At 60.1% G+C, this 115,343-nt stretch carries 99 protein-coding genes, 1 other RNA gene and 1 pseudogene (2 of these 101 only partly in view); 49 read left to right on the forward strand and 52 right to left on the reverse strand.

The features are described 5' to 3' along the window. On the forward strand, nucleotides 1-9 hold the 3' portion of the coding sequence (locus E4O97_RS05295; RefSeq protein ID WP_078820304.1) for a LuxR C-terminal-related transcriptional regulator. It extends 2,724 nt beyond the left edge of the window; only the last 9 of its 2,733 coding nucleotides appear in the window; its start codon lies beyond the left edge, outside the window; the stop codon is at nucleotides 7-9. Between the two features lie 12 nt (nucleotides 10-21). Here the strand turns inward: E4O97_RS05295 and E4O97_RS05300 are convergent, their stop codons facing one another. Genes E4O97_RS05300 through E4O97_RS05315 form a run of 4 tightly spaced genes read right to left on the reverse strand, consistent with a single transcriptional unit; the run spans nucleotide 22 to nucleotide 3,455 of the window. Beyond that, nucleotides 22-579 (reverse strand): PqiC family protein, encoded by a 558-nt coding sequence (locus tag E4O97_RS05300; protein WP_078820305.1) that lies wholly within the window; start codon nucleotides 577-579, stop codon nucleotides 22-24. A 14-nt stretch (nucleotides 580-593) separates the two neighbouring features. Then, a complete protein-coding gene (locus E4O97_RS05305; RefSeq protein ID WP_248160921.1) occupies nucleotides 594-2,243 on the reverse strand; it encodes an MlaD family protein in 1,650 nt (549 codons plus the stop codon). Next, nucleotides 2,224-2,868 carry a paraquat-inducible protein A gene (locus tag E4O97_RS05310; RefSeq protein ID WP_032877734.1) on the reverse strand — a complete coding sequence of 215 codons (645 nt, stop codon included), beginning with the start codon at nucleotides 2,866-2,868 and terminating at the stop codon, nucleotides 2,224-2,226. Before E4O97_RS05310 ends, E4O97_RS05305 begins: the two co-directional genes overlap by 20 nt. After that, nucleotides 2,865-3,455 carry a paraquat-inducible protein A gene (locus E4O97_RS05315; RefSeq protein WP_005784917.1) on the reverse strand — a complete coding sequence of 197 codons (591 nt, stop codon included), beginning with the start codon at nucleotides 3,453-3,455 and terminating at the stop codon, nucleotides 2,865-2,867. Before E4O97_RS05315 ends, E4O97_RS05310 begins: the two co-directional genes overlap by 4 nt. Nucleotides 3,456-3,604: 149 nt before the next feature. Between E4O97_RS05315 and E4O97_RS05320 the strand changes: the two genes are divergently transcribed. Further along, complete coding sequence (locus tag E4O97_RS05320; RefSeq protein WP_248160922.1) at nucleotides 3,605-4,249, forward strand: MBL fold metallo-hydrolase; 645 nt, start codon at nucleotides 3,605-3,607, stop codon at nucleotides 4,247-4,249. 174 nt (nucleotides 4,250-4,423) lie between these two features. Continuing rightward, nucleotides 4,424-5,194: an OmpA family protein gene (locus tag E4O97_RS05325; protein WP_005784920.1), complete on the forward strand. Its 771-nt coding sequence runs from the start codon at nucleotides 4,424-4,426 to the stop codon at nucleotides 5,192-5,194. Nucleotides 5,195-5,263: 69 nt separating this feature from the next. Here the strand turns inward: E4O97_RS05325 and E4O97_RS05330 are convergent, their stop codons facing one another. The 4 genes from E4O97_RS05330 to E4O97_RS05345 form a co-directional block, all read right to left on the reverse strand. After that, entirely contained in the window at nucleotides 5,264-5,845 is a 582-nt protein-coding gene (locus E4O97_RS05330; protein ID WP_005784922.1) for a BON domain-containing protein, read from the reverse strand. Then, nucleotides 5,842-6,435 carry a phosphoheptose isomerase gene (locus E4O97_RS05335; protein WP_007904374.1) on the reverse strand — a complete coding sequence of 198 codons (594 nt, stop codon included), beginning with the start codon at nucleotides 6,433-6,435 and terminating at the stop codon, nucleotides 5,842-5,844. The genes E4O97_RS05330 and E4O97_RS05335 overlap by 4 nt, the downstream gene beginning before the upstream one ends. Nucleotides 6,436-6,528: 93 nt before the next feature. Further along, nucleotides 6,529-6,900, reverse strand: a complete 372-nt coding sequence (locus E4O97_RS05340; protein ID WP_078820308.1) for a YraN family protein — start codon at nucleotides 6,898-6,900, stop codon at nucleotides 6,529-6,531. Continuing rightward, nucleotides 6,900-8,711, reverse strand: a complete 1,812-nt coding sequence (locus E4O97_RS05345; protein WP_078820309.1) for a penicillin-binding protein activator — start codon at nucleotides 8,709-8,711, stop codon at nucleotides 6,900-6,902. The genes E4O97_RS05340 and E4O97_RS05345 overlap by 1 nt, the downstream gene beginning before the upstream one ends. A gap of 176 nt (nucleotides 8,712-8,887) precedes the next feature. Here E4O97_RS05345 and rsmI point away from each other — a divergent pair, with 176 nt between their 5' ends. The 18 genes from rsmI to lpxC all read left to right on the forward strand — a co-directional run bounded on the left by rsmI (nucleotide 8,888) and on the right by lpxC (nucleotide 28,420). After that, entirely contained in the window at nucleotides 8,888-9,793 is a 906-nt protein-coding gene (gene rsmI, locus E4O97_RS05350; protein ID WP_164699512.1) for a 16S rRNA (cytidine(1402)-2'-O)-methyltransferase, read from the forward strand. Between the two features lie 95 nt (nucleotides 9,794-9,888). Further along, an RNA gene (gene rnpB, locus E4O97_RS05355) (RNase P RNA component class A) lies at nucleotides 9,889-10,242 on the forward strand. Between the two features lie 355 nt (nucleotides 10,243-10,597). After that, nucleotides 10,598-11,053, forward strand: a complete 456-nt coding sequence (gene mraZ / locus E4O97_RS05360) for a division/cell wall cluster transcriptional repressor MraZ (RefSeq protein WP_003171868.1) — start codon at nucleotides 10,598-10,600, stop codon at nucleotides 11,051-11,053. A gap of 2 nt (nucleotides 11,054-11,055) precedes the next feature. Then, nucleotides 11,056-11,997, forward strand: a complete 942-nt coding sequence (rsmH, locus tag E4O97_RS05365) for a 16S rRNA (cytosine(1402)-N(4))-methyltransferase RsmH (protein WP_216092223.1) — start codon at nucleotides 11,056-11,058, stop codon at nucleotides 11,995-11,997. Further along, the gene (gene ftsL / locus E4O97_RS05370; RefSeq protein ID WP_003188663.1) at nucleotides 11,994-12,287 is read left to right on the forward strand and encodes a cell division protein FtsL; all 294 of its coding nucleotides are present in this window, start codon (nucleotides 11,994-11,996) and stop codon (nucleotides 12,285-12,287) included. The genes rsmH and ftsL overlap by 4 nt, the downstream gene beginning before the upstream one ends. Then, complete coding sequence (locus E4O97_RS05375; RefSeq protein WP_164699553.1) at nucleotides 12,287-14,029, forward strand: penicillin-binding protein 2; 1,743 nt, start codon at nucleotides 12,287-12,289, stop codon at nucleotides 14,027-14,029. Before ftsL ends, E4O97_RS05375 begins: the two co-directional genes overlap by 1 nt. Then, nucleotides 14,029-15,492, forward strand: coding sequence for a UDP-N-acetylmuramoyl-L-alanyl-D-glutamate--2,6-diaminopimelate ligase (locus tag E4O97_RS05380; RefSeq protein WP_248160923.1), 1,464 nt, complete (start codon nucleotides 14,029-14,031; stop codon nucleotides 15,490-15,492). Before E4O97_RS05375 ends, E4O97_RS05380 begins: the two co-directional genes overlap by 1 nt. Further along, nucleotides 15,485-16,855, forward strand: coding sequence for a UDP-N-acetylmuramoyl-tripeptide--D-alanyl-D-alanine ligase (gene murF / locus E4O97_RS05385; protein ID WP_078820310.1), 1,371 nt, complete (start codon nucleotides 15,485-15,487; stop codon nucleotides 16,853-16,855). The genes E4O97_RS05380 and murF overlap by 8 nt, the downstream gene beginning before the upstream one ends. Continuing rightward, nucleotides 16,855-17,937, forward strand: coding sequence for a phospho-N-acetylmuramoyl-pentapeptide-transferase (gene mraY, locus E4O97_RS05390; protein WP_005784939.1), 1,083 nt, complete (start codon nucleotides 16,855-16,857; stop codon nucleotides 17,935-17,937). Before murF ends, mraY begins: the two co-directional genes overlap by 1 nt. Nucleotides 17,938-17,943: 6 nt before the next feature. Beyond that, nucleotides 17,944-19,290 (forward strand): UDP-N-acetylmuramoyl-L-alanine--D-glutamate ligase, encoded by a 1,347-nt coding sequence (gene murD / locus E4O97_RS05395; RefSeq protein ID WP_005784940.1) that lies wholly within the window; start codon nucleotides 17,944-17,946, stop codon nucleotides 19,288-19,290. Nucleotides 19,291-19,298: 8 nt separating this feature from the next. Then, on the forward strand, nucleotides 19,299-20,510 hold the full coding sequence (ftsW, locus tag E4O97_RS05400) for a putative lipid II flippase FtsW (protein WP_164365925.1): 1,212 nt from the start codon (nucleotides 19,299-19,301) through the stop codon (nucleotides 20,508-20,510). Next, nucleotides 20,500-21,570: an undecaprenyldiphospho-muramoylpentapeptide beta-N-acetylglucosaminyltransferase gene (gene murG / locus E4O97_RS05405; RefSeq protein WP_248131783.1), complete on the forward strand. Its 1,071-nt coding sequence runs from the start codon at nucleotides 20,500-20,502 to the stop codon at nucleotides 21,568-21,570. Before ftsW ends, murG begins: the two co-directional genes overlap by 11 nt. Beyond that, the gene (gene murC / locus E4O97_RS05410) at nucleotides 21,563-23,011 is read left to right on the forward strand and encodes a UDP-N-acetylmuramate--L-alanine ligase (RefSeq protein ID WP_005784945.1); all 1,449 of its coding nucleotides are present in this window, start codon (nucleotides 21,563-21,565) and stop codon (nucleotides 23,009-23,011) included. Before murG ends, murC begins: the two co-directional genes overlap by 8 nt. Then, nucleotides 23,008-23,964, forward strand: a complete 957-nt coding sequence (locus E4O97_RS05415; protein WP_248160924.1) for a D-alanine--D-alanine ligase — start codon at nucleotides 23,008-23,010, stop codon at nucleotides 23,962-23,964. Before murC ends, E4O97_RS05415 begins: the two co-directional genes overlap by 4 nt. Before the next feature lie 3 nt (nucleotides 23,965-23,967). Further along, entirely contained in the window at nucleotides 23,968-24,837 is an 870-nt protein-coding gene (locus E4O97_RS05420) for a cell division protein FtsQ/DivIB (protein ID WP_032803262.1), read from the forward strand. A gap of 15 nt (nucleotides 24,838-24,852) precedes the next feature. Next, nucleotides 24,853-26,115, forward strand: a complete 1,263-nt coding sequence (ftsA, locus tag E4O97_RS05425; protein WP_003188682.1) for a cell division protein FtsA — start codon at nucleotides 24,853-24,855, stop codon at nucleotides 26,113-26,115. A 75-nt stretch (nucleotides 26,116-26,190) separates the two neighbouring features. Further along, nucleotides 26,191-27,396 (forward strand): cell division protein FtsZ, encoded by a 1,206-nt coding sequence (gene ftsZ / locus E4O97_RS05430; RefSeq protein WP_005784951.1) that lies wholly within the window; start codon nucleotides 26,191-26,193, stop codon nucleotides 27,394-27,396. 112 nt (nucleotides 27,397-27,508) lie between these two features. Further along, the gene (gene lpxC, locus E4O97_RS05435; RefSeq protein WP_003171886.1) at nucleotides 27,509-28,420 is read left to right on the forward strand and encodes a UDP-3-O-acyl-N-acetylglucosamine deacetylase; all 912 of its coding nucleotides are present in this window, start codon (nucleotides 27,509-27,511) and stop codon (nucleotides 28,418-28,420) included. 62 nt (nucleotides 28,421-28,482) lie between these two features. On the opposite strand, the gene E4O97_RS05440 is transcribed toward lpxC, so the two are convergent. From E4O97_RS05440 to E4O97_RS05465, 6 genes are all read right to left on the reverse strand, one after another. Further along, a complete protein-coding gene (locus tag E4O97_RS05440; RefSeq protein WP_103734617.1) occupies nucleotides 28,483-29,967 on the reverse strand; it encodes a diguanylate cyclase in 1,485 nt (494 codons plus the stop codon). 169 nt (nucleotides 29,968-30,136) lie between these two features. After that, nucleotides 30,137-31,459, reverse strand: coding sequence for an OprD family porin (locus E4O97_RS05445; RefSeq protein WP_032877718.1), 1,323 nt, complete (start codon nucleotides 31,457-31,459; stop codon nucleotides 30,137-30,139). Between the two features lie 382 nt (nucleotides 31,460-31,841). Next, nucleotides 31,842-33,206: a heavy metal sensor histidine kinase gene (locus E4O97_RS05450; RefSeq protein WP_248160925.1), complete on the reverse strand. Its 1,365-nt coding sequence runs from the start codon at nucleotides 33,204-33,206 to the stop codon at nucleotides 31,842-31,844. Next, nucleotides 33,196-33,873 (reverse strand): heavy metal response regulator transcription factor, encoded by a 678-nt coding sequence (locus E4O97_RS05455; protein WP_005784958.1) that lies wholly within the window; start codon nucleotides 33,871-33,873, stop codon nucleotides 33,196-33,198. The genes E4O97_RS05450 and E4O97_RS05455 overlap by 11 nt, the downstream gene beginning before the upstream one ends. Nucleotides 33,874-33,880: 7 nt before the next feature. Further along, nucleotides 33,881-36,976, reverse strand: coding sequence for a multidrug efflux RND transporter permease subunit (locus E4O97_RS05460; RefSeq protein WP_216090759.1), 3,096 nt, complete (start codon nucleotides 36,974-36,976; stop codon nucleotides 33,881-33,883). Continuing rightward, on the reverse strand, nucleotides 36,973-38,139 hold the full coding sequence (locus E4O97_RS05465; protein WP_248160926.1) for an efflux RND transporter periplasmic adaptor subunit: 1,167 nt from the start codon (nucleotides 38,137-38,139) through the stop codon (nucleotides 36,973-36,975). The genes E4O97_RS05460 and E4O97_RS05465 overlap by 4 nt, the downstream gene beginning before the upstream one ends. Before the next feature lie 193 nt (nucleotides 38,140-38,332). On the opposite strand from E4O97_RS05465, the gene E4O97_RS05470 reads away from it, so the two are divergent. Continuing rightward, a complete protein-coding gene (locus E4O97_RS05470) occupies nucleotides 38,333-38,566 on the forward strand; it encodes a hypothetical protein (protein ID WP_005784964.1) in 234 nt (77 codons plus the stop codon). 163 nt (nucleotides 38,567-38,729) lie between these two features. Next, nucleotides 38,730-39,512, forward strand: coding sequence for a transporter substrate-binding domain-containing protein (locus tag E4O97_RS05475; RefSeq protein ID WP_078820316.1), 783 nt, complete (start codon nucleotides 38,730-38,732; stop codon nucleotides 39,510-39,512). A 51-nt stretch (nucleotides 39,513-39,563) separates the two neighbouring features. Here the strand turns inward: E4O97_RS05475 and E4O97_RS05480 are convergent, their stop codons facing one another. The 4 genes from E4O97_RS05480 to E4O97_RS05495 form a co-directional block, all read right to left on the reverse strand. Next, a complete protein-coding gene (locus tag E4O97_RS05480) occupies nucleotides 39,564-40,307 on the reverse strand; it encodes a YkgJ family cysteine cluster protein (protein WP_216090761.1) in 744 nt (247 codons plus the stop codon). A 108-nt stretch (nucleotides 40,308-40,415) separates the two neighbouring features. After that, complete coding sequence (locus tag E4O97_RS05485) at nucleotides 40,416-40,898, reverse strand: GNAT family N-acetyltransferase (protein ID WP_032877712.1); 483 nt, start codon at nucleotides 40,896-40,898, stop codon at nucleotides 40,416-40,418. Nucleotides 40,899-40,901: 3 nt separating this feature from the next. Beyond that, nucleotides 40,902-41,804 (reverse strand): chemotaxis protein, encoded by a 903-nt coding sequence (locus E4O97_RS05490; RefSeq protein ID WP_005784972.1) that lies wholly within the window; start codon nucleotides 41,802-41,804, stop codon nucleotides 40,902-40,904. Nucleotides 41,805-42,002: 198 nt separating this feature from the next. Further along, complete coding sequence (locus E4O97_RS05495) at nucleotides 42,003-42,977, reverse strand: D-glycerate dehydrogenase (protein ID WP_216090763.1); 975 nt, start codon at nucleotides 42,975-42,977, stop codon at nucleotides 42,003-42,005. A gap of 210 nt (nucleotides 42,978-43,187) precedes the next feature. On the opposite strand from E4O97_RS05495, the gene E4O97_RS05500 reads away from it, so the two are divergent. After that, entirely contained in the window at nucleotides 43,188-43,580 is a 393-nt protein-coding gene (locus tag E4O97_RS05500) for a hypothetical protein (protein ID WP_248128062.1), read from the forward strand. Nucleotides 43,581-43,636: 56 nt separating this feature from the next. Here E4O97_RS05500 and E4O97_RS05505 read toward each other — a convergent pair whose 3' ends face one another. Beyond that, complete coding sequence (locus tag E4O97_RS05505) at nucleotides 43,637-44,605, reverse strand: LysR family transcriptional regulator (RefSeq protein WP_032877708.1); 969 nt, start codon at nucleotides 44,603-44,605, stop codon at nucleotides 43,637-43,639. Between the two features lie 181 nt (nucleotides 44,606-44,786). On the opposite strand from E4O97_RS05505, the gene E4O97_RS05510 reads away from it, so the two are divergent. The 4 genes from E4O97_RS05510 to E4O97_RS05525 are packed head-to-tail and all read left to right on the forward strand — an operon-like array spanning nucleotide 44,787 to nucleotide 49,547. Next, the gene (locus E4O97_RS05510; protein WP_248160927.1) at nucleotides 44,787-46,298 is read left to right on the forward strand and encodes an efflux transporter outer membrane subunit; all 1,512 of its coding nucleotides are present in this window, start codon (nucleotides 44,787-44,789) and stop codon (nucleotides 46,296-46,298) included. A gap of 10 nt (nucleotides 46,299-46,308) precedes the next feature. Then, complete coding sequence (locus tag E4O97_RS05515) at nucleotides 46,309-48,486, forward strand: FUSC family protein (protein WP_248128063.1); 2,178 nt, start codon at nucleotides 46,309-46,311, stop codon at nucleotides 48,484-48,486. Beyond that, nucleotides 48,476-48,676, forward strand: a complete 201-nt coding sequence (locus E4O97_RS05520; protein ID WP_046070983.1) for a DUF1656 domain-containing protein — start codon at nucleotides 48,476-48,478, stop codon at nucleotides 48,674-48,676. The genes E4O97_RS05515 and E4O97_RS05520 overlap by 11 nt, the downstream gene beginning before the upstream one ends. 10 nt (nucleotides 48,677-48,686) lie before the next feature. Beyond that, nucleotides 48,687-49,547 (forward strand): HlyD family secretion protein, encoded by an 861-nt coding sequence (locus E4O97_RS05525; RefSeq protein ID WP_032877703.1) that lies wholly within the window; start codon nucleotides 48,687-48,689, stop codon nucleotides 49,545-49,547. A gap of 29 nt (nucleotides 49,548-49,576) precedes the next feature. Here E4O97_RS05525 and E4O97_RS05530 read toward each other — a convergent pair whose 3' ends face one another. The 5 genes from E4O97_RS05530 to E4O97_RS05550 all read right to left on the reverse strand — a co-directional run bounded on the left by E4O97_RS05530 (nucleotide 49,577) and on the right by E4O97_RS05550 (nucleotide 52,635). Next, nucleotides 49,577-50,032: a hypothetical protein gene (locus E4O97_RS05530; protein ID WP_248160928.1), complete on the reverse strand. Its 456-nt coding sequence runs from the start codon at nucleotides 50,030-50,032 to the stop codon at nucleotides 49,577-49,579. Further along, complete coding sequence (locus E4O97_RS05535) at nucleotides 50,022-50,609, reverse strand: hypothetical protein (RefSeq protein WP_248160929.1); 588 nt, start codon at nucleotides 50,607-50,609, stop codon at nucleotides 50,022-50,024. The genes E4O97_RS05530 and E4O97_RS05535 overlap by 11 nt, the downstream gene beginning before the upstream one ends. A 39-nt stretch (nucleotides 50,610-50,648) precedes the next feature. After that, nucleotides 50,649-50,948: a hypothetical protein gene (locus tag E4O97_RS05540; RefSeq protein WP_248160930.1), complete on the reverse strand. Its 300-nt coding sequence runs from the start codon at nucleotides 50,946-50,948 to the stop codon at nucleotides 50,649-50,651. A 105-nt stretch (nucleotides 50,949-51,053) separates the two neighbouring features. Then, nucleotides 51,054-51,455, reverse strand: coding sequence for a nuclear transport factor 2 family protein (locus tag E4O97_RS05545; RefSeq protein ID WP_078820323.1), 402 nt, complete (start codon nucleotides 51,453-51,455; stop codon nucleotides 51,054-51,056). Further along, on the reverse strand, nucleotides 51,448-52,635 hold the full coding sequence (locus E4O97_RS05550; RefSeq protein ID WP_248160931.1) for an MFS transporter: 1,188 nt from the start codon (nucleotides 52,633-52,635) through the stop codon (nucleotides 51,448-51,450). The genes E4O97_RS05545 and E4O97_RS05550 overlap by 8 nt, the downstream gene beginning before the upstream one ends. A 111-nt stretch (nucleotides 52,636-52,746) precedes the next feature. Between E4O97_RS05550 and E4O97_RS05555 the strand changes: the two genes are divergently transcribed. After that, nucleotides 52,747-53,604, forward strand: coding sequence for a LysR family transcriptional regulator (locus E4O97_RS05555; RefSeq protein WP_078820325.1), 858 nt, complete (start codon nucleotides 52,747-52,749; stop codon nucleotides 53,602-53,604). Nucleotides 53,605-53,606: 2 nt separating this feature from the next. Here the strand turns inward: E4O97_RS05555 and E4O97_RS05560 are convergent, their stop codons facing one another. The 4 genes from E4O97_RS05560 to E4O97_RS05575 form a co-directional block, all read right to left on the reverse strand. Beyond that, complete coding sequence (locus E4O97_RS05560; protein WP_248160932.1) at nucleotides 53,607-54,236, reverse strand: retron system putative HNH endonuclease; 630 nt, start codon at nucleotides 54,234-54,236, stop codon at nucleotides 53,607-53,609. After that, nucleotides 54,229-55,560 carry an AAA family ATPase gene (locus tag E4O97_RS05565; protein ID WP_248160933.1) on the reverse strand — a complete coding sequence of 444 codons (1,332 nt, stop codon included), beginning with the start codon at nucleotides 55,558-55,560 and terminating at the stop codon, nucleotides 54,229-54,231. Before E4O97_RS05565 ends, E4O97_RS05560 begins: the two co-directional genes overlap by 8 nt. Nucleotides 55,561-55,651: 91 nt before the next feature. Further along, on the reverse strand, nucleotides 55,652-56,464 hold the full coding sequence (locus tag E4O97_RS05570; protein ID WP_248160934.1) for an SDR family oxidoreductase: 813 nt from the start codon (nucleotides 56,462-56,464) through the stop codon (nucleotides 55,652-55,654). 14 nt (nucleotides 56,465-56,478) lie between these two features. Continuing rightward, entirely contained in the window at nucleotides 56,479-56,943 is a 465-nt protein-coding gene (locus E4O97_RS05575) for a multidrug transporter (RefSeq protein ID WP_248160935.1), read from the reverse strand. Between the two features lie 356 nt (nucleotides 56,944-57,299). Here E4O97_RS05575 and E4O97_RS05580 point away from each other — a divergent pair, with 356 nt between their 5' ends. Beyond that, complete coding sequence (locus E4O97_RS05580) at nucleotides 57,300-61,022, forward strand: DUF6543 domain-containing protein (RefSeq protein ID WP_248160936.1); 3,723 nt, start codon at nucleotides 57,300-57,302, stop codon at nucleotides 61,020-61,022. A gap of 157 nt (nucleotides 61,023-61,179) precedes the next feature. Here the strand turns inward: E4O97_RS05580 and E4O97_RS05585 are convergent, their stop codons facing one another. The 13 genes from E4O97_RS05585 to yaaA all read right to left on the reverse strand — a co-directional run bounded on the left by E4O97_RS05585 (nucleotide 61,180) and on the right by yaaA (nucleotide 79,340). Beyond that, entirely contained in the window at nucleotides 61,180-62,631 is a 1,452-nt protein-coding gene (locus E4O97_RS05585) for a mannose-1-phosphate guanylyltransferase/mannose-6-phosphate isomerase (RefSeq protein WP_216090768.1), read from the reverse strand. A gap of 187 nt (nucleotides 62,632-62,818) precedes the next feature. Continuing rightward, a complete protein-coding gene (locus tag E4O97_RS05590; RefSeq protein WP_016978194.1) occupies nucleotides 62,819-63,475 on the reverse strand; it encodes an alginate O-acetyltransferase AlgF in 657 nt (218 codons plus the stop codon). A 16-nt stretch (nucleotides 63,476-63,491) separates the two neighbouring features. Then, nucleotides 63,492-64,664 carry an alginate O-acetyltransferase gene (locus E4O97_RS05595; RefSeq protein WP_032877694.1) on the reverse strand — a complete coding sequence of 391 codons (1,173 nt, stop codon included), beginning with the start codon at nucleotides 64,662-64,664 and terminating at the stop codon, nucleotides 63,492-63,494. An 11-nt stretch (nucleotides 64,665-64,675) separates the two neighbouring features. After that, nucleotides 64,676-66,208 (reverse strand): MBOAT family protein, encoded by a 1,533-nt coding sequence (locus E4O97_RS05600; protein WP_032877692.1) that lies wholly within the window; start codon nucleotides 66,206-66,208, stop codon nucleotides 64,676-64,678. 228 nt (nucleotides 66,209-66,436) lie between these two features. Beyond that, nucleotides 66,437-67,546: a mannuronate-specific alginate lyase gene (locus tag E4O97_RS05605; protein ID WP_103733353.1), complete on the reverse strand. Its 1,110-nt coding sequence runs from the start codon at nucleotides 67,544-67,546 to the stop codon at nucleotides 66,437-66,439. Between the two features lie 8 nt (nucleotides 67,547-67,554). Continuing rightward, entirely contained in the window at nucleotides 67,555-69,003 is a 1,449-nt protein-coding gene (locus E4O97_RS05610) for an alginate O-acetyltransferase (RefSeq protein WP_248160937.1), read from the reverse strand. Between the two features lie 11 nt (nucleotides 69,004-69,014). Continuing rightward, nucleotides 69,015-70,583, reverse strand: coding sequence for a mannuronan 5-epimerase AlgG (algG, locus tag E4O97_RS05615; protein WP_216090770.1), 1,569 nt, complete (start codon nucleotides 70,581-70,583; stop codon nucleotides 69,015-69,017). Beyond that, nucleotides 70,583-72,070: an alginate export family protein gene (locus E4O97_RS05620; protein WP_032877688.1), complete on the reverse strand. Its 1,488-nt coding sequence runs from the start codon at nucleotides 72,068-72,070 to the stop codon at nucleotides 70,583-70,585. The genes algG and E4O97_RS05620 overlap by 1 nt, the downstream gene beginning before the upstream one ends. Then, nucleotides 72,067-73,488, reverse strand: coding sequence for an alginate biosynthesis TPR repeat lipoprotein AlgK (algK, locus tag E4O97_RS05625; RefSeq protein ID WP_216092225.1), 1,422 nt, complete (start codon nucleotides 73,486-73,488; stop codon nucleotides 72,067-72,069). The genes E4O97_RS05620 and algK overlap by 4 nt, the downstream gene beginning before the upstream one ends. 110 nt (nucleotides 73,489-73,598) lie before the next feature. Then, on the reverse strand, nucleotides 73,599-74,765 hold the full coding sequence (locus tag E4O97_RS05630; RefSeq protein ID WP_005785015.1) for an alginate biosynthesis protein Alg44: 1,167 nt from the start codon (nucleotides 74,763-74,765) through the stop codon (nucleotides 73,599-73,601). A gap of 37 nt (nucleotides 74,766-74,802) precedes the next feature. Beyond that, nucleotides 74,803-76,284 carry a mannuronan synthase gene (gene alg8 / locus E4O97_RS05635; RefSeq protein WP_167346924.1) on the reverse strand — a complete coding sequence of 494 codons (1,482 nt, stop codon included), beginning with the start codon at nucleotides 76,282-76,284 and terminating at the stop codon, nucleotides 74,803-74,805. Between the two features lie 81 nt (nucleotides 76,285-76,365). Beyond that, entirely contained in the window at nucleotides 76,366-77,682 is a 1,317-nt protein-coding gene (locus tag E4O97_RS05640; RefSeq protein ID WP_248160938.1) for a nucleotide sugar dehydrogenase, read from the reverse strand. A gap of 878 nt (nucleotides 77,683-78,560) precedes the next feature. Continuing rightward, nucleotides 78,561-79,340 (reverse strand): peroxide stress protein YaaA, encoded by a 780-nt coding sequence (gene yaaA, locus E4O97_RS05645; RefSeq protein ID WP_005785021.1) that lies wholly within the window; start codon nucleotides 79,338-79,340, stop codon nucleotides 78,561-78,563. Nucleotides 79,341-79,460: 120 nt separating this feature from the next. On the opposite strand from yaaA, the gene E4O97_RS05650 reads away from it, so the two are divergent. The 8 genes from E4O97_RS05650 to E4O97_RS05685 all read left to right on the forward strand — a co-directional run bounded on the left by E4O97_RS05650 (nucleotide 79,461) and on the right by E4O97_RS05685 (nucleotide 94,567). Beyond that, entirely contained in the window at nucleotides 79,461-80,585 is a 1,125-nt protein-coding gene (locus E4O97_RS05650) for a polysaccharide deacetylase family protein (protein ID WP_078820329.1), read from the forward strand. A 340-nt stretch (nucleotides 80,586-80,925) separates the two neighbouring features. Beyond that, nucleotides 80,926-82,320, forward strand: a complete 1,395-nt coding sequence (locus E4O97_RS05655) for a PhoH family protein (protein ID WP_032877681.1) — start codon at nucleotides 80,926-80,928, stop codon at nucleotides 82,318-82,320. Nucleotides 82,321-82,610: 290 nt separating this feature from the next. Further along, complete coding sequence (locus tag E4O97_RS05660) at nucleotides 82,611-86,339, forward strand: autotransporter serine protease (protein ID WP_248160939.1); 3,729 nt, start codon at nucleotides 82,611-82,613, stop codon at nucleotides 86,337-86,339. Between the two features lie 124 nt (nucleotides 86,340-86,463). Next, entirely contained in the window at nucleotides 86,464-86,937 is a 474-nt protein-coding gene (gene moaC, locus E4O97_RS05665) for a cyclic pyranopterin monophosphate synthase MoaC (RefSeq protein WP_248160941.1), read from the forward strand. Further along, nucleotides 86,934-87,176 (forward strand): molybdopterin converting factor subunit 1, encoded by a 243-nt coding sequence (moaD, locus tag E4O97_RS05670; protein ID WP_248160942.1) that lies wholly within the window; start codon nucleotides 86,934-86,936, stop codon nucleotides 87,174-87,176. The genes moaC and moaD overlap by 4 nt, the downstream gene beginning before the upstream one ends. Before the next feature lie 2 nt (nucleotides 87,177-87,178). After that, nucleotides 87,179-87,631 carry a molybdopterin synthase catalytic subunit MoaE gene (gene moaE / locus E4O97_RS05675; protein WP_032877675.1) on the forward strand — a complete coding sequence of 151 codons (453 nt, stop codon included), beginning with the start codon at nucleotides 87,179-87,181 and terminating at the stop codon, nucleotides 87,629-87,631. Between the two features lie 129 nt (nucleotides 87,632-87,760). Beyond that, nucleotides 87,761-89,776, forward strand: coding sequence for a hypothetical protein (locus E4O97_RS05680; RefSeq protein WP_248160944.1), 2,016 nt, complete (start codon nucleotides 87,761-87,763; stop codon nucleotides 89,774-89,776). 60 nt (nucleotides 89,777-89,836) lie between these two features. Next, nucleotides 89,837-94,567, forward strand: coding sequence for an RHS repeat-associated core domain-containing protein (locus tag E4O97_RS05685; RefSeq protein WP_248160946.1), 4,731 nt, complete (start codon nucleotides 89,837-89,839; stop codon nucleotides 94,565-94,567). A 65-nt stretch (nucleotides 94,568-94,632) separates the two neighbouring features. On the opposite strand, the gene rhlB is transcribed toward E4O97_RS05685, so the two are convergent. Both rhlB and E4O97_RS05695 read right to left on the reverse strand, forming a co-directional pair. Beyond that, nucleotides 94,633-96,099: an ATP-dependent RNA helicase RhlB gene (rhlB, locus tag E4O97_RS05690; protein ID WP_248160948.1), complete on the reverse strand. Its 1,467-nt coding sequence runs from the start codon at nucleotides 96,097-96,099 to the stop codon at nucleotides 94,633-94,635. A 95-nt stretch (nucleotides 96,100-96,194) separates the two neighbouring features. Then, on the reverse strand, nucleotides 96,195-96,851 hold the full coding sequence (locus tag E4O97_RS05695) for an alpha/beta hydrolase (protein ID WP_078820336.1): 657 nt from the start codon (nucleotides 96,849-96,851) through the stop codon (nucleotides 96,195-96,197). Between the two features lie 346 nt (nucleotides 96,852-97,197). Here E4O97_RS05695 and E4O97_RS05700 point away from each other — a divergent pair, with 346 nt between their 5' ends. The 6 genes and pseudogenes from E4O97_RS05700 (at nucleotide 97,198) to E4O97_RS05725 (ending at nucleotide 102,963) form a co-directional block, all read left to right on the forward strand. Continuing rightward, nucleotides 97,198-98,229 (forward strand): amino acid ABC transporter substrate-binding protein, encoded by a 1,032-nt coding sequence (locus E4O97_RS05700; protein WP_032877669.1) that lies wholly within the window; start codon nucleotides 97,198-97,200, stop codon nucleotides 98,227-98,229. A gap of 72 nt (nucleotides 98,230-98,301) precedes the next feature. Further along, nucleotides 98,302-99,483 (forward strand): amino acid ABC transporter permease, encoded by a 1,182-nt coding sequence (locus E4O97_RS05705; protein ID WP_005785047.1) that lies wholly within the window; start codon nucleotides 98,302-98,304, stop codon nucleotides 99,481-99,483. Between the two features lie 10 nt (nucleotides 99,484-99,493). Continuing rightward, a complete protein-coding gene (locus E4O97_RS05710) occupies nucleotides 99,494-100,591 on the forward strand; it encodes an amino acid ABC transporter permease (protein WP_032877666.1) in 1,098 nt (365 codons plus the stop codon). Between the two features lie 11 nt (nucleotides 100,592-100,602). Next, on the forward strand, nucleotides 100,603-101,367 hold the full coding sequence (locus E4O97_RS05715; RefSeq protein ID WP_005785051.1) for an amino acid ABC transporter ATP-binding protein: 765 nt from the start codon (nucleotides 100,603-100,605) through the stop codon (nucleotides 101,365-101,367). 185 nt (nucleotides 101,368-101,552) lie between these two features. Next, nucleotides 101,553-101,708: pseudogene (locus E4O97_RS05720) on the forward strand (GntR family transcriptional regulator); the annotation flags it as partial. Continuing rightward, the gene (locus tag E4O97_RS05725) at nucleotides 101,698-102,963 is read left to right on the forward strand and encodes a CynX/NimT family MFS transporter (protein WP_148853487.1); all 1,266 of its coding nucleotides are present in this window, start codon (nucleotides 101,698-101,700) and stop codon (nucleotides 102,961-102,963) included. The pseudogene E4O97_RS05720 and the gene E4O97_RS05725, both read left to right, overlap by 11 nt. Here the strand turns inward: E4O97_RS05725 and E4O97_RS05730 are convergent. From E4O97_RS05730 to E4O97_RS05770, 9 genes are all read right to left on the reverse strand, one after another. Continuing rightward, nucleotides 102,960-103,604: a DUF1120 domain-containing protein gene (locus E4O97_RS05730; RefSeq protein WP_032877663.1), complete on the reverse strand. Its 645-nt coding sequence runs from the start codon at nucleotides 103,602-103,604 to the stop codon at nucleotides 102,960-102,962. The two genes, E4O97_RS05725 and E4O97_RS05730, sit on opposite strands and share 4 nt — an antisense overlap. 25 nt (nucleotides 103,605-103,629) lie before the next feature. Then, nucleotides 103,630-104,769, reverse strand: coding sequence for a DUF1120 domain-containing protein (locus tag E4O97_RS05735; RefSeq protein ID WP_248160949.1), 1,140 nt, complete (start codon nucleotides 104,767-104,769; stop codon nucleotides 103,630-103,632). 11 nt (nucleotides 104,770-104,780) lie between these two features. After that, entirely contained in the window at nucleotides 104,781-107,216 is a 2,436-nt protein-coding gene (locus E4O97_RS05740) for a fimbria/pilus outer membrane usher protein (RefSeq protein ID WP_248160950.1), read from the reverse strand. A gap of 120 nt (nucleotides 107,217-107,336) precedes the next feature. Further along, on the reverse strand, nucleotides 107,337-108,041 hold the full coding sequence (locus tag E4O97_RS05745) for a fimbria/pilus chaperone family protein (protein ID WP_032877660.1): 705 nt from the start codon (nucleotides 108,039-108,041) through the stop codon (nucleotides 107,337-107,339). Between the two features lie 32 nt (nucleotides 108,042-108,073). Beyond that, entirely contained in the window at nucleotides 108,074-108,757 is a 684-nt protein-coding gene (locus E4O97_RS05750) for a DUF1120 domain-containing protein (protein ID WP_248160951.1), read from the reverse strand. 3 nt (nucleotides 108,758-108,760) lie between these two features. Continuing rightward, nucleotides 108,761-109,381, reverse strand: a complete 621-nt coding sequence (locus E4O97_RS05755) for a DUF1120 domain-containing protein (RefSeq protein WP_216090778.1) — start codon at nucleotides 109,379-109,381, stop codon at nucleotides 108,761-108,763. Between the two features lie 15 nt (nucleotides 109,382-109,396). Continuing rightward, nucleotides 109,397-110,017, reverse strand: coding sequence for a DUF1120 domain-containing protein (locus E4O97_RS05760; RefSeq protein WP_078820341.1), 621 nt, complete (start codon nucleotides 110,015-110,017; stop codon nucleotides 109,397-109,399). Nucleotides 110,018-110,045: 28 nt separating this feature from the next. Continuing rightward, nucleotides 110,046-110,669 (reverse strand): DUF1120 domain-containing protein, encoded by a 624-nt coding sequence (locus tag E4O97_RS05765; protein WP_248160952.1) that lies wholly within the window; start codon nucleotides 110,667-110,669, stop codon nucleotides 110,046-110,048. Nucleotides 110,670-110,684: 15 nt separating this feature from the next. Further along, nucleotides 110,685-111,308 (reverse strand): DUF1120 domain-containing protein, encoded by a 624-nt coding sequence (locus E4O97_RS05770; RefSeq protein ID WP_078820343.1) that lies wholly within the window; start codon nucleotides 111,306-111,308, stop codon nucleotides 110,685-110,687. A 382-nt stretch (nucleotides 111,309-111,690) separates the two neighbouring features. On the opposite strand from E4O97_RS05770, the gene E4O97_RS05775 reads away from it, so the two are divergent. The 5 genes from E4O97_RS05775 to E4O97_RS05795 form a co-directional block, all read left to right on the forward strand. Then, nucleotides 111,691-112,509 (forward strand): response regulator, encoded by an 819-nt coding sequence (locus tag E4O97_RS05775; RefSeq protein WP_248131727.1) that lies wholly within the window; start codon nucleotides 111,691-111,693, stop codon nucleotides 112,507-112,509. Between the two features lie 200 nt (nucleotides 112,510-112,709). Then, nucleotides 112,710-113,345 (forward strand): response regulator transcription factor, encoded by a 636-nt coding sequence (locus E4O97_RS05780; RefSeq protein WP_032877653.1) that lies wholly within the window; start codon nucleotides 112,710-112,712, stop codon nucleotides 113,343-113,345. A 91-nt stretch (nucleotides 113,346-113,436) separates the two neighbouring features. Then, nucleotides 113,437-113,907: a nuclear transport factor 2 family protein gene (locus tag E4O97_RS05785; protein ID WP_032877651.1), complete on the forward strand. Its 471-nt coding sequence runs from the start codon at nucleotides 113,437-113,439 to the stop codon at nucleotides 113,905-113,907. Between the two features lie 37 nt (nucleotides 113,908-113,944). Next, nucleotides 113,945-114,217 carry a GIY-YIG nuclease family protein gene (locus tag E4O97_RS05790; protein WP_032877650.1) on the forward strand — a complete coding sequence of 91 codons (273 nt, stop codon included), beginning with the start codon at nucleotides 113,945-113,947 and terminating at the stop codon, nucleotides 114,215-114,217. A 109-nt stretch (nucleotides 114,218-114,326) separates the two neighbouring features. Continuing rightward, nucleotides 114,327-115,343, forward strand: partial view of a TonB-dependent receptor gene (locus E4O97_RS05795; RefSeq protein WP_103733366.1) — the 5' end (the start) only. 1,398 nt of this gene lie beyond the right edge of the window; 1,017 of the gene's 2,415 nt are visible here — the first part of the coding sequence; the start codon lies at nucleotides 114,327-114,329; its stop codon lies off the right edge, out of view.

Raw genomic sequence — 115,343 nt, forward strand, 5'->3', positions numbered from 1 at the left:
CTGGTCTGAGCCCAGCGCGGTTTATGGCGTGGCAGGGCAGCCTTTGAGTGACGTGCCGATGGTTTGATTGATCAGTGCCGCGAACCGCTTGAGGTTGTTCTGATGCGCCACCACCAGATCGTCGATGCCTGGCCCCGCGGGTGACTGCAAGGTGCTGCGACAAGTCAGGGCTGGGCGGTCGCCATTGATCTGGCGCAGGCGCCAGCGCACGTCGAGCAGCGCGTACTGCCCGGGGACCGAGTCAAAGCGTTGCACTTCAAGGCGCAGGGCCACAGCGTGGCGTGGATCGCTATTGGCCAATTGATCCACCAACGCGCTCCTGAGTTCGTCAGCGAGGCTGGCGGCCCACCACTGGGTTTCAAGAATCGCCAACCCACTGTCACCCTGGCGCACCACTATCTGCGCGCGGTCGACCTGGGGCGGCACGCTGAGGCTTTCAATCCGTACACCACCGGCATCTGCGCGTGAGCTGTTGCTCGCATGTGCCGGGGTCAGGGTGTGGAAGGCGATGGGGTCACTGCGACAGGCCGCGAGCAACAGCATCGTGGTCAGCAGTGTGATCTTCAACGGCGACGTCATGGCGGCTCCAATGGTCATTTGCGGGGTGGCCCTTGCAGGTCGTTCGGCGCGGCGTTATCAGGACGACCGCGAATCAGCGACTCCGGATGCCGGCCCAGGTAATCGGACAGCTCGCGCAAGGAGCGCGACATGCGTGCCAGTTCATCCAGGGTCTGGGTCAGTTGTTCACGCTGGGGTGAGTCTTCTGCCAGGGTTGAGCTGGCCGATTGCAGGGTCTTGCTCACGTCGGCCAGTGTCGTCTGCACACTCGGCAGTGTCTTGGCGTTGAATTGCGCCAGGCCCTTGCGCAGTTCGACCAGGCTGGCGTCGAGGTTGCCGGCAATCCGCTCGACCGGCAGTTGGCTGAGCTTGTTGACGATACCTTCGAACTTCTCCTGCAGTTGTTCCAGGTTGCCCGGGATGGTGGGAATGCCCACGGGGCGCTGGTTCGGATCGAACGCCACTTTCTCGGCCTTGGGGTAGAAGTCCAGGGCGATGTACAACTGGCCGGTCAGCAGGTTACCGCTGCGGGCCTGAGCGCGCAGGCCGTTTTCAATGAAGCTGCCGATCAGGCGCACGCCGGCCGCCTCATCGTCAGGGTTGTTGTTCATGGCCTTGAGCAGCTTGGTATGGGCCGCGCCGAGCAGTTGCGGGTAGATCACGATGCCGACATTGACCGGGAAGCTGCGTTTCTTCGCATCGAAATCCAGATTGATCGACACCACCTTGCCGAACTCGACGCCGAGGAACTCCACCGGTGCGTCGACTTTCAGCCCACGCAGGGCCTGATCAAAGCGCAGGACCATGTATTGCCCCTTGCCATTGGGCGGGGCGAGGGCGCTTTGCTGGTCTTCGAACAATTCAAAGCCGCGATTTTCCTCAGCCGGCTTGTCGTTGGGGTTGTAGGGTGGGGCCTGGAAGGAGATCCCGCCCATCAGCATGGACGACACCGATTCGGTCTTCAGCGCAAAGCCATTGGCACCGACGCTCAGATCGACACCGCTGGCATTCCAGAACCGCGTGTTCTCGGTGACATACCCATCATTGGGCGCGTGTATGAAGACTTCGACGTTCACGCCCTTGCCTTCGCTGTCCAACTCATAAGCCACCACCTGGCCTACCGGGATTTTGCGGTAATAGACCGGCGAGCCGATGTCCAGAGAACCCAGCGTCTGCGTGTGCAGGGTGAAACGCTTGCCAGGCTCGCCATAGGTGATGGGGGGCGGGTTTTCCAGGCCGGTGAAATGTTTGGCGCGGGTTTCGGACTGGCCGATATCCGCGCCGATGTAGTCGCCGGACAGCAGCGTGTCGATACCGGATACGCCGCCTGCGCCGATACGTGGGCGCACCACCCAGAATTTAGAGTCCTCGCGGGTGAAGCTTTCGGCCTGTTTGGATAGCTCGATGGTGGCGTTGACACTTTTCTGGTCACCACTCAAGGCCACGGCGGTCACTTGGCCGATCACCACGTTGCGGTATTTGACCTCGGTCTTGTTGGCGACCAGCCCGCTGCCGGTCTTGAAGTTGAGGACGATGGTCGGCCCTTGTTGCATGACGCTGTGAATCACCAGCGAGATCCCCACCAGCACGGCGACAATCGGCACGATCCAGACCAGCGAGACACTGAAGCGACGCGTCTTGATCGCGGGTTGCCCCGCAGGGGTGTCAGCCTTGGATGCGCTCATCCGAGGTCTCCTCGTTATGTGGGTTTTCCCAGATTAGCCGGGGATCAAAACTCATGGCCGCGAGCATGGTAAATACCACCACCAAGCCAAAAAACAGAATGCCCAGGCGCGGTTCGATCGTGCCCAGGGCTTGAAACTTAACCAGCGCGGCCACCAGTGCGACCACGATGACGTCCAGCATCGACCAATAGCCGATCAGCTCGATAAACCGAAACAGCTTTGAGCGTTCCTTGCGCGCCCACTGGCTGTTGCGCTGCACGGTGATCAGCAGCAACCCCAGTGACAGGAACTTGATGCCCGGCACGGCAATGCTGGCGATGAAAATGATCAGGGCAATGTCCCAGGCGCCATGCTGCCAGAACTCCAGCACGCCGCTCATGATGGTGCTGTCTGCGCCGGAGCCGAGCATGGTGGTGTTCATCACCGGCAGCAAATTGGCCGGTATGTAAAAGGCGAGGGCGGTGAGCATGTAGGCCCAGGTGCGTGTCAGCGATTGAGTTTTGCGCCGGTGCAAGGGCGCGCCGCAGCGCTCGCATTCAGTGGGCTCCAGGCGCATGTCGCAGGCCTGGCCGCAGGTATGGCACAGGCACAGGTTGAGCTCGCGGGCGGTGGGCGGTGAATTCATACGGTGTCCCACAGGTCGCGGACATCGCGCCCGGCAATGCGGATCAGCAACAGGCTGAGGGCGGCCAGGGCAAACAGGCCGGTACCGGGGATCACATCCAGCATACCCGCCAGTTTGAACACGGCAACCATGGCGCCCAGCAGGCAGACTTCCAGCATACTCCAGGGCCTGAGCGCTTCCAGCCAGCGCATGCACAGTTTGAACGCCGGCGAACGCTGGCCGGCCAAGGCAAAACTCAAAACCCAGATCAGCAAGACCAGCTGAAACACCGGCGCGATGATGATGGAGATCGCCGCCACCAACGCAATGAACGTGATCGGCCCCAGGCTCAGCGCCACCACCGAATCCCACAGCGTCGCACTGTTTTTCAAGCCCTGCAGGCTGATGCTCATCACCGGATAAAAGTTGGCAAAGGTCCACAGCACTGCTGCGGTCACCGTCAGCGCGAGGCGTTGTTGCACCGACAGGCCGTTATAGCGCTGCAGCACACCCGAGCACCGCACACACAGGGCTTTTTGATGTTTGGCGAGCGTGACCTTTTCGTACACGCAGTCGCAGTGCTCGCAGATGATCTGTTGATTCGCCATGGGTGTTGCTCCAAATGCGACTGACTGCAGCGGGGGATGGCGCTTGTGTAGCTTAGCAGTGGATACACCGCCGAATCGATCCCTTCCAGAGTGGGGGCAACCTCCACCATACTGCACTTGGAACGCGCCAGAGAGCTTGCAGGACACTCATGACTACCGAAAAACCACCACTGATTCGCGAAACCTTCCCCGTCGGCCCGTTGCAGTGCAACTGCACCATCATTGGCGACCCGATCACTAAAAAAGCCATCGTAGTCGACCCCGGCGGCAATCACGAATTGATCCTGGCGCGTCTTGATGCGTTGGGTCTGAAGGTGGTGAGCATTATCCACACCCATGCTCACCTGGATCACTTCCTGGCCTCTGGCCAATTGAAGGAAAAAACCGGAGCCACCCTGCACCTGCACAAAGATGATCAATTTCTATGGGACAACCTGGAAATGCAATGCCAGATGTTTCGCGTGCCCTATGTGCCCGTGCCGTCGCCGGATCGCTGGCTGGAACACGATGAAGAATTGGCCTGTGGATGTGGCGTTGCCTTGCACACCCCTGGGCATACGCCGGGTTCGATGAGCTTCTGGTTTGCCGATGCCAAGCTGCTGATTGCCGGTGACACCTTGTTCCGGCGCGGCGTCGGGCGCACGGATTTGTGGGGTGGCGACCAGGCGATGATCGTGAGGTCGATCAAGCAGCGCTTATACACGCTGGATGAGCGCGCGACAGTGGTGACAGGGCATGGGCCGGATACGTTGCTGGGCGATGAGATGCGAGAGAACCCTTTCGTGCGTGCGTGATGGGTTGTCGGCTCTGATACAAGTCGGTACAGACACGCAGGCACAGGCTCGAGCCAAAGACAGCTATGCTTTGCGTACCCACGGAATTTTTGCCGCTTGTCGCGTTCCAAACTCGGCACAGGTCCATTGCCAATGTCCTCTGCATCACAGAATGCAAAAGTAGGAGCTCCCTTCATGTTTACTCCGCGTCGTCTGCTTGTTGTCGCTACCGCCGTAGCCCTGTTGTCTGGCTGTGCCTCGCCTAATCCTTATGACGGCAGCCAGGGACAGGCCGGCAATGGTTCTGAAAGCGGTATGAGCAAGACCGCCAAGTACGGCGGCCTCGGCGCGCTGGCCGGTGCATTGGCCGGTGCTGCCATCGACCATAACAACCGTGGCAAGGGCGCGCTGATTGGCGCCGTCGTTGCAGGTGCCGGTGCTGCCGGCTATGGCTACTACGCCGACCAGCAGGAGAAAAAACTGCGTGAAAGCATGGCCAACACCGGTGTGGAAGTGCAGCGCCAGGGTGACCAGATCAAGCTGATCATGCCGGGCAACATCACCTTCGCCACCAACTCCGATGCGATCTCCAGCAGCTTCTACCAGCCGCTGAACAACCTGGCCAACTCCCTCAAGCAGTTCAACCAGAACACCATTCAGATCGTCGGCTACACCGACAGCACCGGCAGCCGCCAGTTGAACATGGACCTGTCCCAGCGCCGTGCGCAGAGCGTGGCCAACTACCTGACCTCCCAAGGTGTCAACGGTGCCAACCTGAGCGCACGCGGTGCCGGCCCGGATAACCCGATTGCCAGCAACGCCGACGTAAATGGCCGCGCCCAGAACCGTCGTGTCGAGGTCAACCTCGGCCCGATCCCTGGCCAGCAATACGGCCAGCCTGGTCAGCAGCAGGCGCCACAGCAGAACAACCAGTTCCAAGGCAATCCGTACCAGCAATACCAGTAAACGCTAGGCACTAAAAAGGGCGCCGTGCAGTCAATGCACGGCGCCCTTTTTTGTGGCTGTGTGTCTACATCAGTCGATGTATTCGAACACCTTCACGATCTTCTGTACGCCCGACACGCCCTGCACCAGGTTCGCCGCGCGGGTCGCTTCGGCCTGGGTCAGCAGGCCCATCATGTAGACGATGCCATTATCGGTAACGATCTTGATGCGCGAGCCCGGCACCGCGCTGTCGGTGAGCATCTGCGCCTTGATCTTGGTGGTCAGCAGCGCATCGTTGCTGATGGCCAGCAGGGTGATCGGGTCCATGACCTGCAATTCGTTGTGGACCTTCTTGACTCGTTGCACGCCCGCAGCGGCTTGTTCAGCCTGGGCCTTGAGGTCGGCGCGCGGGGTTTGCCCTGCCAGCAGGACGACGCCGTTGAAGCTGGTCACCACGATGCGCGAGGCGCCGTTGCCCAGGTCTGTGGCGGCCTTGGCGACATTGACCTTGACCTTGGTTTCGATCAGCGAATCATCGATGGTGCTGCCGAAAGTACGTGTGCCACGGTCGTCCTGGATGGGGGTGTCCCGTGTAGCGGTGATTGCCGAGCTGCAGCCGCTGATGGCGAGGCACAGCGTAATGGCCAAAAGGCTGAGGCGGTTAACGGTCATTCTTCACTCCCGAACAGTTGGCTGTCGATCAGATCGCACAGGCAGTGGATCGCCAGCAGGTGGACTTCCTGAATGCGTGCAGTGACATTGGCCGGGACGCGAATCTCCACGTCCTCAGGCAGCAGCAGCGAAGCCATGCCGCCACCATCCCGACCGGTCAAGGCTACGACAATCATTTCACGATCATGTGCGGCCTGGATCGCTTGAATAATATTCGCCGAGTTGCCGCTGGTGGAAATCGCCAGCAACACATCGCCCGGCTGGCCGAGGGCGCGGATCTGCTTGGAGAAGATTTCGTTGTAGCTGTAGTCGTTGGCAATCGAAGTGATTGTCGACGAGTCGGTGGTCAAGGCAATGGCCGGCAGGCTCGGGCGCTCGCGCTCGAAGCGGTTGAGCAGCTCGGAAGAGAAATGCTGGGCATCGCCAGCCGAACCACCGTTGCCGCACGAAAGCATTTTGCCTTCGTTGAGCAAGGCGTTGACCATGACCTGACTGGCTTGCTCGATGTGCGGTGCAAGTACGTCCATCGCCTGTTGCTTGGTGTCGATGCTGGCCTGGAAAAGCTGGCGAATTCGGGATTGCATGTCCATCTGTGTGACCTTAAGTAGCGCGGCTGTTTGGCACAGGTAATGTGCAGCCCGCAATGCAAAGAGCAAAAGTGTGTGGTGAAGGTGCCGGGTGCGTCAGCTGTCGAAGGCATCTTTGAGCCAGTTCAGATCAGCAGGACCCGACGGTGTGCTTTCTATGGCGACCACATCGAAACGGCAGGGGCTGTCAGCCCAGCGATGCTCTTTTAGCAGAAAAAACTGCGCGGCGAGTATCAGTTTCTGACGCTTGCGCCCGTCGATACTGGCGAGCGCGCCACCCCATTGTGCGTGTTTTCTGTAGCGGACTTCGACGAATACTACTGTATCGCCGTCAAGCATGACCAGATCAAGCTCGCCGCGTTTACATAACCAGTTCTGCGCCAGAAGGCGCAGACCCTGTTGTTGCAGATATTTCAGCGCTTGAAGTTCGGCATCCTTGCCGCTTTGTGCGTTGGACCGCTCAGGCATCAGCGTGGGGTATCGGGCAGGCGCTGAATGGCGCCGCCGACGAACTTCGCCCATGGCATCTGGCGGTCAACGCGCTGGTTGGCGCTGATGCCCAGGTTGCCCGAGAGACCGTCGACACGGGTGTCCGGCAACGCCTTGAGTTGGCCAAGGCGCGGTGCCAGGCGGTAGGCGTCGACGCCCATCGCGTACAGGCGGCCCAGGCTGCCATTGGCTTGCGGCCATTGCGCGGCGACCTGGTTGCGCAGCGGGTCGGTGGTGTCAAGCAGCCAAGGGGTTTCGCAGAACATCACGTTGGTCATGTCCAGGTACTGGTTGCGGTCGCCGCTGGCACTGAAGACATGGGACGTGGCGTAGACCGGCACATCGCCGGCGTACTGGAAGTTCAGGGTCGGCTTGATCTGCTGGGCCAGTTGCGGGGTGACCGCCAGGAAGATGAACTCGATGTCCTGGCGACGCGAAGGCTGGGCGGCAACGTCGGTGCCGACCGTGCTTTGCAGGCTCTTGGCGCGACCTTCACTTTTACGCAACTGGAACAGGTCGGCGATCTGCTGGGCCAGTGCCACTGGCTGATCGACATACTCGACGCCCATCACAGTGCCGCCATTGGCTTCCCAATCCTGGCGGAAGGCTTTGTAGACACGCTCGCCCCATTCGCCACGCGGCACCATGGCTGCGGCGCGATGCAGGCCATCGGCACGGGCGCGGCGCGACACTTCACGGGCTTCGTCTTCAGCGGCCAGGCCGAACTGGAACAGTTGCGCCGGGCCTTGGTCGGTCTCGCTGTAATTGAGTGCCAGGGTGGTGATCGGCAATTGCGGGCGTGCACTGAGTTGTTTCACCAGTGGTTTTTCCAGCGGGCCGACCACCAATTGCACGCCGGCGGCCTGGGCCTTGGCGTAGAAGTCATCGAGGGAGCTCAGGCGCGAGCTGTCGTAGAACTCGATGACCGGCGCCTTCTGCCCGGCCTGTTCGGCCTGGTAGTGAGCCGCCATGAAACCCTCTCGCAATGCCTTGCCGACCGAAGCCAATGGGCCTTCCTGCGGGAGCAGCACGGCGATCTTGTTCAGGGGCTGGCTGGCCAGTTCCTTGAGCCTGGTCAGCGGCGTGGGCAGTTGCACCGCTGCCGGGTGGCCCGGGTTCTGTGCGCGCCAGGTATCGATAGCAGCCTGTTGTTGCTCCAGGGTGCCGGCGCCCTTGACCGCCTGGGCCAGGGTCACCCAGCCATCGAGTGTCGGGTTGCCGGTGGCTTGCAACTGTTCGGCCGGCAGCGCGGCAATCAGCACCCAGATGGCTTCGTGGTTGCTTGCAGCGGCATCGCCGGTCAGCAGCGGCGCCATGGCGACCCGCTCGCGAGCGGCGGCCAGGGTCTGGCCGTCGGCTTCGTAAGCGCGGGCGTGCACGGTACCGGTGCGGATCTGCTGGTCTGCCGGCAGCTCCTTCAGGCTTTGCAGGCTGGGATGGTTCAGCGCCGCCAATGCCGCCTTGGGCTGGTTGCGAGTCATCGCCAGTTCGGCGGCCAGGGTGCTGGCAAATATCTGCGCGGCGGGTTTGAGGACGTCCAGGGGCACCTGCGCAAGGATCTGCGACGAGCGGCCGGCATTGTTCTGCTGATAGGCCAGGTCTGCCGCACTCAGGCGCAGCATGGCGGCCTTTTCTGGCGTGTTGGCGTTCGTTGCCTGTTCGAGCAGTTGCTCGATACTGGCATCCGGAGTCCGTGGCAGGTCGCCAAGGCTGGACGAGGGCGAGCTGGCACACGCGGCCAGCAAGGCAGCGAGGCAGAGGGCGGAGAGCAGCCGCAGGCAAGCGATCATGTAAGTGTTCCTGATACCGATCAAATTAGCGTGGAAGTGTACCCAAGCACTGGCCCAGGCGCGATGTTAGTGGCGTGAAACCGTGGATTTAGGTCGTGTAAATGTTGCGATTGGCAAAGGCTGGCTGAAACGGCATCCACCGTGATGGCATATTTTCAAGGCGTCTACGCGCTACAATGTGGCTTTTGCCAACCATCGAGGTGTGCGTTTTGACTGCTCCAGGTCCATTGAATTCCACTGCTGGCTCGCTTTTTGTGGTGGCGACGCCGATTGGCAACCTGGACGACATCAGTGCCCGGGCGCTGAAGGTGTTGCGCGAGGTTAAATTGATCGCGGCGGAAGACACGCGACACTCCCAACGGTTGATGCAGCATTTTGGAATCAGCACGCCACTGGCGGCGTGCCATGAGCACAATGAGCGTGAAGAAGGCAGCCGTTTCATCACCCGCTTGCTGGCCGGTGATGACGTGGCATTGATCTCCGATGCGGGTACGCCGTTGATTTCCGATCCGGGATACCACCTGGTCCGCCAGGCACGCGCCGCTGGTATCAATGTAGTGCCTGTTCCGGGAGCGTGCGCGCTGATTGCCGCATTATCTGCCGCAGGCTTGCCGTCGGATCGGTTTATTTTCGAAGGTTTCCTGCCGGCCAAGGCAGTCGGCCGTCGCGCGCGCCTTCAGGCCCTGAAGGAAGAGCCGCGCACCCTGATCTTCTACGAAGCTCCGCACCGCATCCTTGAATGCCTGCAGGATATGGAACTGGTGTTCGGCGGCGAGCGGCTGGCATTGCTGGCGCGGGAGTTGACCAAGACCTTCGAAACCCTCAAAGGGCTGCCGCTGGAGGCGTTGCGGGCGTTTGTCGAGGGCGACAGCAATCAGCAGCGAGGCGAATGTGTGGTGCTGGTGGCGGGCTGGAGTGCGCCGGAGAATGAAGACGCCGTGGGCAGCGAAGCCATGCGCATCCTCGACTTGTTGCTCAAGGAGATGCCGCTCAAGCGTGCCGCTGCCCTTGCCGCAGAAATTACCGGGGTGCGTAAAAACGTGTTGTATCAAGTGGCGCTCGATAAACAGAAGGCTGAATAGTTCCGGGGTCGAATCTGTATTTCGTCTGAACATGATGGCACTGCCGCACTTTAATACTTGTCCTCAGACCTTCGTGCCGTTAACCTGCGCGGCGGAGAGTCGATTGGACAGTCGCTGCCCTCTATGAAAATTAGGGGGGGGAGGAAAGTCCGGGCTCCATAGGGCGAAGTGCCAGGTAATGCCTGGGAGGCGTGAGCCTACGGAAAGTGCCACAGAAAATAACCGCCTAAGCGCTTCGGTGCCGGTAAGGGTGAAAAGGTGCGGTAAGAGCGCACCGCACGACTGGCAACAGTTCGTGGCTAGGTAAACCCCACTTGGAGCAAGACCAAATAGGGTCCCAAGGCGTGGCCCGCGCTGGGACCGGGTAGGTTGCTAAAGATGTCCAGTGATGGCCATCGTAGACGAATGACTGTTCAAGACAGAACCCGGCTTACAGATCGACTCTCCACCTTTTTTCCTTGCGTTCGAATCTCGTGCGCAAACCCGGTAGTAACGCAAGAATCCCTCCCTGCCAAATCATTGGCAGATGCGTCTTCGTAATACCAAAAAAATCTTACTCTTAATAAATTACTTTAACTTTAAGTCGTAGCTCCATGAGCTATTTGCCGTTGTTGAGTCAAAAACATCGTCAAACTCTGGTTTCTCCTCCTCTTACCCTCCTAAATCTCCGTTCTGTAAGGCTTTTCCTTGAATCCGCGCCTTGACGGTGTGGTAGGCGCATTCCTATAGTGTGCGCAAGTGGCGGAAAGTGGCACAAAGTGGGTTTTTTGAACGTAAAACGCTAAAATTTGGAGAAACGCATCTGTGTTTCGCGGAGCTAACGCTATCAGTCTCGATGCAAAAGGCCGTCTCGCCATGCCGAGCCGGTATCGTGACGAGCTCATTTCGCGAAGTTCAGGGCAGTTAATCATCACGATTGACGCCGTTGACCCTTGTTTGTGTGTTTACCCCCTCGATGAGTGGGAGTTGATTGAAACCAAGTTGCGCGCGCTGCCTTCATTGCGTGAAGAAAACCGCCGCCTCCAGCGTTTGCTGATCGGCAATGCCGTTGACCTTGAACTCGATGGCAGCGGTCGTTTCCTGGTGCCTCCGCGTCTGCGCGAGTACGCCAAGCTCGACAAGCGCGCAATGCTGGTGGGCCAGCTGAACAAGTTCCAATTGTGGGACGAAGATGCCTGGGATGCTGTGTCTGCAGCTGACCTGGCTGCTATTCAACAACCGGGCGCCATGCCTGATGAACTGCGTGATTTGATCCTGTGACTATTGATAGCGGCTTTAACCACATCACCGTACTGCTTGACGAAGCCGTTGAGGCTCTCGCCGTACGCGCGGATGGCTGCTATTTGGATGGCACCTTCGGCAGGGGCGGGCACAGCCGTTTGATACTCAGCCAGCTCGGGCCCGACGGTAAGCTCCTCGGGTTCGACAAGGACCCTCAAGCGATTGCCACCGGGCAAGCGCTAGCGGCCGAAGACGGCCGCTTTGTCGTTGTGCAGCGCAGCTTTGCCGAGCTGGGTGCCGAAGTCGCCGAGCGCGGCATGGCAGGCAAGGTGGCCGGGGTTTTGCTCGACCTGGGCGTGTCTTCGCCGCAGCTCGACGACCCTGAGCGCGGCTTCAGCTTCATGAACGACGGCCCCCTGGATATGCGCATGGACCCCGCCCGTGGGGTCAGCGCTGCCCAGTTCATCGCCACCGCACCGGTGGAAGAAATCGCCCGCGTATTCAAGGAATACGGCGAAGAACGCTTCGCCGGCCGGATGGCGCGTGCCGTGGTCGAGCGTCGGGAAATCCAGCCTTTCGAGCGTACCGCCGACCTGGCCGAAGTGTTGAAGGTCGCCAACCCGGCGTGGGAAAAGGGCAAGAACCCGGCAACTCGCGCGTTCCAGGGCCTGCGCATTCACGTCAACAACGAATTGGGCGATCTGGAAGCCGGCCTCGAAGCCGCTCTGGACGCTCTGGAAGTGGGCGGCCGCCTGGTGGTGATCAGTTTCCACTCCCTGGAAGACCGCATCGTCAAACTGTTCATGCGTCGTCTGGTCAAGGGCGAGTCCGACAACCTGCCGCGCAACCTGCCGGTACGTTTCGAAGCCTTTGTGCCGAAAATCAAAATCCATGGCAAAGCGCAGTTCGCTTCCGAAGCCGAACTCAAGGCCAACCCACGTTCCCGTAGCGCCGTCATGCGCGTCGCGGAGAAGCTGCGGTGAGCAAGCTTTTCGCCAAACCCCTGCCGGGCGGCAGCTTCTTTATGTTGCTGCTGTTTGTCGGCGTGCTGGTGTCCGCGATTGCGGTGTCCTACAGCGCCCACTGGAACCGTCAGTTGCTCAATACCCTGTATGGGGAGTTGAGCGTGCGTGACAAGGCGCAGGCGGAGTGGGGCCGGTTGATCCTCGAACAAAGTACCTGGACAGCCCACAGCCGTATCGAAGTGCTGGCCACCGAGCAGTTGAAGATGCACATCCCGGGCGCGGCCGAAGTTCGCATGGTGGCGCCATGATGAAGCTCGAAGGCGCACTCTACCCGTGGCGTTTCCGCCTGATGCTCGGCTTGCTGGCATTGATGGTGGGTGCCATCGTCTGGCGCATCTTCGACCTGCAGGTGGTCGACCGCGACTTCCTGATCGGCCAGGGTGACGCCCGCAGCCTGCGGCATATTCCAATTCCTGCGCACCGCGGCCTGATCACCGACCGTAATGGCGAGCCCCTGGCCGTCAGTACCCCGGTGACGACGCTGTGGGCCAACGCTAAAGAGCTGCAAGTTGCCAAGGACAAGTGGCCCGAGCTGGCCGCCGCCCTTGGCCAGGACCGCAAGGCCCTGACCGATCGCCTCGAAGCCCAGGCCAACAAGGAATTCATCTATCTGGTTCGCGGGCTCACACCCGAGCAGGGCCAGCAGGTGCTCGACCTTAAAATCCCCGGTGTCTACGGCATCGAGGAGTTTCGTCGTTTCTACCCGGCCGGTGAAACCACCGCGCACATGGTCGGCTTTACCGATATCGATGATCATGGTCGCGAAGGCGTTGAGCTGGCCTACGACGAATGGCTGGCCGGAGTTCCGGGCAAGCGGCAGGTCATCAAGGATCGGCGCGGCAGGCTGATCAAGGATGTCCAGGTCACCAAAAACGCCAAGGCCGGCAAGCCTCTGGCGTTGTCGATCGACCTGCGCCTGCAATACCTGGCCAACCGCGAACTGCGTAACGCGATCATCGAGAACGGCGCCAAGGCCGGTAGCCTGGTGATCATGGACGTGAAGACCGGCGAGATCCTCGCCATGGTCAACCAGCCGACCTACAACCCCAACAACCGTCGCAACCTGCAGCCGGCGATGATGCGTAACCGCGCAATGATCGACGTGTTCGAGCCCGGTTCGACCATGAAAGCCATCTCCATGAGCGCTGCCCTGGAAACCGGGCGCTGGAAACCTACCGACAAGGTCGAGGTTTACCCAGGCACCTTGCAACTTGGCAAATACACCATTCGTGACGTATCCCGCAGCGAAGGTCCGGTGCTGGATCTGACAGGCATCCTGATCAATTCCAGTAACGTGGGCATGAGTAAGGTCGCCTTCGACATTGGCGGCGAAACGATCTATCACCTGGCGCAAAAAATCGGTCTGGGGCAACCCACCGGCCTCGATTTCCCGGGTGAGCGCGTGGGCAACCTGCCGAACTACCGCGAGTGGAGAAAGGCCGAGACTGCCACGCTGTCCTACGGCTACGGTCTGTCGGTCACTGCGATCCAGCTGGCCCACGCGTTTTCGGTGTTGGCCAATAACGGCCGCATGGTGCCGCTGAGCCTGATCCATGTGGACGAACCGCCGAAAGCCAACCAGGTCATTCCGGAAAAAGTCGCCAAGACCATCCAGGGCATGCTGCAACAAGTGATCGAAGCTCCACGCGGCGTGTTCCGTGCCCAGGTGCCGGCATATCACGTGGCAGGTAAGTCCGGTACTGCGCGTAAGACGTCCGTGGGCACCAAAGGCTACGCCGAAAATTCCTACCGCTCGCTGTTCGCTGGCTTCGGCCCGATGAGCGACCCGCGCTACGCCATCGTCGTGGTCATCGACGAACCGAGTAAAGCCGGCTACTTCGGTGGCCTGGTCTCGGCGCCGGTGTTCAGCAAAGTAATGTCCGGCACCCTGCGCCTGATGAACATCACGCCGGACAATCTGCCGCCGACCCAACAAGCCAACGCCGGACCACCGGCCGCCGCTGTCAAAGCCAATGGAGGGCGCGGCTGATGTCTCTGAGCCTCAACAAGATTTTTGCCCATGCCGGCCGCGATCTGCTGATTCGCGAATTGAGCCTGGACAGCCGCAACGTACGCGCCGGTGACCTGTTCCTGGCGGTGCCTGGCGGCAAGTTCGATGGTCGTGCGCATATCGCAGACGCCCTGCAGCGCGGCGCGGCGGCTGTGGCCTATGAAGTGGAAGGCGCCACTGTGCTGCCGATCACCGACGTGCCGTTGATTCCAGTCAAGGGCCTGGCTGCGCAGCTCTCTGACATCGCCGGGCGTTTTTACGGCGACCCGAGCCGCCAACTCAACCTGATCGGCGTGACCGGCACCAATGGCAAGACCAGCGTGACCCAGTTGGTCGCCCAGGCTCTTGACCTGTTGGGCCAGCACTGCGGCATCGTCGGCACCCTGGGCACTGGCTTTTATGGTGCGCTGCAAAGCGGCCTGCACACCACGCCGAACCCGATTGCCGTGCAAGCGACCCTGGCCGACCTGAAAAAGGCCGGCGCCAAGGCGGTTGCCATGGAAGTTTCCTCACATGGTCTGGATCAGGGGCGAGTGGCTGCCCTGGCCTTTGACGTTGCGGTGATGACCAACCTGTCCCGTGATCACCTCGACTACCACGGCACCATGGAGGCGTACGCCGCCGCCAAGGCCAAGCTGTTTGCCTGGAATGACCTGAAGTGCCGGGTGATCAACCTGGACGACGCATTTGGCCGTCAACTGGCTGGCGAAGAAAGCGAAGCACGCCTGATCAGTTATAGCCTGAAAGATTCCAGTGCCTACCTGTATTGCCGCGAAGCCCAGTTCAATGACGAGGGCGTACGCGCCACGTTGGTCACGCCCCAGGGCGAACACCACTTGCGCAGTACCTTGCTCGGCCGCTTCAACCTGAGCAACGTACTCGCTGCCATCGGCGCGCTGCTGGGTCTGGATTACGCCCTGGATGAAATCCTGCGCGTACTGCCCAAGCTTGAGGGCCCGGCTGGCCGTATGCAGCGCCTGGGTGGCGGCAAACAGCCGCTGGTGGTGGTCGATTACGCCCATACCCCGGATGCCCTGGAAAAAGTTCTCGAAGCCCTGCGCCCACATGCCAAGGGCAAATTGCTCTGCCTGTTCGGCTGCGGCGGTGATCGCGATCGCGGCAAGCGTCCGTTGATGGCTGAGATTGTCGAGCGTTTGGCCGACGGCGTACTCGTCACCGACGACAACCCGCGCAGTGAAGACCCAAGCCAGATTTTCGATGACATCCGTGTCGGCTTCAAAGATGCCTCCAAGGCCACCTTCGTTGCTGGTCGTGGTGCCGCCATTGCCCAACTGATTGCCAGCGCCAACGCTGACGATGTGGTGGTGCTGGCGGGCAAGGGGCACGAGGACTACCAGGAAATCAACGGCGAGCGCCATGCCTTCTCCGATCTGGTCGAGGCTGATCACGCCTTGGCTGCCTGGGAGGTCGCCCATGCTTAAAGTCATGCAGTTCAGCCAACTCACCCAGGCCCTGTCGGCCCGCGTAGTGTCGAGCGATTGCACCTTCAACGGCGTGAGTATCGACAGCCGCAACATTCAGCCTGGGCAGTTGTTTGTCGCCCTGGCAGGCCCGCGCTTCGATGGTCACGACTACCTGAACGAAGTCGCCGCCAAAGGTGCCGTCGGTGCCTTGGTACAGCGTGAAGTGCCCGACTCTACCTTGCCGCAATTGCTGGTGCCCGATACTCGCTTGGCCTTGGGTCAATTGGGTGCGCTCAACCGCGCTGCTTTTGACAAGCCGGTGGCGGCCATTACCGGCTCCAGCGGCAAGACCACAGTCAAGGAACTGCTTGCCGGTGTCCTGCGTACGCGCGGGCCGGTGCTTGCGACGCGGGGCAACCTCAACAATGATTTCGGCGCACCGCTGACCCTGCTCGAACTGGCCCCGGAGCACACGGCAGCCGTGATCGAGCTGGGGGCTTCGCGTATCGGCGAAATCGCCTACACCGTGGCGCTGACCAAGCCTCACGTGGCGATCATCAACAATGCCGGTACCGCCCATGTCGGCGAGTTCGGCGGCCCGGAAAAAATCGTCGAAGCCAAGGGTGAAATTCTTGAAGGGCTCGACGCCTCGGGCACCGCTGTGCTGAACCAGGACGACAAGGCTTTCGCGACCTGGCGTGTACGCGCCGCCGGTCGCAAGGTGCTGACGTTTGCGGTGCTCAATGCCGCGGCCGACTTCCATGCTTCAAATATCACCGTCGACGCCCGCGGTTGCCCGTCCTTCACCTTGCATACCCCGCAAGGCAGCGAACACGTGCAGCTGAACCTGCTGGGCAACCATAACGTTGCCAACGCCCTGGCCGCCGCCGCCGCCGCCCATGCCCTGGGCGTGTCGCTGTTCGGTATCGCTACGGGCCTGGGCGCGGTGCAGCCGGTCAAGGGCCGCACTGTGGCGCAATTGGCTGCCAACGGGATGCGCGTGATTGATGACACCTACAACGCCAACCAGTCCTCGGTCTGCGCCGCCATAGATCTGCTCAAGGGTTTCGATGGCCGCAAAGTACTGGTGCTGGGCGATATCGCCGAGCTGGGCGACTGGGCCGAGCAGTCCCATCGCGAAGTGGGTGCCTACGCCAGCGGCAAGGTCGACGCGCTCTACGCGGTCGGCCCGAACATGACTCACGCCGTGAGCGCCTTCGGTCCCGGTGCGCGGCATTTTGCGACGCAAGCTGAATTGATCCAGGCGCTGACGGCGACTGAACACGACAAACACACAACCATTTTGATCAAGGGATCGCGCAGCGCGGTGATGGAAAACGTCGTCGCAGCCTTGTGTGGCTCAAGTACGGAGAAACATTAATGCTGCTGCTGCTGGCTGAGTATCTGCAACAGTTCCACAAAGGCTTCGCGGTCTTTCAGTACCTGACCCTGCGCGGGATCCTGGGTGTGCTGACCGCGCTGTCTTTGTCACTGTTTCTGGGGCCGTGGATGATCCGCACCCTGCAGAACCTGCAAATTGGTCAATCGGTTCGCAATGACGGCCCGCAGTCGCACCTGTCCAAGTCCGGCACGCCGACCATGGGCGGTGCGCTGATCCTGTCGTCCATCGGCGTCAGCACCTTGCTCTGGGCCGACCTGCATAACCGCTACGTGTGGGTGGTGCTGCTGGTGACCCTGCTGTTCGGTGCCATCGGCTGGGTGGATGACTACCGCAAAGTGATCGAGAAAAACTCCAAGGGGCTGCCAAGCCGCTGGAAGTATTTCTGGCAGTCGGTGTTCGGCCTCGCTGCGGCAGTCTTCCTGTACACCACTGCGCCAAGCGCCGTGGAAACCACCTTGATCATCCCGATGCTCAAGGATGTGAGCATTCCACTGGGTGTCGGCTTCGTGGTGCTGACCTATTTCGTGATCGTCGGCTCCAGCAACGCGGTGAACCTGACCGACGGCCTTGATGGCCTGGCGATCATGCCGACGGTGATGGTTGGCGGTGCACTCGGCATCTTCTGCTACCTGTCGGGTAACGTGAAATTCGCAGAATACCTGCTGATCCCTTACGTACCGGGCGCCGGTGAGCTGATCGTGTTCTGCGGCGCGCTGATCGGTGCCGGCCTGGGGTTCCTGTGGTTCAACACCTACCCGGCACAAGTCTTCATGGGTGACGTCGGCGCGCTGGCGCTGGGCGCTGCCCTGGGCACCATTGCGGTGATCGTTCGCCAGGAAATCGTGCTGTTCATCATGGGCGGTGTGTTCGTGATGGAAACCCTGTCGGTGGTCATCCAGGTGGCTTCCTTCAAATTGACCGGGCGTCGTGTGTTCCGCATGGCGCCGATCCACCACCACTTTGAACTCAAGGGCTGGCCCGAGCCACGTGTGATCGTCCGTTTCTGGATCATCACCGTGATTCTGGTACTGGTCGGCCTTGCCACCCTGAAACTGAGGTAGAAACGAGTGTCCCTGATCGCTTCAGACCACTTCCGCATCGTTGTCGGCCTCGGCAAGAGCGGCATGTCCCTGGTTCGCTTCCTGGCGAACCGGGGCACGTCGTTTGCCGTGGCCGACACGCGGGAAAATCCACCGGAGCTGGTCACGCTGCGCCGTGACTACCCGCACGTGGAAGTGCGTTGTGGCGAGTTGGATGTCGAGTTTCTGTGCCGTGCCGATGAGCTCTACGTGAGCCCCGGCCTGGCGCTGGCTACACCCGCCCTGCAAGCTGCTGCAGCGCGTGGCGTCAAGCTGTCCGGTGATATCGATCTGTTTGCGCGTAACGCCAAGGCGCCGATCGTGGCCATCAGCGGTTCCAATGCGAAGAGCACCGTGACCACCCTGGTCGGCGAAATGGCGGCTGCGGCCGGCAAGCGGGTGGCTGTGGGCGGCAATCTCGGTGTGCCGGCGTTGGACCTGCTCAGCGACGACGTCGAGTTGTACGTGATGGAGTTGTCGAGCTTCCAGCTGGAAACCACCCACGATCTCGGCGCTGAAGTGGCCACCGTGCTGAACGTCAGCGAAGACCATATGGACCGCTACAGCGGCCTGCCGGCTTATCACCTGGCCAAGCACCGGATCTTCCGTGGCGCCAGGCAATTTGTAGTCAATCGCCAGGATGCCCTGAGCCGTCCGCTGATGGGCGAGGGCATGCCTTGCTGGACTTTCGGCCTGGGCAAACCCGATTTCAAAGGCTTCGGCATTCGCGAAGAGAACGGCGAGAAGTACCTGGCTTTCGAATTCCAGAACCTGATGCCGGTACGCGAGCTTAAGATCCGTGGCGCACATAACCAGTCCAATGCCCTGGCTGCACTGGCGCTCGGTCATGCGGTTGGCCTGCCATTCGACGCCATGCTCGCCAGCCTGCGTACGTTCGCTGGCCTTGAGCATCGCTGCCAGTGGGTACGCGACCTCAATGGCGTGAGCTACTACAACGACTCCAAGGCCACCAACGTCGGTGCCGCCCTGGCTGCCATCGAGGGCCTGGGTGCCGATATCGACGGCAAGCTGGTACTGATCGCTGGTGGTGATGGCAAGGGCGCCGACTTCAAGGACCTTGCAAATCCGGTCGCCGCCCATTGCCGCGCCGTGGTGCTGATGGGTCGCGATTCGGACCTGATCGCCGCCGCCCTCGGCGACGCGGTGCCGCAAGTACGCGCGACCTCGCTGGATGACGCCATTGCCCACTGCAAAGCCCTGGCCCAGCCGGGTGACGCGGTGCTGCTGTCGCCGGCCTGCGCCAGTTTCGACATGTTCAAGAATTACGAAGAGCGCGGTCAGCTGTTCGCCCGCGCCGTGGAGGCCTTGGCATGAGCCTCAACCTGAAAAACATCATCAAGCCGTACCCGTCGCCGATCATTACCGGGCGCGGCATCGACCTCGATTTCCCGATGCTCGCCGGGTGCCTCGCGCTGCTCGGCCTGGGCCTGGTGATGATCACTTCGGCATCCTCCGAAGTGGCTGCCGTGCAGTCGGGCAATACCCTTTACATGATGATCCGTCACCTGGTGTATCTGGTGATCGGCCTCGGCGCGTGCATCGTCACCATGATGATTCCTATCGCCACCTGGCAGCGTCTGGGCTGGCTGATGCTGATCGGCGCGTTCGGCTTGCTGGTGATGGTGATCGTGCCCGGCATCGGCCGCGAGGTGAACGGTTCGATGCGCTGGATCGGCTTCGGCGCGTTCAACGTGCAGCCCTCGGAGATCGCCAAAGTGTTCGTGGTGATCTACCTGGCCGGTTACCTGGTACGCCGTCAGAAAGAAGTGCGCGAAAGCTGGATGGGCTTCTTCAAACCCTTCATCGTGCTGCTGCCCATGGCCGGGCTGTTGCTGATGGAGCCCGACTTCGGTGCCACCGTGGTCATGATGGGGGCTGCGGCGGCCATGCTGTTCCTCGGCGGCGTCGGCCTGTTCCGCTTCACCTTGATGGTGGTATTGGCAGTCGCGGCGGTGACCATTCTGGTACAAGCGCAGCCTTACCGGATGGCGCGTCTGATTACCTTTACCGACCCCTGGTCCGATCAGTTCGGTTCCGGCTACCAGTTGACCCAGGCGCTGATTGCCTTCGGTCGCGGCGAGTGGCTGGGCGTGGGCCTGGGCAACAGCGTGCAGAAGCAGTTCTACCTGCCCGAAGCCCACACCGACTTCGTGTTCTCGGTACTGGCCGAAGAGCTGGGTGTCGTGGGTTCGCTGTGCACTGTCGGCCTGTTCGTATTCGTCTGTGTACGCGCCATGTATATCGGTCTGTGGGCCGAGAAGGCCAAGCAGTTCTTTGCCGCCTACGTTGCCTACGGGCTGGCGTTCCTGTGGATTGGCCAATTCCTGATCAACATCGGCGTGAACGTCGGCCTGTTGCCGACCAAGGGCCTGACCTTGCCGTTCCTCAGCTACGGTGGCAGTTCGTTGGTGATCTGCTGCGCCTGTCTTGGCTTGTTGCTGCGTATCGAGTGGGAGAGTCGAACCCACTTGGGCAGCGAAGAGATGGAGTTCAGCGAAAGCGACTTCGCCGAGGAGCCGACCCATGGGCGCTAACGTGTTGATCATGGCCGGCGGCACCGGGGGGCATGTGTTCCCGGCCCTGGCTTGCGCCCGTGAATTCCAGAACCGCGGCTATACCGTGCACTGGTTGGGTACGCCCCGTGGCATTGAAAACGAGTTGGTGCCCAATGCCGGTTTGCCCCTGCATTTGATCAACGTCACCGGCCTGCGTGGCAAGAGCAAGTTGTCCCTGCTCAAGGCGCCGTTCGTGTTGCTCAAGGCGGTCATGCAGGCACGCAGGATCATCCGCGAACTGAAGCCGGTGTGCGTGCTCGGTTTCGGTGGTTATGTGACCGGCCCTGGTGGCGTTGCGGCGAAGCTCGCTGGCGTACCGGTGATCGTGCACGAACAGAACGCCGTCGCCGGGACTGCCAACCGTCTGCTGGTGCCGTTGGCATCGCGGGTGTGTGAAGCCTTCCCGAAAACCTTCGCTGCCTCGGACAAGCTTCGTACCACCGGTAACCCAGTGCGTACCGAACTGTTCATGGCCATTGCGCGTGACGCTCTGGCCGGGCGCAAGGCGCACCTGCTGATCCTGGGCGGAAGCCTGGGCGCCGAGCCACTGAACAAATTGCTGCCTGAAGCCGTTGCGCAACTTCCTGAGACTCTGCGCCCGGAGATCTTCCACCAGGCCGGCAAGAACCATGATGAAGTCACCGCCACGCGTTATCGCGAGGCCGGTGTGGAGGCGAATGTACAGCCCTTCATCAAAGACATGGCCCAAGCCTATGGCTGGGCCGACCTGGTGGTCTGCCGCGCTGGTGCGCTGACCGTCAGTGAACTGGCCGCTGCCGGTCTGCCGTCGTTGCTGGTGCCTTTGCCCCATGCGATCGACGATCACCAGACCCGCAACGCCGAATATTTGGCCGGGGAGGGCGCTGCCTTCCTGCTGCCGCAAAGAACGACTGGCGCCGCCGATTTGGCCGCACGCCTGACCGAGGTTTTGATGCAACCGGAACGACTCAACAGCATGGCGAGCACCGCAAGCCGCCTGGCCAAACCTGAAGCAACCCGCACCGTGGTCGATATCTGCCTGGAGGTGGCCCATGGTTGAGAATCAGAAAGCCATGCCGCAACCCGAGATGCGCCGCATCCGTCGCATTCACTTCGTCGGTATCGGTGGTGTGGGCATGTGCGGCATCGCCGAAGTACTGCTGAACCTGGGCTACCAGGTGTCCGGCTCGGACTTGAAAGAGTCGCCGGTCACCGAGCGCCTGAAGTCCTTCGGTGCGCAGATCTTTATCGGCCACCGTGCCGAGAACGCTGCCGAGGCCGACGTGCTGGTGGTGTCCAGTGCCGTGAACACCTCCAACCCGGAAGTGGCCACTGCCCTTGAACGCCGTATCCCAGTGGTGCCGCGTGCCGAGATGCTCGCCGAACTGATGCGCTATCGTCACGGCATCGCCGTCGCCGGTACCCATGGCAAGACCACCACCACCAGCCTGATCGCTTCGGTATTCGCTGCCGGTGGCCTGGACCCGACGTTCGTCATCGGTGGCCGCCTGAATGCAGCCGGCACCAATGCCCAGCTCGGCACCAGCCGCTATCTGATCGCCGAAGCCGATGAGAGCGATGCGAGCTTCCTGCACCTGCAACCGCTGGTCGCCGTCGTCACCAACATCGACGAAGACCACATGGCGACCTACGACGGTGACTTCAATAAACTGAAGAAAACCTTCGTCGACTTCCTGCACAACCTGCCGTTCTACGGTCTGGCGGTGGTGTGCCTGGACGATCCGGTGGTGCGTGAAATCCTGCCGCAGGTCAAGCGTCCGACCGTGACCTACGGCTTCAGCGAAGACGCCGATGTGCGCGCAATCAATGTACGCCAGGAAGGCATGCAAACCTTCTTCACCGTGCTGCGTCCTGACCGCGAACCGCTGGATGTCTCGGTGAACATGCCGGGCAACCACAACGTGCTGAACTCCCTGGCGACCATCTGCATCGCCACCGATGAGGGCGTCAGCGATGAAGCCATCGTCGAAGGGCTGTCGCGCTTTGCCGGTGTCGGCCGTCGCTTCCAGGTCTACGGCCAGTTGCCGGTTGAAGGCGGTGACGTGATGCTGGTGGATGACTACGGTCACCACCCGACCGAAGTTGCCGCTGTGATCAAGGCCGTGCGCGGCGGCTGGCCGGAGCGCCGCCTGGTGATGGTTTACCAGCCGCACCGCTACAGCCGTACCCGCGACCTGTACGACGATTTCGTCAATGTACTGGCCGATGCCAACGTGCTGCTGCTGATGGAGGTTTACCCGGCCGGTGAAGAACCGATCCCGGGCGCTGACAGCCGCAAGCTGTGCAACAGCATCCGCCAGCGTGGCCAACTGGACCCGATCTACATCGAGCGTGGCGTCGACCTGGCCCCTATCGTCAAGCCGTTGCTGCGCGCCGGCGACATCCTGCTGTGCCAGGGGGCCGGTGATATCGGTGGCCTTGCGCCCAAGTTGCTGGCGAGCCCGCTGTTTGCAGCCGTGGCAAAGGGGGCGTCGAAATGATCACTAACTACGGCTCCCTGTTTTCCACTGTCGCGCCTGCCGATTTCGGTCGCGTCGCTGTGCTGTTCGGCGGCAAGAGCGCTGAGCGCGAAGTGTCGCTCAAGTCCGGCAATGCCGTGCTCCAGGCGCTGCAAAGTGCCGGTGTGAACGCCTTTGGCATCGACGTCGGCGATGACTTCCTCGCCCGTCTGCAAGCCGAGAAGATCGACCGCGCCTTCATCATCCTCCATGGTCGTGGCGGTGAAGACGGCAGCATGCAAGGCCTGCTCGAATGTGCCGGCATCCCCTACACCGGTAGCGGTATCCTCGCTTCCGCGCTGGCGATGGACAAATTGCGCACCAAGCAGGTGTGGCACAGCCTGGGTATTCCGACCCCGCGTCACGCCGTGCTGTGCAGCGAAGACGATTGTATTTCTGCGGCCAAGGAACTGGGCCTGCCTTTGATCGTCAAACCAGCCCATGAAGGCTCCAGTATCGGCATGGCTAAAGTGAACTCGGCCGCCGAATTGATCGACGCATGGAAAGCGGCAAGTACCTACGATTCGCAAGTGTTGGTGGAACAGTGGATTTCCGGTCCCGAGTACACCATCGCCACCCTGCGTGGCCAGGTATTGCCGCCCATCGCTTTGGGCACGCCCCACACCTTTTATGACTACGACGCCAAGTACCTGGCTTCCGATACCCAGTACCGGATCCCATGTGGCCTCGAAGCAACCAAGGAACAGCAATTGATGGACCTCACGGCGAAAGCCTGTGAGGCGTTGGGTATCGCCGGTTGGGCGCGGGCAGACGTGATGCAGGATGACCAAGGGAATTTCTGGTTCCTTGAAGTCAACACCGCACCGGGGATGACCGACCACAGCCTGGTGCCGATGGCCGCTCGCGCAGCTGGCCTGGATTTTCAGCAGTTGGTGCTGGCGATCCTGGCGGCAAGTATCGAGTCACGAGGCTAAGACATGAAAGGCGCATCGCTTCGTCATCAGCCCCCACAAGCACCGAGCCGCAAGCCGGTGCCACGGGGTGCCAGCCGCATGGTGGCCAAAGAGCCGATGTCGGCGCGCCTGCCCAAAGCCAACTTTGGTTTTATCAAGGCGCTGTTCTGGCCGGTATTGCTGGTGGTGCTGGGGTTCGGTACCTACGAAGGCGCGCAACGCCTGCTGCCGTATGCCGACCGGCCGATCACCAAGATCAGCGTGCAGGGCGACTTGAGCTACATCAGCCAGCAGGCGGTACAGCAGCGCATCGGCCCGTACCTGGCCGCGAGCTTCTTTACCATCGACCTGGCCGGTATGCGCTCGGAGCTGGAACAGATGCCGTGGATCGCACACGCCGAAGTGCGCCGCGTATGGCCCGACCAGGTCACGATCCGCCTGGAAGAACAACTGCCCGTGGCCCGTTGGGGTGATGAAGCGCTGTTGAACAACCAGGGCCAGGCGTTCACCCCGCGTGAGCTGGCCAACTATGAGCACCTGCCGCAGCTGTTCGGGCCGCAGCGGGCGCAGCAGCAAGTGATGCAGCAGTACCAGGCCTTGAGCCAGATGCTGCGGCCACTGGGCTTCTCCATTGCACGCCTGGAACTGCGTGAACGGGGCAGCTGGTTTTTGACGACCGGGGCAGGCAGTTCCGGCCCGGGCATCGAGTTGTTGCTGGGACGCGACCGCTTGGTGGAAAAGATGCGCCGCTTTATTGCCATCTATGAAAAAACCTTGAAAGAACAGATTACGAACATTGCGAGCGTCGACCTGCGTTACGCCAACGGCCTGGCCGTCGGCTGGCGTGCACCGGCCGCGCCCACGGCAGCACAACCCGCTGTCGCGAAGAATTAAGAAGAGGCAGGACCCATGGCAAACGTGCAAAGCGGCAAAATGATCGTCGGTCTCGATATCGGCACCTCCAAGGTGGTGGCGCTGGTGGGCGAGGTTGGGGAAGACGGCGCGATCGAAATCGTCGGTATTGGCACGCATCCGTCCCGGGGCCTGAAGAAGGGCGTGGTGGTGAACATCGAGTCCACCGTGCAATCGATCCAGCGCGCCATCGAAGAAGCGCAGCTGATGGCCGGTTGCCGGATTCACTCGGCGTTCGTCGGCGTGGCCGGCAACCATATCCGCAGCCTGAATTCCCATGGCATCGTGGCGATCCGCGACCGTGAAGTCAGCTCGGCCGACCTTGAGCGCGTCCTCGACGCCGCCCAGGCCGTGGCGATCCCGGCTGACCAGCGCGTGCTGCACACCCTGCCGCAGGACTACGTGATCGATAACCAGGAAGGCGTGCGCGAGCCCCTGGGCATGTCGGGCGTACGTCTGGAAGCCAAGGTCCACGTGGTGACCTGCGCCGTCAACGCCGCACAGAACATTGAAAAATGCGTGCGCCGTTGCGGCCTGGAAATCGACGACATCATTCTCGAGCAGTTGGCTTCGGCCTACTCGGTACTCACCGACGACGAAAAAGAGCTGGGCGTGTGCCTGGTGGACATCGGCGGCGGCACCACCGACATCGCGATCTTCACCGAGGGTGCGATCCGTCACACCGCGGTGATCCCGATTGCCGGCGACCAGGTCACCAACGACATCGCCATGGCGTTGCGTACACCGACCCAGTACGCCGAAGAAATCAAGATCCGCTACGCCTGCGCCCTGGCCAAACTGGCCGGTGCCGGCGAGACCATCAAGGTGCCAAGCGTGGGCGACCGTCCACCGCGCGAACTGTCGCGCCAGGCTCTGGCCGAAGTGGTCGAGCCGCGCTACGACGAACTGTTCACCCTGATCCAGGCCGAACTGCGTCGCAGCGGCTACGAAGATTTGATCCCGGCCGGCATCGTGCTGACCGGTGGCACCTCGAAAATGGAAGGCGCGGTCGAACTGGCCGAAGAGATCTTCCACATGCCTGTGCGCCTGGGCGTGCCCCATGGCGTGAAAGGCCTGGGCGACGTCGTGCGCAACCCGATTTATTCCACCGGTGTGGGCTTGCTGTTGTACGGGCTGCAAAAGCAGACCGATGGCATTTCCTTGTCGGGCCCGAGCATCCGCGACAGCTACCGAAGTGACGACGAAGCCAAAGCGCCGTTGTTCGAGCGGTTGCAGGCTTGGGTCAAAGGCAATTTCTAAAGATTTACCGCGACACCGCAGCACCCGCAGTAAGCAGTAGGCGAAAAAACTAGAGAAAACGAAAGGAGAGGGAACATGTTTGAACTCGTAGACAACATCCCCGCTAGCCCGGTTATCAAAGTAATCGGTGTCGGCGGTGGCGGCGGCAACGCTGTCAACCACATGGTCAAGAGCAACATTGAAGGCGTTGAATTCATCTGCGCCAACACTGATGCCCAGGCGCTGAAAAGCATCGGCGCGCGGACCATCCTGCAATTGGGCACAGCGGTGACCAAGGGCCTCGGCGCTGGCGCCAATCCGGAAGTCGGCCGTCAAGCCGCTCTGGAAGACCGCGAGCGTATTGCCGAAGTGCTGCAAGGCACCAACATGGTGTTCATCACCACCGGCATGGGCGGCGGTACCGGTACCGGTGCTGCTCCGATCATTGCCGAAGTAGCCAAGGAAATGGGGATTCTGACCGTTGCGGTCGTGACGCGTCCGTTCCCGTTCGAAGGCCGCAAGCGCATGCAGATCGCCGACGAAGGTATCCGTCTGCTGTCTGAAAGCGTCGACTCGTTGATCACCATCCCCAACGAGAAACTGCTGACCATCCTGGGCAAGGACGCAAGCCTGCTGTCTGCGTTCGCCAAGGCTGACGATGTACTGGCCGGTGCCGTTCGCGGTATCTCCGACATCATCAAGCGTCCGGGCATGATCAACGTCGACTTTGCCGACGTTCGTACCGTCATGAGCGAAATGGGCATGGCGATGATGGGCACTGGCTGCGCCAGCGGTCCTAACCGTGCACGCGAAGCGACCGAAGCGGCCATCCGCAACCCGTTGCTCGAAGACGTGAACCTGCAAGGTGCACGCGGCATCCTGGTAAACATCACCGCAGGTCCCGACCTGTCCCTGGGTGAGTACTCCGACGTGGGTAGCATCATCGAAGCCTTCGCGTCCGAGCACGCCATGGTCAAGGTGGGTACCGTTATCGATCCGGATATGCGTGATGAACTGCATGTAACCGTGGTTGCGACCGGCCTGGGTGCGAAAATCGAGAAGCCTGTAAAGGTCATCGACAACACCCTGCACAACAGCCAGGTCAGCCAGGCTAATCAGGCAGCGGCCGCTGCAGCACCTGCTCGCCAGGAACTGCCGTCGGTGAACTACCGTGATCTGGACCGTCCGACCGTGATGCGCAACCAGGCCCAGGCCGGTGCTGCTGCATCCCGTAGCCTGAATCCGCAAGATGATCTGGACTACCTGGACATCCCGGCATTCCTGCGTCGTCAGGCCGATTAATGGAATGTATCAGGGCTATGAAGGTGATTGGTGTTCAGCAAAGGTCTGGTCTGTTATTATCGCCAGCCTTTGTTGATACCAGTTCGCAATTTGCGCTGAAGCGGTCCAAGCCATGATTAAACAACGCACCCTGAAGAATATTATCCGTGCCACAGGTGTAGGTCTGCACTCCGGGGAGAAGGTATACCTGACCCTCAAGCCCGCACCTGTCGACACCGGCATCGTGTTTGTTCGTGCCGACCTGGACCCTGTGGTGCAGATTCCTGCTCGCGCGGAAAACGTTGGCGAAACCACGATGTCGACCACTCTGGTCAACGGTGACGTCAAAGTGGACACGGTGGAGCACTTGCTCTCGGCCATGGCTGGCCTGGGCATCGATAACGCCTACGTCGAGCTCTCCGCGTCCGAAGTCCCGATCATGGATGGCAGCGCTGGACCCTTCGTATTCTTGATTCAATCTGCCGGCCTGGAAGAACAGGACGCAGCCAAGAAGTTCATTCGCATTCTGCGGGAAGTGACAGTAGAAGACGGCGACAAGCGCGCCACCTTCGTCCCGTTCGAAGGCTTTAAAGTGAGCTTTGAGATCGATTTCGATCACCCGGTATTCCGTGACCGCACCCAAAGTGCAAGCGTGGATTTTTCCAGCACTTCGTTCGTAAAAGAAGTCAGCCGCGCCCGTACCTTTGGTTTCATGAGTGACATCGAGTACCTGCGCAAGCACAACCTCGCACTCGGCGGCAGCGTTGAAAACGCCATTGTGGTCGACGCGGATGGTGTACTGAACGAAGACGGCCTTCGCTACGAAGACGAATTCGTGAAGCACAAGATCCTCGATGCAATCGGTGACCTCTACCTGCTGGGCAATAGCCTGATAGGCGAGTTCAAAGGCTTCAAGTCGGGCCACGCCCTTAACAACCAGCTGCTGCGCAAGTTGATTGAGCAGACAGACGCTTGGGAAGTCGTGACCTTCGAAGATGCCAGCACCGCACCGATCTCTTACATGCGTCCCGTTGCGGCGGTGTAAGTAACAACTCTCTTTCTTTAGTTTTTAAAGGCTGCCTTCGGGTGGCCTTTTTTTATGGCGTTTTATATGGGAAGGGTTGCCGCATCCACAATGCGGTTACGCCCACTGTGCTTGGCCTCATACAACGCTTGGTCAGCCTTGAGCAGCAAGTCCTCAAGGGTGATACGGCTGTGCTTGTGCCAGGTACTCATGCCGATGCTCACCGTGATCGGCTGATCATCCCCGGCCACCTGCGGCAAATGCTGAACGCTCTGGCGGATACGCTCGGCGATCACCCAGGCGCCCTTGGCGTCGGTATGGGGCAGCACCGCGGCGAACTCTTCACCGCCATAACGCGCGGCCAGGTCGGCCGGGCGACGGATAGTGCTGTTGATTACCTGCGCGACTGCCCGCAACGCATCATCCCCACCCTGATGGCCGTGGCGGTCGTTGAAGGCCTTGAAGTGGTCCACGTCGATCATCAGCACAGTCAGCGGCTCGGTTGAGCGCTGCGCACGGTCCCATTCCATACGCAAACGCTCGTCCAGAGTACGACGGTTGGCCAGGCCGGTGAGGGCGTCGGTGGCTGCCAGTTCTGACAGCACTTGCTCAGCACGATGGCGACGGCGCAATTCCATGCACAGCGCCCAGGTCAGCCACAACAGACCCACGCATAACACCCCCGTCGCAAGGCTGACCAGCCACGCTGCGCGCCGCCAGGGCGCGAACACTTCATCACTGGAAAGGGCCACCGCAACGATCAATGGCAAATTGCCCACATTGGAGAAACTGTAAAGGCGTGCCTGATGGTCGACACTGGAGATGCTTTGGAAACTGCCGTCCCGTTCACGCAGCATACGTGCGACGTTGGGGCGTTGGCTCAGGTCCTTATTGATGATATCCGCTTCCAGCAAAGGCTCTTGCGCCAGCAGGATGCCTTGGTGGTTGAGCAGGTTGATCGTGCTGTTGCTGCCGATATTCAGGCTGGTGAACAGCTGGTGGAAGTACGACAGGCGCATGGACGCGACGGCCACTCCCAGGAAGCGCCCGTCCGGTGACGAAACGCGGCGGCTGAACGCGATGCGCCATTGGTCATCGCACACACAGCGGGCCATGAACGGACGGCTGATGTACAACCCCACGTCCGGATTCTGGCGGTGAACCTGAAAATAGTCCCGATCAGCGAAGTTGCCGGGCTTGATCGTGAGCAGTGACGAGTCGGCAATCACCTCGCCGGTGGGATCCAGCAACAGGACATCGCCCTTGTATGGCGCGGCGGCGGAGCGGTCGAACAGCACCAACTGACGGATACTCGCGGATACATCCTGCAGGTCAGTACGTTCGGTAGCGGTGATCAAACCCTTGAGGCCCACATCGTAGAGTTCGACATTGCGCAACACGTCGGCGTCGATCAATTGGGTGATGGTATTGGCGGTGCGCTTGGCCGTCTGCAAGGTATTGGCGTGTTCACGAATCAGCAGCGCCGTGACGACTCCCACGATCAGCAACACTGTCAGCGTGCTGCCCAGAATAAGCAGGCGCTCAGGGCGGGTAAGGCTTGGGCTCATCGGACGCACTTCTGCTTTGAGGATGCCAATAGCTTAGTAGCAACTCTGGAATAGGTCGCAGAACCAAATGTGGGAGGGGGCTTGCTCCCGATAGCTGAGTGTCAGTCAATAATAGGTTGACTGACCCAACGCCATCGGGAGCAATCCCCCTCCCACATTTGGAACGTTGTCAGAAGATGTTGATGGGGTAATCCACAATCACACGGTACTCATCCACATCCCGATCCACTGCCGAGTAGCCATTGCTTCCTCGATTAGTCGCCCATTGCAGGCGCACGGCCAGGTCCTTGGCCTTGCCACCCTGCACCACATATTTCACGTCGATATCCCGTTCCCAATGCTTGGCGTCCTTGCCGTCGGCGCTGTACCAACTGCTGTAGCCACGACTGTTGGGGTCGACCTTGGTCAGGTCGGTCTTGCCGCTGATGTAGGACACGGCAGACGTCAGCCCCGGCACGCCGAGGCCGGCGAAGTCGTAGGCGTACTTGAGCTTCCAGGAGCGCTCGTTGGGGCCGTTGAAGTCCGAGTACTGCTGGGAGTTGTCCAGGTACACGCTGTCGCCCTGGGTGATGTAGTCGAACGGCGTGTTGCCGTTGACCCGCTGATAGGTGGCCGTGACGCTGTGGTTGCCCACGCCTACAGTGAAATGCAGGCTGTAGGTGTTGTTGTCGATATCACCCAGCAGCGATTGGCCGGTGTCCTGGGTGTGGTAGTAGTGCAGGCCGGGGGTCAGGCTGACCAGATCATTGAGGGCGTAGGTATATTCGAGGTCGTAGTAGTACTGGTGCCATACGTCCTTGAGTTCGGAGGCGTACAGGTTGCTGGTCAACCCGGCAATGCCGCTGAACGACACGCCGGCCCAGTCCAGGTGCTGGCTGTCGGCATTGGCCGGCAATGCACCGTAGCTGGTGCCGATGCGCCGATGGCCGCTCTGGTTGTAGAGCTTGGTAAAGCTGGCCTGGCCGCCTTCGATCATCCAGCCGTCAAAGCTGTGGTTGGTCAGGCTTACACCCCGGAACGTCTGCGGCAACATGCGCGTCATGCCGCCGGCGATCACCGGGTTGTTGAGGAACAGGTCGCCGGCTTTCAGTTCGGTATCGAAGGCACGCATTTTCAAGGTGCCGCCGGCGGTGGAAAACGAACCCGGTGCCTTGCCGTTGCCGCTGCCGTAGGGAAGGATGCTGGAGCCATCAGTGCCGCCGCCGCCGTCGAGCTTCAGGCCGAGCATGGCGTTGACGTCCAGGCCAAAGCCGACGGTGCCCTGGGTGTAGCCGGACTCGAAAGTGCCGATAAAGCCCTGGCCCCATTCCTTGCTGTCATCGGTATGGATGTCGCGACGGTCGCGGTTCATGTAGTAGTTGCGGGTGTTGACCGTGAGGTGCGAACCCTCGACGAAGCCTTCGTCGGGCGGGGCGTCCGCCGCGTGGGCAAGGGGGATGATCGTTGCTGCGATTGCGAGGAATAACGGGGTGAACGTCAGCGAGTTCTTCACCGGTGGAGCTCCTTTGGTCAATCATGAACGGCCAGTGTCGTGGGGTGTGCCCGGCCTTTTTTCACGGCAAAAAAAAGCCGCTGAAGTCAGCGGCTTTAAGACAGATTCCCAGTGTAGAGCCCTGGAAATAAGTCGAGGGAAATTCGGGTAAGCGGGTCAGCTGCCTTTGCCGTCGCGCTCATCGATGCGTCAAAGTAACGCAGGCGAGCGGTGCGATACAGAGTGTAACAAGATAATAACTATTGCCCAAATCGCAACAGTGTGGGCGATAGGATCTTCTGTGGGAGCTGGCTTGCCTGCGATGCAGACACCTCGGTATGCCAGGCGCACCGGGGTGATGCTATCGCAGGCAAGCCAGCTCCCACATTTTTGACCGAGTTGTTTAGACCGGAAGGGTGATACCAAAGGTATTGCCACCGCCTTCGCTGCGCACAAACACATCCCCGCCATGCATCAACGCAATCGCCTTGACGATCGCCAGCCCCAGCCCGTGATTGGCCCCGCTGTTGCTGCGTGATGCATCCACCCGGTAGAAACGTTCGAACAGGCGTGGCAAGTGTTCGCTGGCGATCGCCTCGCCCGGGTTGGTCACGCCAATCGCTACCTGTTGCCCCTGCACCTGGATGTGCACGTTGATAACCTGTCCGGGCGCGGTATGTTGCACGGCATTGCTCAGCAGGTTGATCAGCGCACGCCGCAGGTGGGCCTTTTCGATATGCACCCGGGCGTCGCCGTGCACCCGCACCCGCACCTGAGCGTCTTCGAGGATGAAGTCCAGATAGTCGAGGGTGGTGGCCACTTCATCGGCCAGTGAGCATTCGATCAGCTTGGTGGCTTTGCTGCCCTGGTCGGCGCTGGCGAGGAACAGCATGTCGTTGATGATCGAGCGCAGCCGTTCCAGCTCTTCCAGGTTCGATTGCAACACCTCGAAATAGTGCTCGGCCGAACGCCCGCGTGTCAGTGCGACTTGGGTCTGGCCGATCAGGTTGGTCAGCGGCGAGCGCAGTTCATGGGCCACGTCGGCGTTGAACGATTCCAGGCGCGAGTAGGCTTGTTCCACGCGGTCGAGAGTGGCATTGAACGAATTGACGAACAGGCTCAACTCCGGCGGCAGCGGTGACAATTTCAAGCGCCCCGAGAGTTTGGGCGGGGCGAGTTTGCGCGCTTCGTCGGAGAGCTTTTCCAGTGGCTTCAAGCCGATGCGCGCAACCCAGAAACCCAGCAGCGCGGCCATGACCACACCCACCATTGCCAGGCTGATCAACGCCACCAGCAAATGATGCTGGGTGGCGCGGAAGTTTTCGGTGTCGATGGCGATTATAAAGCGCAACGCCGGGCGCTGGTCCTTGGCCGCAAACTGGCTGACCAGCACCTTGAACGGATAAGCGTGGCCGGGCAGGCGCAGGTCGCGCTTGCCCGTCGGGCCCTGTGCAAAGGCGCGGATTTGCGCGTCCGGCTCGCCATATTCATAGCTCGGGTCGCTGCTGACCACCCAGAATCGAATGCGCTTGTCCTCTTCCCCCAGCAGCTTGAGCTTGGACTTTATCTTGACCCAATGCTCCGGCGTGCCGAAGCGGTTCACCGACGATTCCAGCACGCTGTAGCGCGCATCCAGTTCGGCGCCCGGCAACAACCCCAGGCCGCGATCCACCTGCTGGTACAGCGCGCCGCCGATCAACACGAAGATCAGCAGCGCCACCAGGGTGAACATGCCGCTCAGGCGCAGGGCGATGGAGTTAGCCGACACTGCGGTTCTCCAGCACATAGCCCATGCCGCGAATGGTGTGCAGCAGCTTGTGTTCGAACGGCCCGTCGAGCTTGGCGCGCAGGCGCTTGATCGCCACTTCCACCACGTTGGCATCGCTGTCGAAATTGATGTCCCAGACCATCTCGGCAATCGCGGTCTTGGACAGGATTTCTCCCTGGCGACGCGCCAACACGCTGAGCAGCGAGAACTCCTTGGCGGTCAGGTCCAGGCGTACACCGTTGCGACTGGCCTTGCGGCTGATCAAGTCGATCCACAGGTCGGCGACGGTTACCTGCACCGGCTCATGGCCGCCGCTGCGGCGGGTCAGGGCTTGCAGGCGCGCCACCAGCTCAAGAAACGAAAACGGCTTGCCAAGGTAATCATCGGCGCCCTCACGCAGGCCGCGAATGCGGTCCTCCACGCGCTCGCGGGCGGTGAGCATGATCACCGGCGTCTGCTTGCGGGCGCGCAACGCCCGCAATACGCCAAAGCCGTCCAGGCCGGGGAGCATCACGTCGAGCACGATCACCGCGTATTCATTCTCCAGCGCCAGGTGCAGGCCCTCGACGCCTTCGCGTGCCACATCGACGGTGTAGCCTTGCTCTGTCAGGCCACGGTGCAGGTAGTCTGCGGTTTTCTCTTCATCTTCAATAATCAGGACGCGCATGACCGCCTCAGTGTGTGGTCGCCAGCGCCAGCGCTGGTTTGGGCCTGTGGAAAGTCCGTTCAAGGTACAAGTATATGACCGGAGTCGTGAACAGCGTCAGCGCCTGGCTCACCAGCAAGCCTCCCACCACCGCAATGCCCAGCGGTTGACGCAGTTCCGCCCCCGGGCCCGAGCCCAGCATCAAGGGCACCGCGCCGAGCAGGGCGGCGAGGGTGGTCATGATGATCGGTCGGAACCGCGTGACGCAGGCTTCATAAATTGCATCCTCCGGCGTCAGCCCGCGCGTGCGCTGGGCCTCCAGTGCAAAGTCGATCATCAAAATGCCGTTTTTCTTGACGATGCCGATCAGCAACACCAGGCCGATCAAGGCCATGATCGAAAAGTCCTGGCCCAGCAGCCACAGCATGATCAGCGCCCCCAGGCCCGCCGAGGGCAAGGTGGAAATGATCGTCAGTGGGTGCACGAAACTCTCGTACAGCACACCCAGGATGATGTACACCGCCACCAGCGCCGCGAGGATCAGCCACGGTTGGCTTGCCAGCGAACTCTGGAACGCCTGGGCCGCGCCCTGGAAGTTGCCGATGAGGGTGCTCGGCATACCGATGTCGCTCTTGGCCTGGTCGAGCATGATCACCGCGTCGCCCAGGGCCACGCCGGGCGCCAGGTTGAACGACAGGTTGGCGGCGGGGAACATGCCGTCATGGCTGATGGACAACGGCCCCACGCTGGGCGGCTCGACCCTGGCCAGTGCCGACAGCGGCACCATTTCGTTGGTCAGCGGCGAGCGCAGGTAAAAGTAGTTGAGGCTTTCGGCCTTGCCGCGTTGCTGGCTGTCCAGTTCGAGTATCACCTGGTACTGGTTGATCTCGGTCTGAAACTCGTTGATCTGGCGCTGGCCGAAGGCGTCGTACAGCGCCTGGTCGACATCGGTGGCGGTCAGGCCGAAGCGGGCCGCGGCCTGGCGGTCGATGTTGATGTGGGTAATGCTGCCGCCCAGTTGCAGGTCGTTGGACAGGTCACGAAACGCCGGGTTGCTGCGCAGTTTCTCGGTGAGGCGTTGGGTCCAGGTGTTGAGCGTCGGGCCGTCGTTGCTCTTGAGCACGTATTGGTACTGGGCGCGGCTGGGGCCGGAACTCAAGTTGATGTCCTGGCCGGCGCGCAGGTACAGCACGATACCGGGCACCTTCGCCAGTTGCGGGCGCAGGCGGTCGATGAACTGGCTGGCGGACACGTCGCGATCACCGCGATCTTTCAAGGCAATCCAGAAGCGCCCGTTGGCGATGGTCTGGTTGCTGCCGGTGACGCCCACCGAGTGGGAAAACGCCTGCACCGCCGGGTCGGCCTTGACGATGTCCGCCAGGGCCTTGTGCTTGGCGACCATGTCCTTGTAGGACACATCGGCCGCCGCCTCGCTGGTGCCGAGCACGAAACCGGTGTCCTGCACCGGGAAGAAACCCTTGGGGATAAACACATAACCGACCACGGCCAGGGCCAGGGTCACCACGAAGATCGCCGCCATGCTGCGTTGGTGCGCCAGTGCCCGGCGCAGGTTGCGCGCGTAGCCGGCCAGCAGGCGCTCGCTGAAGGTGGGTTTGGCGTGGGCAGGATGGCTCGGTGCGCGCATGAACAAGGCGGCCAGGGTAGGTGCCAATGTCAGCGAAACCACCACCGAAATCAGGATGGTGGAGGTGGCCGTCAGCGCGAATTCCTTGAACAACCGCCCGACCACGCCGCCCATGAACAGCAGCGGAATAAACGCCGCCACCAGCGAGAAGCTGATGGACACCACGGTAAAGCCGATTTCGCCGGCCCCCTTGATCGCCGCTTCGCGCTGGCCCAGGCCGGCCTCCAGGTGCCGATGGATGTTCTCCACCACCACAATCGCATCGTCCACCACGAAGCCCACGGCGATCACGATAGCGACCAGGGTCAGGTTGTTCAGGCTGAACCCCATCACGTACATCAGGGCAAAACTGGCCACCAGCGATACACCCAGCACGGCCGACACAATCAGTGTCGCCGAGAGCTGGCGCAAAAACAGCGCCATCACCGCCACCACCAGCAGGATGGCGATCAGCAGGGTCATTTCCACTTCATGCAGGGAGGCGCGGATGGTCTTGGTGCGGTCGGTCAATACGCTGACCTGCACCGAGGCCGGCAACATGCCTTGCAGGCGCGGCAGTTCGGCCTGGATGCGGTCGACGGTTTCGACGATGTTGGCGCCGGGCTGACGCGAAATCACCAGGTTGACCCCTGGCGTATCGCCGGACCAGGCTTGCACGTAGGCGTTTTCCGAACCATTGATGACGTTGGCGATATCGCGCAGTTGAACCGGTGCGCCGTCTTTGTAGGAAACGATCAACTGGCCGTAGTCTTCGGGGTGAAACAGCTGGTCGTTGGTCGACAGAGTCGAGACGCTGTTCTCGCCATAGATCGCGCCCTTGGCCAAGTTGAGGCTCGACTGCTGAATGGCCAGGCGTATGTCGGCGAGGGTCAGGCCGATGGCCGCGAGTTTGTCGGGGGAGGCCTGCACGCGAATCGCCGGGCGTTGCTGGCCGGTGATGTTGATCTGGCCGACGCCGTCGATCTGGCTGATCTGGCGCGCCAGCAGGGTTTCCACGTAATCACTCAGCTCGGTGCTGGGCATGCTGCCTGAACTGACGCTGAGGATCAGCACCGGGCTGTCGGCCGGGTTGACCTTTCTCCAGGTCGGCAAGTTCGGCATATCGCTGGGCAGCTTGCCGGAGGCGGTGTTGATCGCGGCCTGGACTTCCTGGGCGGCGGTGTCGATGCTTTTTTCCAGGGTGAACTGCAACGTCAAAAGACTTGAGCCCAAGGCGCTGCTGGAGGTCATCTGGGTCACGCCGGGGATGGCACTGAATTGCACCTCCAGGGGCGTGGCCACTGATGAGGCCATGGTGTCGGGGCTGGCACCGGGCAGTTGCGCGGTGACCTGGATCGTCGGAAATTCCGCTTCCGGCAACGGGGCGATGGACAGGCGTGGGAAGGCGATGACCCCCAGCAGTACCAAGGCAAACGTCAACAACAGGGTGGCGACCGGGTGATCAACGCACCAGGCCGAGGGCGAACGGCTGCCGCTCATGGTTGCACCGTGGCGTCAGCGGTCTGGATCACCTGTGGTGGCTCCTTGAGTACTTCCACCTGGGCGCCGGCCTTGAGCCGCGACTGACCGTCGCTGACCAGCACGTCCCCGGCCTGCACGCCGGTGATGATGTTGATCTCGCTGTCCTGATACGCAACCTGTACCGGCACCACTTCTGCTTTATTACCGTTGACCCGGTACACGAAGTGCGCGTCCAGCCCACGCTGTACTACGGTCGGTGGTACCACTAGAACATGCTTGTCGAGGGCCGTCTGGATCTTGATGGTCACCAGTTGCCCCGGCCACAGCTTTTGCGCAGGGTTGTTGAACTCGGCCTTGGCCCGCAGGGTGCCAGTGGTGGAGCTGATCTGGTTGTCGATCAGGCTCAGGTGGCCTTCGCCGAGCAGGTGGCCGGTGTCGCCGTCGGTATCGGCGCCCAGGTAGGCGTCGACGCTGGCCGGGGTTGGCGCCGCGATCAGACCCTGCAGGGTCGGCAGCATCTGCTGCGCCAGGGAGAACTCAACGGCGATCGGGTCGAGCTGGGTGACGGAGAACAACCCCTGGGTGTCGCTCATGCGCAGGAAATTACCTTCATCCACACTGCGAATGCCCACGCGACCTGTGACGGGAGAGCGAATCTGGGTGTAGGAAAGTTGTACCTGAGCAGCATCAATCGCAGCCTGATTGCCTTGCACGGTGGCCCTGAGCTGGTTCACCAATGCCTGCTGCTGGTCATAGGTCTGCTTTGATACGCCGTCGTCAATGCTCAGTGCCTTGTAGCGCTTGAGGTTGACCAGTGCCACTTGCAACTGCGCCTGGCTTTCACCCAGTTGCGCCTTGGCCTGGTCGAGGCTGGCGCGGATCGAGCGGTCATCAAGGGTCGCCAGCAGGTCACCGGCCTTCACCGACTGACCTTCTTTGACCAGCAACCGGGTGAGGATGCCGTCGATCTGCGGGCGAATCACCACATTGTGCAACGACAGCACCGAGCCGATGCCGCTGACAAACCGCGGAACATCTTGTTGCGTCACGCTCACCACCCGCACGGGAATGGCGGTAGGCGCCGCCAGCCGTGCTTTGACCGGCCGGGTCAATGCCCAGGCTGCGACAGCCAGTATCAGGAGGGCTCCCACTATCAGGGCCATGTTTCGTTTGATCTGCATAGGAGGGCGCCGGCGCAAACTGCATGTTGGAGTTTGGAAAGCTGCTTTATAGCGCTGTTTCACCGTCAGCACGGTGACGGCAAACTGACAGCCGTGACAGTTAGGCTGTGTGAGCCTGTCGCTTGAAGTTACTGCTGGCAGCCTCGGCCCCGTATACTCGCGTTTTTACACCTATAGCTGTGCCGGAGCCCCTATGACTTCCCCCACCCAACCCCCTGTTGAAGCGGCCGACCTCGTTGATTCGGCCACCGCCGACAGTGCTGAAAAAGCCGAGATCCCGGCGTTCAAGTTCCCCTTCAAGCCGGGTGAGCTGGCAGGCGCCAAAAACGCCAGCCAGCCCTGGTACAAAGGCGGCGCCAAGAACGGCCATACCAAGACCCCAGGCATGGCACCTCCAGGCACGCGCCGTTCGATGGGTAAACGTTAAGGCTAAATCGAAGCTCGCGTTATAGGCTGTTGCCTACGTCGCCTGTCGATATTTCTACTTGTAGGTCCGCGGTCGATTCTTGAAAGCTTGCACAGCGTTTGCTTCGTCCCGATGACGCTCCATCGGGACGAAGTGAGTAAGCTTTCCGGAAAAGGACGTTCCCGTGGCCCTGATACACCTCTGTGCAGTGCTTGCCTTCTTGCTCTCGACGACTGCCGTTGCGGGCGACGTTCAACCGCGGCGCGAGATTCGTTTCGCCGTGGCCGCGCATTTTCCCCCCTTTCAGAGCCGCAACCCGCAAGGGCAATTGGTGGGGCTGAACATCGAACTGGGCAATGCCTTGTGCGAACAACTCAACGTGCGCTGTATCTGGGTTGACCAAGTCGTCATGGAAAATTTCCCGGCCCTCGAAGCCCGGCAGTTCGACGCGATCATGGGTATGGCGCCGACATGTCGGCGCCGACAACGGGTGAGTTTTACCGATGACCTCTACCCGATCACCACCCGCCTGGTGGGTCGTAAAGGCTCAGGCTTGATCCCTGGCCGGCGCTCGCTCAAGGGCAAGCGCGTGGGGGTGTTGGTCAGGAGTAATCGTGAAGCCTTTGCGCTCTCGCAGTGGGCACCGGCGGGGGTGATCATCAGAAGTTTCTGGCTCAACGATCAACTGATTCAGAGCCTGGTGTCGGGTGATATCGATGCGACCTTGCAAGGTGCCGTGGAGATCCGTGAGGCGCTGCTCGACACCGCCGACGGCCTGGACTTCGGTTTCCTGGGGCCTGTGGTGTCATCGGGCCTGTTGGGCAACAGCGTGGCTATCGCGGTACGCAAACCTGATACCGCGCTGCGCAATGAGCTGAACCATGCGCTTGAACAGCTGATGCAAAACGGCGAATACCAACGCATCCTCCAGCCCTATGGTCTGGATGTAGCGCCTGCCACTCCATGATCGAGATAGATCTCAATGCGGGAGCAGACTCAGTCAAATCCCCGTCGGCGGTCAGGCAGCCCGCAACGAGATAAACGCATAGTTGGCCGGCACTTCGGTGGCAATCTGCGCCCCGGCGTCCAGCAGTTGTTCGGCGATGTCCATACCGGATACATGGAACACCCATTCATTGGCCATGCTCGGCTGGACCACTGCCTGCTCGACAGCTTGGGCAAACGCCTGCATATCCGGCAGGTAGGCGGTAAAGCCGTCGCCCTTGAGCGCTGTGGTACGAATGCCGAGCAACGCACACACCGCTTCCTTGGTTTGTACATCATCACGGTCGGCCTGGCGCGAGCGGCCGATCAGTTCAGCCAGTTCCTTGTCCATTAACTCGCCACCGACGATCAAAGCCGGGCCCTGTTCCCAGGATTCTGGCGGGCAATCCTTGGCACTCGGGTTCAGCGGGATATGCGGGTTGATCTCCATCGGGTAGATCCGGCACACCAGTGGGCGTCGTTCATAGATGCGGCAAAGGTTGTCTTCGTCAAGATTCCGGCAGCGTCCGGCGTTATAGGCTGCAAAGGTGATTGCCACAAACGCCTCGGTAGTGCCGCTGGGCACCATCACCGATCGGCGCTCGGCGTGTTCACGTTGTTGCAGGCGCAGGCCCAGGCCGTTGCCGAGGAAACCCTCGACCAGGACGATGACGTTACCGCCGTCCGCCGCCCAGCTACGGGCTTCTGCGAGGGTCAGGGGGACGTGATGGTCGCTGCAGCATTTGCCGCAACCTACGCAAGAAAACTGAGTGTTCATGGCGGATCTGTCACCAGGCTAGGTCAGAGGGCACGCTTGAGGGGTGACGGGTTTTTTACCTCTATCGACCGCTCGGCACTCTGGAAGCAAGTTATGCGCCAGGGGTTGTCAGCCCTTGGGCACAGTGTCGCGCAGGACAAATCTCATATCGGCACTTTCATACAGTTGCCGGGCACGCAGGTTGCTTTCCAGCACCTTGAGGTCGACATAAGGTTCGCCGCGCTGCTTGAACACCTGAAAGCTGTGCAGCAACAAGGCGCGCCCCAGCCCCTGGCCCTGGGCGCAAGGATGTATCGCAAGGTTCTTGATGAAGGCGCTGGTCCAGCACTGGGCGACACCGAGAATGCCGTCGGCGTTAATGGCGACCAGGCACAACGTCGGGTCGCACTCGGCATCGGTCACGAACTGTCGGCGCCATTCATCCAGGCTGGCGACACGGCCTCCGCCCTGGTCTTGAGTCATGCGCAACACGGCATGGATCGCCGGGGCCAATTCATCCCGGTAATGATCCAGCCGCGTATTCGCTGGCCACTGCGGGGCGGGCAGGCTGCCCGTGAGGTCGCGACGCAGCAGCTGGAAATACTCGGCCACTGCTTACAGGCCCTTTTGTGCCACGGTTTGCGCGGCGATGACCAGGTACTTGGTCAGCTCCGGGGAGGAGAACTTGGTGAGCACCGCATCGGCACCGGCCAGGCGGGCTTTCTCGCTGTTCATCGCGCTGTCCAGGGAAGTGTGCAACAGCACGTATAGGTCCTTGAAATCCGGGGTTTCGCGCAGGGTGCGGGTAAGGGCGTAGCCGTCCATCTCGGACATCTCGATATCCGACACCACCACATTGATCTGCTCGCCCGTGCCTTGCAGTTCCAGCAACACATCGATGGCTTCCTTGGCGCTGCGCGCGGTGTGGCAGGTCAGGCCAAGGTTACGCAGGGTGTGTACCGACTGCTGCAAGGCCACTTGGCTGTCGTCCACCACCAGGATGCGGGCGTTGCCGAGCACTTCGGCTTCTTCCATGGTCAGGTCGGTCGGCGCCGTTTCAATCGGTGCCGGGGCGATGCCGTGGATGACTTTCTCGATATCCAGCACCTGTACCAGGCCACCTTCCACTTGGGTTACCCCAGTGATAAATGCACGGTTGCCCCCGGAGCCGTAGGGTGGCGGGCGGATGTCGGTGGTCAGGCAATGCACGATCTTGCTCACTGCCTGCACATGCAAACCCTGCTTGGAACGGCTGACGTCGGTGACGATCAGGCAGCCGCCGTCCGGGTCTTGCAAGGGCATTTCACCGAGGGCGCGGCTCAAGTCGATCACCGACAGCGAGGTGCCGCGCAAGGTGGCAATGCCTTTGACGTGCGGGTGGGACTCCGGCAGCTTGGTCAGCGGCGGGCAGGGGATGATTTCACTGACTTTCAACAGGTTGATGGCCATCAGCTTGCCGCTGCGCAGGGTAAAGAGCAGAAGCGAAAGTGAGTCTGCGCGGGCTTTGGTGGTGGACATAAAAACCTTCTGTGGATCAGGGATGACGATCATCTATGGAAGGTTATCGACTCGGCTGGCCTGGGCTTTAACCGGATTTTGTGTCGGGCACTGCTAATGTGGGAGGGGGCTTGCTCCCGATATCGGCGTGTCAGTCAGCAGATGTACAACTGATCCACCGCCATCGGGAGCAAGCCCCCTCCCACATTGGGTTATGTATCAGCCTTTCCAGGCCTGGGGATTCACCAGGTCCTGCGGGCGTTGGCCCAGCAGTGCGCTGCGCAGGTTATCCAAAGCACGATTGGCCATGGCTTCGCGGGTTTCACCGGTGGCCGAACCGACGTGCGGCAGGGTCACGGCATTGCTCAACTGGAACAGCGGCGATTCGGCCAGCGGTTCCTTTTCATACACATCCAGCCCGGCACCGCGAATTTTCTGGGTTTGCAGGGCTTCGACCAGCGCCGGTTCATCCACCACCGGCCCACGGGAAATATTGATCAGGATCGCGCTGGACTTCATCAGGCCTAATTCGCGCGTGCTGATCAGGTGACGGGTCTTGTCGCTCAATGGCACCACCAGGCAGACAAAATCCGCCTCGGCCAGCAACTGGTCCAGGCTACGGAACTGCGCGCCCAGTTCTTGCTCCAGCGCGGTCTTGCGGCTGTTGCCGCTGTACAGGATCGGCATGTTGAAACCCAGGCGCCCACGCCGGGCCACGGCCGCGCCGATATTGCCCAGGCCGACGATGCCCAGGGTCTTGCCGTGTACATCGCAGCCAAACAACGGCGCGCCGACGCTGGCTTTCCACTGACCGGCCTTGGTCCAGGCGTCCAGCTCGGCCACCCGGCGTGCGCTGCTCATCAGCAACGCAAAGGCCAGGTCGGCAGTGCTTTCGGTGAGTACATCAGGGGTGTTGGTCAGCATGATGCCGCGCTCGTTGAAGTACGGCACGTCGTAGTTGTCGTAGCCCACCGATACACTGGACACCACTTCAAGCTTGCTCGCGCCTTCAAGCTGTTCACGGCCCAGCTTGCGGCCCACGCCGATCAAGCCGTGGGCATGGGGCAGGGCGTCGTTGAACTGCGCGTTGATATCACCCAGTTTGGGGTTGGGCACGATCACCTCGAAATCCTGTTGCAGGCGTTCGATCATCGGTGGGGTGATGCGGCTGAAGGCCAGGACAGTCTTTTTCATGGCAGGCGGGCTCGTCGACTACGGAAGAATGCCAAGCACGCTAACATTCCCGATAAGAATTTTGCAGGGTTTTGATCGGTCCTGCTTCTCTTCCATTGGTTTTAATACCTGTCAACTGTGAAAACTACGAGCTGTTCGGCCAATACGTGAGCGCCTATTCTCGTTTTTCAAGGCTGGGTTGATGCCTTTGTTAAACAGGAGATCACTCTTATGAATATCGACGATGAGATAAAGCGAATCAGGGATTTTTTAGCCGCTGGTAAAACACGCAACGAGCCTGACGAGGCTTTGCCGCAGGCTCCCACAATCGAATTGATCGTCAATGGCGAGTTGTTCGTCGACCATGTACCTGGGACGGGGCTGAAGGTTGGGGTGGATTACGACACTATGCTGGAGGGTCAGGAGTTCGTTTTATATTTGTTCAGCAATACGCCTTCGGATGGCGACTATAACGAGGCCGTTACAGTGATAGAGGTGAAACCTTACGTTGTTACCGTGCCCAAGCAAAAGATTGAAAAGTTGCATAAAAACGAGCTTGGTCTTTGTCTTTACTTCATCGATGGCAAAGAAACCTCTGAGTGGACGACCTTCACCGTCAGATGATGCGTCCTATCAAGGCATACGGTGACCTGTTCAAAACCAGTCACCGCATGCCTGGCTCAATTACTCAAGCGAGCACCACCTAAACCACCGCTCAATTCATACGCCACCAGCTCCGCCTGGTGCGCCGCCAGAATTTCCGGCAACGAACCACGCAGGTACTCCACCCAGGTCTTGATCTTCGCATCCAGGTATTGGCGCGAAGGGTAGATGGCGTACAGGTTCAGTTCCTGGGAGCGGTAGGTCGGCATCACCCGCACCAGTGTGCCGTTGCGCAGCCCTTCGATGGCGGCATACACCGGCAGCAGGCCTACGCCCATGCCGCTGGTAATTGCGGTTTTCATCGCGTCGGCCGAGTTGACCAGGAACGGCGAGCTGTTGATCGCCACGCTTTCCTGACCTTCAGGCCCGTTGAAGGTCCATTTGTCCAGTTGGATCACCGGGCTGACCAGGCGCAGGCACGCATGGTTGAGCAAATCCTGCGGCCGCTGTGCACAGCCCTTGGCCTTGACGTATTCCGGGGAAGCACAGGCAATGCTGTAGGTGATGCCCAGGCGCTGGGACACGAAACCCGAGTCCGGCAGTTCACTGGCCAGCACGATGGACACGTCGTAGCCCTCGTCGAGCAGGTCCGGTACGCGGTTGGCCAGGGTCAGGTCGAAGGTCACGTCGGGGTGGGTGCGGCGGTAACGGGCAATCGCGTCGATGACGAAATGCTGGCCGATCCCGGTCATGGTGTGCACTTTGAGCTGCCCGGCAGGGCGGGCGTGGGCGTCGCTGGCCTCGGCCTCGGCTTCTTCGACGTAGGCGAGGATCTGCTCGCAACGCAGCAAATAACGTTTACCGGCCTCGGTCAGCGCGATACGCCGGGTGGTGCGGTTGAGCAAGCGGGTTTGCAGGTGGGCCTCAAGGTTGGAGACCGCGCGCGAGACATTGGCCGTGGTGGTGTCCAGTTGCACGGCGGCGGCGGTGAAGCTGCCGGCTTCGGCCACGCAACTGAAAGCGCGCATGTTTTGCAAAGTGTCCATGGAGTGTTCTCAAGGGAGATGACAAATTGTGACAGAAAGTTACGCCGACCAGTGATCCCTACCAACGGATTATCGCCTGAACGGTAACAAAGATTCACAGGAATGCCAGCTTATCGTCCTCCATGCCGCCGCCTAGAATTGCGCCACCTCTTGCGCAACACCTCTCAGGAATTCGCTTGCCGTGCCGCGTCGCATCAGCAGAGAGCTGAAGACTCTCAGTGTTTGGGCCTTATCGTTAGCCATCAGCGGTTGCATCGGAACCGGAGGAATTGCTCCCCAAGGCCAGGCCCTCAACGCCAATACCCTGGCCACCGATGAAGCCATTCAAGACGCCTCCCAGGACGCCCATTGGCCCACCGCCCAATGGTGGCAAGCCTACGGCGACCCGCAGCTCAACCGTTGGGTCGAACTCGCCACCCAGAACAGTCCCAGCCTGGCCGTGGCCGCCGCACGCGTGCGGCAAGCGCGGGCGCTGGCCGGGATTGCGGAGTCGGCCGAGTCGTTGCAGATCAATAGCGATACCACCCTCAAGCGCCACAACTGGCCGAAAGATCAGTTCTACGGCCCCGGCGAATTGAGCGGCGCCAACACCTGGGATAACAACTCGTCCCTGGGTCTGAGTTATGCCCTCGACCTGTGGGGGCGGGAAAGCAACAGCACCGAACGTGCGGTCGACCTGGCGCACATGAGCGCTGCCGAAGCACGTCAGGCCCAGCTCGAACTGCAGAACAACGTGGTGCGCGCCTATATCCAGTTGTCGTTGCATTACGCCGACCGCGATATCGCCGCGGCCACCCTGGCCCAGCAACAGCAGATTCTCGACCTGGCCAACAAACGCCTTAACGCCGGGATCGGCACCCACTTCGACGTCAGCCAGGCCGAAACCCCGCTGCCGGAAACCCATCGCCAACTGGATGCCCTGGACGAGGAAATCGCCCTGAGCCGCAACCAGTTGGCGGCGCTGGCCGGTAAAGGCCCGGGCGAGGGTGCGCAGTTGCAACGCCCGACCCTGGCCCTCGCCGCGCCATTGAAGTTGCCCTCAAGCCTGCCTGCGCAACTGCTCGGCCAACGCCCGGATGTGGTCGCCAGCCGCTGGCAGGTGGCGGCCCAGGCCCGTGGCATCGATGTGGCCCACGCCGGTTTCTACCCCAACGTCGACCTGGTCGGCAGCCTCGGCTACATGGCCACGGGCGGCGGTATGCTGGAGTTCCTGGCCGGCAAGAAATTCAACTACAACGTCGGTCCGGCGATCACCTTGCCGATCTTTGATGGCGGCCGCCTGCGTGCTCAATTGGGCGAAGCCAGTGCCGGCTATGACATCGCGGTCGCCCAGTACAACCAGACGCTGGTCAATGCGCTCAAGGGCATCAGCGACCAGTTGATCCGCCGCGAGTCCATGGACAAGCAGTCGGCTTTCGCCGCGCAGTCGGTGGCCTCGGCGCAGAAGACCTACGACATCGCCATGATCGCCTACCAGCGTGGCCTCACCGACTACCTCAATGTGCTCAACGCCCAGACCCTGCTGTTCCGTCAGCAACAGGTCGAGCAACAGGTGCAGGCGGCGCGCCTGAGTGCCCATGCCGAACTGGTAACGGCATTGGGCGGCGGCCTTGGTGCCGGCAACGATGTGCCCCAGGATGCCAAGACCCTTCCAAGCAAGACCCCGGCGGCACTTGCCGTGTTCGACCACTGAGTAGGATTCGATGACTTCCTTGCCTGCACCGCTGCGCTGGTTGCATTCCCTTGAGTGGCGCCGTGGCTTTTTCGACTGGGCACGCAGCGACGGCGTGACCTGGGTGTATATCTTCAAGGTACTGGTCGCCGCGTTCCTCACGCTGTGGCTGGCGATGCGCCTGGAACTGCCGCAACCGCGCACCGCGATGATCACCGTGTTTATCGTGATGCAGCCCCAGAGCGGCCAGGTGTTCGCCAAGAGTTTCTACCGTTTCCTCGGTACCTTGGCGGGCTCGGCGGTGATGGTGCTGTTGATCGCCTTGTTTGCGCAGAACACCGAACTGTTCCTCGGCGCGCTGGCGATCTGGGTGGGCATTTGTACCGCTGGCGCTACGCGCAACCGCAACTTCCGCGCCTATGGGTTTGTGCTTGCCGGCTACACCGCCGCGATGGTCGGCCTGCCGGCGCTGGCTCACCCGGACGGCGCCTTTATGGCAGCGGTGTGGCGGGTGCTGGAAATCTCTCTGGGGATTCTGTGCTCGACAGTGGTCAGCGCCGCCATCCTGCCGCAGACCTCCAGCGCCGCCATGCGCAACGCGCTGTACCAGCGCTTTGGCGTGTTCGCGCTGTTCGTCACCGACGGCCTGCGCGGGCGCAGCCAACGCGAAGGGTTCGAGGCCAGTAACGTGCGCTTTATCGCCGAAGCCGTGGGCCTGGAAGGGCTGCGCAGCGTCACCGTGTTCGAGGACCCGCACATGCGCCGACGCAACGGGCGGCTCAGTCGCCTCAACAGCGAATTCATGAGCATCACCACGCGCTTCAACGCCTTGCACCAGTTGCTTGAACGCTTGCGTGCCGATGAGGCCGATCATGTGGTCGCAGCGATCAAACCCGGCCTGCAAGACCTGGCCGAAGTGCTCGACAGCTTCTCCGGTCGCGCCCTCACCAGTCCGGATGCCGCGCGCCTGGTCAATCAACTGAGCGCCTACAAGGACGACCTGCCCGCCAAGGTGCGCAGCCTGCGGGCGAGCTTCCAGGACGGTAACCCGACCGAAGCCGAGCAGTTGGACTTTCATACCGCCTACGAGCTGCTGTACCGCTTCGTCGACGACCTGCACAACTACGCGCAAACCCACGCGTCCCTGGCTGACCACCGCCATGCGCGGGAAGACTGGCACGAAGCCTATACACCAAAAACCAACTGGCTGGCCTGCGCCGCCGCCGGGGTGCGGGCCTCGTTTATCCTGATCGTGCTGGGCAGTTACTGGGTAGCCACCGCCTGGCCCAGCGGCGCGACCATGACCTTGATCGCGGCGGCCACGGTGGGCCTCTCCGCTGCCACACCCAACCCCAAGCGCATGGCGTTCCAGATGGCTTGCGGCACCTTGATCGGCGCCTTGGTCGGCTTTGTCGAAATGTTCTTCGTGTTCCCCTGGATCGACGGCTTCCCGCTGCTGTGCGTGATGCTCGCACCGGTGATCATCTTCGGTGCTTTCCTCTCCTCCCGCCCGCAGTACGCCGGTGTCGGCGTGGGCCTGTTGATTTTCTTCAGCACCGGCTCGGTGCCGGACAACCTCACGGTCTACAACCCTTACACCTTTATCAACGACTACATCGCCATGGTCATCGGCATGTTGGTGTGCGCGGCGGCGGGGGCGATCATCCTGCCACCCAACAGCCGCTGGCTGTGGCGCCGCCTGGAGCAGGACCTGCGTGAGCAGGTGGTGTATGCGATCAGCGGCAAGCTCAAGGGCCTGGCGTCGAGTTTTGAAAGCCGTACCCGCGACCTGCTGCATCAGGCTTACGGCCTCGCGGCCGGCCAGCCGCAGGTGCAACGCGACCTGCTGCGCTGGATGTTCGTGGTGCTGGAGGTCGGCCACGCAATCATCGAGTTGCGCAAGGAGCAGGCGATCCTGCCGGTGCATCCGGCCTATGCCGAGTCCCAGCCGTGGCGCCAGGCAATCCGCGTGATGGGCCGTTCGCTGGTGCGCTTGTTCCTGCAACCCAGCGCCAGCAACCTGGAGCGCGGCTTGATCGCCGTCGACCATGCGATCAGCCGCGTGCAGGCCACCGACGAACCTTTCGCCCCGCACTTCGATACCTCAGCCCTGCGCCGGGTGAAGAGCTACCTGCACTTTATCCGCACTTCGCTGCTCGACCCGCAATCCCCACTGGCGGCCCTAAAAGGAGCCTCGAATGCCTCGTGAAATCGCATTTCATGGCATCTATATGCCGACCATGACCCTGATGTTCCTGATCGCCGCGGTGTTGGCCTGGGCGATTGATCGCTTCCTGGCCGGGTTCGACCTGTATCGGTTTTTCTGGCACCCGGCGTTGCTGCGCCTGAGCCTGTTCGCTTGCCTGTTCGGCGCCCTGGCGCTGAGCGTCTACCGTTGAGAATGCCCCGATGAAAAAGTTTTTCAGCCTGCTCGCGACCTTGCTGGTGCTGGCCCTCGCGATCTGGATTGGCCGCACGTTGTGGGTGCACTACATGCAAACGCCATGGACCCGCGACGGCCGCGTGCGCGCCGACATCATCAACGTCGCGGCGGACGTTACCGGCGAAGTGGTGGACGTGCCGGTACGCGATAACCAACTGGTGAAAAAAGGCGACCTGCTGATGCAGATCGACCCCGAGCACTACCGCATCGCGGTCAAGCAGGCGCAATCGCTGGTGGCTTCACGCAAGGCTACCTGGGAGATGCGCAAGCTCAACGCCCACCGCCGCGCTGACCTCGACGCCCTGGTGATCTCCAGGGAAAACCGCGACGACGCCAGTAATATCGCTGACTCGGCCCTGGCCGATTACCAGCACGCCCTGGCGCAACTGGAGGCCGCTGAACTCAACTTGAAACGTACCCGTGTGCTGGCGGCAGTGGATGGCTACGTCACCAACCTCAACGTGCATCGCGGCGACTATGCGCGTATCGGTGAAGCGAAGATGGCTGTGGTGGATATGAATTCGTTCTGGGTCTATGGCTTCTTTGAAGAAACCAAGCTGCCCCACGTCAACGTCGGGGATAAAGCCGATATGCAATTGATGAGTGGCGAGACACTCAAGGGTCACGTGGAAAGCATCTCCCGTGGCATCTACGACCGCGACAACCCCGAGAGCCGTGAGCTGATTGCCGATGTGAACCCGACGTTCAACTGGGTGAGGTTGGCGCAGCGTGTGCCGGTGCGGATTCACATTGATGAAGTGCCGGAGGGCGTGCTGTTGGCGGCCGGGATTACCTGCACTGTGATCGTCAACCCAACACAAAACTGAAATGTGGGAGGGGCGGATTGGGCACCGGCTCAGGTTTGTGTGTTGGCTCTGATTTTCCGTCGACGCTTGACCCGCAGCATGCCGACGAAGCGGCGGTGGTTTCTTGTATTGAGGATCAGCAGGCAGAACAGCGATTGAAACAATGGAAATACTGCAAACATAGTCACTGGGTTGTTTCCCAAGTAGTCTGCCGAAAGCAAGGCGTTCAGGGCCGCGACGCCTACAAGCAATGGAGGCCCCGAACGAAACCCTGCCGCCACTAAGGCCAGGCCAATACACATTGCCAGTAGCAGAGCCATGCCCGCCACGACCGCATATTCGCCAGGGAGATAATTTATTCGGGCGTAATACGACAGGCTATGTGACAGGTTGCCTGAAATGCTGACTAAGTTCATTGATACCCCCATACCCACCGTGAATGCAAAACGTCGGGTGTAACGACTTAACGTTCGGGGGGCCTGCAGGGTATCGATGTCATTGTTCATGGCTGTTGAACTCTTCATAAATGCCGATAAGGATAGGGTTGATATTCCCGGACAGGCCGCTGCCAGTAATCGCCAGAGCGGCACCTACCTGATCGGAGAGTTGAGTGAGAAGGTCTTGGCGTATCCGGGTATTGCTGAAGCGTTTGGGGAGTGCTCCGGCCAGCTGCTTTAACCGAATCATTTCGCGAGGATGACGAGGGTTCTGCAGGCGCAGTACTTCGTTTGTCAGCTTTGCACGTTCCTGGCGGCTCATGCGCCTCAAGATGTCGGTCAGGTTGCGGCCTGTCGTATTTTTGATCGTCATGACGGTCTTTACCGTAACAAACGTCGTGCTGCCCGCACCCACCAGCGAAATGCCGTCCAAGGCTACGGTCATTGCCTGATACCAACTGTGGCTGTCGTAATAATCGTTGTCAGACGGATTGGTTAGTTCTTTGTAGGTTCGCCATAGGCCGTTGCCACATTGCAAAGCACTGGAGGCTGCAGCTGTATAAGCAATGTAAGTAACTGCAAGGCTGGAACCTGCGCTGAGGGGCGCTGACGCGATGCCTGCCTTGGCAACAATAATCCCAATCACCGCCCCACCGCATGCTACGGCCATTCCCGCGGCTTCGCGTCATATCTGCGACTCGCGTGGTGAGTTTGCCACCCAATGCGCGTACTCATCAGCAGTCATCATTGGGCCTGTCACTTCTCGCAGAATCACCCGCTTGGGCCTGATACTGCACAACGGCACAAACTCACGCAGCACCGTCACCTGATAATCACTGCCGATATGCACTACGCCGGCCCCAACGATGGCCGGGTCAGCGTCAATGGTTCTATAGAGTTTGGGCAGGTCCAGCAGACTGATTAGCCGCTGGCGAGTCGTGGTGTGCACATCCGGCACCCCGCTTCGCAGGAAAGCGCTCGGCATCCTTTCACCTGTGATTGGACAGAGGTGAGAGAGCCTGAGGATAGCTTCCTCGTAATGATGTCAGGCCGTTCGCTGTTTTCTGTAGGATCTGGCCGAATGGTTATTTCATGGTGCTACATAAGTTTCATGCAAGTGACGCCACAACAGCGCACCACTGGCCTGCTTCTCGAACACAACCGTGGCGCGGCGATCCGTTTGCGTACCGCTGTCATCCACCTGATGCTCGCGATACGTCACCGTGGCTCCCCGCGCATGACGATCAATCCCGGTCATTTCGCTCAAGGTGATTTTCAACCCCGGCCGCATCCCTCCCAGGCGCGTGAACAATGCATTAACCCCGGCCCTGTTGACCCGCGTGCCGGTGGCCGGCGCGACCATGCTGAACTCCGGTGAGAAGCGTGCCAGCAGGTTTTCCAGCGTGCCCTCAGGCGCAACACCGGCAAACCACTGCTCAATCTCGACATGAGTCTGGATCACTTCTTCAAAAAAATCGCTGTAGTCAATCATGGTTAGGCTCGCTGCAAGGGTGAAGCAGCGTGCGTATCCTGGAGGCATCCAGGCGCAACACTGCGAAAAGCGGCAACAGGGTCAGAGCTGCCGCTATCGTGAAGGTTATGGCGAAGGAATCCAAGGTCGACAGTACTGCACTGAGCAAGGCGGCGCCGACGCAGAAGCTCACTTGCCGGTTCATGTTCCACAACGCGCTGGCGTGGCCCATGCGCTCGGCGGGAATATCCAGAAAGGCCAGGGTTTGCGCGGTGCTGCTGCACAGGCTGCCGCCCAGGCCCATCAAGACGTAGGCCGCAATGATCAGCGCCGGCTCGTTGAGCAACAGGATGCCGCCGCATTGCAGCACCATGCCCGCCAGCAGCAAAGGTTTCGGGCCGCAGCGATTGAAGAGTTTTTTGCTCAAGTAAATCGCCACTGCCGAGGCCAGTGCCCACGGCAACATGAGCACGCCGGTCTGGGTGGAGTCATACCCCAGGTCACGCACGTAGAGGATGGCGATCAGGCTGGTGCCGATAAATACCCCCGGAATACACAGGTAAACCAGCATTGCCACACGCAGCATCGGGCTGGCGGCTTGTTTGAACATACTGCCCAGGTCCAGGGGCGGGCGTACGGTGGAAGGCACATCGGGTTTTATCCACAGCAGCGCCAGCAGCAGGGTCACCAGCGCCAGAGGCAGGTTGGCGTAGAAAATCCAGCGCCAGGACAGGCTGTCGACAATTACCCCACCCAGCGCCGGAGACAATGCCGGTACCAGCAATGCCACCGACATGACCCGCGCCGTCAACTGGCTGCGCTCGGCCGCGGGAAAGTGTCGGTAAGCCATGGCTTGCCCCACCGGAATCAACAAGCCGCCGCCGAGCCCCTGCACAGCGCGCCAGCCAATCAACGCGTCGATGGAGCCGGCCTGGCCGACCATCACCGATGCCCCGGCAAACAGCAGCAGGCTGGTGGCGATCAGGGTGCGCTCGCCCATGAGCGCCGCCAGCCACACACTCAAGGGAATGATCACCGTCAGCCCGAGCATGTAGGCATTGCTGATCCACGCCAGTTGCGTGACCGAGGCGTGCAGTTCGCGGGCGATGTCCGGGTAGGCGACGGTGGCGACAAACATGTTCACCAGGTCCAGGGCAAAACCCAGTAGAAAGATCCAGGCAATTTTCGAGCGGTAGGTCATGAACGCGATCCTGCGAATGAGGCGCGCAGGGTAGGCGGCAAGCAGGGTTTGGGATACGTCGGTTTGCCTGTTAGTTTGTCAAAAATATTTTGACAAACGGAGGGCGTGGCCATGGTCAGCCTGGATCGATTCGACACCTTCAAGGCCGTGGTCGAGGCCGGCTCGCTCACGGCCGCCGCGGATCTGCTCGGCCAGACCCGCGCCGTGGTCAGCTTCAACCTCAAGCGCCTGGAGGCGGAGCTGGGCGTCACCCTGCTGACCCGCAACACTCGCCAGCTGGCGCTCACCGATGCCGGCGAACGTTTCTACCTGCGCTGCACACGAATGCTCGAAGAGGCGCGCCTGGCGGTGGAAGAGGCCCGTTCCGAACATGCGCAGCTCAAAGGCACGCTGCGCATCACCACCACCGTCGAGTATGCCCTGGCCGTGGTCGCCCCGGCAGTGGAAGCGTTTCGCCGCCTGCACCCGGACCTGAATATCCACTTATCCACATCCTCCACCCACGCCGATTTGATCTCCGAGCGTTTTGACGTGGCTATTCGCCTGGGGCGCTTGCTGGACTCCAATCATCGGGCGGTGCAGTTGTCGACGTTTGAAGTGTTCGCCGTCGCGGCGCCAGCGTTTGCGGGCGTTCAGACCCTGGAGGAGTTGGAGCAGGTGCCCAGGCTGGGCCATGGCCGTTTGACGGAGTTGAGCGTGACCGACCCTGCCGGCGATGGGCATCAATACCGCGCAGGTCCGGCCGCCTTGGTGGCCGACAGTGCGGCGGTGCTCCAGGCGTTTGCGGTGCGTGGCCACGGTGTGGCGATCTTGCCACAGTGGCTTGTGCAGGAGGATTTGGAGGCGGGACGGCTGGTGCGTGTGTTGGCGGACCATCGCTTCGCGCCCCAAGGGGTCTACGCGATGTATCCGGATACCCGGCATTTACCGCTTAAGGTGCGGGCGTTTATTGATTTTATGAAGGGGTAGTATCAGTTGGTTAGTTGACGGATGACATTTACGAGGACGGGGGCAAAAGGCTTCAGTCGATTTTGCGCATCGGGCAGCCTTAAGTCTTCCAGTAGCATCTTCATAAGCTCTGCGTCTTCGGCTCCAAGTTCATTGCCTTCCATTCCATAGTCGAAGAGCAACGTATCAAGAATGGATTTTCTGGCGCTGAACAGCGTGCGATTGTTTTCACGGCGGTCGCCAAGGTTCAGCACTTGGATTGACGTGATTGCCCTGGGGCTCAAACCCTCCACACGGCCTGATAGATAAAATTTCAGTTCGGTTTCGCATTCGTCCATCAAGGATGTCAGTGGCAATGCCTGATGTGCATGAGCTTTGCCGCACTGTTTGCTGCGGTTGCAACTGGCGACGATATTTGAATAATCAAGCGTCCGATGGGGGTGGGTCTCTCGGGCCGCAACGTGTTCGTTATGGGCGGTCTCTTGGGTAATTGCATGGCAACAATACGCGCACAAACCATGCTGCTCTTCGATACAAGCCTGGCGAATACGGTTTCTTTCTTCGTGGGTTAGATCGGAGTAGCGACCTTTCGGATTGTCGCGTATCCATTTCGTCAATTCTGCCGGTTCATTTCCTTTGGTGATCTTACGCACTGCGCAACTCCAGCTTGCGAATCAGAAGGGCGGCTTTGGTCAGTTCGATATGGCCAGGAGGCAGGTCAGTGGACAACTCTTGGAACAGTGCCTTGGCGTCTTTCAGCTTTTTGTCTTGTAGTAACTCCAGCAAGCGATCCAGTCGAGACTGAACTTCACTGTTGCGTATATCTGTGTCCATGACGCTGAGCAGTACCTGATTGGCATCAAGACCGTATAGACCGGTGCGCTCCTCAAGTTCGCCATCGTCGAGGACGTAGCACAGGACGTCCTTGGTATCGCTGATCACCAAGGGGGAATGGGTCGTCAGGATGAATTGGCAGTTGGGGAAGGTTTCAGTGAGTTGGTGGATCAGGCGGCGTTGCCACTTGGGGTGCAGGTGTAGATCTACTTCGTCGACGAGTACGACGCCGTAGCCATGTAGCGGATTTTTCAGGGAGGGATTCATCATGGCAAGACGACGAGCTATATCGCCAACCAAGGCCATCATGGACTTTTCGCCTTGTGATAATTGTGAGACATCCAGCGTTTGGCCGCATTTATCGATTGCCATGTGCAAATGTGGTCGACGCTGAACACGCAGGTTAGTGAAACCTGGCATGAACGCTCCTACGGCGGAACGGACGGCTGTTAACTGTCGATCGCGAGATGAGGCGTGTGCTTGTTCCAGGAATTTCCATAGTTGACTTTCTGGTGTGCCAATAATTTTTTGCACTTCTGCTAATGCGCCGGCCGAAATGCCGGTTTCGTTTTCGCTATCCTCTCGCTCCCGGAACCATTCGAAAAAGCGGCGAAAGTCGACACCCCGGTTTAACGAGTTGTCGTAGCCGTCCAGTTGGCTAAAGCTGTGCCGGGTTTTTATTTTCAGGGGAATTTCAAGTACTGAACGTTCGACTGGATAGTAAGCAATGAGGGGAACAGACGCGTTTTCGTCATGCGTTAAATTGTCCCTATAAACATTAGCCAAGGCCGACGTATCGGCGAGCTCGCTAGCGACCTTTGTTTTCCGCCCCCGCCTGGACTTTGCCAGTAACCAATGGAAGTCGACAAATAGCTCTTCAGCCTCAATAGAGATTGACGCAACGTTTGAACCGTTATGTAAGGCGCTTTCTTCTATCGGGCTACCGCTGCCGCTTTCTGATCGAATTCTTGCAACCAACCAGCTAAGGGAGGTGGCCAGTGACCTGAGAATTGTTGTTTTTCCCGCCCCATTGTTCCCCACAAACACCGTCACTTTCGACGCATGTTTTTCGGTAGGCGCAAAGGCGACTTCCAAGTCGGTAAAACGACCGACGTTATTCAGTCGAATTTTTCTGATTTCCATCGCATTACCCTTGTGGGGCCAGTCAGTTTCTAGAGGCAGCCAGCGATTATGGCACTCATCCCGGGTTTTGACAGGTAGGCTTCACGCTTGCTTACAACACACCACTCAAGCCAAAGCGCTTCTTCAACACCTTCTCCAGCAACCCCTTGGGCAACAGCGCCGCCATCAACGGCAGTGCGCGGCTGCCGTTGCCCGAGCGCAGCAGGCGCGGTGGCTGCGCTTGCTGCACGGCCTTGAGCACATCCGCCGCAAACTCACCGGCTGGGGTGGGTTTGTCCTGGGAGGCCTGGCTGCGCGCCCGAATGCCTTCGCGCAACGGCCACCAGGGCGATGTTTCGTTGATCAATAATTCGGCCTGGGCCCCGGCATTCTTCGCAAAATGGGTATTGATCGCACCGGGCTGCACTTCCATCACCCGCACGCCAAACGGTGCCAGTTCCATGCGCAGGGCATCGCTCAAGGCATGGACAGCGGCTTTGGATGCGCAGTAGGCGCCGGCGAACGGCGTCACCAATACCCCGGAAACGCTGCCGATATTCACCACCAGTCCTTTGCTGCGGCGCAACGCGGGAAACAGTGCCTGGGTGACGCCAACGATGGAAAACACATTGGTTTCGAATTGGCGTCGCATCGCCTCGGTGCCGCCATCGAGCAACGGGCCCATGGCGCCGTAGCCCGCGTTGTTGACCAGCACATTCAGTTCGCCCATTTGTTCGGCCAAGCGTTGCAAGGCGGCGCTGTCATTGACGTCCAACTGCACGGCATTGAAGCCAGCGGTAGCGAGGGCGGCGACGTCATCTGGCTGGCGGGCGCTGGCCCACACGTTGAAGCCTGCGGCTTTGAACGCGTCGGCGAGGGCGCGACCGATGCCGCTGGAGCAACCGGTGATCAGTACGTTGGGCATGCATCATTCCTTTGTCAGTCCGAGAAACTGCCTTGCAGGTGCTCGGCGCGAAATTCCAGGGTTTGCGGGCGATAGCCGGGGCGCAGTGGCGGTGTGGGCAGGCAATCATCCCAGGTGGCCCCGGCCTGCAACTCGCCGGGGCCGCGATAGCGTGGGGCGGCGTAGACATTGTCGGCCAGGTTGACCGTGTCGCCCGGCGCGTAGTCGGCCACGCGCCAGCGCAGTTCGGTCAACGGCACGTCGTTGCCGTTGTTCAGGGTCAATTTCAGTGGGCGGTCGGCCGGGCAGTCCTGCGGGGCATAGCTGATGCGCAACTCAAGGCGTGCCAGTTGCGCGGCTTCGCGGTTGTCCAGCCACACCACCCAGACGGCGACGAAACCCAGGCCGACGGCAGCCGCCAGCGAAACCGGCAGCGCCTTCGCCGGGTAGCGCAGCAGCAGGATCAGCCAGGTGATGATCAGGAGAACGCCGAAGAACATGGAGACCACCTCGAATGGGGAACGAGCATCCTAACTTAAGCGTAGGTGGGATTGGTTAACTTGAGTGCTGTGGTGGCCGTGCGGGCCTCATCGGGAGCAAGCCCCCTCCCACCTTTGATTTGTGAACACATTCAAATGTGGGAGGGGGCTGTACGCCAGGCAGGTGTTTTTCACTTCAATCAATAGGACCGTACAGTGCCCTGGTACTTGGTCTTGCATTTTCAGCAGAGCTCACAGCGTTCTGCTACTTGAGCTTACATTCGGGACAGGAACCGGAGCGCATTGAACGTCCACTTATCTGACGACCTACAGGGAGGTAGCGGCGACGTTCAACTCTTCTATGTAAGGTTTATTTCATGTTTGCAGCGACCGAAAACTCGACCCACCTTTCCCCCTCACAAAGCGTTGTTGCCCCAAACGCATTGGCCACCCAAACCGATATTGCCGTTGAAACATCTGCGCAACCCCCTGTTCACCTGCCACCGGTATTGACCTACGCGCCGGACGGTATTCCTCTTCCCACCTCGGCCGGCATACCCCCGGTCGGGGTGGAATACCCACGGCTCATGCAGCAATTCAAGGTTACCAATCAGGAGGCGTTTGTCACCCAACACGCCCTTCAGTCCCGCGACATGCAGCGTTTGCACGGTGAGCAACCGAGCTTCCAGGACTTCCTGCGCCAGCAAGTGGACCAAATGTTTCCGTACATGTCGACCCTGAAGCCACAAGACCTGGTCTTCAAGCGCTGGGTCGAGCAGGACGATGGCTCTATGAAAACACTGTCGTCCGAGCCGGTGCTGGAGGCCTTGAACAGGAAGGTGGCGAACTTGCTGGCCAATCCTGGCCAGCAGCCCGTCGTTGACGATGTTGAACAGTCCGGCATTTTTACCCCGGACACGGACACTAGCCCGGGCACCCTCGTCACGCCACAGTTGACACTGGATACGATTGCCCAGCGCATGGTCACGCAGTTTCCGATGGCCCTTCAAACCTTCTGGACAACCCCCCGCCCGACGTTGAAAGACCCTCAGGTTCTGCAGGCCCCTCAAGACCAGTTGTTGACCTTGCACAAGCAACAACTGTCGACGCTGGCGGCATTGCGCGTGAGCGATGGAACACTGAGCGCGGCGAGCAAGCGGTTGATCGACGCAGCATTGCAATACCCTACGCTGGCTGAACGGGAAGCTGCCTTCCCCAATGGCACACGCCCTGGTGTCTACCCGCTTACCGTTGATGACGGTAGCGAGCGGGGAGCCTTGATGGCGGGCTGCTTCCTAATCACCAGCACCGACGGTTCCGGGGCCACGCCCCCCGTCTGGACCAAAGGCCGGACCTTGGCACTCGATGAGACGAATGGGCCGGTCGTGCTGTACACCCCGGGTGAGGGCTTCGAGCAGTTTGCGACGCCAGCCCAGGCGCGCCAGGCGATTGCAGCGCGCCTTGATGAGGGGGGCGCCGACGCGGACCTACTGTTGCAAACGCTCCCGTTGTCGATACAAAACAAGTCGGAACCGCCTTCTGGCGACGATGTGATGTTGAGCGCCGAACCCTTGACGGGGGATGTGCTGGCCGAGGGCATTCCCTGGATGCTCAAGCGTCAGCAGGAGGAAGTCGTTGCGAATCTCGCCCGGGTATCGACAGAGCCGGGAGCACTCAAGCGCATGGATGATGCCGCTGACTGGTCGTACCTGCTCAGTGGCGAAAACGCCATGGCGGCGCGGGATGAACAACTGGCTGACAAGCTGGCCCCCGAGTGGCTGAAAAACCTGAGCCCGGCCCAGGAAGCGTTGTTTGATTACCTGGAACACTCCGAGGCCCGTAGTGCAAATGCGCTGGCGTCATCGCTGGCAACCCTTCCTTCTCTGGGTAGCTTTTCCCGCGACCGGATGAACGAAGCGATCAAACGGCAGTTCCCCGCTGCGCAGGTCGATGCGGACAAGCTGATGGTGCGGGTGAAAACCAGGTCCAATCCTCACACTGGCGGGCAAAGCAGCAGTCATACGCTCACCGTCAAGCACCACCGCGTATCGCTGACTGATCTGGCGCTGAAAAACCCCAGTGAGTTTCCAGCCGTCCAGCACGGCCACTTCAGCCGGTCCACCTTCGAACTGCCGCTGACCGATACTCACGGCAACCCTCTGCTGGGCGACGATGGCAAGCAGGTCGTCCTGGATACCGAGCAGCTCAAAGCGTTGGTCAACACTGCCGATGTGGGAGGCGCCTATACCGAGCTGCTTAAAAAGGAGTTGGCCACGGATGCCGAGTCGGGTGCTGCCGGCGACGTCCGCAAAGCGTGGAAAACCCACCTGAGCGACATGCTGGATAAAGAGGCTTTTCTCGCAGCACTCAACCCCAATACCTACAACATAGACGCTACCCAAGACACCAGTACCAAACGAGGGGCGCAGTGGGTCGCGGCGGTTCTTGACTACCCGGACCCGGCTGACCGGCCTCTGGTGGATGGGAAAAAAATTGTCACCAGTGCCCTTATTCAGCGTGGGTTGCCGGTTCAGGGCGCGATGGTGATTGGCAATGACACAGACGCCTCGCTTGTACTGTGCACGCCGAATGCGCCCGACGGCGTGTGTTTTCGCGAATTGGCGGATGTGAATGCCCTGAACGCCTTGATGGAGAAAAAGGAGTGGAGGCTCTACACCGGGAGCAGAGCGTCGCCGGTCGATAAAAACGACGTGGTTAAAGCTGGCGAGGCGATCAAGGAGCGCGCATTCGATCCGACGAAGAGCCCATTGCGCACGCTGGATGCGCTCGTCACTGCACTCAAATTGACGAGCGCTCCGGTGACACTCAAACCCTTCGATGGCAATTTTCAGGATGAGCTGTACAAGCAGAAAGTGAAGTTGCTCATCGATCACGCGGACCACCAAAGCGTCAGCAGCGCAGAGGTTGCGTATCAATCGAGAATCAACAAGGTTCAGTTCGGCATTGAGGTGGCCTCCATCTTCCTCGACTTGTTGCCAGTGCTCGGAAAAGGCATCTCCATGGGGGTTCGCTTAGGAAAGGCTGGCGTGACGGCCTTGCGCGCCAATGCTCGAATCTTGCCGCGGCTGCTCAAAAGTCCGGGCGCGATGCGTGCGGTCTACTCGGATTTCACGATGGCCGCCTCTGGTATTCCCAATGTGAATGCCGTGCCGTTGCGGCCGGTGTTCAAAAGCCCGGTGGTGCCGCCAACCCCTCCAGTCATCGCCAGAGCACCAACGGCCGGCACGAGTCCAAACCTTGATCTGAGCGCCTTCTCCGTGTCGGAAGATGTCATCAAAGGCCGCATTTTGAGGCCGGACGGTACCTATAATGTGGGCGATAATTTTTACGTGCGCTATACCGACAGTACCGGGGTCAACAAGGTGTATCAAATTGATTCGGCCTTCCACGCACGTGACGGACGGGTCGCCATCGTCGATCCTCAGGCGTCATTGACGATGCCAAAACTCTATAGAGTTCAAGCATTTTTGGGGGCCGCCGGTAACGGTGAGTGGCGTTTGAACCGATTGCCGGGCGGGGCTCCCAATGTTCTGGGGACATCCCGGCCGAGCAAGCGTCCGTTGGACCAAGGTAGCTCTTCAGGCAACGTCGACACGAATAACGCGACAAGTGCTCAACCGGCCAATAAGCGACCGAGGGTGCCGGAAAGCTTTCCGGGAGAAAAAGCGCTGATGGAGCCACCGGTAAAAGGTAAGAATGTTTTTTATCACTACACCGGGGATAAACCGCATGCCGCAATCATGGCCGATAGGAGCCTTTCACCTTCAAGTTCAGATTTGAGCGGTCGACCTCTGCCCGGAAAGCGAGGCCGGCATTACTTTACGGACTTGGCGCCAGGGAATATGCCTACCCGACAGATTTCCGAAACCATCTTTGGGAAGCGTAAATATGGCAATGCGATGGATAAAATGTCGCGCTACTACGAAGTCAATACGTCGGGGTTAAATGTTATCCAAAGCCCTGATAATCCGCATATTTTCTATGTGGATGTGCCGTTTGCCATTCCTTTGAAGTACCGGGGTGGGCCTAACGGTGAATTAGTCGATCGCGTTATTTCTCATGGGAAAACGCCGATTTAAATATATGCCCATGGGGTCGGCCGGTATTGGGTAAGGGCCATGATGGCTGTTGTGCTTTCGGCCTATTTACTACAAAGCCCCCAACAAAAAGCCCCCACCCAACCCACTGCGGATAGGGGACGCAATGGGCTGGGCGAGGGCTTCTTGTACGACTGTTTTATTGCGCGATAGTTTTCACCGAAACACCTCGTTCAACCGGTGTCGAGCGCCCGTAGATATCTTCGAACCGCTCGATATCGTCTTCGCCCAGGTAGCTGCCCGATTGCACTTCGATGATCTCCAACGGGATCTTGCCCGGGTTGCGCAGGCGGTGCACCGAGGCGATCGGGATGTAGGTGGACTGGTTCTCGCAGAGCAGGAACACGTTGTCGTCACAGGTGACTTCGGCGGTGCCGCTGACCACGATCCAGTGTTCGGCGCGGTGGTGGTGCATTTGCAGCGACAGGCACGCGCCCGGCTTGACCGAGATATGCTTGACCTGGAAGCGGCCGCCCATGTCCACCGAGTCGTAGGAGCCCCACGGACGGTAGACTTCGCAGTGGTTCTGGGTTTCGCTGCGGCCTTGCTCGTTGAGCGTGTTGACCATCTGCTTGACGCCCTGGACCTTGTCCTTGTGGGCAATCATCATCGCGTCCTTGGTTTCCACCACCACGATGTTGTCCAGGCCGATCACCGATACCAGTTTGCCGTTGCCATGCACCATGCAGTTGCGGCTGTCCTGGATCACCACGTCGCCTTTGCTCACGTTGCCGTTGGCGTCTTTATCATTGACCGCCCACAGCGAGGCCCAGCAACCCACGTCGCTCCAGCCGGCGGCCAATGGCACCACGCAGGCGCGTTGGGTCTTTTCCATCACGGCGTAGTCGATGGAATTGTCCGGGCAGCAGGCGAAGGTGGCGTCGTCGAAGGTCACGGTGTCGTGGGTCTGCTCGCTGCGCTCCAGGGTCAGTACGCAGGTGTCGTAGATGTCCGGATCGTGCTTTTTCAGCTCTTCGAGGAAGCGGCTGGCGCGGAACAGGAACATACCGCTGTTCCAGAAGTAACCACCGCTTTTGACGAACTCGATGGCGCGCTTTTCATCGGGTTTTTCCACGAACTGCTGCACGCGGCTCACGCCTTCGGGCAACAGCGAGTCGTTGGTGGACTTGATGTAGCCATAGCCGGTTTCCGGACGGGTTGCCGGTACGCCGAACAGCACCATCTCGCCACGCTCGGCCGCCACGGTGGCCAGTGCCAGGGCACGTTGCAGGGCTTTCTGGTCGTCGATCACGTGGTCGGCGGGCAGCACCAGCATCAGCTCGTCACGGCCTTCGTTGACCAGCATCATCGCGGTCAGGGCCACGGCCGGTGCGGTGTTGCGGCCAAAGGGCTCCATCAGGATGCGTTGGCATTCAAGCTTACGTGCGCTCAGTTGCTCGTTGACGATGAAGCGGTGGTCCTTGTTGCAGACCACGATAGGGGAGTCCATGCCTTCGAACACCAGGCGTTCCAGGGTTTGCTGGAACAGCGTGTGCTCGGAGGTTAAGGCCAGGAACTGCTTGGGGAACTGTTTACGCGAAAGCGGCCAAAGACGTGAGCCGCTACCACCGGAAAGGATTACTGGGATCATGGGTGTTTCTCCTTGAATCAGTTTGGGTCAGAGCTACGAAGGTTTGTCGTTTCACTCTTGTTTTTGTCTCGGTCCTGAGTTGAAAACCGGTCAGTGTGGGAGCTGGCTTGCCCGCGATGGCGCCTACAAGACCGCCATCGCAGGCAAGCCAGCTCCCACAAGGGGACGTGTCAACTCAGGGAAATAATCAGCGGGTCGACACCGGGCGTTTCACCCAGACTGGCGACAGGCTCGAGCCGGAACCGGTGACATACAGCACCGCTGCCTCACCACGCTCCAGCGCTACCGGCTTCACATCGCCGACCTTCTTGTCGCCGTCATACAACGCCAGACTCACCTTCACCGGGTTGATCTCGCGCTCACCACGGCCCTTGGCGGCCACCGACTTGACCACGTCGGTCTTGCCGTCAGCAGTTTTCAGGGTCAGGGCCTTGTCGCTGAGGTTCTGCACGCGTACCAGGGATTTCTGCTTGTTCTTGAACGGCGGTTCTTCGATCAACTGCGGTTGGCCGCTGCCGCTGTTGACCAGGGTGTAGTAGTGGTCGGCGGCGAGTTTGACCGGTACGGTCTGGCTGCCGACCTTGGCGCTGTAGTCACCGCCCGGCATGAAGCTGAAGTCGCTGCTGGCCAACGGTGCAACGTCGCTGAGGTTGGTGGCGCCGACGGTGGCGCTGACTTCCTGGTTGCTGGCGTTGTAGATGCGCACGAAGCTGGAGCCCTTCGGCGCGGTTGGGCCGTAGAGGGCGGCGTCACCACCGGCGAAGGCGGACATCGATACGAAGCTCAAGCCGGCAGCGATAGCCAGGGTCTTGGCGAGACGACGAGGAGTAGTAGTGAAAGTCATGTGAGTTACCTCTCTTTCAGTTTTGCGCCCGGTCGGGCGTCTCGGATTTAGATGTATTGATTGCCATGTTCTGTTGGCGCGAACCGGCTTGTTTAAGCTGCGCAACCCACGCTGGGTCGGCGTCACCGATTTCGTTATTCACGGGCAGATAGCGTTCGGGGAATTCCCAGATCAGCAGCTGGGGCGGGTTGTTCTTGAAATCGTCACTTTTGAGGTAGCTGAGCATCGGCAGGATCGGGCCGTGGCCGTCTTCGGCGTAGCTGACCACGTCGCTGTGCAAGGCTTGCTTGAGCGCGCCCACGAAGTTCCAGTTGGGGTTGGCGCTGTAGCTGGTGCCGACCAGGGCCACCGGGGTTTCGCTGTCGCTGAACAGCGCGTCATCACCTTTTTCTTCGGCCAGGTGCGTGACGCGTTTTTCCAGCGGCTCTTTAGGCGGCATCAGGTTTTCGAACAGCGGGTCCAGGGGCAGGAACAGACGCAGGTCGCCTTTGTGTGGCTCGATCTTTTCGGCCTCGGTGACAAAACGCTGCGGCTCGCCACTCAGCGGGGTCTTGTCTGCAATCGCCTTGGCCAGTTGCTTGGCGGCGATTTCCGCACCGTCCGGAGTCCAGTGAGTGTCGGTACGCAGAAACACCTGCTTGCCACCCAGCTTGGCCTGTTGCAGCGGGCCGAGCAGGTCGGGAGCCGGGATGTTGTCGGCGGCGACCCGGGCGTGGAAGTCCTGGTACAAGTTGGCGTGGATGCTCGCCGGCTTCACCTCACCCAGGTGTTCCGGGTACAGGCGCACCTTGGCCGGCACAATCGCCATCACCAGTTGGATGCCTTGGGCCTTGAGTTTCTGGCGCACGCCTTCGACCAGTGCGTAATTGCCTTCAAGGTTCTGGTCTTCGTTGACGGCGGGATTGAACTCCTCGTCGCTGTACAGCCAGTGGTCGCGGCCCAGCACTACGCCAGGGCGACCTTCATTGAACAGCTTGTAGTCCAGCGCAGCCCACAGGTTGGTGCCCAGGCGCTTGATCGGGAACTCCTCGTCATAGTGAGTCTCGACGGCTTTGGTCCAGCGACCGTTAAGCACCGTGGCATCAGCGTTGGTGCTGAAGCCAAAGAAGCTGCGCAGTGACCACGCCCCCAGTGCCAGCAGCAGCACCAGGAACAGGCCGATATAGAGGACGCGTAATGAACGGGTCATGGTCGGCTCCCTCAGAATTGGAAGTAAAGGAACGGCGAGAAACTCTGCGCCGACAGTTTCAGGATCGACGCCACGAACAGCAGCAGCACCGCAGCGCGCATGGCGTAGCGTGGCCAGTCAGCGGTCCAGTAGGCCGGTTGCACAGCGGCGTCACGGCCCACGCTGAAACCGGGCTCGTGAATGCTGCCTGGGTTGTCGCCCGGTACCGCCTTGATCAGGCTCGGATCGGCCGGCTTGGTCTTGTCGGCTGGGCGGTTGGTGTAGAAATCGCGCAGGCCGAAGAACGCCAGGGTTGCGTAGGCCACGACCAACGTTGCCACTTGCAGGCCGGTAAGGTTGGCGCGGTTGAGTTCCGACAGCGACCATTCGCTGAAGCTGAACATCGCACCGTACATGCGGCCTGCGACGTGCAGGTTTTCGGCGCGGAAGATCACCCAGCCCATCACCACCAGCAGGAAGGTGAAGGCCCAGCGCAACACGTTGAAGCTGCGCGGCGCAGTATTGAGGCCGATGGCTTTTTCAATCGCCAGCCACATGCCGTGCCAGGCGCCCCACACGATGTAGGTGATGTTGGCGCCGTGCCACAGGCCACCGAGCAGCATGGTCAGGAACAGATTGCGGTAGGTGGTCAGCGTGCCTTTGCGGTTGCCGCCCAGGGTGATGTACAGGTAATCACGCAGCCAGGTAGAGAGGCTGATGTGCCAGCGCCGCCAGAACTCGGTGATCGACTGGCTGATGTATGGCTGCTTGAAGTTTTCCATGAAGCGGAAACCCATCATCAAGCCCAGGCCGATGGCCATGTCGCTGTAGCCGGAGAAATCGAAGTACAGCTGCGCGGTGTAGGCCAGCGCGCCGAGCCAGGCGTCACCGGTGGTGGGATTTTGCAGGGCGAAGCAATGGTCGGCCACCACCGCCAGGGTGTCGGCAATAAATACCTTCTTGATGAAACCCTGCATGAACCGCGTGCAACCCTCGGAGAACTTGTCGAGGGTGTGGGTGCGGTTGTTGAACTGGTCGGCCAGGTCGCGAAAACGTAGCACGGGGCCGGCGATCAGGTGCGGGAAGATTGCCACGAACGCCGCGAAGTCGATCAGATTGCGGGTCGCCGGGGTATCGCCACGGTACACGTCGATGATGTAGCTGATGGACTCGAAGATGTAGAACGAGATCCCGATCGGCAACAGCACGTGGGTGAGAATGAACGGCTCCAGGCCCGCTGACTTCATCATTACATTGATGCTGTCGACGCCGAAGTTGGCGTACTTGAAGTAGCCGAGGATGCACAGGTCGACCGCCACGCCGAGCAGCAGCCAGCGCTGCGCCGGCTTGGTGCGCACGCCGGCGGCACCGACCTTGAGGCCGATCCAGTAATTCCACAGCGTGACGGCGGCGAACAGCGCCAGGAAGTCCACTCGCCACCAGGCGTAGAACACGTAGCTGGCAATCAGCAGCAGCAGATTGCGATAGCGTTGCCCGCTCAAGTAGTACAAGCCGAGAAAGATCGGCAAGAACAGAAACAGGAACACATTGGACGAGAAAACCATCCCGATCTCTCCATGTTTAACCAACAGTCAAGGGCCAGAGCCCCCCCAAACCCCCCCACGATTTCGGAGGAGGTTGTATTGCAATTTCACTGAAAGAACCGGGTTAACGGTGGGAGCTGGCTTGCCTGCGATGGCGGTGTATCAGTCGACATCAATGTTGAATGTCAGACCCCTATCGCAGGCAAGCCAGCTCCCACAGTTGGACCGAGTCCAACCGGGAGCTATGTATCAGCTGCCTTTGTTGCCTTTTTCGTGCGCCGGGTCGTACACCTTGGTCAGGTCGCCACCCAGGCGGAACGTCTTGAAGGGTTGCATCCCGTGCTTGCGTTCGATCACATCCGGCGCGCAGGTGTAGAGGGTGCAGAAGGGTTCAAGCCAGGCGAATTTCATGTCCTGCTTCAAGTCCTTCATGTCCTGCTCTTTACCGTTCTTCTGCTCGAAGATGTCCGGATCTTTCACCCCGGCCAGCACCTTGTCGCCCAGGCGTTTGAGCGCGCTGTTGTTTTCCTGGCGCAGGTCCACACCGTTGACCAGGGCAAAACTGGCGATCATCGACAGCGGCGGCAGGGCGTAGTTGTGGTACGACAAGGCGCGTTGCTGACGCTTCAATTCGTTCGGCAAGAAGCCCTGGTCATCGACCTGGTTCACACCGACCTTGTATTCCTTGACGGCCCAATCGAACAGGTCGCGACGGTTGGTGGCGATGGAGGTCGCCATCACCGACCAGGCGGCCCAGTAGGAGTGGTTGTTGGTTTTTTCCAGGGGCAGGTTGTCCCAGTCGCTCACCACCTGATCGGCCAGCTTGTTGAACCAGGCTTCGATCAGTTGCGACTCCTGCTGATGGTTGGCCAGCGGGTGAGATTCGGAGAACTTCAGGCGTACATAGGCCGAGGCCATGCTGCCCAGTGCCCATTTGCGCATGGACTTGCCGGTGTGGTTGAAGTCCTTGGACATCAGTGCGTCGGCCTTGGCCCACGACACCAGCCAGTTCAGGGTGCATTCGAGCTGCTGCGGGCGACCGTCGCGCATGAACTGCATCACCCGTTTGCTGGTGTCTTTTTCCAGCTTGGTGATGTCGGCGGTGCTATCGCGGAAGGCTTTTTCCGACTGCACGTTCAGCGTGGAGCGCGCCTTGTCCGAACCTTCGTACTTGCTGCGAAACTGCAACGGCCCGGTGTAGGGCGTCGGCATGGTGTCGCAGTTTTCCTTGAAGTCGCCGGTCTTGAACGCTTCGATCGGTGCGAAATAGCCCTGGGGCGGGCGCAGCGGCGCGGCGGCGTTGGCTGCCCCGGCGAAGATCGCCAGGCCCAGTAACGATGGAATCAATAGCTTCTGCATAAGTAACCTCATTGCCCAGTTGAAGCGGTCTGCTGACCACCGCTTGGGAATACGTTGCGTGTGCAAATTTTCGCTTCGACTTTCTGCGCGGCAGCACCCTTTTCCGGGCCCTGCACTTCCACGGCCAGCAAGTTCTGCGAGGCCCAGTCTTCATCGGTGCGCAGTTCAAAGGCGAAACGCCCGTCTGTATCGGATGTCTCGGGTTTCTCGATCTTGATGTCCTCGTGGCGACCGTTCATGTACCAGAGGGTGGCTTGCAAGGTTTTTACCGATGGATCGGCGAAGCGGATATCGACCTGATGGTTGGCGTTGCGCAGGTCTTTGTTCGCGCTGTTGACCATCAGTTCGTTCTTGCCGGGTTTGAGGGTGGTGCTGGCGGACATCTGTGCAGGCTTGCCTTCGCAACCGTTGTCCAGCAGCGCCATCATCTGGCGGTAGATGGTTTCCTGGTCGAGACGGTACAGCGGCGAGAATTCCCAGATCAGGATCTTCGGTGGGGTCTTCTGGAACTCGTCGCTGCCCAGGTACTGCAACATCGAGCCTTCCAGGCCACCGCCGGGGAAGGCGACGTTGAGGATGTCGGCACCGATTTCTTCTTCGAGGAAACCGGCGAAGTTGTAGTTCTTGCCGCTGTGGCTGGTGCCCACCAGGGTGATCTGCGGGTTGCCCGAATCACTGAACAGGTCACCGTCACCGGCTTCGCCCTTGGGCTCGGTGGTGAACTGGTCCATGTACTGGATCGCATAGCTGGTGCCGCACAGTTGCCCGGCCATGTTGTGCAGGGTGCCGGTCTTGCCCATGCGGCCCGAGCGCTTGGTCTCGAATTCGCGCTTGGGAATCTCGGCGTACTCCGGCATCTGCTTGACCTTGGCGGCGACGATCTTCGCCGTGCGCTGGGCGCCGTAGGGGGTCCAGTGCTGGTCGCCGCGGAAGTAGAAGTCGTGAGCCGGCAGCTCGTCCGGCAACTGCTCGTTGGTCAGCGGCGACAGGTCCGGCACCACGTAGCCCATCTTGGCGAAACGGCCAAGCATGGTCTTGTAGTTGGTCAGCGCCTTGTCGAAGTCGAACTTGGCTTTTTCTTCAGGGTTGAGCTTGTTGCGGTTCACCAGGCCACGGGTCGGCTGGTAGACCACCACCAGTTCCACGCCCTTGGCCTTGAACGCATCGTGCAACTGCTGCATGCGTTTGTAGCCGGCCGGTGTGGTGTCGAATTCGGTGCGCAGGTCTTCCTGGGTACGGAACAGCCAGTCGCCCTGGGCTTGTACCAGGGTGGTGAAGTTCTGCTGGTAACGCGTGGTGTAGTTCTTCGCATCATCGGCGGCCGGGCACAGGCTGCAGCACGGCTCGGCAGTGAAGGTCGGTGCTTTCACTTCATCGGCGCGCACGCCCTGGCTGGCCGCCAGCAGGCCGAGGGTCAGACCCGAGAGGCTCAACAGTTTGATCATGTGTGGGTGCATAAGGGTCATCCTCAGTCCTGCATTTCGGTCTGGCGTTCGACAGGGTCGATCAGCACGGCTTTCTGCTGGCGCACCAGCAAGTCGAGAATTTCTTCCTGGCGCTCGCCAAGAATGCCGTTGAAGCTGATACCGCTGGATTTGGTCGGCGCCAGCATCGACACGCGATACAACTCGATACTCAACGGCGAATCGATGGACAGCGGCCCGCTGCCGTTACCCGCCAGTTCACCACCCACCACGATCAGCGAGACCTTGGCATCGAATGGGTCGAGGGCGATGTCGCGGTCGGTGTCGGTCAAGTCCTTGATGTGGCCGTACACGCCGGTCAGCCCGTTGGCCATCGAGGTATTTTCGTAGAGCTTGATGTTCACGCTGTTACGCACGCGGATACCGTGGCGACGGTTGCTGATCACCTTGTTGCCCCACAGCAGGTTGTCTCCGCTCTCATAGAGGGTGATGCCGTCGGTGTGGTTGCGGTAGATCTCGTTGTCGGCGATCAGGTTGTTGACGCTGTTACGGTCGATCACCAGGCCCGAGAGCTTGTTGTCGTAGCTGCGGTTATTGAAGATGAAGCTGTCGTTCACTTCCCGGGAAATGATGATGCCGTGCTTCTTCTTGGTGCCGTATACGGTGTTGTCGGCGATGATCAGGCCGTGGGAACGGTCATGGGGGTCAATGCCGTAGACGATGTTGTCTTTGTAGGTATTGCCCTTGATCACAAAGCCCGTGGTCTCGTAGCAGTAGAAGCCGTACCACATGTCCGAGAACTCGGAGTCGATGATCCAACCGGTCGGCTCAGGACGCTTGAGCACCTTGGCCATGTTCGGCGTGTACTGGGAAATACTCACCCCGTAGGACTTACTATTGGCGTAGCCGAAGCTGGCCATCTTGGTCTTGGAGATATAGGTCTCAGTGCCGCCCCAGGCCAGCAGGAACGGGCGGAATTCCTTGGGCGACTTGAACAGGGCAGGGCCGTTGGTTTTTTCATCCCAGCCGGTGACCTTGGTGTCACGTACGAACAACTGGCCGTCGTTGATCAAAAACGAGCCGGCTTGCTGGGACAGGCGCAATTCCTGGGTGTTCTTGTCGATATCGAGGATGCCTTTGCGGCCCACCACAATCGGCAACTTGGCCAGGAACACTCCTGGCGAAGTCTCGCTGAAGTACTGCTTTGGCACCTTGCCCAGCAGGTCCTTGAGGTTCATGTAGCCGTCGTCGACAAAGATTGCCTGAGGAATGCCATGCTGGCGCACCACCCACTCGGCCATCTTGTTATCGCCACCGATAAAGTCCTTGAGCGCGTCTTCCTGCATCATGCGGCGGATGCTGATCTTGCCCGTTTTGGTCTTGATGATCTTCTTTTCCATGGCCGCGGCGGTGTAGCCCGACAGATCGGGCAGCGCCGGCTTGGCCATTTCCAGCGGCGCGGTGGGCGGGCTGGAAATGGTGTAGGTCTTGGCCTGTTGCAGTTCCTTGGCGATGATCGGCGCCTTGGCCGCCGTATCGGCAAACGCTGTGGCGCTGGCCATCAGCATTGCCGCGACGAGTAGGCTTTGAGCATTCATGGCGCAGGCTCCCATCAGAATTTCCAGACCACGTCGACAAACGCGCGGTGCATGTAGGAGTCGACCTGGCTGCCATAGGCGTCGCCCGGCTTGAACACGCCGGCACGCAAGCGCACCAGGGCCGATGGCTCGTCGATCGACTGGCTCAGCGCGGCGGGCAGCAAGCCTTTCTTGAAGTACTTGGTGACCACCAGGTCCATCTCCTGACCGAGGTCCTTCTTGCCATCTTCCAGCGGCAGGGAGGTGCTGGAGAGGATCGCGCCGGTGACGTCATCGGTGTTGTTCTGCACCGCATCGATACCGTTGCTGCCCACCGGCTTGTTGCCGTCCACGCGCCAGAACTTGTGGTACACCAGGCTGGCGTCGTAGTCCTCGCGCAGCTGCCAGGAACCGAACAGGCTCATGGACTGCATGTTGTTCATCTCGCCGCGAAACGCTTCACCGAAGCGGTGTACGCGCGACTGGGTGCCGGTCCAGTTCGAACGGTTGCTTTGCAGGCCGTTCTGTTCGTATTCGGCGCTGGCACGGGAATAGGCCGCACCCACTTGCCACTGCGGGTCAAGGCGCAGGCGCACACCGATGTCGGTGGCCCAGCCGCTGAGGTCATCGCTGCGCTTGGCGCTGGTGGGGCGCGTGCCGTCGGCGTTCAAGGCGTTGACCTTGTCGCGGTCCCCGCGCATACCGGTGATGCTGGCCCAGTAGTTGACGGTGTTGGTATTGCGCCAGTTATAAGCATCGCTGTTGGCTTCGATGCCGAGCCAGGTCAGGTCGCCGTTTTCGCGCTTGTCCAACGGGTCACTGGCCACACCCGGTTCGGCGTAATCGAGCTTGCCGTCGTCATGAGTGTGGTGGCCGCGCAGGCCGATCCACTGGCCCGGCGTCCACTGGTAGGCGGCGTCGGCGTAGAAGTGCTGGCGGTCTTTGTCGACCGGCGAGAGTTCCTTGAGGTCGGTGCGGTATTCGCTGAAACGTTCGGCGGCGCCGACATTGGCCTTGAGCAAGGTGGTATCGAAGGTCCAGTTCAGCGCTTCGATGTTGGTGTCGCGCCATTGGCCGTCGTCATTGCGCAGGCGCTGGCGACCGAACTTGAGGATCTCGCCGGGGTAGGGCGTGAAGCCGCTGTAGCCGACCCAGAACTCGCGCAGGGCCAGGTAGTTTTTCTTGGCCTTGCGGTCGTCGTTGCTCGATTGTTCGGTGGTGTCATCGGCCGACTGTTGCAGGGTGTCGGTCTCGATGATGTCGCTGGACACGACCGCCTGGCCCATGGCATAGGCGCTCCACGCGCCGCTTTCGCCGTAGATCCAGGGGCGCAGGTCAAGGCCGATACCGTTGACGTCGCCGCCTTTCTGGGTGCCCAGGTCGCGGTCGTCTTCGGACTGCGCGGTGGCTTTGACTTCCAGGCCGAAGTTCTTGGCTTCGGTCAGCGCGGCCAGGGTCGGGCACGACCACAGCAGGGCGAAGGACAGGCCGATACCGGCCTTGACGAATGGGTTGAGCTTCATAGGGATTCCTCGCCGTCTTCTTCTTGCAGGGCGTGCAGTTGCAGCGTGCTTTGGGCCAGGGTGCCGCGGGCGGCCAGTTCCTGTTGCACCAGGCGTTGGCCCTCGGCGCGTTGCTCAGGGGTCAACGGCGCTTCGAGCTGGGTGGCCAGGTCATTGGCCTCTGGCGTGTCCTGGGCCTTGGCCAACTGGCTGAAGACATAGGCGTTCAATGGGTCGGGCTTGGTGCCCTTGCCTTGGGAAAACAGTTGGGCAATGGCAAAGTCGGCGCTGTTCTGGCCGTTGCGCGCAGCGGTCAGCAAGTGGTCCAGGGCCTTTTGCGGGTAGACCTTGCCCAGGTAGCCACGGCGGTAGATCTGGCCGAGGTAGTAATCGGCGGCCACTTCACGGCCCACGGCTTTTTCGAAATGCGCCTCGGCGGCCTTGGCGTCGGCCGGCACCCACTTGCCTTCGTAGTAGAGCTTGCCCAGCAGCAATTCGGCGCGCGGCTGGTCGGCGGCGCGGCCGTTGTCCAGGTACTTCATCATCTGCTCGACATCGCCCAGTTCGGGGAAGTCGTAGAGCAGCTGCGCCAGGCTGACCCAGGACGCCGGGTAGCCGGGGGCGATTTTTTCAAGCAATGCCTGAGCGGTTTTTTCGTCCGGCGTGCCGAGGCTGGCATCACCGAGTACGCGGGCGACGCTGTCGACGCGCTGGGCGGTGACTGTGCCACGGCTGTAGCCGGCTTCCATTTGCTTGAGCAGTTCGGCCTGTTGTTCCGGCTGGGCTTTTTTCTGGTAGACCGTGGCCAGCTCGACATAGCAGATATCGGTGGTGTTCAACGCGGCCTTGCAGATGCGCTCGATATCATCCAGGTGCTGGTCGTAAGTGTCTTGGGTGCGATACAGCAGCACCTGGGCCAGGCCGGCTTCCGGGTAACCGGCCGCTTGCCATTTGCTGATCTGCTGCTGGGCATTCACGTTGGGGAAGCTGTGCGGGTATTGCAGGTACAGCATCGCCAGCGGGATCAAGGTATTGCCTTCGCCATTGGCGAAGGCTTTTTTCAGCAGGCTTTCGGCTTCATGGTGCTCGGCCTCAGTGGCGCCAGGCTTGGCCGCCAGCAGGCGACCCAGGCGTGCCTGGGCACGCGGCGAGGTGTCTGCCGCTGCACGGTAAGTGGCTTCGGCCTGCTTGATTTGCGCCGGATCGCGGGTGCCTACCTGGATATCGGCCAGGCCCACCTGGGCCTCGCTGTAGCCCAGGTCTGCCAGTTGCTGGTAATTCTGCTGCGCGGTGACGGTGTCGCCGCGCTTGAGCGCTTCATTGGCCAGGCGTTGGTCGGGCAGGCCGGCGCAACCGGCCAGGCTCACGGCCAGTGCCAGCGCGCAGTACGCAGAGGCCAAGTGAAATCTGCTCTGTGTGGGAGCTGGCTTGCCTGCGATGGCATCGCTGCGGCGCAACTGATGCACCGAGTCGCCTGCATCGCGGGCAAGCCCGGCTCCCACAGAGGTCAGCGGTGTTGTTGGTATAGGGTTCACAGGCATGTCCTCGCTTACAGACCGTGAGCCATGGCTTTGTCGATCAGCCAGTTCAGCGATGGGCCACGGTCACTGGTGACTTCCACCGGGCGACCGGCATAGGTGCTGTCCAGCGGTGCGTCGGGCTTGATCTGCACACGGATGTCAGAGGACAGGTCGGCGCTGTTCAGGCTGGTGCTGCTGACGATGGTGCCGGTGCGAACCTGTTCTTCGTCGGCGACCTGGAAGCTCACCGGCGTACCTGGACGCACATCGCCAAACTGGCGGTAGGTGAAGCGGGCTTCGACGTTAGCCTGGCTGCCACGCGGCACCAGTTGGAAGATCACATCGCCCTTGCTGGCGTACTGGCCGTCGGCGACCAGTTGCTGGGCGACCACGCAATCGCATGGCGAGGTGAGGGTGCCGGTCATTTGCTTGCCGAACAGCTCTTCAACCTTGGCCGGTTGCAGTTGGTCTTCGTCCAGGTGGCCCTTGAGCACGTCGAGCATACTGGTGCTGAACGTCGCCAGTGGCGCGCCCTTGGCCGCTACCGAGTCACCTTTGAGCAGGCTCTGCACGGTGCCGTCACGCGGCATGGTCACGTTCATGCCCGGTACGCTCACAAGGCCGGCCTGGGCGTGGCTGACGAAGTACATGCCGTACAGCGATTTGAAGACAAAACCGAAGGCGGCCAGGCCAACCAGGAAAATCGCCAGGCTGAACGTCACCGCACGCAGGCGACCGAACGCGGTCATGCCACTGCCGCCGTCCTTGACCTTGCGCGCCTTGGTGAAGTTGTCGCGTTGCAGCGTCGCCAGCACGTCGCCCATGGTCACAATGTCGCCGGACAAGTGCGAGGTGATCAGGTGGCGCAGGGTGGAAATATCCTGGGCATCGAGGTTCTGGAACTGGCAGCCGGTGCGGCCGGTCTGGCGGTCGTAGGAGCGGATTTGCAGCTCCACGTCCATGGCCAGGCCGAGGTTGTCGATCACGAACTGCAGGCGGCCCTTGTGCACTTGGCCGACGGTGAGCGGCTGGGTGGCGGTAAAGGCCAGGCCACCGGCGGACAGGTCGATCACGCGTGCTTCAGTTGGCGTGCGGTCGCTGTTGAAGAAGCGCAGCTTGGCCGGGATTTTGACCCGGGCGTGCTGGCGCTGGGCTTCGGATTCGTGGACAACGTTGGCGTTTACTTGGCTGTTCATAGTATTCGATTTCCTAGTTAATTCAGGCTTGGCAGGGTCAGACCATCATCAGCAACACGGCAACGAAGATGCTGCCGGCGGAGAAGGTCATGGTCCGAGACGACCAGGTGTTGAACCAACGTTGAAAGCTGGCCAAATCGCGGGTCAGTTTGGTGTCCTGGCGGGTCCAGGACTGTTGATCAAGGCGGAAGAACACGTAGATCTTCACCAACGCGCCCATGATCTGGTTGTAATAGAGAATCAGCGGGTAGGCCGGGCCGATCTTGTGGCCCGAGCACGACAGCAACAGGGTCAGGATCAGGCGGGTGATACCGATCCACAGCAGGTACGCGAGGATGAACGCGCCGCCATACTTGAACGTGGCGATCATCGCCACGGTCAGGCCGAGCAGGGAGGTCCACATCGACACGCGCTGGTCGAACAGCACCACGCTGGTGAACAGGCCGAGGCGACGCACGCCCAGCCCGAGGGCACGGGAGTTCTGGCGCAGGTTGTTGCCGTACCAGCGGAACATCAGTTTGCGGCTGGCTTTGATAAAGCTCTTTTCCGGCGGGTGTTCCACGGTGTTGATGGCGGCGTCCGGTACGTAGAAGGTGTCGTAGCCCAGGCGCATCAGGCTGAACCAGCTGGACTTGTCATCGCCGGTGAGGAACTTGAAGCGCCCCAGGCGCCAGTGTTGCAGCGAGTCGCTTTCCACGTCGGCGATAAAGCCCGGGTCAGTCACTACGCTGGCGCGGAACACCGACATGCGCCCGGTCATGGTCAGCACGCGCTTGGACAGAGCCATGGAGCACATGTTGATGTGGCGCTGGGCGAAGCGCAGCTTGTGCCACTCGCTCATGATGTAGCCGCCGCGCACTTCGCAGAATTCGTTGGTGGTCAGGCCACCGACATTGCCGAACAGTTGGAACCAGGGGACGGTCTTGCGGACCACGCCTTCGGCGAGCACGGTGTCGCCATCGATTACGGCTACCACGGCGCGGTCATCCGGCAGGTGGCGCGAGATGGCGCGAAAACCGAAGGCCAAACCGTCACGCTTGCCGGTACCGGCGATGCGCACGAAGTCGAGCTTGACGTGAGCCGGTGGGTTGAGCTTTTCCCAGAGGCTCTTGACCAGCAGCTCATCGGACATTTCCACCAGCGAGCAGACCACGGTGGTCGGGAAGCCGCATTCGATGGCTTCGCGAATCACCGAGCTGTACACCTGGGCGGTGGTCAGCGCATCGATACGAAAACTGGTGACCATCAGGAACACGTGGGACGGGTCGGCGGCCTTGCCCAGCTTGCGCACTTTGCGGCGCAGGTGCGGGTACACCACGTAGAGAAACAGCATGCCGCGAAAGAAATGCGTCGCACCCATCGAGTAGCGCCAGATACCCACGGCGCCAATCAGGAAAATAAAATTCTTCGATTGCGAATCGAAGGTACTCGCCGGCAACAGCAGGGCGAGCCCCATCAACAGGCTGAGGAATAACAGCCAGCCGGCCGATTGCAGAAATACATGTTTTAACTTGGACATAAGCGTCATCCGGAAGGGGAGGAGGCTTCAGGCTGCAAGTGCTGGGGTAAGCCACTGGCAGCCTGAAACTTGCCGTTGCTGTTACCAGCAAATACCTTCAGTACGGCCACTCACGCTGGTGGCCTTGGACATGAAGCCCACCAGGTCGACCACTTGCTTGCCTTCCGGAGCGTTATGCGCCAGGGCACGGAACTTCTCGTCACGGTTACCGAGGATGATCACGTCGGAGTTGTTGATCACATCATCGAAATCCGAGTTGAGCAGGGACGATACGTGCGGGATCTTGCCTTCGATGTAGTCCTTGTTCGCGCCGTGCACACGGGCGTACTCGACGTTGCTGTCGTAGATGCTCAGGTCGTAGCCCTTGCCGATCAGCATTTCCGCCAGTTCTACCAATGGGCTTTCACGCAGGTCATCGGTACCGGCCTTGAAGCTCAGGCCCAGCAGGGCGACTTTGCGCTTGTCGTGGCTGGAAACGATGTCGAAGGCGTTCTGTACCTGGGACTCGTTGCTGCGCATCAGCGAGTTGAGCAGTGGTGCTTCCACGTCCAGGGAACCGGCGCGGTAGGTCAGGGCACGCACGTCTTTTGGCAGGCACGAACCGCCGAAAGCGAAGCCTGGGCGCATATAGTACTGGGACAGGTTGAGGGTCTTGTCCTGGCAGACCACTTCCATCACTTCACGACCATCGACGCCGACGGCCTTGGCGATGTTGCCGATCTCGTTGGCGAAGGTGACCTTGGTGGCGTGCCACACGTTGCAGGTGTACTTGATCATTTCGGCGACGGCGATGTCCTTGCGGATGATCGGCGCGTCGAGTTCTTCGTACAGCGATTGCAGGACATCGCCGGAAGCTTTATCGAACTCGCCGATGACGGTCATCGGTGGCAGGTCGTAGTCGGCAATGGCGGTGGACTCACGCAGGAATTCCGGGTTGACCGCAACGCCGAAGTCGACGCCGGCTTTCTTGCCGGAGCAGTCTTCGAGGATTGGAATCACTACGTTGGCGACAGTGCCCGGGAGGACGGTGCTGCGCACCACGATGGTGTGGCGGGTGGTCTTGTCACGCAGGACAAAACCGATCTCGCGGCATACCGACTCGATGTAGTTCAGTTCCAGGTCGCCGTTCTTCTTGCTGGGCGTGCCGACGCAAATCATCGACAGGTCGGTATCGCGAATCGCCTCGGCGAAGTTGGTAGTGCCACGCAGTCGGCCGGTCTGGATACCCTGGCTCAACAGCTCGCCCAGACCCGGCTCAACAATCGGCGAATTACCCGCATTGATCAGGTCGATCTTTTCCTTGGAGATGTCTACGCCGACCACTTCGTGGCCACGGGCAGACAGGCAACCGGCACACACGGCGCCAACGTAACCCAAACCAAATATGCTGATGCGCATCGCAATTACCTCTTTGTTTAATTCATGCCATTAAATGGCCGGAGTTCATGTTTGCAAGCGTCACTGATGCCGCGAAAGTTAGGCGAATAGACGCCGACTTACCGCGTGCAGGCATGTTGAATAACGAGTGACTAACTATTGCACTCAAGTTGTGCGCAACGAGGCCTTATTATTGGGGCTTGCCCTGAAATGCAGCCGTGCTTCCTTGGAGGAAGGCTCCGGCGCCGGTGCGGCAAGGTTTTGATGAAGGCAAAATGCCTTTTTTATCAATGCCTTGTGTGTGTGCACGGGCTCATTTAGGTCAGCGCTGCCTTGGCCTGCGGGGGATAGCAATGCGTACTTATCGCCACCCTTAACTCGATCAGTTGATGTTATGACCATAGAACCAAAGTGTTTTATGACAACTTGGCTACTTCCGTTGGTCGTTATGTAAGTCATCTCTTACGTAAGCAGAGAATTTCGTTACCGGTGGTATGAGCGGTGCATCAGGACGAAGTTCCTGGCCGCTCATCCTGTTTCCGGAAATTTCTTGAAATATTAGAAAAGATGGCACTGGCACTATAGTGATAGCACTTGCTATTTAGGCCAGTAGTTATGGGGAGTTGGTACGCGTAGATAGTTTTGTGCCACTACTGATTAAAAAAAGTGGTGCCACTACGAAAAAAACCGACGAGTGTCGAGTGAATAAATCGTTAGGGTTATGTCTGGATGTTTTTATGGCGCCAAATAAATGACGATTATTGAGGTGAAATGCAGGCAAAAAATGTGGGAGCTGGCTTGCCTGCGATAGCTGTCTATCAGAAACATATGAGCCGGCTGACCCTACGCTATCGCAGGCAAGCCAGCTCCCACATTTGATTTTGGTGGCTGTACAGGCCTTACTCCGGTGCGTGATCGCGCAAAAACACCAGGTTATCCGGCTTGGACTGCTCCGCATTGAAGCGATAGCCCTGCACATCGAACTGCTTGAGCTTGGCCGGATCGTTGATGCGTTCTTCAATCACAAAGCGGCTCATCATGCCCCGGGCCTTTTTCGCGTAGAAGCTGATGATCTTGTACTGGCCGTTCTTCAGGTCCTTGAACTCGGTGTTGATGATCCGCGCGTTCAGGGCCGTGCGCTTGACCGCCGAGAAGTACTCATTGGACGCCAGGTTGAGCAGCACATCGTCGCCTTGTGCGGCCAGGGCCTCATTCAACCATTCGCTGATGCGGGTGCCCCAGAACGCGTAAAGGTCCTTGCCCCGGGCGTTGGCCAGCTTGGTGCCCATCTCCAGGCGATACGGCATCATCAGGTCCAGCGGGCGCAGCAGGCCGTACAGGCCTGAGAGCATACGCAGGTGGTCCTGGGCATAGCTGAAATCGGCATCGCTGAAGGTCTCTGCGTTGAGACCGGTGTACACATCGCCCTTGAAAGCCAGCAGCGCCTGCTTGGCATTGGCCGGGGTGAAGGCGGGCGTCCAACTGCCGAAGCGGGCGGCGTTGAGGCCACCGATCTTGTCGGAGACGTGCATCAACTCGCTGATTTGCGCCGGACTCAGTTCGCGCAGCTGTTCTATAAGCTCTTGGGAATGGTCCAGGTATTGCGGTTGGGTAAAGCGCGCAGTGACCGGCTTGGACTCGAAATCGAGGGTTTTGGCGGGGGAAATCACCATCAGCATGAAGTTGGCTCCTGGAATCGTGGGCGAGATTCTAGGGGTTGGGGCGTTTGGACTCCACCTATGATGGCGATAGATGCGATCCGCTATGATGGGCGGTAACTCTGGAAAGGAAGACCCCGTGTGCGATTAGCGCTTTTATTGTCGGCTTGCCTGCTGTGCGTCACCGCCCAAGCGGCGCCGGTGGATGTCGCCAGCCTAGACCGTAGCACCTGGCCGGAAAAACTCAGCAGCCCGGCGCTGTTCGATGTGGCTTCGCGGGCAGAAATCCTGATGTTTGCCCACGGCCTGCTTGCCAGCGAAGCCTTGGACGAAAGCGCGCTCAAGCAACGCCTGGGGCTGAAGATCATCAACCTGGCGGCCATCGACGACCTGCGCCGCCAGCTCTGGCAACGGCTGTTGGAGAACTACAGCTTCGCCCAGCAAAGCTGCGAGGAAGATGCTTCGTTCTGCTACCTGGTGGAAAACATGGACGACCTGCGCGAGCAGGCCGGCAAGTTCGAGGTCAGTGACAACTCGTTCTATATAGGCTGGGCCGCACCCAGCCGGCACTTTCATGAGCGCTATCTGGATGAGCTGCTGCGCAAGGCTGCGCTGTTCCCGCAGATCAGCAGCGAAGTGGCGCGTTTCGGCGACCATGAGCGCAATGGCGACGAGCTCAACGATCGCATGTTCCTGCTGACCTTCGACGGCGGCCCGGCGTTGGTGGGCGGTAATACCGACTGGCTCACCGACTACCTGCGCAAGCAGAAGATGAACGCCACGTTCTTCGCCCTCGGCAGCAGTTTGCAAAGCCGTGTGGAGCGCAGTTCTGTCGCGGATGTGCAGGCGCTGTACCAAGGGCAGTGCGTAGGTATCCAGGGTTGGCAATACCGTTCCCATAGCCATTGGGTCGACTGGCAAAGCTCCATCACCCGCAGTGCCGCGCTGGTACAGAACCTGATGCCGGAAAACTATGTGCCGCTGTTCCGACCGCCTTATGGGCAGCGTCGTGCGGACAGCCAGGGGTTCTTCCAGCAGCAGGGTTTGCAGGTGGCGTTGTGGGACATCGATTCCCAGGACGATCCGGGCAAACTCAAGGCCGAGGAATCGGCGCAGCGGGTGCTGACGCTGATGCTGCTGTGGCGCAAAGGCGTAATTGCGTTTCACGACACCCAGGACAAGGCGCGGGTGGCAATACCGATAGTGTTGCAGGCAACGGCGCAGAGTGGTTTGGGTTGGCAGGAGTGTCGCGAGGCATTTCGCTGAAAATCCCCGGCCCCGTTGGGGATGAGGCATTTCTGGGGTGATTTGCTGCGACATTTCGATGCAGGCGGACTTCCGACTTTAACGGGGTGGCTGGCACTCGGCTAGTGCTATTCGTCATCCTGAAAAATAAACTTCAAAAAAGCGTCAAAGTGCTTTTTCCTGTCATGGGTTTTGCGGTATTACGAAGTCAGACCGCCGAACCCTGCAACACAGGTGGCGTCTTCCAAGACTCCTCATGTGGGCACTGCACTTGACGTCACTCAGGTGTGGTCGGTGGTCGAATCGAGGCGCAGCACCGCCCAGGTATTGCGTCGACTGGCTCCCACAAAGGTGACCGAGTATGGATGATCATGGACGTACCCCTTCTTCCGACCAGCCAATCCTTTACGTGCTTGATACCAACGTATTGATCCACGATCCAAACGCACTGCTTAACTTCGAAGAACACCACGTCGCCATCCCGATGATCGTGCTTGAGGAGCTCGACAAACTCAAAAGCGGCCACCACAGCGTCGCCGCCGAATGCCGCCAGGCCATCCGTCTGATCGACAAGACCCTGGGCGAAGCCTCGCCCGAGGACGTTGAGGTCGGTGTGCCGATCCAGCGTGGCAAAAGCGGGCCCAAGGGCTTGCTGTCGATCCTGATGAGCAAGCGCAGCGAGCCCAACAGCCTGCTGCCGGAAAACCTGAACGACAACAAAATCATCAACCAATTGATCGACCTGCACGCTCGCGACAAGGACCTGCGCGTAGTGCTGGTGACCAAAGACATCAATATGCGCCTCAAGGCACGAGCGTGTGGGATCGCTGCCGAGGACTACAGCACCGACCAGCTAGTCGACGACGTGTCGATGCTGTCGCGGGGTTATCACATGATGACCGGTTCGTTCTGGGACCGTGTCAGCAAGGTCGAGACCCGTCAGGACCATGGCCGCACCTGGCACCAGGTACAGCTGATCGACAACCTGCCGGCCGTGCATATCAATGAATTCATCGTCGACGAACAGGGCTTCGTGGGCTGGATCAAAGAGATCCAGGTCGACAAGCTGCTGATTCTCGACCTGCATCAGGAACCCCTGTTGCACCAGGAAGCCTGGGGCCTGAAACCGCGTGATATCTACCAGAGCCTGGCGCTGTACGCGCTGCTCGACCCGGACATCCACCTGGTCAACCTGACCGGCGCCGCAGGCTCGGGCAAAACCATCCTCGCCCTGGCCGCTGCCATCGAACAGACCATGGTGACCAAGCGCTACCGCCGCATCATCGCCACGCGCAGCGTGCAGGGCCTGGATCAGGAAATCGGTTTCCTGCCCGGTACCGAGGCGGAAAAAATGGAGCCGTGGCTGGGGGCGATTACCGACAACCTCGAAGCCTTGCACATGGATGACGAAAACACCCATGGCAGCGTCGACTACATCCTCAGCAAAGTGCCGTTGCAGTTCAAATCCCTCAACTACATCCGAGGTCGCAGCTTCCAGCAAAGCCTGATTCTGATTGATGAATGCCAGAACCTTACGCCGCACCAGATGAAAACCATCATCACCCGTGCCGGCGCCGGTTCCAAAGTGGTGTGCCTGGGTAACCTGGCACAGATCGATACCCCTTACCTGTCCGCGACCAGCTCCGGGCTGACCTACCTGACGGAACGCTTCAAGGACTTCCCGAACGGCGTGCATATTGCGCTGCAAGGGGTGCCTCGTTCGATCCTGGCTGAATACGCCGAGTCCCACCTGTAACCACCCAAATGCCACAAACCACCCCGGATTTTTCACGAAATCCGGGGTTTTTGTTGTGTGCGACATTTGCCTGCGATAAAGCGCCCGGGGGGCTTGTGGTTTTTGTTGTTATATTGTTACATTTTTTACGTGGTAAAAAATAAGAAAGCTGCGTGACCCGTCGGAATACGACCTCCTTGATTCGACGAATGTTTAGAAGACCTGCCTTAGGGTTTTCACCGTGACCCTGCCTATTACAAAAGCCCGAGACATCGCTCATTGATGACGCACACATACAAAGAGAATGGAAAATGGACGTAGCAGGTAATGGCTTCACTTTGTCGCAACGCAAACACGCCACTCGTTTCAAGCCGATACCCCTGACACCCATCGCACTCGGCCTGGCCCTTTGGCTGGGCCAGGGTTCCATGGCCTGGGCCGACGACAATCCTTACACGCCTCAGGTACTGGAGTCGGCGTTCCGCAAAGCGGTTGCGTCATTCGGCCCCGACAGCAGCGTGTACAAGAACCTGTTGTTTCGCTACGCGGATATCGTCGACCTGGCGGCCAAGGATTTCGCTGCTCAGTCCGGCAAGTTCGATTCGGCCCTCAAGCAAAACTACGAACTGCAACCCGAAAACCTCACTATCGGCGCCATGCTCGGCGATACCCGGCGGCCGCTGGACTACGCCTCGCTCCTGGATCACTACCGCCTTCGACTGTTCAGCAACGACAGCCGTTTCACCACCAATATTCTGGATTTCTCCAAGGCGATCATCGCCAACCTGCCGGCCGCCAAGCCCTATACCTACGTAGAGCCGGGCGTGAGCAGCAACCTCAACACGCAACTGAACGCCGGGCAATCCTGGGCCGGCGCAACCCGTGACTGGAGCGCCAACGCGCAGACCTGGAAAACCCCGGAAGCCCAGGTCAACTCTGGCCTGGACCGCACCAACGCGTACTACGCCTATGCCCTGGGCATCACCGGCAAGGGTGTGAATGTCGGCGTGCTCGACTCGGGCATCCTTACCAGGCACTTCGAATTCCAGGGCAAGAATGCCCTGGGCCAGGACCGGGTACAGGCGGTGACATCCACTGGCGAGTACTACGCCACCCATCCGCGTTACCGTCTTGAAGTGCCCAGCGGCGAGTTCAAGCAGGGTGAACATTTCAGTATTTCCGGGGAATACGACCCGGCGTTCAACGATGGCCACGGTACGGAAATGTCCGGTGTGCTCGGCGCCAATCGCAACGGCACCGGCATGCACGGCATCGCCTTCGATGCGAATATCTTTGTCGCCAACACCGGCGGCAGCGACAACGACCGCTACCAAGGCTCCAACGACCTCGACTACAACGCGTTCATGGCCAGCTACAACGCCCTGGCGGCGAAGAACGTGTCGATCGTCAACCAGAGCTGGGGGCAAAGCTCGCGCGATGACGTGGAGAACCACTTTGGCAATGTCGGTGACAGCGCCGCGCAAAACCTGCGTGACATGACTGCCGCCTATCGCCCGTTCTGGGACAAGGCCCACGCCGGGCACAAAACCTGGATGGACGCCATGGCCGACGCGGCCCGCCAGAACACCTTTATCCAGATCATCTCGGCGGGCAACGACAGCCACGGTGCCAACCCGGACACCAACGCGAACCTGCCGTTTTTCAAACCGGATATCGAAGCTAAGTTCCTCTCCATCACTGGCTACGACGAGACCAGCGCCCAGGTCTACAACCGTTGCGGTACCTCCAAGTGGTGGTGTGTGATGGGCGTGTCGGGCATCCCGTCTGCCGGGCCTGAGGGCGAAATCATCCCGAATGCCAATGGTACCTCCGCGGCGGCGCCGAGCGTTTCCGGAGCCTTGGCCTTGGTGATCCAGCGCTTTCCCTACATGACCGCCAGCCAGGCGCGGGACGTGTTGCTCACCACCTCCAGCCTGCAAGCGCCGGATGGCCCGGGCACACCCGTCGGCGAGCTGAGGGGGGGCCGCACCTACGACATCCTGCAGCCGGTGCATGATGCCGCGCCGGGCACGCTGCAAGTGCCGGGTGTGGTCAGCGGTTGGGGTTTGCCCAATCTGCAAAAAGCCATGCAAGGGCCGGGGCAGTTCCTCGGTGCGGTGGCAGTGGCTTTGCCCAGCGGTACCCGCGATATCTGGGCCAACCCGATTTCCGATGAAGCCATTCGCGCCCGCCGCGTAGAGGATACAGCCGAGCAGGCCACCTGGGCGGCTACCAAGCAGCAAAAAGGCTGGCTCAATGGCCTGCCCGCCAATGCCTCCGCCGATGATCAGTTCGAATACGAGATAGGTCATGCACGGGAGCAGGCGACGCTCACCCGTGGCCAGGACCTGCTCACCGGCACCACTTACGTCGGTAGCTTGGTCAAGTCCGGTGACGGCGAGTTGGTGTTGGAAGGCCAGAACACCTATTTAGGTAGCACCTGGGTTCGCGGTGGCAAATTGTCGGTGGACGGTGCGTTGACCTCTGCCGTGACGGTGGATGGTAGTGCCGTGGGCACGCGTAATGCGGACAATGGCGTAATGACCACAGTGGGCGGCACCCTGGCCGGCACCGGCACGGTGGGCGCCTTAACCGTCAACAATGGCGGGCGCGTGGCACCAGGGCATTCGATTGGCACACTGCGTACTGGCGACGTGGCCTTCAATCCTGGCTCGGTGTATGCCGTCGAAGTCGGTACCAGTGGCCGCAGCGACCAAATCCAGAGCAGCGGTGTTGCAACCCTCAATGGCGGTGTGGTGACCGTGTCTTTAGAGAACAGCCCAAACCTGCTGTCCGCCACTGAGGCGCGTAGCTTGTTGGGCCAGCAGTTCAACATCCTCAGCGCCAGCCAGGGTATCAATGGCCAGTTTGCGGCGTTCGCGCCCAACTACCTGTTCATCGGCACGCAACTCGCTTACCAACCGAACCAACTGAGCCTTGCGATAGCGCGCAACCAGACCACCTTCGCCAGCGTCGCGCAAACCCGCAACGAACGGGCTGTGGCGACGGCGGCCGAGAAGCTGGGCGCCGGCAGTTCGGTTTACGAAAGCCTGTTGGCTTCCGATTCCGCTGCCCAGGCTCGGGATGCATTCAAGCGATTGTCGGGGCAGCTGCATTCTGATGTTGCAGCGGCGCAAATGGCCGACAGTCGATACCTTCGAGAAGCGGTCAATGCTCGTTTGCAACAGGCCCAGGCACTGGATTCCAGCGCGCAGATCGATAGCCGTGACAACGGCGGCTGGGTGCAGCTGCTCGGTGGGCGCAATAACGTCAGCGGTGACAACAACGCCAGTGGCTATTCCTCGTCCACCAGTGGGGTGTTGCTGGGGCTGGATACCGAGGTCAGCGACGGCTGGCGCGTGGGGGCGGCGACCGGTTATACCCAGAGCCACCTGAATGGCCAGTCGGCTTCGGCGGACAGCGACAACTATCACCTGTCGGTGTATGGCGGTAAGCGCTTCGAGGCGATTGCCTTACGCCTGGGCGGCGCTACCACCTGGCACCGTCTGGATACTTCGCGGCGGGTTGCTTACGCCAACCAGTCGGACTATGCCAAGGCCGATTACAATGCGCGCACCGACCAAGTGTTTGCCGAGATCGGCTACACCCAATGGAACCAATTCGAACCCTTCGCCAACCTCACGTACCTGAACTACCAGAGCGACTCGTTCAAGGAAAAAGGCGGCGCCGCTGCTTTGCACGCCAGCAAGCAAAGCCAGGACGCGACGCTATCTACGGTGGGCCTGCGTGCGCATACGCAGTTGCCGCTCAGCTCCACCTCGGCAGTGACGTTGCGCGGTGAGCTGGGTTGGGAGCATCAGTTCGGTGATACCGATCGCGAAGCCTCGCTGAAGTTTGCCGGCAGCGACACTGCTTTTGCCGTTAATAGCGTACCCGTCGCCCGGGACGGCGCGGTGATCAAGGCCAGTGCGGAAATGGCCTTGACCAAAGACACCCTGGTGTCGCTGAACTACAGCGGCTTGCTGTCCAACCGCGGTAACAACAACGGGATCAACGCCGGGTTTACCTTCCGTTTCTAACCCGGCAGCGGTGTCCTGTGGCGAGGGAGCTTGCTCCCGCGCCACAGTCATCTATGAAATAAACAGCCCTGCGCAAATTTGACCCACAGGTTTACAATCGCTGCTCCTGATCAGGAGTATTGCTGTGCTGACTCATCTCGATTCCCAAGGTCGTGCCCATATGGTCGACGTCACCGACAAAGCCGTGACGTTCCGTGAGGCCGTGGCCGAAGCGCGGGTGCGCATGTTGCCCGAAACCCTGACAATGATTGTCGACGGCGCCCACCCCAAGGGCGACGTATTTGCCGTGGCCCGCATTGCCGGGATCCAGGCGGCGAAAAAAACCAGTGACTTGATCCCCCTGTGCCACCCGCTGATGCTCACCGGGGTCAAGGTAGAACTGCGCGCCGATGGCGTGGATGCCGTGCATATCCTGGCGCGCTGCAAACTCTCAGGCCAGACCGGCGTGGAGATGGAGGCATTGACTGCCGCCAGCGTCGCGGCACTGACGATCTACGACATGTGCAAGGCCGTGGACCGTGGCATGACCATCGAAAGCATTCGCCTGCTGGAAAAGCTTGGCGGTAAAAGCGGGCATTTCAAGGCGAACCCGGTATGAACATCAACGTATTGTTTTTTGCCCGTTACGCCGAAGCGGTAGGCTTTGACTCTCTGGAGATGGAGGGCGATTTCGCCACCGTCGATGCTGTGCGCCTGGCGCTGGCCGCTGACCCGGAGTTTGCAGTGCTCAACGAGAGCAGCCTGATGTGCGCACGCAATGAAGAACTGTGCGGCCCTGATGAGCCGGTGCAAGCGGGTGACGAAGTCGCGTTTTTCCCACCCGTAACCGGAGGCTGAGCATGACCATTCGTGTGCAGGTCGAAGCCTTTGATCCGGGCGCCGAAGTCAACGCCATGCACGCGGCCAATGTGGGCGTAGGCGCGGTCGTGAGTTTTGTCGGTTATGTGCGTGACTTCAATGACGGTCGCGAGGTGTCGGGGATGTTTCTTGAACACTACCCCGGCATGACCGAAAAAGCCCTGACCAAGATCGTCTTGGAAGCCGAGCAGCGTTGGCCGTTGCTCAAGTTGGAGGTGCTGCATCGCATCGGCACGCTGGAGCCGGGAGAGCCGATTGTGTTTGTCGCTGCGGCCAGTGCGCATCGGCAGGCGGCCTTTGATGCGTGTGCGTTTGTGATGGATTACCTGAAGACGCGGGCGCCGTTTTGGAAGAAGGAAAATACCCCGGACGGCCCGCGTTGGGTGGAAGGGCGGCACAGTGATCATGCGGCGGCGGATCGCTGGAAGCCATAGCTTATACAGGGCTGCTAACCGATAGCGATATTAAAAATGGATCTATCGAACTGTCAGATCTGACAGTTGTTTCGCCCCCCCTCTGCAGGTTCTGATGGTATCAGGGCTAACTTAATGAAGGGGTGGGACATGGTCGCGCAACCAAGCAAGTGCCGTTTGTCGAGGTTCAGCATCAGTCGTCCTGCCAATACGGAGGCGGCGAATGGGCTCTATGCCAACGGACGCCATCAGTGTGAAGTCCTCATTGACGTTATTAAAGAAGTCAGTGGCGCTGGCGACGAGTGGGTCCGTGTGCGCTTAACTGATGAGGAGCGCGCCAGTGTCACCCTTGTTGAATGGTCAGAACATGGCAATCAAACGCTCGCTCCCGGGTGGAGCTGCGATGTAGAAAAAAATCAATTCACTCTTGGACTTTGGCGGGACAAATCACAGCAGCAGGAACCGATCAACGACTTGGTAGAGTGTGTTGAGCGTTCCTCAGAAGCTCCTATCAAGCGCTACTTGCGTTGCGACCCGGGCGCACCCATCGGGCCAGCAGTATTTATGGCGTGTGTGACGATTGAAAGTTGTATTTACACAACTTACAGCTTCAGAGATGAAGCTGCTCTTGAGTCTTTTGTCACCCTTAGCCCGGTCCGTCCCATGAGCTGGGATGCAGACGATATGGATCTCTATGTAGATTATCTTGCCTACGCCAGTGCACCGCCTTATCGCACGTCGGTGGATGTTTACTACTGGACACCTCCAGGCGGCTTGTGGGTGGTAAAAAACATGGGCTTTGATAGTCCGCTGAGTTTGCCTGGGGAGGGTAAGGATTTTCAGAGCGTTTTATCGTGGCATTCACCTCTTGATAACACTTCTTCGAGTAGGGTGGGAACATTTATAAATAAGGACGAGTTGGACTCGACACTTCATCTGCATGAGATTGATGCAGGGCTTCCTGCGCCATCGCCCAACCCCTTGATACCGTTTAACAAAAGACCGACTGTGCTGCGTGCGATCAGGTTGAAGTCTGCGCTGGTGCCTGCGAGTCGCGACACCAAGAGTTTTTGGCGGGTATTGGATAACTATGGCAATGAGCAAAAGTTTTTAGTGAAACAGATAGATTCAATGAACCTGCCTGGCGTTCCATTTTTTAAATTGACCGGTGAGATCGTTCGGACGCTGAGGGTCACTCATTTTAAAATCATGTTGCCCGGTGGCGGGACTTTTACCGATGAGCTGTATGCCAATAGTCGTCATCAATGCAAGGTGGTTGTTGAGGTTGCTATTGAACAGCGACAAACCGATGGGTATTGGCTGCCTGTCAGGCTTTCGGAAGCGGAGCGTAATGGCTTGACCGTTACGCTCTACTCGCCGAATGTCAATGAGCCGCTTCCAGAAGGTTGGAGCTGTGATAAGGAGAAAAACATTTACGATTCGGGTCTCTGGCGTACACGTATCGATGAGGTAAGGCCGGATCAAAAACCAGAGGCCGTGGCCGGGCACGCTCAGCGACAAGTCGAGATCGTAGATCGCTATTTACGTGTGGATCCGAGTGTGCCCATCGACGAGCGCAGATTCATGGCGTCTATCGAGATAAGTGGTGTGACTTACACGACTAACTACAGTGATGGTGATGTTGCATTTGACTCGTATGTAACGATTCGCGCAACACTACCCTATGCGTTGTCAACGAGCCAGCTTGTCGAGTATGTCGATAATGATGCTTATAGTGATAATCTGTGTGATGTCGATGTTTATTATTGGACACCCCCGGCGGGTTTGCGATTTCTTGTAAATAGAGGTCTTGACTCCCCTGCGTCAATTCCTGCTGAAGGATGGAATTTTCGCACCTCCTATTTTACAAGAAACAAGCAAAGTTCATTTACAAAGGGCGGAGTGGTGATTAATAAAGATACTGTTAATGCTTCAGTTTTGATAGGGGATGTTTTTAGCGGACATCCCAATCCATCCGGCGGCTCTGTCAGGTTCAATCGGCGATCGACAATAATGCGAGCTGTTCGTTTTTGTGGGGAATATAATATAACCGGTAGCAGAGATAATAATAGTGTTTGGCGCTTGTGGGATAATTACGGATGCGAACATGTTTTTAGAATTGAGCAATTATATGACGGATATAAGCTTGGTTTGACGGATGTTTAGAGTGTTGTGGGTTTTTGGTTTCTCTCATTCTGGATTCTACGTTAAGTATCGGAGTCAGATATGGATGTTTACTCTCAAGCCTTTAATTTCCGCTCTTACTTCGGAGGCGGAGTAGACCCACGCACCGGCCAATACGGTTGTCGAATTCAGTTGGCCACCTTATACCCGCAAGGCCCGCTGGAGGTCAGTAGAACGATCGCGCTGTCATTCTCCATGATGAACATCGAGTCGGGTGTTTATGGGACTGGCTGGCGGATCAGCAATACCGAGTTTGATAGCGCTCGTTCTATGCTCACGCTGCTTACCGGCGAGCGATTCAAAACCCAGAGCCTGCCCTCTGCGGGCGGAACACTGGTGATCAAGGATCGCAAGCTTGCCGACCTGGTGGTCCAGCGGCCCGATGCCACGACGCTTCATGTGATTTACAAGGACGGTACCGTCGAGATTTTGAAGCGTACGGGCAGCACCACGTCCTATCGTATTGATGCTATCCAGTTTGAAAACGGTGAGCGTCTGAAATGGGAGTACGCGCCGGGTGGTTCTCTTGAACGTATTCTGGATCATGATCAGCAAGTGCTGCTGTTGTTGACCTATTCCAACGGGCGCTTGGTACGTAGTGATACGCGAGTCGACGGAGGACGTTATGCGCGTATCACCTTCACCCAATCGAACGCTCGGGTGACCGGTTTCACCGCTCCTTATGACAGTCGCGAGTCTCCTCCCGGCGCAGGCTATGTATTGGAGTACGGACAAGCCTTTCGCAACGGCATGATTGCTATCCGTCGGGTGCGCTCACCGATGGGTGGTGACGAGTTGATCAACTACGCCGAAAACGGCCATCAGTATGCCAATGGTCAATACATCCCTCGCGTCACCAGTTGGGTCCATACACCCGCTGCCGGCCAGCCCGGCATGTCACGTACCTATAGTTACAGCCCAAGCAGGAATTTCACTGGCTATCCCTTTTCAGGCGGTTTTCGTGAGGGCGAAGACAACCTGTACCTGATAGGCAGTAAGTATGACTATTGGACGGAAGAGACCCGCATCGATAACACAACCCATGAGGCACCGCTGAGCGTTACGCGTACCACCTACAACAAATTCCACCTGCTGGCCGAGGAACAGGTCCTGCGCGAAGGCACCCTGACTACCAGGACCATTGAATATAACGTGAGCCCAGGGCTCTTCCCGGACCAGCCTCCCAACCTCCAGCTGCCAAAAATTCTCACCACGTGTTACGCGTTGGTGGCGGGTGGTGCGGAACGGGTGGTCAAGCTCGAGAGTGAGACTGACGACTACGGTAACGAGCTAAGCCGTACTGAGGCCTCCGGGGTTCGCATTGAATACAGCTATTACCCGATCAAAGGCGAGGCGGGTAAATGCCCGGCCGACCCTCATGATTTGTTTCAGCGTTACGTCAAGCAAGAGCGCCTTATCCCCGCGGAAGGCACGCCTGCCGCCCGACTCACCGAGTACACCCATACCCGTGTGCCACATATGGGTAGCAGCTACTTTGTCGTGCAGGAGTCGGTCACTCAGGCTGGTGTATTCAGCACACAGCAAACCTACTACGACACGCCAGCCGAGCTGGTTGGCCGGTTGAAAAGCACCACGTCTACCATTGATGGCCTGCAATTAGTCAGCAATTACGATTACACCGTCACCGGCGACACGCTGAGCGAAACTCGCCGGCTATTGGGGCGTGAGGGCCACTGGCTGGAGTCAGTGCGCACGCACTCTCTGGTCGACAGGCGCTTACTGTTGATGAGCCGGGACGGAGGGGCAACGCTGGTCACCGCGTACGATGTCGCAGGACGATTGACGGCGCAGACAGCCTCGCCAGGTGAGCCGCAGGAGGCCAGCCGTTGTTTTGTTTATCACTATGCAGCGTCAGGGAAACGCGCTCATTTGGTGATGACTGATGCGCAAGGCCGCAGTACCGTCACTTACTTCGACGGGGCAGGACGGCCAGTTGCCGAGGCATTGTTACTGGAGAATGGCGCAAAGGAGCAGCCCCTCGGGACCTGGCGCTACGATGCCCTTGGGCAAACGGTGGAACGGACTCATATTGATTATCTGCCGGATGGCGAGCGTGTATTGACCACCGGCTACGCTTATAACGCGTGGGGCAACGCCTGCCGTGTAAGCCGCGCCGATGGCAGCGTGGCGATCGATGAATATGACCCAAGACTGCACCTGCGTGTAACGGGGGTCGAGGGCGGCGAGCTCCTGGAAGCCTATCTGAATGCTCACCATCAGCCGTTCCTGGTAAACCGGGTGGACGCCCTGGGGCAGGTCACTGAAGTGGAGTCATGCCTCTATGACGGCCTGGGGCGCTGCCTGTCACGGGTGGACGTGGACAAGCATCTCACCGTTTACACCTATGACCTGTTCGACCGCGTGTTGACCACCCTCCACACGCCCTCGGATGGCAGCCCTGCACGGCTGCGCACGGTGGCCTATGCGCATGGAACCAGCGAGTCGCTGCCCAGTTCAATCAGTATCGATGGCAAGCAGGTGGGATCGCGCACCTACGACAGCCTGGGGCGTTTGACTGCTCAGTCCAGGGGCACGGCACCCGCCACCACTTGGCACTATGAGACAAACTGGACCGAACCTGTCGCCGTGGTCTCGGGCAGTGGGCACCGTCAGCAATGGACCTACGACAAGCAGTTGAGCACACCAGGCACGGTCAAAATGGCGGGGCACACGGATAGGCAGTACCGGCATGATCCGGTCAGTGGTCAGCCGACCTATTCAGAAAGCGGCGCGCTCAAACATGAGTTATTCCATGATGTGAACGGCTACCCGGAAAAAGAGATACAGACGGTCCTCGGTAGGCCGCAGACCACGCAGTATGGTTATTCAATCGGCGGGCGTATGTTGCAACACACCACGGATGATGGGCAGCGTAGCGACTTTGAATATGACTCCCTGGGCAGGGTTTGCACGATGACTGCTGGGACGGTAGTCATTGAACAGCGCTATGACATGTTTGCGCGACCAGATGTACTGACCACTCGCTACGCCGATACTGAGGTGGTCACACAGGTGAGTTACGACACCTTGGGGCGGGAGGCGCAGCGGCGCTTTTTGCACAATGGCGTGCTGCTACACGTCATGAGCAGCACTTATCATCCCAACAGCCTGCTGGCCAGTCGCATTGTGCGTGACGCAGCCTCTGAATTGGTGATGGGGGAGACCTTTACCTATGACGCCTTCCTGCGGCTCAAGGATTATGGCTGCGAGGGGCGTGAACATCCCCGGGATTGGCTGGGGCGCGACATCGTTGGGCAGCAATTCAGCTTCGACAGCCTGGATAACATTACAGGCGTCGTGACGACTTTCGCTGACGGCACGCAGGACATCAGCGAGCGGTTTTTCACCGACGCAGACCCCACGCGCCTGACCCGTGTGACCCACTCCAACCCTTTGCAGGATGATGCCCTGACCTATGATGCGGCGGGTAACTTGACCGGGGGGCCAGCAGGGCGAACGTACACCTATAACGGCTATGACCAGTTGACCTGCGTGCAGGAAGGTTCCCAGCAGTGCAGCTACGAGTACGATGCCGAGTCTCGACAAGTCGTGGCGACACGTGACAATGAATCACCGGTGGCCATGGTCTATGCGGCGGATCATCTGGATAGGTTGGTGCAGGGCAGTAGAAAACTGCGTTACTTCAATGCCGGGGGCCAAGTGCAGGCGCGTACCGGTGGCGTCGAGGGGCCGCAGCTGCATCTGAATGACGGTGCCGGTACCGTGCGCGGCGTGGTGGCGCCTGGGCAAGCGCCTGTACAGCGTCATTACGCTCCGTATGGCGAGGGCCAGGTTGTGCCGCAGGACGGCAATGTGCGATCGATGGCGGATCTGCAACTGCCGGCGTTTAACGGCGAGCGTCTGGATGCGGCGGTCGGCCTTTACCATTTGGGCGCGCGTGCCTATGACCCGCGCTTGATGGTATTTCTTTCGGCTGATCCATTGGCGCCTTTTGATGAGGGTGGGATTAACAGCTACGCCTACTGCGCTGGTAACCCGATCAACCTCATCGACCCGAGTGGGCTTTTTCCAAAGTGGCTGGCTTGGGTGCTGACCGGGGTTGCGCTGGCCTTATCGGTGGTGGCGTTCAAGGTTGCAGTGGTCGGGATGGCGGCGGCGCTCGCTAAAGGGGGGGTAAAGGCGGCAAATATTCTGGGCGTCATCGCTACGGGCTCTAGCTCGGTAGGCGGCACGCTGGGGATTACAGGGCTGAGTATCGAGGCCGTCGACAAGCAAATGGGGTGGGATCGTTCGCAGCACATCAAGAACCTTGGATGGGCGTCTTTCGGGTTCTCCAGTGTTGGCGTTGTTGCCAGTGTCGGCCTTTCTGTCACATTGGGGGCTAAAGCTTTTGCAGCCGCAGCGGGCAGGTCATCTGAAAAGACCATTGGATTCTTCTCCAGCCCCCTCGGCAGCGGGCTCGTTGCGGCAGGCAAAAACGCGACGGGGTTGTCTTACTCGCTCGCTGTCCCCGCCAAGATAACCACTGCCAGTCAACTTTTCGGCGGTGCCCGCTCGGTACTCAGATGGACTAACTTCGGTCGTGGCTTGGATGCGCGAATCAAGAGCCTGCAAGCTCAGCCATCGGCCGACGACGAGCAGTCACAGCGCCAGCAGCAGCCACAGCCGCGCCCCATAAGCCTGGGGCTGGCAGACATGCCGGGGAGCAGTTTTCAGTTCTATGGGGAATTTCGAAAAGAGACTATGCGTATTCGTCAGCCTGTCTGGAGTGACCTGGGCGATAGTGACTGATCAGGACAAGACAGTGGGCGCATAAAAAATGCCAGTCAGGCTCGATGACTGGCATTGGTTCAACCTTACGGCCGTTTGCGTTCTACAGCTCGCAGCAAGTGCGTCGGCGGTGTCTCACAGCTGATCTTGCGCCCCAGCAGCGTCTCGATTGACGGCAACTGATACGAGTCATCCTCCCCGGCAAAGCTGATCGACACACCCGCCGCGCCTGCGCGACCGGTACGCCCGATGCGGTGCACATAGTCGTCCGGCACTTCCGGCAAGGTGAAGTTGATCACGTGGCTGATGCCGTCGATATGAATACCGCGACCAGCTACATCGGTAGCCACCAACACTCGGATCTTGCCTTCGCGGAAGCCTTCCAGGGTCTTGATGCGCTTGTGCTGCGGCACGTCGCCCGACAGTTGCGCAGCATTGACGCCGTCGCGCACAAGGCGTTCTTCGATGCGGCGCACTTCGTCCTTGCGGTTGGCAAAGACCATCACGCGTTCCCAGCCATTGTCGTTGACCAGGTTGTAGAGCAGCTTGTACTTGTCGGCACCGGCCACGGCGTAGATGTGTTGCTCGACGTTTTCGCTGGCGACGTTCAGCGCCTCGATCTCGACGATGGACGGGTCGGTGGTCCACTGCTTGGCGAGGTTCATCACGTCTTCGGTGAAGGTTGCGGAGAACAGCAGGGTCTGGCGCTCGGTTTTCGGCGGGGTCTGGCGAATGATCTGGCGTACTTGCGGGATAAAGCCCATGTCGAGCATCCGGTCGGCTTCGTCCAGCACCATCACTTCGACCATATCCAGATGCACGTCGCCGCGCTGGTTGAAGTCCAGCAGGCGGCCTGGAGTGGCGACCAGGATGTCGCAGTGACGGGCTTCGAGGTGCTTGAGTTGCTTGTCGAAGTCCATGCCGCCGACAAAGGTCATCACGTTGAGACCGGTGTACTTGGTCAGGTCGGCGGCGTCCTTGGCGATCTGCACCACCAGCTCGCGGGTCGGGGCGATGATCAGGGCGCGCGGTTCACCCATGTAGCGTTCCTTGGGCGGCGGCGTCTGCAGCAGCTGGGTGATGATCGAGATCAGGAATGCGGCGGTCTTGCCGGTGCCGGTCTGGGCACGGCCGATGGCGTCTTTGCCCGCCAGGGTGAAGCCCAGCACCTGCGCCTGGATCGGCGTGCAGTACGGGAAGCCCAGGTCCTGGATGGCGTGCATCAGTTCCGGGGCCAGCTTGAAGTCGTGGAAGCGGGTTTTGCCTTCCTGGGGCTCGACGACGAAGTCTTCGAGTTTCCACGGGGTCACCGGCGGCTTGGGCGCGCGTTCGCGACGAGGTTTAGCCGCAGGTGCTGGGGCGGCCTCGGCAGGCGTTACCTGTTCAGGCGGCGTCACCGTGGGTTTTTTCGGTGAGGCGGCAGGCGTAGTCCGGCCAGGCTGTGGACCGTCATTGCGGTTGCCGGGCTTGGGGGCAGGAGCACTGGGAACAGGCGCGAGCGGCTCAGCCTCGCTTTTGCCGAACATCTTCTTGAGTGCTTTGAGCACGGTCATCTCATTAATTGGTTAAGGAATGTACGCCGGCCAGTGTAATGCAAGAATCGGGCGCGGCGTAGTGCGTCTGTCATACGGCTACATAAACGCGGGTTTCAGCGCAGGCGTTCAGCCAGCCAGGTGCCGATATCGCGTATCTCTTCGGGTAACACTTCGTGGCCCATTGGGTATTCCTGCCATGTCACGGTGACACCACGGCTCTTTAAATGCTCGTAGGCGCTACGACCCATGGCGTTCTGGACGACGTCGTCGTACTGGCCATGCAGGCAGAGGGCGGGAATGCGTTGCTGGCTGGCGGACAACTCCAGCTCATCGTCAAAGGTCGGTGCATACGTGGAGAGGGCAATTACGCCACCCAATGGACCTTCCCAGTGTTTGAACGCCGTGTGGAAAACCACTGCGCCACCCTGGGAGAAACCCGCGAGAAAAATTCGCGAAGCGTCTATTCCGGTTCTCTTTTGTGCCTCGATCAAATCCGTGACCATGTTGGCCGAGGTTTCCAGTTCTTCCAGGCTGATCGAACGTGCCGGGCTCATGGCCTTGATGTCGTACCAGCTCGGCATCTCATAACCGCCGTTGATGGTCACCGGGCGCATCGGCGCCTGGGGCAAAACGAAGCGGGTGGTCAGCAAGCTTTCCTGCAGCGCCTCGGCCACCGGCAGGAAGTCGTAGCGATCGGCACCCAGGCCATGCAACCAGATAACGCAGGCGTCTGCGGGCTTGGCGGGCTGAAGAATCAAGGGGTCGGTCATGTCTGCTCCATATATGTGCGCACGCTTGGATTGGGGGCGTCGGGACGGTGCGCGACAGGTTGATCTGTTAAGAGAATGTCGCAAGGTTGAATCTTTTACCACTGAACAGGACGGGCAACGACTCGGCCAGCACTCTGGTACGCGCCTTGCTATGTGTAGGTGGATGTCAGAACTCTCCTAGGGCGGTAACACTATCAGTGACTGCCGCCGGTGGGAAAGCAACTGGAATTACCGCAAAAACCTCATGCTGCTTGACCCCAAAAAAAGCCAACACGGGTCGATATCGCCTCATAAGGGTGCGCTGAGGTTGGAGCTTGGACACAACAAGAGCAACTGGAGGTATGTAATGAAGGTATTGAAGTCCACCCTGGCCATCGTCACAGCGGCGGCTGTACTGGGTGTCAGTGGTTTAGCCCAGGCGGGTGCCACCCTGGATGCCGTGCAGAAAAAAGGCTTTGTGCAATGCGGCGTAAGTGACGGCTTGCCGGGTTTCTCGGTGCCGGATGCCAGCGGCAAGATCCTCGGGATTGACGCTGACTACTGCCGCGCCGTGGCCGCTGCGGTTTTTGGTGACGCCACCAAGGTCAAGTTCAGCCAGTTGAACGCCAAGGAGCGTTTCACCGCGCTGCAATCGGGCGAAGTCGACATCCTGTCGCGCAACACCACCATGACCAGTTCCCGCGATGCGGGCATGGGCCTGAAATTCCCGGGCTTCATCACCTACTACGACGGCATCGGCTTTCTGGTCAACAACAAGCTCGGCGTGAAAAGTGCCAAGGAACTGGACGGTGCAACCATCTGCATCCAGGCGGGTACTACCACTGAGCTGAACGTTTCCGACTACTTCCGCGCCAACAACCTCAAGTACACCCCGATCACCTTCGACACGTCTGATGAAAGCGCCAAGTCGCTGGAATCCGGGCGTTGCGACGTGCTGACTTCCGACAAGTCGCAACTGTTCGCCCAGCGCAGCAAGCTGGCTGCGCCGAAAGACTATGTGGTGCTGCCGGAAACCATTTCCAAGGAGCCACTGGGTCCGGTGGTGCGTAACGGTGACGACGAGTGGCTGGCCATCGTGCGCTGGGTGGGCTACGCCATGCTCAACGCCGAAGAGGCCGGTGTGACGTCGAAGAACGTTGAAGCTGAGGCCAAGTCCACCAAGAACCCCGACGTTGCGCGTCTGCTCGGTGCCGACGGCGAATACGGCAAAGACCTGAAAGTGAAGAAGGATTGGGTCGTACAGATCGTCAAGCAAGTGGGTAACTACGGCGAAATGTTCGAGCGCAACCTGGGCAAGAGCACCCCGCTGGAAATCGACCGTGGCCTGAACGCGCTGTGGAACAACGGCGGTATCCAGTACGCACCTCCTGTGCGCTGATCGCTGATGGTTCTATCACCCGGTGGGCCAACCGCCGGGTGATGTTCTGTTCCATTCCTTGCGGGGCATTCCATGCAAAATCTCATCGGCGCACCCAAGCAGAAGCTCAGCTTCAGCGATCCCAAAGTGCGCGCGTGGCTCTTCCAGATCATCACCATTGTGGCGGTGGTCTCGCTGGGCTGGTACCTGTTTCACAACACCCAGACCAACCTGCAACACCGGGGCATCACCTCCGGCTTCGACTTTCTTGAGCGCAGTGCCGGCTTTGGCATCGCGCAGCATTTGATCGACTACACCGAATCGGACAGCTACGCCCGGGTGTTTGTGATCGGCTTGCTCAATACCTTGCTGGTGACGGTCATTGGTGTGGTGCTGGCAACCCTGCTCGGTTTCATCATCGGCGTGGCGCGCCTGTCGCCCAACTGGATGATCAACAAGCTGGCGACGGTCTATGTTGAAGTCTTCCGCAACATTCCGCCGCTGCTGCAGATTCTGTTCTGGTATTTCGCGGTGTTCCTGACCATGCCGGGGCCGCGCAACAGCCATAACTTTGGTGACATGTTCTTCGTCAGCAGCCGTGGCCTGAACATGCCGGCGGCGCTGGCGGCCGATGGGTTCTGGCCGTTTGTCGCCAGCGTGGTGGTCGCTATCGTGGCTATCGTGCTGATGACCCGCTGGGCCAACAAGCGCTTTGAAGCGACAGGCGTACCGTTCCATAAATTCTGGACGGGCCTGGCGCTATTGATTGTGATCCCGACGTTGTGCGGGTTGACCTTCGGCGCACCGCTGCATTGGGAAATGCCCAGGCTTGCCGGCTTCAACTTCGTCGGCGGCTGGGTACTGATTCCGGAACTGCTGGCGTTGACCCTGGCCCTGACCGTGTACACGGCGGCCTTCATTGCGGAGATCGTACGTTCGGGCATCAAGTCCGTCAGCCATGGCCAGACTGAAGCGGCACGCTCGCTGGGCCTGCGCCCGGGGCCGACGCTACGCAAGGTCATCATCCCGCAAGCCTTGCGCGTGATCATTCCCCCGTTGACCAGCCAATACCTGAACCTGGCGAAGAACTCCTCGTTGGCCGCCGGTATCGGCTACCCGGAAATGGTTTCGCTGTTTGCCGGCACGGTGCTCAATCAGACCGGCCAGGCCATCGAAGTCATTGCCATCACCATGAGCGTGTACCTGGCGATCAGCATCAGCATTTCCCTGCTGATGAACTGGTACAACAAGCGCATTGCGCTGATCGAGCGGTGAGGAAACGCCAATGACTACGCATACGTTCAAACCTGATATGCCACCCCCGGACAAAGTCTTCGGGCCGGTGGCCTGGATGCGCGCCAATCTGTTCTCAAGCTGGCTTAACACGCTGCTGACTTTGCTGGCGATCTACCTGGTGTACCTGGTGGTGCCGCCGATCCTGCATTGGGCGATTCTGGACGCCAACTGGGTCGGCACCACGCGCGCCGATTGCACCAAAGAGGGCGCCTGCTGGGTGTTCATCCAGCAGCGCTTCGGGCAGTTCATGTATGGCTATTACCCCGTGGACCTGCGCTGGCGCGTGGACATGACGGTATGGCTGGCCATCATTGGCGTGGCGCCGTTGTTCATCTCGCGTTTTCCACGCAAGGCGATCTACGGCCTGGGCTTTTTGCTGCTGTACCCGATCATTGCCTATTGCTTGCTGCATGGCGGCGTGTTCGGGCTGAGCAATGTGGCGACCAGCCAATGGGGCGGCTTGATGCTGACCCTGGTGATTGCCACGGTGGGTATCGCCGGCGCCTTGCCGTTGGGCATTGTGCTGGCGTTGGGGCGGCGCTCGAACATGCCGGCGATCCGGGTGGTTTGCGTGACCTTTATCGAGTTCTGGCGCGGCGTGCCGTTGATCACGGTGCTGTTCATGTCATCGGTAATGTTGCCGTTGTTTCTGCCCGAGGGCATGAACTTCGACAAGCTGTTGCGTGCCCTGATCGGCGTGATTCTGTTTCAGTCGGCCTATGTGGCTGAAGTGGTGCGCGGTGGCTTGCAGGCGATCCCCAAGGGGCAATACGAAGCGGCTGCGGCGATGGGCCTGGGTTACTGGCGCAGCATGGGCCTGGTGATCTTGCCGCAAGCCTTGAAGATGGTGATACCGGGCATCGTCAATACGTTCATCGCACTGTTCAAGGACACCAGCCTTGTGATCATCATCGGCCTGTTCGACCTGCTCAACAGCGTCAAGCAAGCCGCCGCCGACCCCAAATGGCTGGGCATGGCCACTGAAGGCTACGTGTTTGCCGCCCTGGTTTTCTGGATTTTCTGTTTTGGTATGTCGCGCTATTCCATGCATCTGGAACGCAAGCTCGACACCGGCCACAAGCGTTAGGAGTTGTTTTAATGAGCCAAGCAATCAAACAGCCGGTGAGCCCTGAAGGCATTATTCAGATGCAGGGCGTCAACAAGTGGTACGGCCAGTTCCACGTGTTGAAAGACATCAACCTCAACGTCAAGCAGGGCGAGCGCATTGTGCTGTGCGGGCCGTCGGGCTCGGGCAAGTCCACCACCATTCGCTGCCTCAACCGCCTGGAAGAGCACCAGCAAGGCCGCATCGTGGTCGATGGCGTGGAGTTGACCAACGACCTCAAGCAGATCGAAGCGATCCGCCGTGAAGTGGGCATGGTGTTCCAGCACTTCAATCTGTTCCCACACCTGACCATCCTGCAAAACTGCACGCTGGCGCCGATGTGGGTGCGCAAGATGCCCAAGCGCAAGGCCGAGGAAATTGCCATGCACTACCTTGAACGTGTACGCATTCCAGAGCAGGCCCACAAGTTTCCGGGGCAACTGTCCGGCGGCCAGCAACAGCGTGTGGCCATCGCCCGTGCCTTGTGCATGAAACCGAAAATCATGCTGTTCGACGAGCCGACCTCGGCACTCGACCCGGAAATGGTGAAAGAGGTTCTGGACACCATGATTGGCCTGGCCGAAGACGGCATGACCATGTTGTGCGTGACTCACGAAATGGGCTTTGCGCGCACCGTGGCCAACCGCGTGATCTTCATGGACAAGGGCGAGATCGTGGAGCAGGCGGCGCCGAATGACTTCTTCGACAACCCGCAGAATGACCGGACCAAGTTGTTCTTGAGCCAGATACTGCATTGATCAATGGTTGAACACATAAACCCGGCCTGGTGCCGGGTTTATTGTTTGTCGGCCAGGGAGCCGCGAGCGCCTCTGGCTTCGTGTTGACGATATGAGTGAGACCGCGCAAATACCTTGGCATAGCCACTCTGCTGCTTCTTTTGCTACCCAGGCACTCTGGTGCGTTGCCTTTGCAGGCAACTGCGAATAGCCTCGTCGGCGCCCAGTTACGTCAGGCCCTGAACATCTCACCGCATCGCCAGGCTGTATTCGACCTGCATATCGCCTTGCTCGACGCGGCAGAAAATCAAGACCCCGAACGTGCCAAATCCCTCTGCCGGCAGTTGATCAATGAACCTTGAAGCCAAACGTACGACTGAACTCGAAGAACTGTTGATCGACGCCGAAGCCGATGACGAGGCCGTCCAGCAGGCCCATCCGCGGGTGGTTCGCCCGTGGCTCCTGCTACTGGGCCTGGTACTGGTGGCGTTGAACCTGCGGCCGGCGCTGTCGAGCATGTCGCCACTGCTGGCTGAAGTCTCCAGCAGCCTTGGGTTATCTGCGGCCAAGGCCGGGTTGCTGACCACTTTGCCGGTCTTGTGCCTGGGCCTGTTCGCGCCCACTGCGCCGATCCTGGCCAGACGTTTTGGCGCCGAGCGCGTGGTGCTGGGCATTCTGCTGACCCTGGCCGCGGGGATTATCCTGCGCAGTTCGTTCGGTGAAGTGGGGCTGTTCGCCGGCAGCCTGATTGCCGGTGCGAGTATTGGCATCATTGGCGTGTTGCTGCCGGGCATCGTCAAGCGCGATTTTGCCCGGCAGGCGGGCGCCATGACCGGCGTCTACACCATGGCGTTGTGTCTAGGGGCTGCGTTGGCTGCGGGAGCCACGGTGCCCCTGAGCCAATATTTCGCAGACAGCTGGGCCATCGGTCTGGGGTTTTGGGTTATTCCGGCGTTGCTGGCGGCCTTGTTCTGGTTGCCGCAAGTGGGGCAAAAGCACGGTGCCCATCAGGTGGCTTACCGGGTCAGAGGCTTGCTGCGTGACCCGCTCGCCTGGCAGGTGACTTTGTACATGGGCCTGCAATCGTCCCTGGCCTACATTGTGTTTGGCTGGTTGCCGTCAATCCTGATCGGACGTGGCCTGAGTGCTACCGAAGCCGGGTTGGCGCTCTCAGGCTCCATCATCGTGCAACTGCTCAGTTCCCTGGCCGCACCGTGGTTGGCCACCCGAGGCAAGGACCAGCGCCTGGCGATTGTAGTGGTGATGCTGCTGACCCTCGGTGGCCTGTTCGGTTGCCTGTATGCGCCGCTGGACGGTTTATGGGGCTGGGCGATTCTGCTCGGTCTGGGGCAGGGCGGCACCTTCAGCCTGGCGCTGACTTTGATCGTGCTGCGCTCGCGTGACGCTCACGTCGCCGCCAACCTGTCGAGCATGGCCCAGGGTATCGGTTACACCCTGGCGTCAATGGGCCCGTTTGCGGTTGGCCTGGTGCATGACTGGACCGGCGGCTGGGCGGCTATCGGCTGGATCTTCGCGGTGATCGGCCTGGGCGCGATTGTCGCGGGTCTGGGCGCCGGTCGTGCGCGCTACGTACAGGTCACCAGCGAGAAGCTCTAGAGGTAAACCACTTCCAGAGTGGCCGAACCATCGAGCGGGGTGTCCACGCTCAGGTCCAGGTTTTGTCGAGCATTGATCACCGTCTGCACGGTGACGGTGCTCAGCATTAAACCGATGGCCGCGGGCCCGCTGACACTGCCCTCCACATCGGTAAAGCCCAGGTAGCTCCTGGAGCCGATGTCGATGGGGTTGAGGTTGGACGTGCGCCACGCCAGGCCCCCGGTAGTGGACTCGGTGCCGTAGATCTGCGCAATGTTGCCGGCCTGGGTCTGTCGTGGGTCGAAGGTCATGGAGTAGACCCCCAGGCGATTGCCGCTGATATCGAACCCCAGGCCGTAGTAAATCTCGCTGTCGACCATGGCCGAGCCGTCGCGGTTGTCGCGCATGCGCAGGGCAAAGCGAACCGTGCCCGTGCAGGCGATGCCGACGGTCAGGGTCTTGACGGGCAGGCGCGTGGCGGTCGCCAGGTTCAAGTCCTGTTGGGCAATCTTGCCGTAGTCAATCAGGGCGCCGCCGGGGAACTGCGGCAAGCAGGCGGAGGGAGTGATCAAGCCTTTGACACTCAGGTCCACCGCCGAGGCGGCTAGCACAGAGGGCGTGCTGGTCAACAGCAACAGACTGGTAAAGAGGCGGGTTTTCACGGGACGAGTTCCTCACAGTGACGGGTCAGGGGTAGACGATTTCGATAGTGCCGGAACCATTGATATGCACCACCTCGCGAAGATCCAGGCTTTGCATGGGGGCAAGGTAAGACTTGAGACGCATCGTGCCGGTCAGGGTCTGGATGGCCACCGGGCCGGTGGTGACGCCCGTCGTGTCGGTAAACCCCAGCAGGCTGTTGGCGGCCATGGGGATTTGCCGCGCGGTGGAACTGCTCCACGCCACGCTGTTGCTGGTGGAGTCGGTGCGGTACAGCGCGGGCAAGGTGTCGGCGCTGAATTCGGCCGGGTCGATAGTCAGGTAAAATCGCCCGATTTTGTTGCGACTGGCATCCAGGTCCAATCCATAAGCGGTTTCATCGGTACCGCCCGTGGCCGAACCGTCGCGGTTGTCTTTCATGCGCAGAGCAAAGCGGATCGGCGCATCGCAGGTCACACTCAGGCGCAGTGTGCGAATGGGCAGCGGTGTTTCAGTGGTGGCATTTAGGTCTTTGGCATACAGGGTGCCGTAGTCCACTACGCCCTGGTCGGATAATGTCGGCAGGCAGGCGATGGGCGCAAAGTGCGCGCGCACGGTCAGTTCCCGGTAGCGTCCGTTTTGTGCGCTGTACAACATCCCGGAAACTTCCCAGGTGGTGTTGTCGCGCACTTGAGTGGCAGCGGGGTCGGCCCAGGCGCGCAGCGTCAGTTGCAACGACAGGGTGTTGCCCCTGAGCACCGCACCGTGTGCGACCGGCGCGATGCCATGGCCGGAACGCCATTCCAGCACCGCGCCATTGGCCACGGGCGCCTGGCCCGCAGCAGGTAGCAGCCCCAACTCTACGGCGCGACCATCGAGCACGGCGTTGCCGGCTTCGATGGCATAGCTGCCATGCGGGGTAAATTGCAGGCGCTGCGGGCTAGCGGCCAGTGCGCGATAGAACAGGCTCAAATCTTGCGCTTGCGGACAGTTGATGGTCACGCTCAGGCGCCGCTCGCCAAGCAAGCGCTCCAGCGCACTGTCGCTTTGTGCCAGGCGGCTCATCAAGCCGAAATCGATCAGGGATTCGCTGACATTCAGTTGGCATTCTTCCAAGGCGTGGGCGGTGCCGGCCCCGCCGATCAATAACCACAGGCACAGTTGGCGCATACACGTTGCGAAGGGCATGACGGGGATCCTCAAGGCGCGTGGCAACGCGCGGGAGCAGTTTCGAAGTACACCGTGGGGTCGGCTTTTTCCGGCAGGGAGTAACGCAATTCGCATCGACCGCCATCGGGTGTGGTTATCCACAGCGTCGATTGGTCCAGCACGTTGGGTAGAAACACCTGGCTGGCGTCCTGCACCAAGGTGACGAACTCGCCGCTGGCGCTGCTGACTGAGGCTCCGGCAGGCAGAGGTGTACCCTGGTCGGTGCTGACGGTGAGCAATATGCGACGGGTCAAGCTGATGCCAAATTCGACTCGGTCAACGGCGCCGCGTCCGGCCGAGATCATCGCCAGGCCATTGTTGATGTCGGCATTGCGCGGCAGTGAACGTGTCTGCACTTCCACTGGGCTGCGCCCGTATGCGGCGACTTGCGGCACCACGGCCTGGCCTTGCCAGTCGGTCCACACCGCGCCGCTGGGGGTACTGAGCTTGATGCCACTCATATCGCCGACCGACACCAGGGCAAAGGTGTCGCGCACCGGGTAGGGTGAAAAAGTCACGCCGTCGCCATGTATCACCACACCGCCGCGAGCGCCGCCTTGATAACTGGAGCGTTCGGCATCAGCGCGGCTGTAGCTGAAATCGAGCTGGCTGTAACGCGGCAGTACCGAGACGCCCAGCGTGGTTTCCACTTGATGGTCGCTGCTGTCGTGTTCGGCGCTGACGCGATAGCTGAGTTGGTCGTCGATCTGTTCGGTGAGGCCCAGGCCGGTGCGGTTCTCACCGCCGGAATTGCGCACCCAGCTACGTAGCCGGCGACTTTCGCCCAACGGCACGCTGATATTGAGGTACACCGCGTTGTCCTGTTGCTGGCTACCGCCCATTTGCCACTCGGCACTGGCCGACAGTGACACAGCGCCGATGCTCGTGCCCCAAGAGGCCAGCGCACGGCTGCTGCTGTCGCCAGCGAAGTTGGCCGAGCGAGCAACCCCGGCGCTGAACGCACCCAGCAGCGGATGCGACCAGCCCAGGTTGAGGCTTTGTTGGTCGCGATAACGGGCGTCGCGGTTGCTGTCATCACGCTCATACGTGCTTTCTTCAAGTTCGCGATAGCCGATGCTGCGCCAGGAATTGGCGGCGCTGATCGACCACTGCTCGCCCAGGCGCTGGGACCAGGAAAGGTCGGTCTGTACGCCCGAAACCTTTTCCCACGCCTGGGTGTTGGACAGCTGTGTGGACAGTTGGATCTGGCTGTCCACCCACGGCAACCAGCCCAGGCTGGCGCCCACCGAGCGGTATTCGCTGGCTGCCAGTACACCGGTACCCAAGGTCAACTGCGGGTGCAGCGCACCGGTCCAGCCGCCACTGACCACCCACGGATCCTCGCCTTTGGCGTCGCCCACATTCCGCACCCGGCCCGCGGCCACGGAGTAACCCGGTGCGGGCAACCCAAGGCCGAGCATGGCCGCCGGTACGGTGAAGCGCCGCTCACCCCCGGCGCTTTCCTTGACCGTGACCTCGACGTCCGAGCGCGTATTCAAGCGACGTACATCTGGCAGGGTAAAGGGGCCTGCGGGCACGACGGTGGAGTGAATCAACGCACCGTTCTGTCGTACCTCCACCTGGGCAGGGCTGTTGGCAATGCCCTGGATCAGCGCACCCTGGCCCTGTTCTTGAAGGGCTTGCTCGGTAAGCACCTGCACCCCGGTAATCTGCGCGCCGGACAGTACCGGGTTATACAGGTTGATTTGCCCAGCCTGCAGCACCGCCTGGTGGCTGGCGAAGGTGCGCTGGGCATAGGCTTGCAAGTGGGTGCTGCGTGACAGGCCATCCTGCCAGGTCTGTACTTGGCGACTGCGCACGACCCAATCGCCGGCATTGAACCCCACCTCGGTGTTGGCCGAGCCAAAGCGGCTGGCGTCATCGCCGAAGCGGTTGTAGAAACCACTGAGGTCGTAGTTGAGCAGCCCGGCAAACCCGCCGGTTTCGTACCCCGAGATATCCTGCTGTATGGGGCGCAGCGCCTCGGTGGGTACCACCAGTGACACCGTCAGCGTCGCCGGGTCCGGTTCAACCAGGGTTTGCGGATATTGCGCAAGAAAATCGTGACAACCTGCCGTTTCATTCGGGATCACCAGGTTGGCGGCGTCCAGCAATGCGCGGTCGAAGCACGGGTTGCCTTGCTGATCGAAGGTCACATCCAGCCGGCCGCGTCGCTGACCATTGACCCGCAGATTGACCGTGTGTTGCCCGGTGGCGAAGCGCGGTGCTGCCAGCAGCAGGCTGGCCAGCTGTGGATCAATGCCGCGTTGATGCAAGGTCTGGGCGTCGAAGCTGGAGGCGCTGGAGTTTTCGGCCCATGCCTTGGCGGGCATCAGCGCGCACAGCAGCAACACCAGCGGCAAGGTCGAGTTGGCAGGGATGTCGGGCACGGCTTCGCCGTCACGGTAACTCAATACTGTTTTCACGCAAGGTACTCGAGTAGTGAACGCGCGGGCCCCGTGTGCCCAGGCGTTCTGGTGACGGTCAATGAGCCGTCACTTCGTTATTCAGGCGGCGGTCAGGGGGGCGACGCCTGCGGTTTTCAGTCAGAGGGTGATCGGTGCGTCGTAGGCTTTCACCGCAAAGCCGTACACAGTGGCCGGCTGCAACCTGACCGTGTTGGCCTGCCCGCCGCTGGCCGGCACGCTCAAGGCTTCGCCGGGCAGCACGTAAGTGCGCGGCAGCATCGCCCTGCCGTTGCCGGGCAACAGCAGCAGTTCCTGCGCCAGGCGCACTACATAGGGCGTGTCGTTACGTACTTGCAACTGGCCGTCGCGCAAGGTCCAGGTCAGGTCGGTCCAAGGCGTGCGGTTGGGGGCAAGGCCTCTGGGATGCACGATCACCGGCAAGTTCTGGCGCACGGTCACGCCCACGCGGGCATGCCCGGCGGCGGTCGCGGCACGGCCTTGGGGCATGCCTTCGAACACTGCGCGTTTAAGCCGTTGGGTGAGCAACGGCTTCCGGTTTTGCAGGATGAAGCGCACCAACTGGGATTTAGACGCCTCGACCCGTGACAGCGGCGGTGTCACCACCAGCAGCGGCTCGGTGTCTTCCGGAATATCCTGCAAGGTCACATGCAGCAGCGCGAGTTGGCTGTCGGTGTTGGTCACCGACACTGCCGCTTCGCCTTCGGCTTCGAACACGATCACCACGGAGGTGTCCGGTACCATCCCGTCGGCTTTGACTTGATTGCCGAGTATCAGCAGCAGGGCGATAAGGCCGACAGCGGTGTTTGAGAATGTCGTCGTCATGACGGGTTTTCCATTAGGCCAAAAGGTATCGGTCAGAGGTAACGCAAATCCAGGACGATGGAGCCGTCGAGGGGGACTTCCTGGTCCAGCGTCAGGTACTGCGAAAAATTGATGGCGGTGACCACCTGAAGCTCCGCGGTCAGTTGGCTGATGAAGTCCGGTTGACGGTCGCCCAGCAGTGCAAAGGCCATATAGGATCTTGGATAGGCGTTGGGGTCCGGTGACCAGGTTTCCCCGTTGTTGGTGGAGGCCAATACCTGCATGGGCTGCGCATCGCCCACTACGTTGCGATAGGACAACGCTACGGAGCCGAGACGTTCCTCGGGGGCGTGGATGTTTCTGCCCAGTCCGTAGAAAAAGTCGGGGGCCAGCGAGGAGTCGGCGCGATTGTCGATGCCTACCAAGGCAAACAGCATGGGCCTGGCGCAGAGCACATGCAGTTCGAGTAGCTGGCTGGGCAGCACGGTGAACTCGTCTACGTTGAGGCTATGTGCGGGGATCTTGTCATGCTCGATGATGCCGTCATTCATCAGCTCGATGTGGCAGGCATCCGGTGTCACCCGGCCGGTCACCGTGAGGTCGACGGTCGAGGCTGCGTGGGTATCGACTAAGGTGGCCAGGCAGAGCAGCGCAGCCACGTAACGGCCAACTGTGTCCAGTACCGGCACAGGTAGGCGCAGCCCATGCCCGGCAGTTTTCAAGGGATGGGCGGCCATGGGTTACAGGTACTTCACTTCGAGGGTGGCGGAACCGTCGATGGTGACTTCATTACTGAGGTCCAGCCCGTCGGTGCGGTTGATGATCGTGAGCACTTCCAGGTCTACGCGCAGATTCTTGATTGGCATTGGCTGGGTGTCGTCATCCATTGAGGCCGCCGCCATGTACATGCTCGGTTCCCAGAATTTTTCGGGGTACCAGGAGTTACCCTGATCCATCGATGCGATAGGTTGGACGGCAACGCCGTCTTCAGCCACTGCGTTACGCCAGGTGAGGGAGAAATGACCGAGCTTTTGGTTCTCGTTGATAAAGCCCAGGCCAAAGTCTGTCGAGAGGCCTGAGCCTGCACGATTATCAATGGGGTGCAGGGCAAACTGGATTGGCGCGTCACAATCGACGGTCATCAATAGGGTATGCCTGCCAATCGCCGTTCCTCTATCGGGGTTCAGGTCCTTGGCGGACACCTTGCCATGGTCGATCACACCGCCACCGGAAAGGGTGGGTATACAGGCGCTGGGCACGATCAGCCCCTTGACGGTCAGGTCGACGCTGGAGGCAGCGAAGGCAGTGGCTGAGCTGAGCAGAAGTACGCTGGCGGCCAGCGTGGTCAATCGAATGTTCATCGGGTCTCCTTATCCTTAGAGGTAATTGACTTGCACGGTGGCGTGACCGTCGATAGGCACATCGTCGGTCAGTGTCAGGTTGCTGGCGGGCGCGATGTGAGTGATCAGGCGGATCTCGGCCTCCAGCTTCTGGATCGCAATCGGTACCACGCCGTCGTTGTTGGCGACCGCTGTCAGCACGGTGTGGCTGAGCATCACGGAGGGCATCCAGGTTGCGCCGCCATCCCTTGAGACTATGGTGCGTACCGGCACGTCGTCGGCCACCGGCTGGTAGAGGCCAAGCCCGGCATCACCGACTTTTTCGTCGTTGGGGGTCATGCCCAGGCCGTGCCAGCTGAAGTGGCTGGCGGTGGTGCCGGCGCGGTTGTCGATGGTGTTCAGGGTAAAAAACGTCGGCCCTTCGCAATGCACGCTCAAGAGCATGGTTTCTCGGGGCAGGTCGGTGTAGGTGTCGCTATTGAGATCCTTGACCGACACCTTGCCGAAGTCGACATTGCCACCGCCGGAGACCTCTGGCGCGCAGGCGCTTGGCGTGATGATGCCTTTGACGGTGAGGTCCAGGCTGCTGGCGGCGAAGACTGAGCCGGCGCCAAACAGCAACAGTGTCGCAGTGAGGGTAGTGAGAGGGCTGGCCATGGGTCACATCCTGTGAATGAATGGTGGTTTACAAGTACTTCACTTCAAAGGTCGCCGAACCATCGATTTCCACTTCGTTAGTTAATGTAAGGTCCTTTGCCGCCGTAATGGAGCCGTACAGGGTGATGTCCATCGTCGCGTCCTTGATCGGATGCGGCGCCCAACCGTTATCGCCGCGGCTGCCCAGTGCGACAAACTCACCTGGCCCAATAGCGTCGTCCGGATAGATGTCTCTCCACTGACCATCGTCGTTGTACATCGCCAGCAGGGTGGAGGGTGTTTCGGCGACGGGATTGTTGAATGTGAAGCTATATTGGCCGAGCTTCTGGTTTTCGTTGGTCAGCCCCAGGCCAAACGCGTAGCTATATATGGGAGAGCCCGCTCGGTTATCGATGAGGTCGATGGCGAACAGTGTCGCCGCTTCGCAATTCACGCTCAGTAGCAGGGTTTTGCGTTCAAGCTGTGTAGGGGTATCGAGATTCAGATCTTTTGCCGCGATCTTTCCAAAATCGACATTGCCCGGCAGGCTGGCTGCACAGGCGCTGGGCGTGATCAACCCTTTGACGGTCAGGTCGACGCTGCTGGCGGCGAAAGCCGATGACGTCATGGCGAGCAGCAGGGCACTGCTCCACAGGGGCAGGCGGGTCTTCATCTGGGAAACGTCCATTTACAGGTACTTCACTTCAAAGGTCGCGGAGCCGTCGATTGCCACTTCGCTGGTCAAGGTCAGGTTTCTTGCAGGTGCAATCAAGGTGTGCAGCGTCATGTCCATGAGCGCGTCTTTGATCGGGTGGGGGGCCCAACCGTTCTCACCGCGGCTGCCCAGCGCCACCAGATCGTTGGGGGCAATGACCTCATCCGTAAGGAGGTCTGTCCATTGGCCCTCGGAGTTGTACATTGCAATCAGGGTGGATGGTGTTTCAGTGACGGGGTTGCTGAACGTCAACTGATACAGGCCGAGCTTCTGGGTTTCGTTGATCAAGCCCAGGCCAAAGGCGCCGCCGGACGCGGCGGAACCGGCTCGATTGTCGACGGGATGGATTGCAAACAGCGTCGCCGCGTCGCAATTGACGCTCAGTTGCAGGGTCTTTTTCTCAAGCGGCGTATAGCTGTCTTGATTCAGATCTTTTGCGGCGATTTTTCCAAGATCGACGTCACCCGGCAGGTTGGGTGTGCAGGCGCTGGGCGTGATCAACCCTTTGACAGTCAGGTCGACGCTGCTGGCGGCGAAAGCGGATGACGTTATGGCGAGCAGCAGGGCACTGCTCAGTAGGGATACAGAGGTCTTCATTTCAAATTGTTCCATTACAAGCTGGCAGATTGAGGCACGCCAGGGCAACGCCCGGTCTTGTGTGGGCGGGTGGTTGCCTGGAGGCGATCTCGATTTTTTGGCGCTTGCCGGGGAGTGGCAAGTCGTCCCTCTTTGGGGTGGGCACAATCTAGCGAGGGGGGCGCGCGGGGGAAATACAACTAATACGACATTGGCGGGGGGACGAAGGACGTGCCGGGAGAGGGGGGGCGGTGGGGCTTTTCGTAGTTGTTGTATCGACTCGGTCTGACTCAAAAGATTATAGATACCCCCTGAATGGGTATTTGCTACATGAGAGGTATCGAGGGCTATTGCACCAGTGCCGGAGATTACTGCCGGATCAATAGTCACGATAGAGGTACTGATGGGTTCGCTGGTAGGTTCAACAGCAGGAGCGAACCGCAAATTGAAGCCACAAGGTGCCCCCCCGCTTCATTGGCAGCAGTTGAGCGTGCTGGTGGTGGAAGACCATTCAGCCTACCGCCTGTTGCTGGGTTGTTTGCTGCAAAAACTGGGGTTGGGATACGAATTGGCCGACGATGGGTACGTCGGGCTGGCGGCCTTTGCCAGCCGGCCCTTCGACTTGGTGATCAGTGATTGCCAGATGCCGTTCATGGACGGCTACAGCATGGCTCGCGCTATTCGCCAGCATGAGCGCGACAACGGGCAGAGGCGAGTGCCGATCATTGCCTTGACCGCCAACCTGCAAAACGACAGCCCCCGGCGTTGCCGCGACGCCGGCATGGATGCCTGGCTGCTCAAGCCATTGACCCTTGAACAGCTGCACGCCGTGTTGGCACGCTGGCTGCCGGGCGTGGATGACGCGTATGTCGTCCAGAAGGCTGTTGCGCCGCTCGCCGGCTGGCCAACCCGTGCCACGTTGGTCGCCATGTTTGGCAGCGAGCGTATCGTCGATCAATTGTTGGAAACCCTGTTGTTCGAGGCTTGGGAAGACCACCGCGTGTTGCGCCATGCCTGCTTGACGTTGAACTCGTCACTGACGGCTGAGCGCCTCCATCGATTGGTGGGCAGCCTGGTGTTTTTGGGCGGTACTGGCCTTGAAGCCAGCGCCGTGAAGCTGATCGAACAGGTCCAGTCCCAGGGTGTTGCTGCGCACAAGGTGCAATTGGAGTTGTTCCTGGCGCGCTTGTTCGTCTATCTCGAGTACCTCTCTGAAGTCTGAGAGGTAGTGTTGGCGCAGAGCGTTTTGCAATCCGTTGATCTTGTCTTTGCTGTAGGTATTTTCTTATTGTTTTGTAGGCAAAAAATTGTGAGCTACTGAACATTGAGCGTGGCTGCCAGCAGCACTTTGTTAGCGGTTGTTGATGAGCGCCAGCGGGGGTATTTTGCGCGGATTCAGTTTGCCATCATTCGTGGGAATCTATGCTTCGAGTAATTATTGCTGACGATCACCCTATTGTGCGTATCGGGCAGAAAGTGGTGATTGAGGCGCATGGCCGGTGCAAAGTGGTCGCGGAAGCCGACGGCCCCGATCAGTTGCTCGAACTGTTGAGGACAACCCCGTGTGACGTGCTCGTCACAGACTTTGCCATGCCAGGCGGCCAGCAGGCCGACGGCTACGGGCTGTTGAGCCTGTTGCACCGCCAATACCCGCAGTTGCCGGTGATTCTGGTGACCATGTTCGCCAGCGTCGCCACCCTGCGTGCTTCCTTCGCCCATGGTGCCAAGGCCGTGGTGGCCAAAAGTGCTTCCGCCAAGGAGCTGCCCCAGGCGATCAAGGCTGTGTGTGCCGGCCAGACGTTCGCCAGTGAATCCCTGCGGATGCAAATGGTAGAGGCGGGTACGGGCGATCAGTCCCAGGTGCCGCAATTGTCCTGCAAGGAGCGCGAGGTGGTGCGCATGTTGGCCAGCGGCATGACCGTCAGCCAGATTGCGGCACAGGTCAACCGCAGTATCTCTACCATCAGTAAGCAGAAAAGCACGGCTATGCAGCGGCTGAGTATCTCAACCGATGTAGACCTGTTCGCCTACGCTCGCAGCACTGGGATGGTGCCGTAGGCTCCTGCATTTGCCTGGCGAATGTCAGTAGCCAGCGCGGTGTGGGCAGCCTATCGTGCGCTTATTCTTTCGAAACCTGCGGAGCCTGCCCATGAGTGATGCCCATAACGCCCTGATCACCGCGTTCTACAGTGCCTTCCAGCGCCTGGATGCCGAAGCCATGGCCGCCTGCTACACCGAAGACGTGGTGTTCAGCGACCCGGCCTTCGGCGAGTTGCGCGGGCGCGACGCGGGGGATATGTGGCGAATGCTCACCACGCGGGCCAAGGATTTCTCCCTGACCTTCGACCACGTGCGCAGTGATGACAGCACAGGCAGCGCGCACTGGGTGGCGACGTACCTGTTCAGTGCCACGGGCAATACGGTGGTTAACGACATCGGTGCGCGCTTTGTGTTTCGCGACGGCAAGATCTGCGAGCACCACGATCACTTCGACCTGTGGCGCTGGTCGCGCCAGGCGCTGGGCTTGAAAGGGCTGCTGTTGGGCTGGTCGCCGGCGCTGAAAAATGCGGTGCGGGCCCAGGCGCTTAAAGGCTTGAAGGCATTCCAGGCCGGTCGTTGATAAGATTGGCGCTCCTCTGGTTTGCCGAAATTGCCCTGTGACTGATCCTGTAGAACCCAAACCCTGGTTCGTCTACCTGGTGCGTGCCGCCAATGGCTCGTTGTATTGCGGCATCAGCAATGACCCGGTGCGCCGCTTTGCCTGCCACCAAAGCGGCAAGGGCGCGCGGTTTTTCTTGTCCAGCCCGGCGGTGGCGTTGGTGTACACCGAACAATGCGCGAGCAAGGGTGAGGCGTTGCGCCAGGAGCGGCTGATCAAGAAGCTGAAGAAGAGTGCCAAGGAGTGTCTCGCGACGAGTGGCAAGCAATGATCGAAATTATTTACTGATTCATGTGAGGTAAATCCTCGGCCCATCCGTGTAGTGCATGAAACTGCGATCTATTCGCATTAACAGCGTTTTCTACACGGGTTCTCACAGCATGAAGTCAACGGCGGGTGGTTGGGTAAAACAGTGGCTGGGAGCCTCGGTCTTGGCGGTGTCAGGGCTGGCGTTGCTGCCTTTGAGCGTTGCGCGTGCGCAGGAGCAGCAAAGCGCCCAGTTCAATTTTGCCCTGGCAGCCAAACCACTGCCCCAGGCCCTGAGCGAGTTCAGCCGTGTCACAGGCATCAGTGTGATCTACACCGATGAAGCGCCTTATGGCCTCAATGCCCCGGCGCTCAGTGGGCAGATGAGCGCGACCCAGGCCCTGCAACGTCTGCTGAGCAATACAGGTTTCACCTTCCGCCAGATCGACGCCCGCACCCTGGCCCTGGAGCCGCTGCCCAGCGACGGCGCGGTCAACCTTGGCGCCACCACCATCAGCGCGGCCAACCCGACGCAGGACAGCACCAGCTATCAGCCGCCGCCCACCAGTTCGGTGATGCGCTCCCATGGGTTGCTGCTGGAAACCCCGCAAACCGTCAACGTGGTGCCGGCTCAGGTGCTGCGCGACCAGCAACCGCGCAACCTGGATGACGCCCTGGGCAATATCAGCGGCATCACCCAGTCCAACACCCTCGGCAGTACTCAGGACGCGGTGATGTTGCGTGGTTTTGGCGACAACCGTAACGGCTCGATCATGAAGGACGGTATGCCGGTGGTGCAGGGCCGTGCCATGAACGCTACCGCCGAGCGTATTGAAGTGCTCAAGGGTCCATCCTCGCTGTTGTATGGCATCCAGGACCCGGGCGGCGTGGTCAATATCGTCAGCAAAAAGCCTGAGCTGATGCAGTCCACCTCCCTGACCGCGCGCGGCTCGACCTTCGGCAGCGGCAAGAACGGCAGCGGCGGCAACCTCGACACCACCGGCCCCCTCGGCGACAGCGGCCTGGCTTATCGCCTGATTGTCGATCATGAAGACGAAGATTACTGGCGTAACTACGGCACCCATCGCGAGACCCTGGTGGCGCCGTCCCTGGCCTGGTACGGCGATACCACCCAAGTGGTGCTGGCCTAT

The organism is Pseudomonas sp. W15Feb34, from assembly GCF_023127765.1.
GTDB classification, from domain to species: domain Bacteria; phylum Pseudomonadota; class Gammaproteobacteria; order Pseudomonadales; family Pseudomonadaceae; genus Aquipseudomonas; species Aquipseudomonas synxantha_A.

Bases quoted from the DNA above. Each gene is read 5' to 3' on its own strand.
- murC (WP_005784945.1), top strand. From the start codon at position 21,563: ATGGTTGAGAATCAGAAAGCCATGCCGCAACCCGAGATGCGCCGCATC.
- E4O97_RS05520 (WP_046070983.1), top strand. From the start codon at position 48,476: ATGCCTCGTGAAATCGCATTTCATGGCATCTATATGCCGACCATGACC.
- E4O97_RS05685 (WP_248160946.1), top strand. From the start codon at position 89,837: ATGGATGTTTACTCTCAAGCCTTTAATTTCCGCTCTTACTTCGGAGGC.
- E4O97_RS05735 (WP_248160949.1), bottom strand. From the start codon at position 104,769: ATGCCCTTCGCAACGTGTATGCGCCAACTGTGCCTGTGGTTATTGATC.
- E4O97_RS05460 (WP_216090759.1), bottom strand. From the start codon at position 36,976: ATGAGCGGCAGCCGTTCGCCCTCGGCCTGGTGCGTTGATCACCCGGTC.
- E4O97_RS05415 (WP_248160924.1), top strand. From the start codon at position 23,008: ATGATCACTAACTACGGCTCCCTGTTTTCCACTGTCGCGCCTGCCGAT.
- E4O97_RS05715 (WP_005785051.1), top strand. From the start codon at position 100,603: ATGAGCCAAGCAATCAAACAGCCGGTGAGCCCTGAAGGCATTATTCAG.
- E4O97_RS05330 (WP_005784922.1), bottom strand. From the start codon at position 5,845: ATGACCGTTAACCGCCTCAGCCTTTTGGCCATTACGCTGTGCCTCGCC.
- E4O97_RS05455 (WP_005784958.1), bottom strand. From the start codon at position 33,873: ATGCGCGTCCTGATTATTGAAGATGAAGAGAAAACCGCAGACTACCTG.
- E4O97_RS05765 (WP_248160952.1), bottom strand. From the start codon at position 110,669: ATGAAGACCCGCCTGCCCCTGTGGAGCAGTGCCCTGCTGCTCGCCATG.
- E4O97_RS05525 (WP_032877703.1), top strand. From the start codon at position 48,687: ATGAAAAAGTTTTTCAGCCTGCTCGCGACCTTGCTGGTGCTGGCCCTC.
- E4O97_RS05550 (WP_248160931.1), bottom strand. From the start codon at position 52,635: ATGACCTACCGCTCGAAAATTGCCTGGATCTTTCTACTGGGTTTTGCC.
- E4O97_RS05300 (WP_078820305.1), bottom strand. From the start codon at position 579: ATGACGTCGCCGTTGAAGATCACACTGCTGACCACGATGCTGTTGCTC.
- algG (WP_216090770.1), bottom strand. From the start codon at position 70,583: ATGGGAGCCTGCGCCATGAATGCTCAAAGCCTACTCGTCGCGGCAATG.
- E4O97_RS05785 (WP_032877651.1), top strand. From the start codon at position 113,437: ATGAGTGATGCCCATAACGCCCTGATCACCGCGTTCTACAGTGCCTTC.
- E4O97_RS05515 (WP_248128063.1), top strand. From the start codon at position 46,309: ATGACTTCCTTGCCTGCACCGCTGCGCTGGTTGCATTCCCTTGAGTGG.
- moaE (WP_032877675.1), top strand. From the start codon at position 87,179: ATGACCATTCGTGTGCAGGTCGAAGCCTTTGATCCGGGCGCCGAAGTC.
- E4O97_RS05540 (WP_248160930.1), bottom strand. From the start codon at position 50,948: ATGCCGAGCGCTTTCCTGCGAAGCGGGGTGCCGGATGTGCACACCACG.
- E4O97_RS05565 (WP_248160933.1), bottom strand. From the start codon at position 55,560: ATGGAAATCAGAAAAATTCGACTGAATAACGTCGGTCGTTTTACCGAC.
- E4O97_RS05375 (WP_164699553.1), top strand. From the start codon at position 12,287: ATGAAGCTCGAAGGCGCACTCTACCCGTGGCGTTTCCGCCTGATGCTC.
- E4O97_RS05310 (WP_032877734.1), bottom strand. From the start codon at position 2,868: ATGAATTCACCGCCCACCGCCCGCGAGCTCAACCTGTGCCTGTGCCAT.
- E4O97_RS05530 (WP_248160928.1), bottom strand. From the start codon at position 50,032: ATGAACAATGACATCGATACCCTGCAGGCCCCCCGAACGTTAAGTCGT.
- lpxC (WP_003171886.1), top strand. From the start codon at position 27,509: ATGATTAAACAACGCACCCTGAAGAATATTATCCGTGCCACAGGTGTA.
- murG (WP_248131783.1), top strand. From the start codon at position 20,500: ATGGGCGCTAACGTGTTGATCATGGCCGGCGGCACCGGGGGGCATGTG.
- E4O97_RS05725 (WP_148853487.1), top strand. From the start codon at position 101,698: ATGAACCTTGAAGCCAAACGTACGACTGAACTCGAAGAACTGTTGATC.
- E4O97_RS05585 (WP_216090768.1), bottom strand. From the start codon at position 62,631: ATGATCCCAGTAATCCTTTCCGGTGGTAGCGGCTCACGTCTTTGGCCG.
- E4O97_RS05505 (WP_032877708.1), bottom strand. From the start codon at position 44,605: ATGGACACTTTGCAAAACATGCGCGCTTTCAGTTGCGTGGCCGAAGCC.
- E4O97_RS05595 (WP_032877694.1), bottom strand. From the start codon at position 64,664: ATGACCCGTTCATTACGCGTCCTCTATATCGGCCTGTTCCTGGTGCTG.
- E4O97_RS05575 (WP_248160935.1), bottom strand. From the start codon at position 56,943: ATGTTCTTCGGCGTTCTCCTGATCATCACCTGGCTGATCCTGCTGCTG.
- E4O97_RS05655 (WP_032877681.1), top strand. From the start codon at position 80,926: ATGGATGATCATGGACGTACCCCTTCTTCCGACCAGCCAATCCTTTAC.
- E4O97_RS05775 (WP_248131727.1), top strand. From the start codon at position 111,691: ATGGGTTCGCTGGTAGGTTCAACAGCAGGAGCGAACCGCAAATTGAAG.
- E4O97_RS05590 (WP_016978194.1), bottom strand. From the start codon at position 63,475: ATGACTTTCACTACTACTCCTCGTCGTCTCGCCAAGACCCTGGCTATC.
- E4O97_RS05680 (WP_248160944.1), top strand. From the start codon at position 87,761: ATGGTCGCGCAACCAAGCAAGTGCCGTTTGTCGAGGTTCAGCATCAGT.
- E4O97_RS05660 (WP_248160939.1), top strand. From the start codon at position 82,611: ATGGACGTAGCAGGTAATGGCTTCACTTTGTCGCAACGCAAACACGCC.
- mraY (WP_005784939.1), top strand. From the start codon at position 16,855: ATGCTGCTGCTGCTGGCTGAGTATCTGCAACAGTTCCACAAAGGCTTC.
- E4O97_RS05610 (WP_248160937.1), bottom strand. From the start codon at position 69,003: ATGCACCCACACATGATCAAACTGTTGAGCCTCTCGGGTCTGACCCTC.
- ftsA (WP_003188682.1), top strand. From the start codon at position 24,853: ATGGCAAACGTGCAAAGCGGCAAAATGATCGTCGGTCTCGATATCGGC.
- E4O97_RS05320 (WP_248160922.1), top strand. From the start codon at position 3,605: ATGACTACCGAAAAACCACCACTGATTCGCGAAACCTTCCCCGTCGGC.
- E4O97_RS05770 (WP_078820343.1), bottom strand. From the start codon at position 111,308: ATGAAGACCTCTGTATCCCTACTGAGCAGTGCCCTGCTGCTCGCCATA.
- E4O97_RS05305 (WP_248160921.1), bottom strand. From the start codon at position 2,243: ATGAGCGCATCCAAGGCTGACACCCCTGCGGGGCAACCCGCGATCAAG.
- E4O97_RS05745 (WP_032877660.1), bottom strand. From the start codon at position 108,041: ATGACGACGACATTCTCAAACACCGCTGTCGGCCTTATCGCCCTGCTG.
- E4O97_RS05325 (WP_005784920.1), top strand. From the start codon at position 4,424: ATGTTTACTCCGCGTCGTCTGCTTGTTGTCGCTACCGCCGTAGCCCTG.
- E4O97_RS05620 (WP_032877688.1), bottom strand. From the start codon at position 72,070: ATGAAGCTCAACCCATTCGTCAAGGCCGGTATCGGCCTGTCCTTCGCC.
- rsmI (WP_164699512.1), top strand. From the start codon at position 8,888: ATGTGGCTTTTGCCAACCATCGAGGTGTGCGTTTTGACTGCTCCAGGT.
- E4O97_RS05700 (WP_032877669.1), top strand. From the start codon at position 97,198: ATGAAGGTATTGAAGTCCACCCTGGCCATCGTCACAGCGGCGGCTGTA.
- rhlB (WP_248160948.1), bottom strand. From the start codon at position 96,099: ATGACCGTGCTCAAAGCACTCAAGAAGATGTTCGGCAAAAGCGAGGCT.
- E4O97_RS05755 (WP_216090778.1), bottom strand. From the start codon at position 109,381: ATGAACATTCGATTGACCACGCTGGCCGCCAGCGTACTTCTGCTCAGC.
- E4O97_RS05345 (WP_078820309.1), bottom strand. From the start codon at position 8,711: ATGATCGCTTGCCTGCGGCTGCTCTCCGCCCTCTGCCTCGCTGCCTTG.
- E4O97_RS05490 (WP_005784972.1), bottom strand. From the start codon at position 41,804: ATGTCCACCACCAAAGCCCGCGCAGACTCACTTTCGCTTCTGCTCTTT.
- E4O97_RS05380 (WP_248160923.1), top strand. From the start codon at position 14,029: ATGTCTCTGAGCCTCAACAAGATTTTTGCCCATGCCGGCCGCGATCTG.
- E4O97_RS05420 (WP_032803262.1), top strand. From the start codon at position 23,968: ATGAAAGGCGCATCGCTTCGTCATCAGCCCCCACAAGCACCGAGCCGC.
- E4O97_RS05555 (WP_078820325.1), top strand. From the start codon at position 52,747: ATGGTCAGCCTGGATCGATTCGACACCTTCAAGGCCGTGGTCGAGGCC.
- yaaA (WP_005785021.1), bottom strand. From the start codon at position 79,340: ATGCTGATGGTGATTTCCCCCGCCAAAACCCTCGATTTCGAGTCCAAG.
- E4O97_RS05580 (WP_248160936.1), top strand. From the start codon at position 57,300: ATGTTTGCAGCGACCGAAAACTCGACCCACCTTTCCCCCTCACAAAGC.
- E4O97_RS05600 (WP_032877692.1), bottom strand. From the start codon at position 66,208: ATGGTTTTCTCGTCCAATGTGTTCCTGTTTCTGTTCTTGCCGATCTTT.
- E4O97_RS05315 (WP_005784917.1), bottom strand. From the start codon at position 3,455: ATGGCGAATCAACAGATCATCTGCGAGCACTGCGACTGCGTGTACGAA.
- E4O97_RS05335 (WP_007904374.1), bottom strand. From the start codon at position 6,435: ATGGACATGCAATCCCGAATTCGCCAGCTTTTCCAGGCCAGCATCGAC.
- E4O97_RS05760 (WP_078820341.1), bottom strand. From the start codon at position 110,017: ATGGCCAGCCCTCTCACTACCCTCACTGCGACACTGTTGCTGTTTGGC.
- murF (WP_078820310.1), top strand. From the start codon at position 15,485: ATGCTTAAAGTCATGCAGTTCAGCCAACTCACCCAGGCCCTGTCGGCC.
- E4O97_RS05480 (WP_216090761.1), bottom strand. From the start codon at position 40,307: ATGAACACTCAGTTTTCTTGCGTAGGTTGCGGCAAATGCTGCAGCGAC.
- E4O97_RS05750 (WP_248160951.1), bottom strand. From the start codon at position 108,757: ATGGCCGCCCATCCCTTGAAAACTGCCGGGCATGGGCTGCGCCTACCT.
- E4O97_RS05340 (WP_078820308.1), bottom strand. From the start codon at position 6,900: ATGCCTGAGCGGTCCAACGCACAAAGCGGCAAGGATGCCGAACTTCAA.
- ftsZ (WP_005784951.1), top strand. From the start codon at position 26,191: ATGTTTGAACTCGTAGACAACATCCCCGCTAGCCCGGTTATCAAAGTA.
- E4O97_RS05570 (WP_248160934.1), bottom strand. From the start codon at position 56,464: ATGCCCAACGTACTGATCACCGGTTGCTCCAGCGGCATCGGTCGCGCC.
- E4O97_RS05705 (WP_005785047.1), top strand. From the start codon at position 98,302: ATGCAAAATCTCATCGGCGCACCCAAGCAGAAGCTCAGCTTCAGCGAT.
- E4O97_RS05605 (WP_103733353.1), bottom strand. From the start codon at position 67,546: ATGCAGAAGCTATTGATTCCATCGTTACTGGGCCTGGCGATCTTCGCC.
- E4O97_RS05470 (WP_005784964.1), top strand. From the start codon at position 38,333: ATGACTTCCCCCACCCAACCCCCTGTTGAAGCGGCCGACCTCGTTGAT.
- E4O97_RS05495 (WP_216090763.1), bottom strand. From the start codon at position 42,977: ATGAAAAAGACTGTCCTGGCCTTCAGCCGCATCACCCCACCGATGATC.
- E4O97_RS05545 (WP_078820323.1), bottom strand. From the start codon at position 51,455: ATGATTGACTACAGCGATTTTTTTGAAGAAGTGATCCAGACTCATGTC.
- E4O97_RS05465 (WP_248160926.1), bottom strand. From the start codon at position 38,139: ATGCAGATCAAACGAAACATGGCCCTGATAGTGGGAGCCCTCCTGATA.
- E4O97_RS05440 (WP_103734617.1), bottom strand. From the start codon at position 29,967: ATGAGCCCAAGCCTTACCCGCCCTGAGCGCCTGCTTATTCTGGGCAGC.
- E4O97_RS05780 (WP_032877653.1), top strand. From the start codon at position 112,710: ATGCTTCGAGTAATTATTGCTGACGATCACCCTATTGTGCGTATCGGG.
- moaD (WP_248160942.1), top strand. From the start codon at position 86,934: ATGAACATCAACGTATTGTTTTTTGCCCGTTACGCCGAAGCGGTAGGC.
- E4O97_RS05695 (WP_078820336.1), bottom strand. From the start codon at position 96,851: ATGACCGACCCCTTGATTCTTCAGCCCGCCAAGCCCGCAGACGCCTGC.
- alg8 (WP_167346924.1), bottom strand. From the start codon at position 76,284: ATGTCCAAGTTAAAACATGTATTTCTGCAATCGGCCGGCTGGCTGTTA.
- E4O97_RS05500 (WP_248128062.1), top strand. From the start codon at position 43,188: ATGAATATCGACGATGAGATAAAGCGAATCAGGGATTTTTTAGCCGCT.
- E4O97_RS05640 (WP_248160938.1), bottom strand. From the start codon at position 77,682: ATGCGCATCAGCATATTTGGTTTGGGTTACGTTGGCGCCGTGTGTGCC.
- E4O97_RS05630 (WP_005785015.1), bottom strand. From the start codon at position 74,765: ATGAACAGCCAAGTAAACGCCAACGTTGTCCACGAATCCGAAGCCCAG.
- E4O97_RS05710 (WP_032877666.1), top strand. From the start codon at position 99,494: ATGACTACGCATACGTTCAAACCTGATATGCCACCCCCGGACAAAGTC.